Raw genomic sequence first — 111,776 nt, forward strand, 5'->3', positions numbered from 1 at the left:
GCCCGATCGCTTCGCGGCGAGCGGCACGATCACGCAGAACAACCGGCTCGTCGAAGCGTCCGGTGTGCTCGGCGTGTTCGATACCGAAGACGACGCGCGCAATGCGGGGCTCGAATGGGCGCGCGCCTGGATCGATAACCACCGCTGATCCGGCCGCGCCAGCGCGCACATACCGATCGCGAATCGCACATGCAAGAAGGGGCGTCATCGACGCCCCTTCTTGCATTCGAACCCGGATATTCAGGCGGTGGCCCGTGGCGGCCTCACCGTCTCCTGCGGCCGGCCGACGAGCCGCGTCAGCCCGACGATCGCCACCAGCGTCCCGACATACGCGGCGATCTGGATGCCCGCCGGACGCGCGGTATAGCCGATCAGCGTATGCAGTGCCTTGCCGACGATGCTCGATTCCTTGAGCAGCCACGACGTGTCCCAGATCGCATCGCCCCACGACGGCACGAGCCCCGCGGCCAGCAGGAAGCCGACGCACTGGCTCGCCATGCCTGCCGCGAGCAGCACGATCAGCGCGTTGGTGACGGAGAACAGGCGCTTCAACGGAATCTGCAGCAGGCCCGCATACATCGCGTAGCCGAGCCCGGCGCCGCCGAGCACGCCGAGCAGCCCGCCGGCGATCATCTGCGGCGTCTGTCCCGGATCGCCGGCCGCGATCCCGTAGAGGAACAGCACGGCCTCGGAACCTTCGCGCAGCACCGCGACACCGACCACGATGGCGAGGCCCGTCAGCGGCCGGCTGCCGGCCGCGACGGCCCGGCCGACTTCGCCCATGTGCAGCGCCATCTCGCGGCCGTGCCGGCTCATCCAGATGCAGTGCCACGCGAGCATCAGCGTCGCGACGAACATCACGCCCGCGTTGAAGACTTCCTGCCCCATGCCGGACGCCCACTGCGAGATCACGTCGGCGAACGCCGCGATCAGGCCGGCGCCGATCACGCCGCCGGCCAGCCCGCCGCTCACCCACCAGCCGCGTCGCGGCACGCCCTTCGTGGCGGCCATCACGATCGAGACCACCAGCGCGGCCTCGAGCACTTCACGAAAAACGATCAGGGCAGTCGACAGCATGTCGGTATCCGCTTACTTGACGGTCAGGTGCGTCTTCGACTGCGCTTCGTGATACTCGTCGTGGAACTCGTAGGTCCCGGCCTTCAGCGGCCCGATCAGGATCTCGACCGACTTGCCGGCGGGAATGACCTTCTCCGCTTTGAAGTCGTCGCTCTCGAATTCCGCGGGCGTCGCGTCGAGGTTCTTCACGACGAATTTCACCTTCTTGCCGGCGGGAATCGTCACGCCATCGGGCGAAAACTTGTGGTCCTTCAGGGTCAGGTTGACGACGTCGTCGGCAGCGAATGCGGACGTTGCCGATGCGCCCAGCAGGGCCAGCGCGAAGCCGAAAGCAAAACGATTCATGGTCGGAAACGGAGAACGGATCTTGAGGGGAATCGATAGTAAGATCGATTCGCATTTCCACATCGAATGCCCGTGTTGCCACCATGGAAATAGTGCTTCACATCGTTTCGCAGCACGTTGTCCCGAAAGGCTTTTCCCGATGCGCGACGCCGCACGGCAACGGTCAATCGGGCCAAACACCGACCGCCTGCGCGGCGGTGCACCGATTCGTCCGACCACGGCCTGACGCGTCATCGGCCGCACGGTATCCTGCACACAACGCTTGACCTTCCCACCATGGCAAACTTCATGCTGACGGTGTTCGTCAATCGTCAACTCAGGAGAACACGATGGAATTCGAAGTCCAGGACATGACCTGCGGCGGCTGCGCCAATGCAATCACGCGCGCGGTGACGGCTGCCGATCCCGCCGCGAAGCTCGACATCGACGTCGCGGCGAAGATCGTCAAGGTCGAATCGGCGCAAGGCGCCGAACGCGTGCAGTCGATCATCGAAGCCGCCGGCTTCCACCCCGCGCTGCGCACCGCCTGACGCGCGCCCGGGATGGCGGGCGCACCGCCGAACGGCGATGCGCCCGTGCATGGCCGCGCGTCAGCGCAGCCGGATCAGCGTCGACTTCAGCTCGGTGTATTTCTCGAGCGCATGCAGCGACTTGTCGCGGCCGTTGCCCGACTGCTTGTAGCCGCCGAACGGGAAGTTCATGTCGCCCCCCTCGTCGTAGCAGTTCACCCACACCGTCCCCGCACGCAACCGGCGCGACACGTCGTGCGCGGTCGTCAGGTTCGACGTCCACACGGCCGCAGCCAGCCCGTATTCGGTGTCGTTCGCGATCCGCACCGCTTCGTCGACATCGTCGAACACAATCACCGACAGCACGGGCCCGAAGATTTCCTCGCGTGCGATCTTCGCATCGGGTTTCACCTCGAACACTGTTGGCTCGACGTAGAAGCCGCCCGTCTCCTCCTTCACGCGCGCACCGCCCGTGACGAGCCTGCCTTCGCCGCGCCCCGCCTCGATATAACCGAGCACGCGCTCGAGCTGGACGCCGTCGACAATCGCGCCCATCGACACCGACGGATCGAGCGGATTGCCCGGCACGTACGCACGCGCGGCCGCCACGAGCTTCTCGATGAATGCGTCCTTGATGTCGCGATGCACGAGCAGCCGCGAACCGGCCGTGCACATCTCGCCCATGTTGTAGAAGATCGCGCCGGCCGCCGTTTGCGCGGCACGGTCGAGATCGGGGCAATCGGGCAGCACGATGTTCGGCGACTTGCCGCCGAGTTCGAGCCATGCGCGCTTCAGGTTCGACTGCGCCGCGTACTGCATGATCAGCTTGCCGACGGCCGTCGAGCCCGTGAACGCGATGCAGTCCACGTCGCGATGCAGCGCGAGCAGCTTGCCCGGTTCGCCCGCGCCCGGCACGACGTTGAACACGCCGGCCGGGATGCCGGCTTCGAACGCGAGCTGCGCGACGCGGATCGCGGTCAGTGGCGATTTCTCCGACGGCTTCAGCACGACGCTGTTGCCGGCCGCGAGCGCGGGGCCGAATTTCCACGCGGCCATCAGGATCGGGAAGTTCCAAGGCACGACGGCCGCGACCACGCCGACCGGCTCGCGCGTGACGAGCCCGACCAGATGATGATCGGCCGGCGCGACCTCGCCGCCGACCTTGTCAATCGCTTCCGCGAACCATTCGACGCAGTACGCGGCGCCCGGTACGTCGACCGTCGTCGTGTCGCCGATCGGCTTGCCCGCATCGAGCGTCTCGAGCAACGACAGTTCGTCGAGATGCTCGCGCATCAGCGCGGCCCAGCGCAGCAGCACGGCCTTGCGCGCGCGCGGGTTCAGGCCGGCCCATACGCCCGCATCGAACGCGCGGCGTGCAGCCGCGACGGCTGCGTTCACGTCGGCTTCGCCGCACTCGGCGACCTTCGCCAGTACGCGGCCGTCGATCGGGCTCACGCAGTCGAACGTCTTGCCGCCATGCGCATCGCGCGACGCGCCGTCGATGAATGCGCGCCCATCGATCTTGAGCGACGCCGCCTTGTCCTGCCAGTCAGCCAAAGTCAACTTGTTCATCAGGATGCCTCAATGTTGTGACATTCGCGATGCGGCACGCCGCGTGCCTGGCGCGCGGCCGGCCGTCAGCGAATGGGGTGACGCGCGGTCAGAAGGTCGCCGGCGAATTGGCCGAGACGACCTCGCAGATCAGTTCCGCGCTGGGATTGCGAAAACGGTGCGGCAAACGGCTTTCGAAGTAGTAGCCGTCTCCGGGGTCGAGCAGCCACGTCGCGCCGTCGACGGTCAGCTCGAGCCGGCCCGACACGACGACACCGCCCTCGTGCCCCGCGTGCACGAGCATCTCGGGCCCCGTGTCGGCGTGCGGCTGATAGACCTCGCGCAGGATGCACATGTTGCGGTCCTTCACGCTCGCGCCCACCAGATGAAACGCGAGCGTGTCGTTGCCGAGGTTCGGCATCTCGTCACGACGCGAGACGACCGAGCGCGACTCGACGAGCTCGAACGTGAAGAACTCCGCAAGACTCATCGGTATGCATTCGAGCAGCTTCTTCAGCGAGCCGACCGACGGGCTCACGCGACCCTGCTCGATCAGCGAGATCGTGCCGTTGGTCACGCCGGCCCGCTTCGCGAGTTCGCGCTGCGACAGGCCATGCTTGTTGCGCACGAAGCGCAGGCGCTCGGCGACTTCGGTGGACATCGATTCGGTTTCGGACACGATAAGTGCGGTGACAAAGTGAAACGACGCAGTGGACAGCCGTTGAATATTCTAATCACTTTATGCCGCAGATCAGCGGGGAAAACCCTGAAAGGCGTTCGAAATAATGAACACCTCGCCGACTATTCCGTTTGCGAATCTTTTGTTCGCACTGCTCGGGAAACCCCTGATGCAGGACCGTTAAAAAACATTTGACGCCGTTTTTGGCTCGTATATGCTGGCTCTCAGGTCAGCGTCATTTAGTTTTCACAGGCAGCAAAAAGCGTTATTGCAACGCAAAAATTGATGCCCATCAATGTAAATGACGCATAACCGGCGCCTTGATTATTTTAAACGCCCAGCGCGTCGAGAAGATCGGGTGTTCAATACTTTCAACAACCCAGTCGAGTGTAATCGTGAGAGTCCGTGGCCCTCTGGTGAGGTGGGATCGAAGCGTGGCGCGAAGTTCGCGCAGCGCGGCATCCCCTTCCGATGGCAGTTGCGGCTGGCATAGTCCTCGCCTGCAGCATCTGTCGATCTACACCATCCTGTCCCGTCGTTCCGTTCGGCGCCACAACGCCGTATCCGCACGCGCATTCGTCGCCGTCGATACCGACGAAGTGGCGTCGCTGCTGCCATAGCGCCTCTCCTTTCTTAACGTCGTTCGTTTCGTCTGCCGATTCGCCAACCGCATGGTCCGTGCGGTGACGGAACGCGTTCGCGCATTCGTTGCCGCGTCGCGTGTCGCAATGAAACGAACGACGGCCTGATCGTCGCGCGCAGCGCGGATCGCCACGCCATCCCGTTGCGCCCATTCACCAGCGGCCTTGCGCTTTGCGCCAGGCTGCGGGGCTGTTGCACGTCTGCGTTTCGCGCCGTCCGGCGAGATGCACGCAACAACCCTCCGGATAACTGATTGACGTCATGGAAAGGAAACCCCTCGTCGGCCTCACCGCCGACCTCACGCAAATCGGCGCACACGCGTCGCACACGATCGGCGACAAATACGTCGCCGCGATCGTCGACGGCGCGCACGCGTTCGCGATGGTGCTGCCCGCGCTCGGCGAGCGCCAGTCGGTCGACGACGTGCTCGCCACGGTCGACGGGCTGCTGTTTACCGGCAGCTACTCGAACGTCGAGCCGCACCTGTATGGCGGCGAACCGAGCGCGCCCGGCACGAAGCACGACCCGGCACGCGATGCGACGACGTTGCCGCTGCTGCGCGCCGCGATCGCCGCGGGCGTGCCCGTGCTGGCCGTCTGCCGCGGCTTCCAGGAGCTGAACGTCGTCTGCGGCGGCACGCTGCACCAGCGCGTGCATGAAGTGCCGGGCCTCGCCGATCACCGCGAGGACGACGATGCGCCGATGGACACGCAATACGGCCCCGCGCACGTCGTGCGCCTGACGCCCGGCGGCAAGCTGCACGCACTCGCCGGCGGCCGCGACGAAGTGCTCGTGAACTCGCTGCACAAACAGGGCATCGCGCAGCTCGGCTCCGGCCTCGCCGTCGAAGCCGTCGCACCGGACGGCCTGATCGAGGCCGTGAGTGTCGTCGACGCACCGGCTTTCGCACTCGCCGTGCAGTGGCACCCCGAATGGCGCCATGCGCAGGACCCGCTGTCGAGCGCGATCTTCCGCGCCTTCGGCGAAGCCTGCCGCGCCCGCCGCACTGCCCGCACGCGCGCCATGGCCGCCGCCGCGCTCGCCTGAGCGCGCCGACCCAAACCAACGAGAACAGACATGCAAGACATCGAAAGCTTTCTGAAGCAACACCGGATCACCGAAGTCGAGGCGATCATTCCCGACATGGCCGGCATCGCGCGCGGCAAGATCACGCCGCGCAACAAATTCACCTCCGGCGAATCGATGCGCCTGCCGCAAGCCGTGATGGTGCAGACCGTCACCGGCGAATATCCGGAAGACGGCTCGCTCACCGGCGTGACCGACCCCGACATGGTGTGCGTGCCCGACGAATCGACGATCCGCCTGATCCCGTGGGCCATCGACCCGACCGCCCAGGTGATCCACGACTGCGTGCACTTCGACGGCTCGCCGGTCGAGATTTCGCCGCGCTACGTGCTGCGCCGCGTGCTCGACCTGTACAAGGCGAAGGGCTGGAAGCCGGTCGTCGCACCGGAACTCGAGTTCTACCTCGTCGACATGAACAAGGACCCGGACCTGCCGCTGCGTCCGCCGGTCGGCCGCACGGGCCGCCCCGAAACGGGCCGCCAGTCGTATTCGATCGAGGCCGTCAACGAGTTCGACCCGCTGTTCGAGGACATCTACGAGTACTGCGAGGCACAGAACCTCGACATCGACACGCTGATCCACGAAGTCGGCGCCGCGCAGATGGAGATCAACTTCATGCACGGCGACGCGCTGTCGCTGGCCGACCAGGTGTTCCTGTTCAAGCGCACGGTGCGCGAGGCCGCGCTGCGTCACAACATGTACGCGACGTTCATGGCCAAGCCGATGGAAGACGAACCGGGTTCGGCGATGCACGTGCACCAGAGCATCGTCGACGAGGAGACGGGCCAGAACCTGTTCACGTCGCAGGAAACCGGCGGCGCAACGTCGATGTTCTACAACTACCTCGCGGGGCTGCAGAAGTACACGCCGGCGCTGATGCCGATCTTCGCGCCGTACATCAACTCGTACCGCCGGCTGTCGCGCTTCATGGCCGCGCCGATCAACGTGCAGTGGGGCTACGACAACCGCACGGTCGGCTTCCGCATCCCGCACTCGGGCCCGTCGGCACGCCGCATCGAGAACCGCATCCCGGGCGTCGACTGCAACCCGTACCTCGCGCTTGCCGCGACGCTCGCGGCCGGCTACCTCGGCATGACGCAGCGCCTGGAGCCGACCGAGCCGCTCGTCAGCGACGGCTACGACCTGCCGTACCAGTTGCCGCGCAACCTCGAGGAAGGGCTGACGCTGATGGCCGCGTGCGAACCGCTCGGCGAGATCCTCGGCCACAAGTTCCTGAAGGCGTATTTCGCGCTGAAGGAAACCGAATACGAAGCGTTCTTCCGCGTGATCAGCTCGTGGGAACGCCGCCATCTGCTGCTGCACGTTTAAACGCGCGCACAACCGAATACGGAATCACGGAGGAAACATGACTTACCGCAACGAATCTGCCTGGATCCAGCCGGCCGCGCCGGCCGCCGCGCCGCGCGCAGCACAGGCACGCACGACCGCCGAATACCGCGCGCTCGACGCCGCGCACCACATCCACCCGTTCTCGGACATGGGCGCGCTGAACCGCGCCGGCAGCCGCGTGATCGTGAAGGCCGACGGCGTCTACCTGTGGGATTCGGAAGGCAACAAGGTGATCGACGGGATGGCCGGCCTGTGGTGCGTGAACGTCGGCTACGGCCGCAAGGAACTCGCCGACGCCGCGTATCGCCAGCTGCAGGAACTGCCGTTCTACAACACGTTCTTCAAGACCACGCACCCGCCGGTGATCGAACTCTCCGCGATGCTCGCGGAAGTCACGCCGGCCGGCTTCAACCACTTCTTCTATTGCAACAGCGGCTCGGAAGGCAACGACACCGTGCTGCGCCTCGTGCACCAGTACTGGCGCGTGCAGGGCAAGCCGCAGAAGAAATACGTGATCTCGCGCAAGAACGGCTACCACGGCTCGACGATCGCAGGCGGCACGCTCGGCGGGATGGGCTACATGCACGAGCAGATGCCGTCGAAGGTCGAGCACATCGTGCACATCGACCAGCCGTATTTCTTCGGCGAAGCGCAGCCGGGCGAAACGCCGGAAGCGTTCGGCCTCGCCCGCGCGCAGCAGCTCGAAGCGAAGATTCTCGAACTCGGCGCGGAGAACGTCGCCGCGTTCATCGGCGAGCCGTTCCAGGGCGCGGGCGGCGTGATCTTCCCGCCGTCGACGTACTGGCCGGAAATCCAGCGGATCTGCCGCAAGTACGACATCCTGCTCGTGGCCGACGAGGTGATCGGCGGCTTCGGCCGGACCGGCGAATGGTTCGCGCACCAGCACTTCGGCTTCGAGCCGGATCTGATCACGATGGCCAAGGGCCTCACGTCGGGCTACGTGCCGATGGGCGCGGTCGGCATTCACGAGCGTGTGGCGCGGCCGATCATCGACAACGGCGAATTCAATCACGGGCTCACGTACTCAGGCCACCCGGTGGCGGCGGCCGTCGCGGTCGCGAACCTGAAGCTGCTGCGCGACGAAGGGATCGTCGAGCGCGTGAAGAACGACACCGGCCCGTACTTCCAGGCGCTGATGCGCGAGACCTTCGCGCGTCACCCCATCGTCGGCGAGGTGCACGGTCACGGCCTCGTCGCGAGCCTGCAGCTCGCCGAATCGCCGGCCGATCGCCGTCGCTTCGCGAACGGCGGCGACGTCGGCACGATCTGCCGCGACTTCTGCTTCAACGGCAACCTGATCATGCGTGCGACCGGCGACCGGATGCTGCTGTCGCCGCCGCTCGTGATCACGCGCCAGGAAATCGATGAACTCGTGTCGAAGGCAAAGAAGGCCGTCGATGCAACCGCCCAGCAACTGGGTATTTCGTAACGGCTTTGCCTACAGGCGTGCGGCGGGCGCCGCACGCCCCATAACCAGGGGAATTCCACCATGCGTGCCTGCTTTCTTCGCCAAGCCTGTTCTGTTGCCGCCCTCGCCGCCGCGGCAGCGTTCACGTCAGTCGCCAGTCCGTCGGCGCATGCCGAGGACCTGAACGTCTACAACTGGTCCGACTACATCGCACCGGACACGATCCCGAACTTCCAGAAGCAGACGGGCATCCACGTCAAGTACGACAACTACGACAGCGACGACACGCTTCAGGCGAAGCTGCTTGCCGGCAGTTCGGGCTACGACATCGTCGTGCCGACGTCGAACTACATGGCCAAGCAGATCCAGGCCGGCGTGTACCAGAAGCTCGACAAGTCGAAGCTGCCGAACCTCGCGAACCTCGATCCGCTGCTGATGAAGATGATCTCCGACGCCGATCCGGGCAACCAGTACGGCGTGCCCTGGGCCTACGGCACGGACGGCATCGGCTACAACGCGCAGGCGGTGAAGAAGGCACTCGGCGACAAGGCGCCGGTCGACAGCTGGGCACTGGTGTTCGACCCGGCCAACATGGAAAAGCTGAAGGGCTGCGGCGTGTCGTTCCTCGACCAGGCCGTCGACGTGTTCGCCGCCACGCTGCAGTACATGGGCAAGGATCCGAACAGCAAGAACCCCGGCGATTACCAGGCAGCCTTCGAAGTCCTGAAGAAAGTCCGCCCGTACATCACCCAGTTCAACTCGTCCGGCTACATCAACGACCTCGCGAACAACGACGTGTGCGTCGCGCTCGGCTGGTCGGGCGACGTCGGCATCGCGCATCGCCGCTCGGCCGAAGCGAAGCGTTCGTACGACATCAAGTTCTCGAACCCGAAGGAAGGCGGCCTGCTGTGGTTTGACGTGATGGTGATCCCGAAGGATGCACCGCACCCCGAGGCCGCACTGAAGTGGATCAACTACGTGTCCGATCCGAAGGTCAACGCGGCGATCACCAACACGGTGTTCTATCCGACCGCGAACAAGGCCGCGCACCAGTTCGTCACGCCGGGCGTCGCGCAGGATCCGACCGTCTACCCGCCGGAAGACGTGCTGAAGAAAATGGTGCTGATGAAGCCGATGCCGGCCGACATCCTGCGCCTCCAGAACCGCCTGTGGGCCCAATTGAAGACCGGCCACTGATCGCCAAGCATTCCGGCGGCGCAGGCATCGCTTCACGCCTGCCCGCCTGAGATCCGCGGACCTCCGTCCGCCCGCGCGCGCCGCGCGCACTGTTCCATCCGGCACGAGCCGTCGTCCGCGAGTCGCATTGTGCGCCTCGTGCGGGGACGCTCACGCCTGCAATCCGTGAAGAACGAATGGTGACTCCCATGCAATCGATACCCTCTTCCGCTGCTGCAAGACAGACCCAACCGGCCGCCGCGGCCCGCCCGCAAAACGACGCATTTGTGCGCATCGAAAACGTCGTGAAGAAATTCGGCGACAGCACGGCCGTCGACAACGTGAACCTGACGATCGCGAAAAACGAGCTGTTCGCGCTGCTCGGCAGCTCGGGCTGCGGCAAGTCCACGCTGCTGCGCATGCTCGCCGGGCTGGAAACGGCGACCTCCGGCAAGATCTTCGTCGACGGCGAGGACCTCGCGTCGCTGCCGCCGTACCGCCGCCCGGTGAACATGATGTTCCAGTCGTACGCGCTGTTCCCGCACATGACGGTCGAATCGAACGTCGCATTCGGCCTGAAGCAGGAAGGCACGCCGAAGAACGAGATCAAGGAGCGCGTGGCCGATGCGCTCGCGCTCGTGCAGATGAGCAAGTACGCGCAGCGCAAGCCGCATCAGCTCTCCGGTGGCCAGCAGCAGCGCGTCGCGCTGGCCCGCTCGCTGGTCAAGCGCCCGAAGCTCCTGCTGCTCGACGAGCCGATGTCGGCGCTCGACAAGAAGATCCGCCAGAAGACCCAGCTCGAACTCGTGAACATCATCGAGAAGGTCGACGTGACCTGCGTGATGGTCACGCACGACCAGGAAGAGGCGATGACGATGGCCAGCCGCCTCGCGGTGATGAGCGAAGGCAAGATCGTGCAGATCGGCGCGCCGGGTGAAGTCTACGAATTCCCGAACAGCCGCTTCTCGGCCGAATTCATCGGCTCGACCAACCTGTTCGAAGGCCGCGTCGTCGAGGACGAACCCGATCACATCTTTGTCGAGAGCGACGACCTCGAAGCGCGCATGTACGTGAGCCACGGCATCACCGGGCCGCTCGGGATGCCGGTCGGCATCTCGGTGCGCCCGGAGCGCATCCACGTGTCGCGCGAGAAACCGGGTTCGAAACACAACTGGGCGCGCGGCGTCGTGACCGACATCGCGTACATGGGCAGCTACTCGCTGTACCACGTGCGCCTGCCGAGCGGCAAGACGGTGGTGTCGAACCTGTCGAGCTCGCACCTGATGAGCGACAACGCGCCGGCCTGGAACGACGACGTGTTCGTGTCGTGGTCGCCGGCCAGCGGCGTCGTGCTGACGCAATGAGGACGACGCGATGAGAACCTCTGCTTCCACGCCTTCCACGCCGGTGTCTGCCGGCGCCGCGAGCACCGGCGCCGGCCGGTCGCGCCCGGGCCGCTTCGCCGCGCTGTCGCGCTTCCTGCCGTCGGGCCGAAGCGTCGCGATCGGCGTGCCGTTCCTGTGGCTCGCGGTGTTCTTCGCGCTGCCGTTCGTGCTGGTGCTGAAGATCAGCTTCGCCGACCAGGTGATGGGCATCCCGCCGTACACGTCGCTCGTCGAGTTCAAGGACGGCGTCGTGCACTTCGCGCTGCAGCTGTCGCACTACGCGTTCCTGCTGCAGGACGACCTGTACATCGCGACCTACCTCAGCTCGCTGAAGATGGCCGCCGTGTCGACCGTACTGTGCCTGCTGATCGGCTATCCGATGGCGTACTACATCGCGCGCTCGGAGCCGAACCGCCGCAACGTGCTGATGATGGCCGTGATGCTGCCGTTCTGGACCTCGTTCCTGATCCGCGTCTATGCATGGATCGGCATCCTGAAGGACGACGGCCTGCTGAACCACACGCTGATCGCGCTGGGCATCATCCACACGCCGCTGCGTCTCTACCACAGCGATGCGGGCGTCTACATCGGGATGGTCTATTCGTACCTGCCGTTCATGGTGATGCCGCTGTACGCGCACCTCGTGAAGATGGACCTGACGCTGCTCGAAGCCGCGTACGACCTGGGCGCGAAGCCGTGGGTCGCGTTCACGCGCATCACGCTGCCGCTGTCGAAGAACGGGATCATCGCCGGCAGCCTGCTGGTGTTCATCCCGGCAGTCGGCGAGTACGTGATTCCGGAGCTGCTGGGCGGCGCCGACACGCTGATGATCGGCCGCGTGATGTGGGATGAATTCTTCAACAACATGGACTGGCCGATGGCGTCCGCGGTGACGGTCGCAATGGTGCTGCTGTTGCTGGTGCCGATGGCGCTGTTCCAGTACTACCAGGTCAAGGAACTGGAGGAAGCGAAATGATCAAGCCGAGCAAACCGCTGTCGACGGGCGTCCTCGCCTTCGGCTTCCTGTTCCTGTACATCCCGATCATCAGCCTGATCGTGTACTCGTTCAACGAGTCGAAGCTGGTGACGGTGTGGTCGGGCTTCTCGCTGAAGTGGTACGCGGCGCTGCTGGAGGACGACGAGCTGCTGACGGCCGCGTGGCTGTCGCTGAAGATCGGCCTGCTGACGGCGACCGCGTCGGTCGTGATCGGCACGTGGGCAGGCTTCGTGCTCGCGCGCTTCGGCCGCTTCAAGGGCTTCACGCTGTACACGGGGATGATCAACGCGCCGCTGGTGATTCCGGAAGTGATCCAGGGCATCTCGCTCTTGCTGCTGTTCGTGGCGCTGGAGCAGATGTTCGGCTGGCCGAAGGGTCGCGGGATGGTGACGATCTGGATCGGTCACGTGATGTTGTGCGTGTCGTACGTGGCGATCATCGTGCAGTCGCGTGTGAAGGAGATGAACAAGTCGCTGGAGGAGGCGGCGCTGGATCTGGGCGCGACGCCGCTGAAGGTGTTCTTCGTGGTGACGCTGCCGTTGATCTCGCAGGCGCTGCTGTCGGGGTGGCTGCTGTCGTTCACGCTGTCGATCGACGACCTGGTGCTGTCGGCGTTCCTGTCGGGGCCGGGGTCGACGACGCTGCCGCTGGTGGTGTTCTCGCGCGTGCGGCTGGGGCTGAACCCTGAGATGAACGCCCTGGCGACGCTGTTCATCACGGCCGTGACGATCGGCGTGATCGTCGTGAACCGGATGATGATCGCGCGCGAGCGGCGCCGGATGGCCGACCTGAAGGCGGCGTTTGCGGCAGCCTGACGACGCACCTCCCGCTTCAAGGATAACAAGCACTGCAGACAAACAAGACGCGCTGCCCCAGGGGGGCGCGCGATTCGATCCCGATTTGACAGGCGCACGACAAGGAGAATCCGCAATGAAGAAGAAACTGATCTGCCTGCTGGTGGCCGGCGCGTTGCCGGGCATCGCGCTGGCCGACTCGACATCCGCCGAGATCAAGGCGCTGCAGGCGCAGGTCGCGGCACTGCAGAAACAGATGAAGTCGATGCAGGCGCTGCTCTCGGCGAAGGGCGGTGCCGCGACCGCGCAGGCCGGCGCGAAGGCCGGAGCAGCGCCGGTCGCAGTGGCCGTCGACCCGGGGCTCGCCGGACTATGGCAAGGCGCAGGCCACGCTGACCAACGACGAAGTCGGCGAAATGAAGCAGCAGATCGCCAACCAGCAGCTGAAGGTCGATTCGCTGACCGACGCGGCCAACACGGGCCCGCTCGCCGGCCTGTCGGTCACGGGCTACATCGACCCGACCTACATCTACAACCGCGCGGCCGGCACGTCGTCGTTCCTGTTTGCGAACCACGAGAACGCGTACAACTACTTCAACAGCACGTTCGGCGATCTCTACCTCGACATCAAGAAGACGTTCGGCGTCGGCCCGATGGCGCCGTCGGCCGAGATCACGTTGATGCCGAACCGCGGCAACGGCATCACGCTGCTGCAGAACTCGCGCGGCTCGATCACCGACAACCTGCTGAACACGGCCGTCATCAACGTGCCGATCACCGCCGAGACGACGCTGGTCGCCGGCTTGATCCCGAGCTTCGGCGGCTACGAGGTGCAGCAGTCGAACCAGATGCTCACGCTCACGCACAACCTGCTGTACGATTTCTCGGATCCGGGCAGCTACGTCGGCGTCGGCGCGAACTACACGAAGGGCAACTGGGCGTGGAAGTTCTTCCTCGGCAACGAGCAGTACCGCACGTACGGTTCGGTCACGCAGACGGGCGTGAATGCGCTCGGCGACCCGATCACCACCAGCAACAGGGTGCCGACATTCACCGCGCGCGCGGACTACACGTGGTCGAGCGCGCTTGACCTCGGCGGTTCGTTCAACATCGGCCGCCAGACGCTGTCCAGCGCGATCGATTCGAACGGCGTCGTGCACTACGGGTCGGGCGCCAACGCGCCGAGCGCCTACGGTTCGTTCTTCTTCGGCGAACTCGACGCGACCTACACGCTCGCCGATATTCAGTACAACGCGGAAGTCGACTACGGCCGGCAGCAGCATGCCGCGTTCAACGGCGGGCTCGCGCAGTGGTACGGCCTGTCGCTGCTCGCGCACCGCAAGTTCAACGCGCCGGTGGTCGGCCGCATGGGCGTGACGCTGCGCTACGACCTGCTCGCCAACTCGAAGAACGGCGGCGGCGGTGGCGGCATCGCGCTGAACGGCAACGGGATGGATCCGAGCAACGGCTTCGGCGTCGACGCGGACTGCCTCGCGCAGTCGAAGGCCGGCGGCGGCCTGGGCTTCGAGTGCAAGGGGGCGGTACGCCAGGACGTCGCGCTCGACCTGCTGTTCTATCCGACCCAGCAGATCACCGTGAAGGTCGAATACCGGCACGACTGGGCGAACAACAAGGTGTTCCTGCGCAACGACGGTTCGTACGGCAAGTCCAACGACCTGCTCGCCACGCAGTTCATCTATTCGTTCTGACGCAGCACACGCGGGACGCCGTGCCGCGCGCACGGCGTCCCGCGCCGTTTTCAGGGGTGGCTGCGAGCAGGTTGCAGCCTTTTCGAGGGAGCCGGTTTCATGACGCAGTCTTTCACCCGCCGCGCCGATGCGCTCGCGCGCGACTCGTACTACGAGGCAACGGTCACACGGCCCGTGGTTGACGACCCTGAGCTCGAGGCGGCGATCGACGTCGACGTCTGCGTGATCGGCGCCGGCTTCGCGGGCCTGTCGACGGCGCTCGACTGTCGCGCGCGCGGGCTGTCCGTCGCCCTGATCGATGCGCACCGGCCGGGCTGGGGCGCGTCGGGCCGCAACGGCGGCCAGGCCATCACCGGCTTCGCGAAGGACGAGGTGATCGAGCAGCAGCTCGGCGCCGACGGCGCACGTGCCGCGTGGTCGCTGTCGCTCGACGGCGTCGCGCTGATCGCCGAACGCATCGCGCGCTACGGGATCGACTGCGACTTTACGCGCGGCTACCTGACGGTCGCGACGAAGCCGCGCCGCATCGACGACCTGCGCGCATGGATGGAGGCCGCGACGTCGCGCTGGGGCCATCCGTCGCTCGCGTGGCTCGACACCGGCGAGATCCAAGCACGCGTTGCATCGACGCGCTATCTGGCCGGCGTGCACGATCCGCTGTCGGGCCACCTGCATCCGCTCAAGTACTGCCTCGGCCTCGCCGACGCCGCGCGCCGCGAAGGTGTCGCGCTGTATGCGCACACGCCGGCGCTCGACGTCGTGCGCGGCGCGCGGCCCGTCGTGCGCACGCCGTCGGGCGAGGTACGCTGCCGCTACGTCGTGTCGTGCTGCAACGCGGGGCCCGGCGGCATCCTGCCCGCCGCGACCGCCGCCCGCATCGCACCGATCGCGTCGTACATCATCGCAACCGAGCCGCTCGGCCAGGCGCGCGCCGACGCACTGATCGCCCGGCGCGAAGCCGTGTGCGACAACAATTTCTTCCTCGACTATTTCCGGCTGTCGGCCGACCACCGGATGCTGTTCGGCGGTCGCGCGAACTCGGCCGGCGCGTCGCCCGCCACGCTTGCCGAAACGATCCGGCAGCGCATGGTCGGCGTGTTCCCGCAGCTCGGTGACGTGCGCGTCGACCACGCGTGGGGCGGCTTCGTCGACGTCACGCGCAACCGCGCGCCGGATTTCGGCGCACTCGATCCGAACTTCTTCTACGTCCAGGGCTTCAGCGGGCACGGCGTCGCGCTCACCGGCATTGCCGGACGCGCGATCGCCGGTGCGATCGCGGGCGATACGCGCGCGTTCGACCTGTTTGCACGCGTGCGTCACCGGCGCTTTCCCGGCGGCGACGCATGGCGGCAACCCGCGCTCGAGCTCGGGATGCTGTACCACCGCGTGCGTGAACTGTTCTAAGCCCCCCTTTCTCCGTTCTCCTGACCATGCAGACATTCGCCAACCAGCCGCACGTCGCGTCCTACTACGCGGCGACCGCCAACGATACGACCCGCCACGCGCCGCTTGCCGGCACGATCGACGCCGATGTGTGCGTGATCGGCGCGGGCCTCACGGGCCTGTCCGCCGCGCTCAACCTCGCCGAGCGCGGCCATTCGGTGACCGTGCTCGAAGCATCGCGGGTCGGATGGGCGGCGAGCGGCCGCAACGGCGGCCAGCTGATCGGCGGCTTTGCGTGCGACATCGACACGTTCGGGCAGTTCATGCCGGAAGGCGACGTGAAGCGCATGTGGGACATGGGGCTCGAAACGCTATCGCTCGTGAAGTCGCGCATCGCACAGCACGACATCGACTGCGCGCTGGTGCCCGGCTACCTGACCGCGGCGAACACCGAGCGCGACGCCGATTCGCTGAAGCGCTGGCGCGACGAAGCCGCGAAACGCTTCGGCTACGACCGTTTTCACTTCGTCGAAGCCGAGGAGCTCGGCGACTACGTGCAGTCGGCCCGCTATTGCGGCGGGCTGTACGACCCCGACAGCGGCCACCTGCATCCGCTCAACTACACGCTCGGCCTCGCGCGTGCGGCGACCGACGCGGGCGTGCGCATCCACGAGGGCAGCTGCGTGACACGCGTGCGCGACGTGTCGGGCGGCCACGTCGTCGAGACGGGCGGCGGCAACGTGCGCGCGCGCTTCGTCGTGCTCGCGTGCAACACCTACATCGGCACGCTCGCGCCCGCGCTGTCGAAGAAGATCATGCCGGTCGGCACCTACGTGATCGCGACGGAGCCGCTCGGCGAAGCGCGCGCCGCCGCGCTGATGCCCGCACGCGCGGCGATCTGCGACAGCCGCTTCGTGCTCGACTATTTCCGGCCGGCGCCCGACACCCGGCTCGTGTGGGGCGGCAAGGTGAGCTATTCGACGCGGGAGCCGCGCGACCTCGCCGCGGCGATGCGTGCGGACATGCTGAAGACGTTCCCGCAACTCGCGGACGTGAAGGTCGACTATGCATGGGGCGGCTTCGTCGACATCACGATGAACCGCGCGCCGCACTTCGGCCGTATCGCGCCGACGATGTACTTCGCGCAGGGGTTCTCGGGGCACGGCGTGAACACGACCGCGCTCGCGGGCAAGCTGATCGCCGAAGCGATCAATGGACAGGCGAGCCGCTTCGACCTGTTCGACAAGATCCGGCATCGCGACTTCCCCGGCGGCGAGGCGCTGCGTACGCCGGCACTGGTGCTCGCGATGAGCTGGTACCGGATGCTCGACGCGTTCGGCGTGCATTGAGCGGCCTGCACGCCGCGCCAATGCGAAACGGCCGCGCGGATGCGCGGCCGTACTGTTGCGTCACGGTGATGCGGCAACGCGCATCGCTCAGTCCGTGCCGTACTTCGGCGAATGCGGGCCGTACAGCAAGCCGGCCGGCGGGCCGGCCGACAGCAGGCGCCCGCTCGTGAACGCGGCGACGTCGTGACTCTGATCCATCAACGTATTCGCGATCTGCTTGACCGCGGCCACCACGAGCATGCCGATCAGGCCGCCGCCACCGTTGTTGCCGCCCTCGTCGCTGCTCGCACTCGCCTGCCCCTGCCACAGCACATCCCCGGTGCGCAGATCGACGAGCTTCGCCGACGCCGACACGACCGTCGCGCTCGCGAGAATCCGGTAGACGGTGCCGTACTGCGACACCTTCGAATACAGCGCGGCATCCGCGCCGAAGATCTCGCGCAGTTTCGCAGGCGGCGTCTCCTGGATCTCGGCCGCATTGGTCAGGCCGTTCTGCTTGAAGGTCTCGTCCATCACGGCAACCGGCACGACGTAATAGCCGGACTCGGCGAGCGGTAGCGTCATCTGCGACAGCACCCCGTAGGTCGCGCCGACGTCGGAGGTTTCGTTGACGGGCGGCAGCACGAGAATCGAGCGCGGCTGGCTCTTCTTGAACGCCGTGTAGTCGGGCCGTTTAACCGGCTGCGCGCATGCGCTCAGCAGCGCAACGATCGACAGCACGAACGTCAGCTTGAATGAGAGTGTCTTGATCATGGCTGGCGCGTCGCTCACTGTTTGGCGGTGGTCGGGTCGGCGTTTTTCTGACCGGCGACCGTCTGGTCGACGGTCTTCTGGCCAGCCGCCTTCGGGTCGGCGGCCTTCGGCGCGCCGCCTTTCTTTTTCAGCAGGAAGTCCATGTAGGTCGCGGACTCCGGAAACAGCTGCTTCTCGGCCTGCAGCTCCTGTTCCGCCTGCTGCTCGCTGCCGATGCTCGCGTACAGCATGCCGAGGTGCGCATGGAAGCCCGGCGGCGGCGTATGCCCCTTGCCGCGAATGTCCTGCAGTGCTTTCTCGAGCGCGTCGATCTGCTCCTGCGGCGATTTCTGCCCCTTGAAGTATTCGTACACCTGCGGCTGATAGCCGGTCCACTGATAAAGCGGCGGCGTGGAGCTCGCGCAGCCGGCGAGCAGCAAGGCGGCGGCCGTCGCCGGCAGCCAGTTACCCCGTTTCATGGTCTTTTCTCTTGTAATGTCGTGGTGAATCGGTCCAGCGGCGCACCGGCTCCGGCGCCCCGCTGCGGCAAGTCGCGCGACGGTTACTGCGCGGCCTTCAGCGCCCCGGCGTCGACCTGGTCGACGAGATGATTCACGGCCTCCTGGATCGCGAGGTCCAGCACCTTGCCGTTGAGCGTCGAGTCGTAGCCGGCCGTGCCGCCGAAGCCGATCACCTCCCGGTTCGACAGGCTGAATTCGCCCGCACCCTGGCTCGATGCGACGACTTCCGACGTCGTCGTATCAACGATGTTCAGGTTGACCTTCGCGTAGGCGACCTGCGTCTTGCCGCGGCCGAGGATGCCGAATAGCTGGTGATCGCCGACGTCCTTGCGGCCGAACTCGGTCACGTCGCCCGTCACCACGTAGTTCGCGCCCTTCACGGCCTGCGCCTTCTTCATGAAACCGGCTTCCTGCTTGATCTCGTCGAGGTTCTCGCGATCGAGCACGTTGAAGCGCCGGCTTTGCTGCAGGCGCGTGACGAGGATCGTCTTCGCCTGCCCGCCGAGGCGGTCGATGCCGTCGGAGAAGATGCCGCGCATGTAGCTCGATCGGTTGTCGAACTTGCCGATCGCGATCGCGACGGGTTTGCCCGCATACGGCTTCTGCGCGCTACTGACGGCCGGCACGTCGAGCGTACGCGACGATTCGGTCGCGCAGCCGGACAGCGCTGCGACGACCGCGGCCGCCACGAGGACGGTGCGTCGTGTCTGAATGTTCACTGCTGGTCTCCTTGCATGGAAAGTTGGCCCTGGGCGGGCGCGCCGGCTCGCGGACGATCCGGCGGTCGAAACAGCTACGGCGCGAACGGATACGCACGCATCGGCGCGATGCGTGCGTGCGGATTCATCGCCGGGCAGGCGATGGCGACATATGGCGGACGGGGGCGCGCAACGAACGTGTTGCGGCAAAGGAAGGAGGCGCGACGCAATGCGCGACTGGTTCGCGCGCGCCGATTATCGCTTTATTGTGATTGCTGCGTAGCGGATTACGCATGGCCGACCCCGTATATGATTTTTTTCGATCATATCAAGGCCGCTTATTGAGACGGGGGTTCTTGATAATAGTTGACGATTTTCGTACTTATCTGAAAATCACGATTACTCGTGAAAATCCTTGTCGCAAAATACCTGGCTGACACGCGGACAAAATACCCCGTTTTTTTGTTATCGGAGCGGCACGCCGTTCGCCCGGCCGATCACGATTCGCCCAGGCAACATTAGCGACACCTCAAAAACAATCGCCGCGATCGCTCGATCGTCGATGCGTCGTTAATCGGCTCGCCGGCCAATGCGCAATCCGGCAATCCAGTCGCGCGCGTGCCGACATGCGCGCGACTGCGCCCGCTAATCAGCCAGCTTCTGCCGCATCGTCACGAATTCCTCCGCCGCGGTCGGATGAATACCGATCGTGTCGTCGAACTGCGCCTTCGTCGCGCCCGCGCGAATGGCGATCGCGATGCCCTGGATGATTTCGCCCGCGTCGCGGCCGACCATGTGCGCGCCGACCACGCGCTGGCTGTCGCGCGCGACGACGAGCTTCATCATCGTGCGCTCGTCGCGGCCCGACAGCGTATGGCGCAGTGCCTTGAACGACGTACGGTAGATGTCGACCTCGCCATGCGCGTGACGCGCGTCGGCCTCGGTCTGGCCGACCGTCGCGACCTCGGGCTGGCTGAACACGGCCGACGGCACGTAGCCATGATCGGCCGCGACACGCGCCCCGCCGAACAGCGTGCGCGCGAGCAGCGCGCCGTCGCGCGTCGCGACCGGCGTGAGCTGCGGCCGCGACGTCACGTCGCCGATCGCGTGGATCGACGGCACCGACGTCGCCGAATACGCATCGACGGCAATTGCGCCGCGCGCGTCGAGCAACACGCCCGCCTGTTCGAGCCCGAGCCCGTCGACGTTCGGCACGCGGCCGGTCGCATAGAGCACCTGATCGTACGGCCCGAACCGCGCATCGCCGACGCGCACGCTCAGCGTGCCGTCGTCCGCGCGTTCGATCGACTCGACCACCGCACGCGCGTGGATCGCGACGCCCTGCTTCGTCATCTCGTCGGTCAGGAACTGGCGCACGTCGTCGTCGAAGCCGCGCAGGATCTTCTCGCCGCGATAGAACAGGTCGACGTGACTGCCGAAACCATTGAAGATGCCCGCGAACTCGACCGCGATATAGCCGCCACCGACCACCGCGATGCGCTTGGGGCACGTCGCGAGCGACAGCGCCTCGCGCGACGTGATCGTGTGCTCGATGCCGGGCCGCGCCGGCGACGACGGGCGCGAGCCGGTCGCGATCGCGATATGCCGCGCGCGGATGCTGCGTTCGCCGATTGCGACGGTGTGCGCATCGACGAGCGTCGCGCGGCCCGCGTGCATGTCGACGCCCGATTGCCGCAGCAGGTTGATGTAGATGTCGCTGAGCCGGTTGATCTCGCGATCCTTCGCGGCGATCAGCGCGGACCAGTCGAGCGTGCCGGCGCCGAAGGTCCAGCCGAAGCCCTTCGCGTCCTCGACTTCATGCGGATAGTGCGATGCGTAGACGAGCAGCTTCTTCGGGATGCAGCCGCGCAGCACGCAGGTGCCGCCGATCTGCTCTTCTTCCGCTATGCCGACGCGTGCGCCATATGACGCGGACATCCGCGCGAGCCTCACGCCGCCGGAGCCGGCGCCGATGACGAACAGGTCGTAGTCGAAATCCATCGCATTCCCTCATCGCAGTTCGGATGAAGGCACGATAGCAAGATTCGGGGATTCGTGCGGAGCACGGCGCGACCAGGCGCGCGCCCAATAAAAAACGGCGAGAGACGTGGCCTCTCGCCGGTCAAACCAGCTGCCGGGTGTGTCATGCGTCACCGATCGACCGCATGCCCGACCTGCCGGCTGCGCGGCACCGGTCCGCCCGGGCGCGCGAAGGGCGCGCCCGCGGCCGGACCAGCCGCCATGCTCATGCCTGCGACGTGTCGCTGCCGTCCGTCGCCTGCGTGTCGTCTGCCTGCTGCTGGGGCTGCTCTTCCTTCTTCTTCTCGAGCAGACCTTCGACTGCCTCGGCGCCCTTGAAACCGGCGACGGCCGCAGCCGCCTTGGTCAGCAGGCCCGCATCCGGATCCAGCTTTTCCGCGCCTTCGACGGCTGCGACTGCGCCAGCGATTTCACCCACGGTGTCCAGGATACCCATCGTCATCCCCTTTCAAGAAAATCGTGAGCGCATCGTCCCACGAAAAAAACCGGCAGACCGCGATTGTCATCACCGGATACACAAGTTACGCACCTGGCCGGCCGCGCTCTTCGAGCGCCACCGGAACGACGCACGCGCGAGCCTGACGGCACGCAGCGGGCGATGCACGCAGCGTAGCGGAAAGCCTTCGCGCGTACTGTAAAAGTATGTTCTGGAATGCCGACGGAACGCTTACGGCGCGGGACTTCCGCAATGGAGCGATTGCCGAATAGTCGTGCGCGCGTATGAAGGTCGCGTGACGAAAAAAAAAAGGCTCCGTGCGGAGCCTCTTCGATGCGCGCCGGGCCAATGCCGGCGCATGCGTTCCGACGTTCGTCAGAAGATATTGCGCAAGCCGATCGCGATGCCGGTCTGGTTGCTGCGACCCGGCAGCTCGACGTTCGCCGCGCCGTTCGTCTTGTTGAAGTCGACGGTGCCGTAGACTTCGGTGCGCTTGCTCAGTGCGTACTCGGCGATGCCGACGATCGCATAGCGGTTGCCGCTCGCGAGCGTGCCGTTGGTGGTCATCGCATTGCGCATGTGGTCGTAGTAGAACGCACCCGTCAGCGTCAGCGGCGCACTGACCTGCCAGCTCACGCCCGCGAACGGACCGTCGTCGATCCGGCCCGTGCCCTTCGCGACCGGAATCGACTGCTGCGCGAGCAGGCTGTCGACGAAGCCGGTGTCGTCCTTCGAGCGCAGGTAGCCCGCGTAGATCTTCGCCTTGCTGAACGCGTACACGACGTTCGCGTGGTAGATCGTCTGCTTGCGTGCCGAGTTGTCGCTGTTCTGCTGCGCGCCGGCCGCGATGCTGAGCGGACCCATCACGTACGACAGCGACACGCCCCACGCATTGCCCTTGCCGAGCGAGCCCGGGATCTGGCCCGAGAAGCCGCCGGCGCCGGTCGATTCATAGTTGGTGCCGGTCGAGTACATCGCCTTCGCGGTCAGGCCTTCGAACTTGCCCGTGTACTTGATCTGGTTGTCCGCATACAGGCCGCCGCCGAGTGCGACCGGCAGCCACGCGTTTTCGAGGTAGTTGCCGACCGTCAGCGGATCGTAGGTATCCGACAGCAGGTCGAACAGCGGCGTCTTCTGGCGGCCGAGGGTCACCGTGCCGTACGGGCTCTGCAGGCCGACGTACGCTGCGCGGTTGAACAGGCGGCCGCTGTCGGCGAATGCGCCGTTCTGCAGGTTCACGCCGCTTTCGAGGTTGAACACGGCCTTCAGGCCGCCGCCGAGGTCTTCCGTGCCGTAGATGCCGAAGCGGCTGTTGGTGATCGCGCCGTTGGTCATCGACAGCAGGCCGTCGTTCTTGGCATTGGCGTTGGTCAGGTAACGGATGCTGGCGTCGGCGACGCCCCAGAGCGTGACCGAGCTTTGTGCGGCCGCGTACTGGCTGGCAAATGCGAGCGCGGCGCCCCCTGCGATGGCTGCGAGTCGGGTGGTCTGCTTCATGAGCTTTCCTTTTTGTAGGTGTCTCCGTTCATGGCCGGCCGCGTGCGCAGCCGGGTGGCGATCGCGCACGTTCTTGGCGCGCGCGATGTGGGCTGAATCATATGACGAGTGCGATCGCTGAAAGAAATTGAAATGCGCGGTAATGGCGGAACTGTCGCCCGCGCACAACGTTACGCGTGTGACGCTTGTCCGGCGGGCGGCAGGCGCTGCGCGGCAGCAACCGGCCGCGCGGCTTACGGTGCGTCGGGTCTGTAAGGATCGCGCGGCCGGCGCCGCGGAACGGACGGGCGCACGGGGGCACCCGTGGGGTGCGCGGTCACGCCGCCGCCGGCCCGCCGTCGGCCGTGTGCCGGCGCCACGCGCGCCGCACGATTTCCGCGAATGCGCCGACGAGCAGCAGCACGGCGCCCCACAGCGCGACGTCCGGCACGAGCCGCGTCACGAGGCCGCCGGCCACCGCGCCGGCCAGGAAGCAGAAGCTGATCGTCGCGAGCAGCGCCGAGTCGTGCAGCGCGCCCGCGTCATAACGAGGGATCAGCCCGACGAACAGCTTCTGCGCGGCGCGCCGCAGGTTGCCGGTCGTCATCACCGACGTGTACGACAGTTCCTCGAGATGGGTGAAGGACAGCGTCTGCAGCGTCGCGACGAACGAGATGCCCGGGATCAGCCACGCGCTCGACGCGCCGACGAGGCCGCTCGCGGCGACGCCGAGAAACGCGATCTCGACGATCAGGCTCGCGAACGCCGTGTGCCGCATCCAGCCGCGCTGCGCGGCGAGGCCGAGCAGGTGCGCGACGAACACCGCGATCACGAAGCCGACGAGCGGCGGCACGTGATGCAGCGCGGCGGCCCATTCGCCGGCCGACAGGTTGATGCCGAGCAGCGCGACGTTGCCGGTCATCGTGTTCGCGAACACGTGGCCGTGGCCGACGTACGTGTACGCGTCGAGGTAGCCGCCGGACAGCGTGAGCAACGCGGCGACGGTGAGATTGCGGCTGGCGCCGTCGAGATCCATCGATCCTCCCGTCAAGATTCGCGCCAGTATGGCGCACGGGAAGCTACCGTGCGCCGCTCATTGCCCGATGCCCGTGAGCCCGATCAGCGCGCCGCCGGCGAGCAGCCAAAGCGGATGGATACGCGTGCGCCACGCGAGCACCGCGCACGCGGCCGTGATGCCCCACTGAATGGCCGTACGGTTCGAGGCCTCGGAGATCAGCACCGCGCTTGCCGCGACGAGCCCGGCCGTGACGGGCATCATCCCCTGCTGCACGTAGCGGCGCCACGGCCGGTCGCGAAAGCGCTCCCACGCATGCAGCGCGAGCACGGTGACGATCGACGACGGCCCGAACTTCGCGAGCGACGCGACCAGCAGCCCGGCCCAGCCGGCCACGTGCCAGCCGACCAGCGACACGATCATCATGTTCGGCCCGGGCGCCGCCTGGGCCAGCGCGAACAGTGCGGTGAACTCGTGCGCGCTCATCCAGTGATGCACGTCGACGACCTGCCGCTGCATCTCCGGCAGGATCGTGTTGCCGCCGCCGAAGGCGAGCAGCGACAGCTGGCTGAAGATCGTCGCGATGGCGATCAGCGTGTCGGTCACGGGCGGTCTCCCGGCCGGGTGCCGCGCGCGGCGGCCTGCGCCGACTGCGGCGTGCCCGCGTCGCGGCGGCGCGACGCGAGCCACACGCTGACAGGCGTCAGCACGAGCATCGTGGTCAGCAGCGGAATGCGCAGCACCGCGATCGCGACGAACGCGAGCGCCGCGATGCCGGCCGCCGCCGGTGCGTGCCGCAGCGGCTTCGCGACCTTCACGGCCATCGCGACGAGCAGCCCGGCGGCCGCGGCCGCGAGCCCCGCGAACAGGTGCTGCACGTGCGGATCGTTCTGCGTCTTCGCGTACAGCACGCCGAGCGCGACGACGACGAGCGTCGGGCCCGCGATCAGCCCGAGAATGCCGGCGAACGCGCCGGCAACGCCGCGAAAACGCATGCCGACGGCGACCGACAGGTTGATCACGTTGCCGCCCGGCAGGAACTGGCACAGGCCGAGCAGATCGGTGAATTCATCGGCGGAGAGCCACTTGCGCTCGTCGACGATCGTGCGTCGCGCGAACGGCAACGCGCCGCCGAACGACATCAGGCCGAGCGACAGGAAGCCGGTGAACAGCTCGGCGAGGCCGACGCTGCGGGGCGCCGCGGCAGACGGCGGGGCGGCAGGTGGAACAGCGGATTGCATGGTGCTCCTCACTAAACGGTGAACCGAGGTTACCGCCGTTCCGGATCGTGGCAAAACGATTTTATCGGCGCACCCTTGTGATCTAGAATCACAAGGATGGCACGCGATCTCCCGCCCTTTTCCGCGCTTCGGGCCTTTGAAGCCGCGGCACGACATGAAAGCTTCAGCGCCGCCGGCGACGAGCTGCATGTGACTCATGGTGCCATCAGCAGGCAAATTGCCGGGTTCGAGGCGTGGCTCGGCAAGCCGGTGTTCCACCGCTACGGCAAGCGCGTGAAGCTCACCGACGAAGGCCGGCGCTACCTGGACACCGTGCGCGCGGCGTTCGACAGCATCGCGCACGCGACCGAGCAGCTGCGCAACACTGGCGCGGCTCGCGTGCTGCGCATCAACGCGTTGCCGACCTTCGCAATGAAATGGCTGCTGCCGCGCCTGTCGCGGTTCCAGCGCGACGTGCCGAACGTCGAGCTGAAGCTGTCGACGTCGAACGCGCCGCTCGACACGCTGAACGGCTTCGACGTCGCGATCCGCCGTGGCCCCGGCCACTGGCCGAACTGCACGAGCGGGCACTTCCTCGACGAAAGCGTGATCCCGGTCTGCAGCCCGGCGCTGCTCAAGCGCGCGCCGATCGCGCGCGCGGACGATCTCGCACGGCACGTGCTGCTGCATTCGGATACGCGGCCGGAAGGCTGGCGCGACTGGTTCGCGGCGGCCGGCGTGGCGATGAAGGGGCGCAAGCGGCAGTCATTCGACCACTTCTACCTGGCGCTGCAGGCAGCGGTCGACGGGTTGGGCGTCGCGCTCGGCCCGTTGCCGCTGATCGACGACGAGCTCGCGAGCGGCCGGCTCGTGATGCCGCTGCCCGGGCCGCGGATCGCGACGCGCAGCTACTGGTGGATCGCGCCGCGCGCACCGATCGACGATCCGCTCGTCGCGCAGTTCTGCGCGTGGCTGCAGGCGCAGTCGAATACCGGCGCGTGAGGGTGCACCGGCGGGCGGCATGGCGCCGCCCGCTTGCGCTCAGACCACCGGGCCCGGTTCCTTTTCCTTGCGCAGGATCGCGTACAGGATGATCGCGCCGAACGTCGCGGTGCCGATTCCGCCGAGCCCGAAGCCGCCGATCTTCAGCGAAAAGTCGCCGGCGCCGAGCACGAGCGTGACGGCCGCGACGATCAGGTTGCGGTTGTCGGAGAAGTCGACCTTGTTGACGACCCAGATCCGCGCGCCCGTCACCGCGATCAGCCCGAACACGACGATCGACACGCCGCCGAGCACGGGGCCCGGGATCGTCTGGATCACCGCGCCGAATTTCGGCGAGAAGCCGAGCACGATCGCGATCACCGCGGCGACCGCGAACACCAGCGTCGAGTAGATCCGCGTGACGGCCATCACGCCGATGTTCTCCGCGTAGGTCGTCACGCCGGTGCCGCCGACGCTGCCCGACACGATCGTCGCGAGCCCGTCGCCGATGAACGCGCGGCCCACGTAGCGATCGAGGCTCGTGCCCGTCATCGCGCTGACGGCCTTGATGTGGCCGAGGTTCTCGGCGACCAGGATCACCGCGATCGGCGCCAGCATCAGCATCGCGTGCGGATCGAACACCGGTGCGCGGAAGCTCGGCACCCCGAACCAGGCCGCCTGCCCGACGATCGAGAAATCGATCGGCTTGCCGAGCCCCATCCCGTTGGTCGCGACCGCATAGATCGCATAGGCGATCACGAGCCCGACGAGGATCAGCAAGCGCTGCACCATGCCGCGCGAGAACACCGCGACGCCGCCGACGCACAGCACCGTGACGAGCGCCATCACCGAGTCGAAGGTCGACGCCGAGACGCCCTTCACCGCGATCGGCGCGAGGTTCAGCCCGATCACCGCGACGACCGCGCCGGTCACGACCGGCGGCATCAGCGTCTCGATCCAGTTCGTGCCGATCGCCTGCACCAGCGCGCCGATCGCGACGTACACCACACCGCACGCAATGATCCCGCCGAGCGCGACCGGAATGTTCGGGTTCGGGCCGCTGCCGCCATAGCCCGTCACCGCGATCACGAGGCCGATGAACGCGAAGCTCGAGCCGAGGTAGCTCGGCACGCGGCCGCCGACCAGCACGAAGAACAGCAGCGTGCCGATGCCCGACATGAAGATGCACAGGTTCGGGTCGAAGCCCATCAGTAGCGGCGCGAGTACGGTCGAACCGAACATCGCGACGACGTGCTGCACGCCCATCGCGACCATCTGCGGCCACGCGAGGCGCTCGTCGGGGCCGACCACGCGCGATGCCGCGCCGGTCGACTGGACCCGCCAGCGCGGGAAATAGGAATCGGACATGGGGAAAGGGCTCCTGTCGGTCGCCGGCTGCCAAGGGTGCGCCGGTCTGGAATCTGGCGCGAGTTTACGGAGCGGAAATGGGGCTGGCAAGCGGGCTGACGCGCGGGGCTCGCAGGCGGGGCTGACATGTGCGAAACAAGCGCGAAGCGCCGCTTGCCGTATGCGTGAAACGGGGCGCGATCGCACGCCCCGGTAAAGCGCCTGTCCGCCCGTGGACATGCGCGGGCGGCGGGTCGACGCCGGCCGCGACGCAAGCGTGCGCTCACATCGCGGGCGGCGCGTCGTGCATCAGGGATTGATGTACTGGAACAGCGACAGGTTCTGCAACTGCGCGTATGCCTTCTGCGAGCCCGTCAGCGCGTTCTGCATCTGCAGAAACTGACTGATCGTCGACACCATGTTGGTGCTCGTCAGGTCGGACAGGTTACTGGTGACCTGCAGCGTGTTGGTCTGGTTCACGGTCTGCATCGCCTTCACTTGCTGCACGCGGCCGCCGACCGACGCCTGCACGGTGAGGACGTTCGTCATCATATTGTTCAGCTTCGTCGTGCCGGTGGTCATCGCGTTCGCGAGCGCAGTCGCGGCAGCGGTGTTGCTGCTGACCGGCACCTTCAGCGCGGCGATCATCGAGTCGAGCGCCGCGAACACGTCGGTGCCGGCCTTCGGCGCCGGCGTGACCGTGAACGTGTCGCCGGCGGCCGGATTGCCCGACACGGGCACCGACAGGCCGTTGCCGAGCGCGATCGCGGCGTCGGCCGAATACGGCTGCGCGGCGGTCGTGGTAGGCGGCGCGACGGTATTGTCGGTGACCGTATAGGTCGGCGCGGCGGCCGTGCCGCCGAACGCGATCGTGAACTGGTGCGTATTGGTCGCGGCCGACGGGCTGGTGATCGACACCGCGCCGATCGTGCCCGTCCCCGTGTTGCCGGCACCGGCGACCGGCACCGGCTGGCTGCCGAGCATCGGCACCGACAGGAACACGCTCTCGCCCGAGTCGCCCTGTGCGACCGTGGTCGAGTCGGTGATCTGCACCTGGCGCGCGCCCCCGTCACCGCTGTACGTCACGCCGCCGCCCGGCGCATTCGCGAACGGCGCGGTGGTCGACTGGAAGCCCGCGAACAGGTAGTTGCCCGCGCCGTCCGTCGAGTTCGCGAGCGTCAGCAACTGGTTGCGATAGCCTTGCAGCTGCGTCGACAATGCCGAGCGATCGCTGTCGGACAGCGAGCCGTCACCGGCCTGGATCACGACCGTATGAATGCTGCTCAGCAGATTGTTGACGCTGTTGAGCGTCTGGTCCTCCGCCTGCAGCGACGACAGTGCGGTGTTCTGGTTCGACGAATACTGCGACAGCGTCGCCGACGTCATCGACAGCTGCACCGCCTGCGCGGCGCCGAGCGGGTTGTCGGCAGGTGTCGAGAGGCTCACGCCGCTCGAGATCTGCTGGTACAGCTGCGAGAGCTGCGCCTGCTGATCGTTCATCTGCGCGACGTTCATCTGGTAGAACTGCGTGGTGGAAATCCGCATCGCTTTGATCCCCGAAATCAGTTGAACAGGCCGAGCACGGTCTGGAACAGCGTCGCCGCGGTCTGGATCACCTTCGCGTTCGCCTGGTAGAGCTGCTGGTACTGCATCAGGTTGGCCGCCTCTTCGTTCTGGTTCACGCCCGACACCGACTGCTGCGCTTCCGTGATCTGGCCGATCAACGAAGTCTGCGCGGCGCTCGACGACTTCAGCTGGCTCGTCGTGTTGCCGATGTTGTTCACGTAGTTCGCGTAAGCGCCCGTCAGCGTGGTCGAGCCGTTGCCGAACGATTTCGCGTTGACGAGCTTCGACAGTGCGAGCGCGTTGCTGCCGTCGTTCGTGCCACCCGTGTTCGGCGCGACCTTGAACGTGTCGCCGGCCGTGGGCGTGCCCGACACCGTGACCGTGACACCGGCCGTCAGCGTGATCGGCGAGCCGGACTGGAACGGCTGCGCGGCCGTGGTAGTCGGCGGTACGACCGTGTTGTCGGTGACCGTATAGGTCGGGCTGGCGGTCGTGCCGCCCATCGTGATCGTGTAGTTGTGCGGGTTGGCCGCGGCTGTCGCGCTGGTGACCGACAGCCCACCGATCGTCCCGGTACCCGTGTTCGTCGTGGTGGCCGACGGCACGAACGGCGCCGCCGCCGCAATCGCCGAGCCGTTCGACGTCGCGAGGCCGAAGCCGTTCAGCGCGCCGCGCGTCGGCAGCACGGTGAACTTGTCGCCGGCGCTCATCGAGCCGGACGAGAACGAGAAGTTCAGCCCGCCGATCGACGCCGGCATGCTGGTCGACTGGCCGACCACCGCGCCGCTCGCGCGATCGGTCAGCGTGTAGTTCGTGCCGTCGTACGACAGCGTGTAGTCGCTCGTGCTCGGCTGCGACGCGTTCGCGAACGACACGGACAGCGATGCGTTGCCGGTATTGCCCTGGTTCGCATACGTGACCGGCGTGCCGGTCGTGAACAGGTTGCCGCCTACGTTGCCCGACTGGTCGACGCCCAGCGCGTTCTGCGCGTTGACTTGCGCGGCGAAGCTGGCCGCGATCGCGCCGAGCTGCGCTTCGGCCGGGTCGAGCGTCTGGCTGCGGAACGCGAGCAGGCCGCCGAGCGTACCACCCGACAGCGACGAGTCGGACAGGGACTGGTTCGGCCCTTGCGGGTTCGCGCCGGCGATGCCCTGCGACACGACGGTCAGTTCGCTCGGATCGGACGGCGACGTGACGGCCGCGAGCTGGTAGCTCGTGTTCGAGACGACGAGCGGCGTACCGCCCGCGAGAAACACGCTGTAGCCGTCGCTGTTGCGCACGACCTGCACGCCCGCGAGGCCCGACAGGTTCGACACCGCGAGGTCGCGCTGGTCCATCAGCTGATTCGGCGGCTGGCCCTGGCTGCTCGCCGACGCGATCTGCTGGTTCAGCTGGGCGATCTGCGCGGTGTACGCGTTGATCTGCGTCACGGTGCTCGAGATCTGCGTGTTCACGCTCTGGCGCAGTGCGTCGTACTGCTGGCCGGCCGCCGTGATCTGGTTCGCGAGCGTCTGCGCATTGCTCATCGCAGTCTGCCGCACGGACGAGTCGGATGCGCTGTTCGCGACGTTCTGCAGCCCGGTGAAGTAGCTCGTGATCGCGGACGAGATGCCGGACGTCGGGCTGCCGACGTAATTGTTCAGCTGCGTGACGAGCGAATACCACGTCGACAGTGCGCCACTCTGCGTCTGCGCGCCGCTCAGCTGGTCACTCAGGTATTGGCTGTACTGCCGCTGCACGGTGACGGTGTTCACGCCCTGCGGCATGTAGCCGCTGCTCGTGTACTGGCCGCTTGCCTCGGCATAGACGGGGCGTTCGACCGAATAGCCGGGCGTCGCCGCGTTGCTGATGTTCTGGCCGGTCGTCGTGAGGCCCCAGAGCGCGGCATTCAGGCCGCTGACGCCGAGGTTCATGAGTGTGTTGGACATGCGCGATCCTGATGAGCCGGCCGCGCTGCGGCCGCCGGGTTGCGTGACTCCCGGTATAACGGCCGCTGATCGGAAAAATTGAGGAAAAAATGCACGCGCGACGCGCAAGCGCGCGTCGCCGGTCGAAGCGTCCGGCAGGTGGGGCCGGCGGAGGGTCGCGGCGCGCGCCGGGCAACGCCGGCGGCCGCGGGCGCGTCAGGCCCGCGCGAGCGAGCGGCGCTTCATTTCGAGCTGCGTGATGAGCCGCTGCAGCGTGTTTTCCGCACTGCCCGGCAGCGACATGTAGCGGAAGCCGAGCTGGTAGCGCCGCGACCCGTTCGGCATCTGCGTCGAGCGCTGCGACACGAGCTGCAGGTCGAGCGACAGCTTGCCGTGGCCGGTCAGCTCGAGTTCGACGTCCGGCAGCAGCGTGCCGACCTCGAGCGCCTCGACGCGTTCGTCGGCCGTGCGCAGCCCCACGCCGCCGAGCGACAGGTTATGCACCTCGAACAGGAAGCGCTCGCCGTCCGGCAGCGTGCCGCGGCACAGGAACGGATCGACGATCGGCGCGTCGACGCGGAAATATTCGCGGCGCTGGATGCAGACCAGCACATCGGGGAAATCGGCGACGAACGCGGGCAGCCCCTCGTAGCGCGTCTCGCGCGGCGTGCCCGTGGTGAATTCGACGCGTACGCCCTCCGGCGAGGCCGCGAACGTGCAATGCGACGCGCCGAGGATGCCGGCGTTCTGCTCGGACAGCGCACCCCAGTCGAACGTGAACGTCCGCGCACCGACATCGACCTCGAGCAGGCGCGTGACGAGCTGGCCGCCCGGGTACTGGACGGTCAGGAAATCGCCGCGATTCACGAGGTTGCGCAACTGCACGCCGATTTCCAGGGGATTGCGGCGGGCATAGTCGGGCCCGGAGTGGCCTGCATCCAGGCTGGGGTCCGTCGACGTTTCGATATTCATGGCTAGCCGGTCTTTCTTGTCATGAGCGCCCGGACAACCGGTGCGCAGTAAAACCGGGCCAGATCACAGGCCCGGTCACAGGTCTCTCACACTTAGCGGCAGTGCTGACCGAAAGTTTAGATCGAATTGGTGAATTTTTTCGCGCAAACGTTGAAACCGCGCGCGGCGGGCTGCCGGGCGCGGTCCGAAGGGGGAACCGGATGGCTGCGGGCGCCCGTTTTCAGCGAAAGCGGGCGCCGGCCGTCAGCCGATCTGCTGCATGATCGAGATCAGCTTTTTCGCGTAGTTCGGGTCGGTCGCGTAGCCGGCCTTCTGCATCCCGTGCGCGAAGCCTTCGACGCTGCGGCTCGCGCTGAGCACGCCCGAGTAGCGCGGGTTGTTCTTCAGCAGGTTCGCGTAGTCGGTCATCGCGTGCTCGTACGAGTCGTACGCGCGGAATTTCGCGACCACGCGGCGCGGCGTGCCGTTCACGTATTCGGTCGTCAGCGCCGACACCGTGCGACCCGTCCAGCCCTTGTTCGCCTTGATGCCGAACACGTTGTAGCTGGTCGACCCGTCGGAGGCGCGGATCTCGCGCTTGCCCCAGCCCGATTCGAGCGCGGCCTGGCCGACGATGAAGCGCGCCGGGATGCCGGTTGTCGCGCTGGCCGCCTGCGCGGGGCCCGCGAGCCGGTCGACGAACGCGTCGGCATCCTGCACGCCGCTCGCGCCCTTCAGCGGCGGCGTCAGCGCGCTGCCGGCCGAGTAACCGCGCGCGCCGGCGAGACCGCCATTGTTCGCCGCGTTCGCATAGGCCTTCGCCATCGCGTTCATCGCGGCGAGGCTGCCTTCGTTGCCGGCCGTGCCGAGGCCACCGGTGCCCATGCCGCCCGCGCCGATGTCGGCCGCCGTGTCGCTACCCGCGCCCGCGCCGGCGTTGCGCAGCAGCTGTTTCATCAGCGCGTCGGCGACACCCATCCCGCGTGTCGACATTTGCTGCGCAAGCTGCTGGTCGAGCATCGACGTGTACATCTTCGACGTATGCGAATCGAACAGCCCGCCGTCGGGCGATGCGTCGCGCATGCTCTTGAGCATCATCTGCGTGAACATCGCGTCGAACTGGCCGGCGACCGCCTTCGCGCCGGCCTGCGGCGACTGCTTCGCCTGCGCGCGCAGTGCATCGAAACCCTGCACGTCGAGCGCGAAGCGCTGCGTGAGGTCGTTCGCGTTCGGAAGGTTCGCCATAAGGGTCTGCCTACTCATGAAACGTACATGCGTTGCCCCGAGACGGGCCGCTCGCAAGGACTGTGACGCCGCGAATACTGGACGTATTCGCAAGGAGCGTGACGCAGCGAGCGGCCCGTCTCGGGGCAACCCCAAATTTAAATTGCATTCCACGGGAATGCCCGAAATCGGCCGCATGGCGGCGTCCTTCGTCTCTTGTTTGGCACGGCCAAACGGCGCCCCTCACTCCTTGCCCTGCGCCCGATTTCGGGCATTCGCATGCACGTTTCATGAGTAGGCAGACCCTTAGATCACCTCCAGGTCGGCGCGCAACGCGCCGGCCGCCTTCATCGCCTGCAGGATCGACATCAGGTCCGCGGGCGTCGCGCCGAGCGTGTTCAGCGCCTTCACGACGTCGGCGAGGTTCGCGCCGGCCGTCACCATCTTCAGCGCGCCGTTGTCCTGCTTCAGCTGGATCTGCGACTGCTGCGCCACTACCGTCTGCCCGTTCGAGAACGGCCCCGGCTGCGACACCACCGGCTGCGTATTGACGACGACCGACAGGTTGCCGTGCGCGACCGCGCAGCTCTGCAGCGTGACCATCTGGTTCATCACGATCGAGCCCGTGCGCGCGTTCAGGATCACCTTCGCCGCGGCCTTGTCCGGGCTCACGTCGAGGTTCTGCAGCCGCGCCATGAAGGCGACCTGCTGCGCCGAATCGGCCGGCGCCGCGAGCTGGATCGTGCGGCCGTCGAGCGCCGTCGCGGTGCCCGGGCCGAAGCTCGAGTTGACCGCGGACACGATCCGCTGCGCGGTGCCGTAATCCATGTCGTTCAGCTGCAGCTGCAGCACGCCGTTCATCTGCGCGATCGCGTTCGGCACCGCGCGCTCGACGATCGCGCCGCCGACGATCCGGCCGGCCGCGAGCTGGTTCACCTGCACGCGGCTGCCGTTCGCGCTGGCGCCCGCGCCGCCGACCGCCATGTTGCCCTGCGAGAGCGCGTACACCTGCCCGTCCGCGCCCTTCAGCGGCGTGAGCAGCAGCGTGCCGCCGCGCAGGCTCTTCGCGTTGCCGAGCGACGATACCGTCACGTCGAGCGCCTCGCCCGGCCGCGCGAACGGCGGCAGCGTGGCCGTCACCATCACGGCCGCGACGTTCTTCAGCTGCATGTTGCTCAGCGACGACGGGCCGCCGTTCGCCGAACCGTTGTTGATCGAGATGCCGAGGTTCGCGAGCATGTTCGCGAGCGTCTGCGTCGTGAACGGCGTCTGCATCGTCTGGTCGCCCGTGCCGTCGAGACCGACGACGAGGCCATAGCCGATCAGCGGGTTGTCGCGCACGCCCTGGATCTGCGCGAGGTCCTTCAGGCGCTCCGCTTGCGCGGGCGCAGCGCCGAGCGCGCACGCCGCAGCCACGGCCGCGAACGCCACGGCGAGCCGCGCGGCGGCATGCGCACGGGCCGACAGGCGGTGGATCAGGGTCGTCTGCATCGTCATCACCACGGCGCGATGTTGAGGAAGAAGCGCTGCAGCCAGCCCATCGTCTCGGCTTCGTTGATGTAGCCCTTCGACGAGTATTCGATCTTCGCGTCGGCGACCTGCGTCGAGTAGACGGAGTTCGCACCCGAGATCGTGTTCGGGTTGACGACCCCCGAGAAGCGCACGAATTCGTTGCCCTGGTTGATCAGCATCTGCTTCTCGCCGCTGACCACGAGGTTGCCGTTCGGCAGCACGCCGGTGACCGTCACCGTGATCGTGCCGTTGAACGTATTCGCCGCGCTCGCACCGCCGGTCGCCGCGAACTTGTTGTTGCCGCTGGCCGACAGGTTCGCCTTCGCGAACAGCCCGCCGAGGAAGCCGGCCGTCGGCACGTTGAAGTCGGTGTTGCCCTGCCGGTTGGTGTTGGCGCCCGACGACTTGGTCGCGTTGATGTTCTCCGCGATCATGATCGTCAGGATGTCGCCGATGTTGCGCGGCCGTTGATCCTCGAAGAGCGGCCGCCCCGCGTAGCCGGGGTTGTAGATCGAGCCGGGCGCCTGCATCGACATCGGCATCGGCGGCTGCGCCGTCATCGGCTGCTGGATGATCGGGTCGCGCGGAATCTGCGCGCAACCGGCGAGCGCCGCCACCGCGACCGCGCATGCGGCGCGGACGGGGGCTGACGGGAGGAGGCGAACCTGCTTCATGGCGACGACGGGACTTTCCGGTTAGCTCTTCATCTGCGTGACGGTCTGCAGCATCTGGTCGGACGTCGTCACGGCCTTGCTGTTGATCTCGTAGGCACGCTGCGTCTGGATCATGTTGACCAGTTCCTGCACGACGTTCACGTTCGACGCTTCGACGTAGTTCTGGTTGAGCACGCCCGCGCCGTTCAGGCCCGGCTGCGACACGTTCGGCGCGCCCGACGACGTCGTCTCGGAGAACAGGTTCTCGCCGCGCGCCTCGAGGCCGGCCGGGTTGATGAAGGTCGCGATCTGCAGCGCGCCGATCTGCACCGAATTGGTCGACCCCGCCTGCGTGACCGTCACCACGCCATCCTTGCCGATCGTCAGCGACGTCGCGTTCTGCGGGATCGTGATCGCCGGCAGGATCTGGTAGCCGCTCGACGTGACGAGCTGGCCCTGCGCGTTGGTCTGGAACGAGCCGTCGCGCGTGTACGCGTTCGTGCCGTCCGGCATCACCACCTGGAAGAAGCCCGCGCCGTTGATCGCGACGTCCTTCGAGTTGCCGGTCTGCGTGAGGCCGCCCTGCGTGTACAGGCGCTCGGTCGCAACCTGCTGCACGCCGGTGCCGAGCTGCAGGCCCGACGGCAGCTCGGTCTGCTGCGTCGAGTTCGCGCCGGGCTGGCGAATGGTCTGGTACAGCAGATCCTCGAACACCGCGCGCGACGCCTTGAAGCCGTTCGTGCTGGTGTTCGCGAGGTTGTTCGAAATCACGTCCATCTGCGCCTGCTGCGCATTCATGCCGGTGGCGGCGATGTAGAGCGAACGGTTCACTTGTCGATTCTCCTGCGTAAGCTGGCGTGGGCGCTCAGCTGAAGTTGAGCAGCTGGTTCGCCGACTGCTCGTTCTGGTCGGCCGTCTGGATCAGCTTCGACTGAAGCTGGAACGCGCGCGCGTTGTCGATCATCGCGACCATCGCGGTCACCGGGTTGACGTTGCTGCCTTCGAGCGAATTCGGCGTGACGACCACGTTCGGGTCGGCGTCGGCCGGATTGCCGTCGGCGGTGCGGAACAGCCCGTCGTTGCCGCGCGCGAGCGTGGCCGGATCGGGATTGACGAGCTTCATCTGGTCGACGATCGCAACGGCCGTCGGCGGGTCGCCCGGCATCAGCGCGGAAACGGTGCCGTCCTTGCCGATCGTCACTTCCGCGTTCGGCGGCACCGAGATCGGGCCGCCGTTGCCGATCACCGGCAGGTTGCTCGCGTTGACGAGCTGGCCGTTCTCGTCGACGTGCAGGTTGCCGGCGCGCGTGTACGCCTCGCTGCCGTCGGCCGCCTGCACCGACAGCCAGCCCGCACCCTGCACGGCAACGTCGAGCGGGTTGCCGGTGCGCGTGATCGGACCCGGTGCGTAATCCGCGCCGGGCGTCGACGCGAGCACGTAGGTACGCGTCGTCGTCGGGTCGATCGCGCTGCCGTCGCCGAAATTCATCGGCACCGCGCGATACGTCGCGAGCTGCGCGCGAAAGCCCGTCGTCGACGTGTTCGCGAGGTTGTTCGCGACGATCGCCTGCTGGTCGAGCGACTGCGACGCGCCCGTCATCGCCGTGTAGATCAGTCGGTCCATGGCTGCCGGTTATCCGCGCTTACAGGTTGATGAGCGTCTGGTCGACGGTCTGCTGCGTCTTGATCGTCTGCGCGTTCGCCTGGTAGTTGCGCTGCGCGGTGATCAGGTTGACGAGCTGCGACGTGAGGTCGACGTTCGAGTTTTCGAGCGCGCTGCCCTGCAGCGTGCCGTGGTTCGTGCTGCCCGGCGCGGAGACCTGCGGCACGCCCGATGCGGCGGTTTCCGCATACTGGTTGCCGCCGAGGTTCACCAGCCCGTTCGGGTTGTTGAAGTTCGCCAGCGCGATCTCGCCGAGCACGGCGGTCTGGCCGTTCGAGTAGTTGCCGGTCAGCTTGCCGTCGGCGCCGATCGAATAGGTCGTCAGCGTGCCGCTCGCGAAACCGTTCTGCGCGAGGTTGTTCACGCCGTCCTTGCCGCCGTACTGCGTGGTGCCGGTCAGGTCGAGCACGAGGTCCTGCGGCGTCGCCGAGCCGTCGGTGTTCGGCACGGTGAACTGGAACTGGCCGAGCGACGCGGTCGGCGCCGGCGGCGTGCCCGTCGTCGTGCTCTTGATCGCGCCCGACGTATCGAACGTGACCGTGCCGAGATCGGTCGCCTTGGCCGCGCCCTGCACGCCCGCGTACGCTTCCCACGTGCCGGATGCCGACTTCACGAAATACATGTTGACCGCCTGCGAACCGCCCAGCGAGTCGTACACCTGGATCGACGTCGAGTAGTTGTACGTCGTGTTGTCGTTCGGGTCGAACGGCGTCTTGGTCGGCACCGTGTCCTGCGAGTTCAGGTTGAACTGGCCGGTGATCTTGGTCGTCGCGGTCGGCGCGATGTTGGTCGTCGGCGCCTGCAGCGGCACGGTCTGCGCGGTGTTGATCACGCCGCCCGCGTTGGCTGCATAGCCCATCAGGTTGCGGCCTTGCGAGTCGACGATGTAGCCGTTCTTGTCGCGCTGGAACGTGCCGTCGCGCGAGTACGTCGTCACGCCGTTGTTCGACATCTGGAAGAAGCCGTTGCCGTTGATCGCGACGTCGAGCGACGAGTTCGTCGTATTGATCGTGCCCTGACCGAACTGCTGCTGCACCGACCCGAGCGACGTGCCGATGCCGATCTGCGTGTTGACCGAGGTCGCGACCGAGTTCGCGTACATGTCGGAGAACTGCGCGGTGCTCGACTTGAAGCCGACCGTGTTCGCGTTCGCAATGTTGTTGCCGATCACGTCGAGTGCGTTCGAGGCACCGGCGAGGCCGCTCAGACCCTGTTGATAACCCATTTCGGTCTCCGTTTCGAGAAAGCTCGATCAGTTGGTGGTGGTGTCGCCGGTCGTGGACGACGTCTTGACGTTCGGGAAGATCGACGCGACCTGGGTGAGCCCCACCGTCGTACCGTTCGACAGCACCAGGCCCGCCGTGCCGTCCGCCTGCTTGATCACGCTCTGCACCGTTGCGGCCGCCAGCACGGTCGGCGCGTATGCCTTGCCGTCGGTGCCCGTGTACTGCGCGCTGACCGTGTACGCGCCGTCCGGCAGCGCGTTGCCGGCCGCGTCGGTCGGCGTCCAGTTGAACGGGACGGTGCCGGCCGACTGCTTGCCCGCGTTGATCGTGTTGACGACGACGCCCGAGCTGTTCTTCACGGTGATCGTCAGGTTCGACACGTCGCTCGTGAGCGACACGCCGAACGGCGACGCCGCGCCGCTCTTCACCGCGACCGAGTTGCCCGGCGCGAGCACGTTCGTGCCGATCAGCAGCGCGGCCTGCGTCTGCTGGCCGGCCGTGAGCTGCGTCGACAGCGACGTCAGCGACGTGTTCAGCTGCGCGATGCCGCTCACCGTGTTGATCTGCGCGAGCTGCGACGTCATCTGCGAGCTGTCGACCGGGCTCGTCGGATCCTGGTTCTGCAGCTGCGTGACGAGCAGCTTCAGGAACGTCGCCTGCAGGTCGCTCGCCGACGTGCCGTTGGTCGACGACACGTTGTTGGTGTTCATCGTGTCGGTCGGCAGGGTCGACACGTTCGTGCCGTTGCTGCCGATCGTCGTGCTGGAGGAAGTCATCCTGGGTGGCCTTCTGTCGTGGTCTGTGAGGTCGGCGCGCGGCTTACGAGCCGATCGTCAACGTCTTGAGCATCAGCGTCTTCGCGGTGTTCAGCGTTTCGACGTTGGCCTGGTACGAGCGCGACGCCGAGATCATGTTCACCATCTCCTGCACCGGATCGACGTTCGGCATCTGCACGTAGCCGTTCGCGTCGGCCGACGGGTTCGCAGGGTCGTAGGTCGACTTCATCGGCGACGGGTCGTCCATCACCTTCGTCACGCGCACGCCGCCCACGCCCTGGCCGGACGCGGTGCGCGCGCCGCCGATCGGGTCGGTCGCGAACACGACCTGCTTGGCCTTGTACGGCTTGCCGTCGGGGCCGGTGGCGCTGTCGGCGTTCGCGAGGTTCGACGCGGTGACGTTCAGGCGCTGCGATTGCGCGGACAGCGCCGAACCGGCGACGCCGAAGATGTTCATCAACGAAGGCATGGTGGCTCCTGGTGCTTGTGCTCGGGTTCGGTTGCGCTTACGAGTTCGTCGAGATCGCGGCGATCATCGCCTTGATCTGCTGGGTCATCACGGTCATCCCGGATTCGTAGTGCAGCGCGTTGTTCGCGAACTGCACGCGCTCGACGTCGAGATCGACCGTGTTGCCGTCGAGCGACGGTTGCAGCGGCATCCGGTACTGCGCACGGCCGTAGTCGTCCGACGGGCCGCCGGTCGGGATCAGCTTCGCGGTGCCGGCCATGTGACCGGCCGCCGTCGACACCATCGACATGCCGCTCGTCACGCCGGCCGGCTGCGCCATCGGCAGCTGCGCGGCGTTGCTCGGCGCCAGGCCGCCGCCCGTCTGCTTCAGCGAGCGCGCGAGCGTCGACGCGAAATCGACGTCACGGGCCTGGTAGCCGGGCGTGTCGGCGTTCGCGATGTTCGACGACAGCAGTTCCTGCCGGTAGGCGCGCACGTCGAGCGCCTGTCGGCCGAACGCGAATTCCGCATCGAGTTTGTCCAGCATGTGTGCGTCTCTCCGTATGAAGCGCTGCACGCCCCTCGCGCCGGATGGCGACCCGAGAGGCTTTTTTCCATGACAGCGATGGTAGGCGTCGGACGCAACCGGCAATCGGGCGAATAACGCGGCAAAGGCCCCCTCTATTCATCGTTTGCGCGGCGGCCCGGCTCCCTAGAATGCGAATCGGATCAACGGATCGAGGACACGGCGATGACTGGCAGCGCACTTCGCGGAAGGAACGGGCGGCTCACGCACGTCCGGCGTGCGTTTGCGCCTGCAGTTGCACTCGCTGCGGCGCTGTGGATCGCCGCACCGGCCGCACACGCGGAAGACGGGATGATCGTGATTCCCGGACGCGGCGAGACGGCCGAAACCGCGCTCGCGCACGCCAATGCGGCGAACGGCGGGCAGTTCGGCGGGCAGTTCGGCGGGCAGTTCGGCGGGAATGCGGGGATCGCTTCGGGTGCGGGCATCGCGCCGGAGGCGGGCCGTGCTGCTTCGGCGGCAGGGGCCGCGACCGGCTACGCAGCGCAACCGGCCGGCGCGATGGTCGTGACGACCGTGCCGCCCCCGGCGCCCGCGCCGTCGCCCGTTCGTGCAGCCGCTCGCGTGAACGCCGGCTACGTCGCGCAGCCGCGCGCTGCCGACCCGAGCGCCATCGCGACGGTCGTCGCCGGCACGGCCGAGCCTGCATCGAATTCCGTTCGGCCGGCGCAACCGTCGGCCGCCGCCGCGCGCCTTGCTGCGGCCCGCGCCGCGTCGGCCGCACCGGCGCCGCGCGCAGCGGCAGTTTCCGCGAATCCGGCCGCGTCCCCGGCTGCCGTCGCGGCCCAGCCCGCGACGCCGCCCGGCCAGCAGGATCCCGAGACGATCCGCCGCGCAGCCCTCGCGTTCCTGCAGCAGCAGATCGCCGGCCTGCCCGGCAAGACCACCGCGACGGTCACGACCGCGTTTCCCCGCGGGCTCGCCGCGTGCACGACGCTCGAGCCGTTCCTGCCGACCGGCGCGCGCCTGTGGGGCCGCACGACGGTCGGCGTGCGCTGCGCGGGCGAGCGGCCGTGGACCGTCTACCTGCAGGCGAAGGTCGCCGTGCAGGCCACCTATTACGTCGCCGCGCGCCAGATCGCGCCCGGCGAGCCGCTCTCCGCGGCCGACCTGGTCGCCCGCGACGGCGACCTGACGGTCATGCCGCTGGCGGTGATCACCGATCCGGCGCAGGCGATCGGCTCGACCGCGCTCGCGCGCATCTCGGCCGGCCTGCCGCTGCGGCAGGACCTGCTGAAAAGCGCGGCGTCGGTGTCGGCCGGTCAGACGGTGCGGGTCGTCGCGGCCGGGCCCGGCTTCACGATTTCGGCCGAGGGCAGCGTGCTCGCGAATGCGGCACCGGGCCAGTCGGTGCGGGTGCGGATGGCGGCGGGCCAGATCGTCACGGCGATCGTCAAGGACGCCGGCACCGTGGAAATTCCGCTATAGGGACGGATTCAGCAGCAAGAGTGTAAAGAATTGTTTATTCGGAGCATTTCGGGTTCGCGGTGCTAAAGTTCGGGCCGACCCGGCCGTTATCTGGGTCAAACCGTACAGGAAACCCATCGTGAAAATCGATTCCACTCCGAACCCGAGCCCCTTGGCGCCGACCGGCAACGGCGCGTCCCGTGCGCAATCCGGCACGGCCCAATCGTCCGCGCAGGCGGCCGACGCCGGATCGACCGGCGGCGACACGACCGTGAACCTGTCGGGTCTGTCCGGCCAGCTGCGTTCGGTATCCGCGTCGGGCGACGCCGATATCGACACCGGCCTTGTCCAGTCGATCAAGGACGCGCTGAACAACGGCACGTTGACGATCGACGCGAACAAGATTGCCGACGGCGTATTGAATACCGCCCGCGAGCTGCTGCAACAGCAGCGCCCGCAGGGTAACTAAGCCGGCCCAGGGCCTGCTTACGCTAATAACGGGCTTGCGCTGGCCACCAGAAGGGCCGAGCGCAAGGATTGCGACGAAGCGAATACTCGACGTATTCGCAAGGAGTATGACGCAGCGATCGGCCCTTCTGGTGGCCAGCCCCACAAAGGATTTTTTCCAATCAGGGGAACGAGCCTTGCCGGCCGCATTGCGGCGTCGCGCGTCGCTTGTTTGGCTCGGCCAAACGGCGCTCCTTGCTTCTTGCACTGCGGCCGGCAAGGCTCGTTCGCAAGCCCGTTATTAGCGTAAGCAGGCCCTAGCCGGCTCCACCGGTTTGCCGGCGCGCGCCACCGCGTACCGGCGCGACGAGCATGACGCGATGAGAGAAGAGCTGCTGGCCACGGTCAACGACGAACACGCGACGGTCGAGGCGTTCGCGTCCCTGCTCGTCTACGAGGAAAAGGCGCTGACGACGGCCGAGCCGCTCGAGATGCTGCCTGGCATCGTCGAAAAGAAAACCGCGCTGATCGACCGGCTCGCGCAGCTCGAACGCACGCGCGACACGCAGCTTTCCGCGCTCGGCTTTCCGGCCGGCAAGAAGGGCATGGACCAGGCCGCCGAGCGCGATGCACGCCTCGCCGGCCGCTGGCAGTTGCTGCAGCAGGCCGCCGAACGCGCGCGCCAGGCCAATGCGAACAACGGGATGCTGATCCGCATCCGGATGGACTACAACGAGCGCGCGCTCGCCGTGCTGCGCTCGGCTCCCGCGCCGACCGGCGTGTACGGCCCGGACGGGCGCGTCTCGGCGCTGACGCGCTGACCGGCCGGCAGTACCGCCGATACCGTATCAACCGCCTCTCGCCGCCATTCGCGGCACTTCACGTTTCGACAGACCGGGCCCGAGCCCGGCGCCCACGGTCCCTTCCGATACACGGCCGCGCAACCGCGCCGCCGTCTCGTCACAACAATCAGAAGAGGGCCGCATGTCTTGTTTCCGCATTCCGATGTCGAGCCGCATCGTCGCCGCTTCCGCTGTCGCGGCGCTGGCCGCCACGCTGACGCTCCCCGCCGCACACGCCGCCGGCCCCGCGCCGCTGCCCACGCCGACGGGCGACATGTCGCTGTCGCCGGCCGGCCCCGACGTCGCGCCGCCGGCCGCATCGAGCGCGCCTGGCGCGACGTCGCGCGCAGCGCGCCGCGGGTCCGATACCTACACGTACCTGCGTTGCTGGTACCGGATCGACGCGGATCCGCTGAAGCCGGCCGCGACCTACGAATGGGCGCGCGACCCCGCCGGTGGCGACTGGTATCGCGTGTCAGGCTACTGGTGGGCCGACGGCATCACGCAGTGGAAGAACATGTTCTACAGCACGACGACGCAGGACACCCTTGCCGACGTGTGCCGCAAGACGCTGGCGGCGAAAGGCATCCGGTCCGACCTCACGCAGGCGGTCGCGGCCAACAACGCGCTGTCGTTCAACTACACGGTGTGGACCATCGACGCCGCGCAACAGGACGCGCGCGTCAACAAGCTGATCGTGTTCGGCGACAGCCTGTCCGACACCCAGAACATGTTCAACGCGAGCCAGTGGAAGCTGCCTAACGGCACGAGCTGGCATGCGGGGCGCTTCAGCAACGGCCCGGTGTGGGCCGAATATCTCGCGAACGCGCTGCGGCTGCCGTTCTACAACTGGGCGATCGGCGGTGCGGCGACCGACCAGCACCTCGTCGTGCCGGGCCTCGTGCAGCAGATCGACTCGTGGCGCGAATACATGGAGCGCGCCCCGGACTACCGGCCTGCCAACACGCTGTTCGCGGTGTTCGCGGGCGGCAACGATCTCGTGAACTACGGGCGCTCGCCCGAGCAGGCGGCGAATGCGGTGCGCGACAGCCTCGAGCGGCTCGCCGCGGCCGGCGCGACGCGGATCATGCTCGTCACGCTGCCGGACGTGTCACGCGCGCCGGTGTTCGCGACCCGCACCGACACGGCGAGCGTCGCCGCGCAGGTCAAGGACTACAACCGGCGCCTCGTCGACGCGGCCGCCGCGCTGCGCGATCGCTACGGCGCGACGCTGCGGCTCGAGGTGTTCGACGCCTACGCGCCGTTCGACGACCTGCTGAGCCACCCGGCCCGGTACGGCTTCGACGACGCGACGCGCGCCTGCCTCGACATCCCGAAGCCGTCGTCGCTCACCTACCTGAGCGCGCAGACGCCGCGGGCCGACTGCCGCGATCCGGCGCGCTTCGTGTTCTGGGACACGCTGCACCCGACGACGCGCACGCACGCGTGGCTCGCCGAGCGGATCGCACCGTTCGTGCGCGCGCGCCTGCTGAACTGATCGCTGCGGGCGGCGGCGCTTACAGCAGCGGACACGCAGTAACCTGCGTGCCGCGTTCCACGCACAGCCGCTCGTAGTCGCGCAGGTATGCACGCTCGTCGTCGTCGAGCAGGTCGAGATCGATCAGGTCCCAGTCGTAGCCAACCGCCACGATGTTCTCGAACCTCACCGTGTCCGGCTGCGTTTCGTCGGTCCGGATGATCACGATGTTCTCGATCCGCACGCCGCCCTTGCCCGCCAGATAGATGCCCGGCTCGACCGAAATCACCGCATTCGGCACCAGCCCGTATTTCGCGCCCGGCGCGAACCGCACGCCACCCTCGTGCACGTGAATCCCGACGCCGTGCCCGGTGCCGTGGCCGAAATCGTGGCCGTGGTCGCGGCACACCTGCCGCACGAGCGCGTCGACGTCGGCGCCTGTCGCCGTGCTCGGGAAGCGCGTGACGAGCCCCTTGATGCAGGCCTTCAGCGCGACCGTGTAGATCTCGCGCTGCCAGGGTTGCGCAACCGTGTCCGGATGCGTGCGGCGCAGCACGACGCGCGTGCAGTCCGTCGCGAAGCCGGCTTCGTAATAAGCGCCGCTGTCGAGCAGCACGAGCTCGCCTTCCGTCAGCTCGACGCCGGCGCTTGCCGCCGTGTAATGCGCGAACGCGCTGTTCGCGCCATTCGCCGCGATCGACGGAAACGTCAGCGCGACGGCCGAACGCGCGCCGTACGCGTCGTTGATCGTGCGTGCGAGGTCGTATTCGGTGTGGCGGGCGCCCGGCTCGCCGGTCTTCGCCCAGCGCATCGTCTCGGCGATCGCCGCCGAGCTGCGCGCGAACGCGTCGCGGAACCGGTCGAGCACCGCCGGCGTCTTGCTCGCCCGCATCGCCTCGACCGGGTTGAAATCGGCATGCCGCGCGTGCGGCCACACGCGGCTCACCGCATCGACGAGCGCGCAGTTCACCGATTCGAAGCCGTAGCACACGTGCTCGACCGCGAACTGCGCGAGAAAACGCTCGAGCGCCGCCACATCGCGGCGGATCACGTTCAGCGCCGGATACGAATCGAGCGCGACCTCGCAGCCGTCGCAGCCTTCCGGCAGGAACAGCGCGACCTGACCGCCGACCGCGAACAGGAAGCCGAGGTGCGACGACGCATTCGGGATGTGATAACCGCGGCTGTTCAGCAGATACGCGAGATCGTCCGACGCGCACGAGAAGAACGCGGTCTTGCCGTCGGCCGCGCCAGTGTGCGCGGCGAGCTGGCGATTCAGCGTGTCGAGGTTCTGCGCGACGCTCAGGCCGGTCATCGCTTCCGGCACCTCGAAGATCGGCCGCTCGACGTTCCAGCCCGGCAGCGCGATCGCACGGTCGATCTCGCGATCGGCGAGGCTCGTCCAGTCGAGCGACGCGGCCTGCGTCTGCGCGAGCAGCCGGTCGCGCTGCGCGACGCTGATCCGCAGCGCGTCGTAGCCGACCCGTGCGAGCCGGCTCGCATGCGCAACCAGCCAGTCGGCCATCGCCTGCCAGATCGTCACGTTCATCCCGAGCTTCTCGATATGCACGCGCGCCGGATCGCACTGCTGCTCGGCCTGCAGATGATAACGGCCATCGACGAACAGCACGAACGGCGGCACGCCGAGCGCCTGCGCGGTCGCCGCGCTCAGGAAGATCCCGCAGCCGGCCGACCCGTCGAAACCCGACAGCGCGTAGCGCGGGTTGTTGCTGCGCGGCAGGTACTCGGTCACGTATTCGTCCTGCGACGTGACGATCACCGCGTCGAGGCGTGCCGCGTCGAGCAGGCGCGACAGGCCGGCCTGCGTGTCGGCGACGGACGCGTCGTACTGGGGAAGGCCGGAGAAGCTGTATTTCAGTCGATCGATCATCGTGTGCCCGTTATTCATTGTTGTCGGCGGCCGGCGGCGTGACGCGGCATGGCGCATGCCGCAAACGACACGCCGCCGTGGCGCGGATCACGCACGGCCCGGCGCGCAGCCGGCCCGCGGTGCCGTTCCGGCGGCAGGTCTTCGGGGAATTTTTGTCTCACTTAACTTTGTTTGATGCGCGACAGAATCTAGAGCACGCCGAAATTGAGGTCAAGCTAAAATTTTCGTAGGACTAAAATCGGCGTGACGGCCGCGGATCCCGGCACAACGCGAATTCGCCCGGCTGCACTGCGCGGTACAATGCGCCGGCATCGCCGTCCCGACGGCCGTGCTTCGTGCGATGCGCGGAAAGCAAGTCCCGGCGACTGCACCGCCTCTCCGCTCGCCTCCCGACTCGTTGCCACGAAAGAGATTCATGGATTCAGACATCATGCGTATCGGCCTGCGCATTCGCCGCCTGCGCCGGGAAGCGAAGAAGACGCTGCTGGAAGTCGCGACCGAAGCGAAGTTGTCGGTCGGGTTCCTGTCGCAGGTCGAGCGGCATCTCACCGGCATCTCGCTGTCTTCGCTCGTCAACGTCGCCAAGGCGCTCGACGTCCCGCTCGGCGCGCTGATCGACCAGCCGCGCCAGGCGCAGCCCGATTCGCACGAAGGCAGCCGCAAGCCGTACGCGCTCGACGCCACGTCGCAGTGGTACGAGCGGCTCTCCACCACCTTCGACGGCAGCCAGGTCAACGCGCTCAAGGTGCGGATGATGGAAGGCTACCGTTCGGAATGGGTGTCACATGGCGGCGACGAGTTCGTGTATGTGCTGGCCGGCCGCATCTGCTACACGGTCGGCAAGAAGGTCTATCCGCTGGCGCCCGGTGATTCGCTGCACTTCGACGCACGCAAGCGGCATCGCGTCGCGAACGTCGGCGACGGGCCGGCCGAGCTGATCGCGGTCGGCACGCTGCCGCTGTTCGACGACAGATGCGCCGAACTGGTGTCGGCGACGATGGAAATCAGACCACCGACGCCCGGCGAGCCGCGCGTGAGCCGCCGCGCCGCGCCGGCCTCCAAACGCAGCGACCGCGACGCCGAGGCAGCCCGGCCGGCCAAGGCCGGCGCCGCGGAAAAGAAGGCGTCGGCGAAACCGCGCGCGTCCACCGGCAAACGCCCGGCGGCCGCCACCCCGGCGCGCAAGAAGAAGTCGTAACGGCCGCGAACGCGCGCCGCCCTGTTCTTCGCCCCTACTCGTCGATCTCGAGCGCTTGCGCGACGGCCCGGATCCGCGCGCGATGCACGGCATCCTTGATCTTCTCCGCGTCGTTGCCGATGCCGCGCGCGATCGCGCCGGCATCGACGCTACGCGCGGCCGCGAGCGCGACGCGCAGCCGCTCGGCCTGCGGATACGGTTGCGCATCGAGCCCGAGCCGACCGCGCGCATCCGATTCGCACGCCTGCAGCATCTCGGCGAAACGCGCCGGCTTGCGCAGCGCATCGCTGCGCTCGAACAAGCGCACCAGCGCGGCCGCGCCCATCTCCATCACGCGATGCAGGTTGCCGTGCTCGCGCGCGACCACGAGCGCAAGATCGCGGCATTCGTTCGGCACACGCAGCCGCTCGCACAACGGCTTGAGCAGGTCGACGCTGCGGCCTTCGTGGCCGACGTGGCGCGGCAGCACGTCCGCGGGCGTCGTCGCCTTGCCGAGATCGTGCGTGAGCGCCGCGAAGCGCACCGGCAGCGAATAGCGCTGCTTCGCCGCGTAGTCGACGACCATCATCACGTGCACGCCGGTATCGACTTCCGGGTGATAGTCGGCGCGCTGCGGCACGCCCCACAGCGCGTCGACCTCGGGCAGGATGCGCGCGAGCGCGCCGCACTCGCGCAGCACCGCGAACATCCGCGAAGGCTTCGCCTCCATCAGCCCGCGCGCGATTTCCTGCCACACGCGCTCGGGCACCAGCGCGTCCACCTCGCCCGCGTCGACCATCCGCCGCATCAGCGCGAGCGTTTCATCCGCCACCGTGAAATCGGCAAACCGCGCGGCGAAGCGCGCAATCCGCAGGATCCGCACGGGATCCTCGACGAACGCGTCGCTCACGTGCCGGAACACGCGCGCGCGCAGGTCGGCCTGGCCGTCGAACGGATCGATCACGGGCCCGACCAGCGCACCCTCCGGGCTCACCTCGCGCGCCATCGCGTTGACCGTCAGGTCGCGCCGCGCGAGATCCTCGTCGAGCGTCACGTCCGGCGCGTAATAGAACTGGAAGCCGTGATAGCCGGCCGCCGTCTTGCGCTCGGTGCGCGCCAGCGCGTACTCCTCCTGCGTCCGCGGATGCAGGAACACCGGGAAATCCTTGCCGACCGGCCGGAAGCCCTGCGCGGCCATCTGCTCGGGCGTCGCGCCGACCACCACGTAGTCGCGGTCCTGCACGGGCACGCCGAGCAATTCGTCGCGGATCGCTCCGCCTACCGCGTAAATGTTCATGGCGTGGGCTCGTATTCGGCGATCACGTTCGTTTCGCGGCGCGCGGCGTCGATCCAGCGCTGTACGGCCGGCAGCGCCGTCACGCGCGCCGCATAGCCGGCCGCGTCCGGCGACAGGCCCGGCTCATACGTGTTGAAGCGCATCACGACGGGCGCGTACATCGCATCGGCAATCCCGAATTCGCCGAACAGGAACGGCCCGCCCGACGCCTCGAGACATGCGCTCCACAGCGCATCGATGCGTGCGACGTCGGCGAGCGCGTCCGGCGTCGCGCCGCGCCCCGGCATCGACGCGCGCACGTTCATGCCCATCTGCGTGCGCAGCGCCGCGAAGCCCGAGTGCATCTCGGCCGACACGCAGCGTGCATGCGCCCGCTCCAGCGGATCGGCCGGCCACATCGGGAACTGCGGATAGCGCTCGGCGAGCGTCTCGGCGATCGCGAGCGAATCCCAGATCGCGACGCCGTGGTCGTCGATCAGGCACGGCACCTTGCCGGTCGGCGAGTATTCGCGGATGCGCGCGGCCGTGTCGTCGCGGCGCAGCTCGACCGCGATCTCGTCGAACGGGATGCCGAAATGCGCGAGCAGCAACCAGGGCCGCATCGACCACGACGAGTAATTCTTGTCACCAATGACGAGTTTCATGACGGGGTTCCGGACAACGCGAAAAGGGGAAGGAAAGGGGCCGGACGACGGCAACCCGCGCGGGCGCTAGCGGCGCGAGCGGAACCAGTCGAACCGCGAACGTTTCGTGGCTTCGCCGAGATACGCGGGCGCGATGCTTTCGAGACTCGCGGGCGAGATCCCGAGTTCCGGCGCGAGCGGCCCCGACAGCACGTTCGGCACCGACATCGTCGCGAGATTGTCGCGCGTAAGCACGGGCTCGCCGGGCAGGCATTCGAACACGCTCGCCTGCAGCCGCGCGAGCGCGTCGGGCAGCCGCACGATGCGTGCCTGCCGGCCGACCAGCGTGCCGCAATAGCGCACCAGCTGCTCGAGCGTATAGACGGTCGGGCCGCCGAGTTCGTAGGTCTTGCCGTGCGCAGCCGCGAGATCGAGCGTGTTGACGAACGCGCGTACGACATCGCCGACGAACACCGGCTGGAAACGCGCATCGGGCATCGCGAGCGGCAGCACGGGCACCGTGCGCTGCAGGTTCGCGAACGTGTTGAGGAATGCGTCGCCGGGACCGAACACAACCGACGGACGGAAGATCGTCAGCGCGAGTGAATCGGTCGCCGCGATCGCATGCAGCGCGGCCTCGCCGTCGCCCTTCGAGCGCTGGTACATGCTTGCGCCGCGCGAATCGGCGCCGAGCGCGCTCATGTGCAACAGGCGCTGCACACCCACCTCGGTGCAGGCGCTCGCGAGCGCGGCCGGCAGCGCGACGTGCGCGCGCTCGAAGCCGGGCCCGTACGGCGTGCCGCGGCCGCCGTGCAGCACGCCGACCAGGTTGATCGCCGCATGCGCGCCGGCGACGAAGCGCGCGAGCGTGCGCGTGTCGAGTGCTTCGAGCTCGACGATCTCGACCGGCAGCATCTGCAGGTGGCGCGCGTGGTCGCGCCGGCGCGTGCCGATCCGCACCTGCTTGCCGGCGTCGATCAGCGCATTGACGAGCCGGCTGCCGATGAAGCCGGTGCCGCCCAGCAGCGCGACGGTCTGGCGATCCATGTCGTGAGAGCCTCAAAAGAACACTGCCGCGTCTCGCGCGGCAGTGTGAAGATTGCGTATCAGGGCGAGATCATGCCTAGACGTTTCTTCAACGACTGCGGTTTGCCCTCGAAGAGCGCCGCGTAGTAGACGGTGTTCGACAGCACGTTCTTCACGTAGTCGCGCGTCTCGTTGAACGGAATCGTTTCTGCGAAGATCGCGCCTTCGACCGGTTGCGTCAACACCTGGCGCCACTGGCGCGGCCGGCCCGGGCCCGCGTTGTAGCCGGCGGTGGCGAGCACCGGCGAGCTGTCGAAGTTGTTGTAGATGTCCGCCAGATACCAGGTGCCGAGCTGGATGTTGGTATCGATGTCGTGCATCTGCGCACGCGTGATCGTGCCCATGCCGAGCTTCTTCGCGACCATCTGGGCGGTGGCCGGCATCAGCTGCATCAAGCCGCCCGCGCCCACCGACGAACGCGCGCTGATGATGAAGCGCGATTCCTGGCGGATCAGCCCGTACGCCCATTCGACGTCGAGGCCGGTCGATTGCGCATAGCGTTCGACGATGTTGCGGTACGGCGACGGGTAGCGCAGCGTGAAGTCGTGCTCGGCCTTCGTGCGGTCGGCCGTGTTGACCGTGCGGTCGAGCAGCTCGACGCGCTTGCCGTATTCGGCGGCCGCGAGCAGCTGGCGATCGGTCATCCCGCGCAGCGGCCAGTTCCATTCGCGGTTGCCTTCGAGGCGCAGGTTCAGCCCATAGAAGCGCTGCGCGAGCGCGAAGCCCGGAATCTTGCCCATCGCGTCGACCTCGGCGTCGCTCACCTTCGTGCGCGGCGGAATCGACGTGCGCTGGCCGAGCTCTTCACCGGCGAGCTGCCCGTAGAAGTTGAACTGGCCCGCGACCTGCTCGAATTCCTGGTTCGCCTGCAGCGTGTCGCCGCTCTGCTTGAGCGCGCGCGCATGCCAGTAGATCCACGCCGGATCGTCGCGCAGCGACGGCGGCATCTGCTCGATCGACCAGCGCACCATCGGCCAGTTGCCGGCGAGCAGCGCGGCGCGCGTGCGCCATTCGTAGCCCGGGTTCGACAGCGGCGCATTCGTGGATTTCGCGTACCAGACCGACGCGAGCGGCGAGCGCTTGATCGCGCCCTGGTAGCCGATCGCGCCCCACGCGATCGCCTGTTCCTGCTTGGTCAGCGAAGGCGCGACCGTCGTCAGCATGCCGGCGGCCGCGTCCGGATCGTTGCGCGCCATGCGGCCGAGCGCGATCAGCGCGAGCTGGTGCGACGTCGCGTCGGCGCCGACGCCGCGCGCGAGGTACAGCGGCGGCGCGCTCGTCGCCTGGTCGAACCCGACCGGGCGCGGGCCGAGCGCGTCGACGATCTTGCCGCCGAGCGTCGTGTAGTTCTGCTCGTACGCGAGGCGCGCCTGCTGCCACACGTCGTCGCTCGTGAACTGCTGGTTGACGGTCAACGCGGTGATCAGGTCGACGCATGCGTCGCCGTAGTTCTTCGGCTCGACGAGCAGCGCGCGCGCCGCATCGGCGACGTTCTCGCCGCGCGCCGCGCGCGATTCGAGCGCATAGCACTTGACCTGCGTGTCGTCGTCGAGCACGAAGCGCTTGTACTGGTCGTCGAAGTTGCGCCAGTCGTGGCGCGCGCCCAGCACGAGCAGGTAGTCGTTGCGCAGGCGGTCGGCGATCGCCTGGCCGTCGTAGCGCTGCAGGAACGACTGCACCGGTGCGTCCGGCGCATCGACGCGCGCACGGCCCGTCGAATCGAACAGCTGCGGCTTGATCTGGAAATACTCGACGTAGGACGGGACCGGATAGTTCGGGATCATCGACGCGAGCTGCGCGGCTTTCGCGGCGTCGTTGCGGCGTGCGGCTTCACGAAGCTGCACGAAGGTCTGGTCGTCCCCGGAGACCGCATCGTCGTTCGGTGCGGCGCACGCGGCGGTGCCCGCGACGAGCGCGGTGGCCGAAAGCGTCAGCGCGACCGCGCGATATACTCGGAAAAGGCTGTTCGACATCGTTTTGAATGGAGCGCGAAGTGAGCGAAAGCATAGCACGCAACCCTGTGCCAAACCCGAAGGTTGCGCTGCGCAAAACGCTGTCCGGTGCGCGTCGCGACGCCGCGTCGCAGCCCGCCGCGAACGCCGCGCTCGACGCGCGGCTGCGTACGCTGCTCGACCGTCTGGCGCCGCGCACGGTCGGGTTCTACTGGCCGCTGCCCGGTGAATTCGATGCGCGCGATGCGGTGCTCGCGTGGTGCGCGGCAGGTGCCGGCCGGCGCGCCGCGCTGCCCGTGATCGGCGAGCGGCACACGCCACTCGCGTTCCATGCGTGGGATGCGCACACGCCGATGCGCGAAGGTCATCACCGGATTCCGGAACCGGCGTCGGGAATCGTCGTCGTGCCCGACCTGTTGCTGATCCCCTGTGTCGGATTCGATCCGCAGCGCTACCGGCTCGGCTACGGTGGCGGCTACTACGACCGCACGCTTGCCGCATGGCCGGGCGACGCCCTGCCCGTGACGGTCGGCATCGCGTATGAAGCGTGCCGCGTCGATGCGCTGCCGGCCGAAGCGCACGATCTCGCGCTGCGCTGGATCGTGACCGACGGCGCGCTCTACCCGGCCGCCGGATGACGCGGCGCGCGGCGCCGCGGTCGTCTCGCGCCCGTCAGCGCAGGCCCGCGCGCCCCGGTCTCCGCAATCGTTTACAGCGACGCCGCCGCGCGTGCGGCCGTGTCGTAGAGGCCCGATGCGTGGCGCAGCAGCTGCGCCGCGTCGCCGATCTGCTCGTTGGTGAGCCCGCTGTCCTTCAGCGTCTCGATCAGGCAATGCTCGCGCACCTCGCGATATTTCAGGCACAGCTCGCGGCCGGCGTCGGTCGCGAAGAAGAACGCTTCCTTGCCGTTCTTCTCGCTCTTCACATAGCCGCGGGCGATCAGTTTTTTCAGCGCATAGGTCGCGACGTGCGTATCCTCGATATTGAGCACGAAGCAGATGTCGGCGAGCTTCTTCTTGCGTTCGCGATGGCTGACATGATGCAGCAGCGACACCTCGACCGCCGTCATGTCCTTCGCGCCGGCCGCCGACATGCAGCGCACCATCCACCGGTTGAACGCGTTGCCTGCCATGATGAGCCCGTACTCGAGCTCCGACAGCTCCGCGCTCGAATCGGAAACGAGGTGTTCGGATGACACGATCTTGGTCGCAGGACGCTTCATGGAAAGGCGGAGCAAGCCGGATGACAGGGAGTGCCGAGTGTACGCCAGAAGCCCGGACATACGGGCTAGGCGAAAACGCTTATTGGGAAGTTGTCGATATTTTATTGACAATGTGCGCTAACATTGCCGTCCGAACCGTGCCAGTCCGATGACGCAACCCCGCATTTATCCGCTCGGCGATGCCGCCCTCGTCTGTGAGGTGCCGCCGCCCGCCACGCTCGACTGCCAGCGCCGCGTCTGGGCCGTTGCCGAGGCCGCGCGCGCGTGGCCCGACGTGATCGACGTCGTGCCGGGCATGAACAACCTGACCATCGTGTTCGACGCGCTCGCCGCGACGGCCGAATCGCTCACGCCCGCGCTGCGCGACGCGTGGGAGACGGCCGACGTCGAGCACGCGGACGGCCGCGAAGTCGAGATTCCGGTCGAGTACGGCGGTGCCGCCGGCCCCGACCTGGCGGCCGTCGCCGCCCACACGGGCCTGCCGGCCGACGAAGTCGTCGCCCGCCACGCGGCTGGCGACTATGTCGTGTTCTTCGTCGGCTTCCAGCCGGGCTTCGCGTATCTCGGCGGCCTCGACGCGTCGCTGCACACGCCACGCCGCGCGGCGCCGCGCCTTGAGGTGCCGGCCGGCTCGGTCGGCATCGGCGGCGCACAGACGGGCATCTACCCGGCCACGTCGCCCGGCGGCTGGCAACTGATCGGCCGCACGTCGCAGGTGCTGTTCGATCCTGCGCGGCAGCAGCCGACGCTGCTGCTGCCCGGCGATCGCGTGCGCTTCACCATTGCGGGAGTCGACGCGTCATGACCCAGAGCAACGCACCGGGCACCATCGAGGTGTTGCGCGCCGGCCCGCTGTCGACCGTGCAGGATCTCGGGCGCCGCGGCGCACGCCACCTCGGCGTCGCGCAGGGCGGCGCGCTCGACGGCCTCGCGCTCGAGGTCGGCAACCGGCTCGTCGGCAACCGCCCCGACGCGGCGGCTGTCGAAGTCACGATCGGCCCCGCCACGTTCCGCTTCACGCGCGCGACGCGCATCGCGATCACCGGCACCGAGTTCGGCGCGACGCTCGACGGCCAGCGCGTGTATTCGTGGTGGAGCCTGCCGGTCGAGGCCGGGCAGACGCTCGTGCTGCCGGCCGCGAAACGCGGGATGCGCGGCTATCTGTGCATCGCGGGCGGCATCGACGTGCTGCCGATGCTAGGCTCGCGCAGTACCGATCTCGCGTCGCGCTTCGGCGGCCTCGGCGGCCGCACGCTGCGCGACGGCGACCGGCTCCCGGTCGGCGTGCCGCCGGCCGGCGCGGGCTGCCTCGCGGCCGATGCGCCCGAATTCGGCGTGAAGGCGCCCGCGTGGTGCGCGTTCGTTCGCGTCGACGAGCCGCCGCGCCGTCACCGCCCCGCGCATGCGCCGTGGGCGATGCCCGTGCGCGTGCTGCCGGGCCCCGACTACGCATCGTTCGCGGCCGATTCGCAGCAGGCGTTCTGGGACGAGGAATGGCTCGTCACCGCGAACAGCAACCGGATGGGCTACCGCCTCGCCGGCGCCGAGCTGGTGCGCGAGCGGCCCGTCGAGCTGCTGTCGCACGCGGTGCTGCCCGGTACGATCCAGGTGCCGCCGAACGGCCAGCCGATCGTGCTGATGCACGACGCGCAGACCACCGGCGGCTACCCGAAGATCGGCACGGTGATCCGCGCCGATCTGTGGAAACTCGCACAGGCGCGGCTCAACCTGCCGATCCGCTTCGTGCGCACGACACCTGACGCCGCGCGCGCCGCCCTCTCCGCAGAACGTGCCTATCTGCGGCAGATCGACGTTGCGATCGACATGCGAGAAGAAGCGCGCCGCCGCGCCCAATCGCGCGCAGCGTGACAATGGCGGAAGCAGTAACGAAAGACGCGCCACGCCATCAGTGGACGAGGAACAACATGGAAATCGATCTGAATGCCGATCTCGGCGAAGGATGCGGATCGGACGAGGCGCTGCTCGACCTCGTCACGTCGGCGAACATCGCATGCGGCTGGCATGCAGGCGGCGCGAACGCGATGCGCGACTGCGTGCGCTGGGCCGTGCAGAAAGGCGTGTCGATCGGCGCGCACCCGAGCTTTCACGATCCGGAGAATTTCGGCCGCAAGGAAATGCAGCTGCCGGCCGGCGACATCTACGCGGGCGTGCTCTATCAACTCGGCGCGCTGTCGGCGATCGCGCAGGCCGAAGGCGGGCGCATCGCGCACGTGAAGCCGCACGGCGCGCTGTACAACCAGGCCGCGCGCGACCCGATGATCGCCGATGCGGTGGTGTCCGCCATCCACGACTTCGATCCGTCGCTCGCGGTGTTCGGGCTCGCGAACAGCGTGTTCGTCGCGGCCGCGCGGCATGCGGGGCTCGCCGCCGTGGAAGAAGTGTTCGCCGATCGCGGCTACCGCGCGGACGGCTCGCTCGTGCCGCGCAGCCAGCCCGGCGCATTGATCGACGATGAAGACGCGGTGCTCGCGCGCACGCTCGACATGGTGCGCAACCGGCAGGTGCGCGCCCTGAGCGGCGAATGGGTGCCGCTCAACGCGCAGACCGTCTGCCTGCACGGCGACGGGCCGCATGCGCTGGCGTTCGCGAAGCGGATTCGCGCGGCGCTGGAGGCCGCCGGCGTCGACGTCGTCGCGCCCGGTGCGCTGCAGGCCGACGAGGGCGCGTGACGCGCATTTATCCCGTGCAACGCACGTTGCGCGTATCGGCCGCACAAAAGAAAAAAGCGCCCTCGTGGCGCTTTTCCGTTGGCGCAATCGCTGCGGCTTCGCCGTCTGTCGATTCACCCCCCGAAACCGTCTTTCGACGGTGACCGGAAAATTCTTCCGGATTAAAAAACGTCCGCCGCCGCCCGATCACTGCATTCCCCGGTCAGACGACGGAGCGTTGCTTATGTGCAAGTCGGCCTGCATGCATTCTTGTTGTCCGACGATGATTGGCCCCGCCGTACATGCAGACACTTTCCGCGGCCGGCACGTATGCACCACGTGCCGGCAACGCGCTAACCCCGCGCTTTATTTTCTGCTACCCCGTAGAACTTTTTCTATTCTTTTCATTTTTTCAACTTGTGGATCGAAGAATAGATATTGGCAGAACGGGATGTCAATCGTTTGAAACGCTATTTTCCGACGAATCGAGGGTTTTCCTTATCGAATCGCGCGCCCATACAGGCGTTTGACGTGCCCGGGCGACGTCAATCAAACAGGGGAGGATCGGTTCGGACGCGACGACGACGCTCAGTTCGCGTCGACGCTGTAACCTTGTTGACGCAACAATTCGAGCACGCCGCGCGGGCCGCCCAGATGCAGCGCGCCGATCGCGACGAACAGCGGCCGGTTCGGCGCGGCGATTGCCGTCATTCGTGCAACGAAGCGCCGGTTGCGCTCGTACACGATCTTGTTGTCGATCGACGCCGACAGCGCCTTCGAACGCGCGAGCCGCTCGCTCTTCGCGACGGCCCACGCGGAAATCGCATCGGCGTCGCCAATTCGCCACAGCCGGTGCAGCGCCTTGATGTCGTCGGCGTTCTGCGCGGGCGTCTGCACCATGTCCTGCGCGAGCATCTCGCGCTGCTCGGCCAGCGTCAGCCCGGTGAACGCGCGCATCTGTTCGGCGAGCGTCTCGAGCCCGATCACGCGGCCGCCCTTCTTCTTCAGGAACACGTTCTGCAGCTGTGCCTCGGTGCCGTATTCGGTCTGCAGGCCGGCCGACAGCGAATCGTAGGTCTCGACGACGAGCGCCGCGAGCCATGGCCGCATCTTGCGGATCTCGGCGAGCGCGGCCGGATTGCCGCGCAGGCGCGCCGCGAGCCGCTGCCACAGCGGTTCGGGCAGCAGGCGCTGCAGGCACGGGTAGCGGCACACGCCGTACTTCGACACGTCGTCCTGCGATTCGAGCAGATCGTCGGGCGACAGCTCCAGCGCGAGCGTCGGCGACGCGGCGAGCGCCGCGAGGATGCGCGGCCGGAACGGCTGCGCGCTCGGGTAATCCGACGGATCGCCCGTATGCAGCGTGCCGAGCACGTAGAGCGTGACGTTGCCTTTGGTCGCGACGTAGAACGGCATGCGCGCGGGCTGCACGCGCACGGTGCCGCGCGACACCGTGCCGTCCGATACGGACGGTGCGTGGAAGCCCGGCAGGCTCATGCCGGGCGGCGGAACTTGCGACGGATGGATCGGTGAAGTGGCCGGCGCGCGCCCTTCGGCGCGCGCGGATTCGACGGGAACCACGAGGCTGGCCGCCACGCACGCGCCGGCCAGCGCCGCGCCCGTGACGGTACGCACGCTCCAGCGCCGCGCGTAGCGGTACGCGCGCATCACGCGCGCGCCGCTTGTTCCCGCACGGCGCACGCCGGACACGCGCGCCGCCAACACATCAGGCATTCGCCTCCCCTACCTCCTCGGCACGATGGCACGCCACCTGCCGGCCATCGACCTCGCGCAGCTTCGGCTCCTCCGCGCGGCACCGCTCGACCGCATACGGGCAGCGCTGGTGGAACGCGCAGCCCGACGGCGGATTGAGCGGCGACGGCAGTTCGCCCTGCAGCTTGATCTGCACGCGGCGGTCTTCCTCGAAGATCGCCGGCGTCGCCGACATCAGCGCCCGCGTGTACGGGTGGCGTGGCCGCGCGTAGATCGTTGCCTTGTCGCCGAGCTCGGCGACGCTGCCGAAGTACATCACCATCACGTCGTCCGCGACGTGCTCGACCACCGACAGGTTGTGCGAGATGAACACGTAGCTCGTCTTGAACTGCTCCTGCAGATCCATGAACAGGTTCAGGATCTGCGCCTGGATCGACACGTCGAGCGCGGACACCGGCTCGTCGGCGACGACGATGCGCGGGTCGAGGATCATCGCGCGCGCGATCGCGACACGCTGGCGCTGACCGCCCGAGAACATGTGCGGATAGCGCTTCGCATGCTCGGGCCGCAGGCCGACCGTGCGCATGATCTGCGCGATGCGCTGCGCGCGCTCGGCGGCCGTCAGGTTCGCGTTGATCTCGAGCGGCTCGGAAAGCGTCTGCTCGACGGTCTTGCGCGGGTTCAGCGACGCGAACGGGTTCTGGAACACCATCTGCACGCGACGGCGCAGGTCGGCGACCGTGTCGCGGCTCGCGCCGGCCACGTTCTTGCCGTCGATCGTCAGGCTGCCCGACGTGGGCGTCTCGATCATCGTGAGCTGGCGCGCGAGCGTCGACTTCCCGCAGCCCGACTCGCCGACGACGGCGAGCGTCTTGCCGCGCTTCAGCGAGAACGACACGCCGTTCAGCGCCTTCACGGTGCCCTGCCCGAACATCCCGCGCTTCACCGAATAGTGCTTCGCGAGGCCGTCGGCCACCAGTACGGCTTCCTCGTCGTGCGGCATGGCACGCGCTTGATTGACTGCATTCATCGTGCACCTCCCGTCAGGTCGAGGTTGGAAACGTTAAGCGGCTTGATGCAGCGCGCACGCATCGCATCGTTGCCGGACACCAGCGTGTCGAGCGCCGGCCGCGCCTTGCGGCAATCGTCGACGACATACTTGCAGCGCGGCGCGAACAGGCACCCGGACGGGCGATCATCGCGGCCGGGCACCATGCCGGGCAATGCGGCAAGGCGACGCGCACCCTTATTGTGCTCGGGAATCGCCGCGAGCAACGCTTCCGTGTACGGATGATGCGGCGCACGGAAGATGTCGGGCACGCTGTTGGTCTCGATGATCTCGCCCGCGTACATCACCGCGACGCGCTGCGCGACCTCCGACACCACGGCCAGGTCGTGCGAGATCAGCACGAGCGCCATCCCGCGTTCCTTCTGCAGCTTCACGAGCAGATCCATGATCTGCGCCTGGATCGTCACGTCGAGCGCGGTGGTCGGCTCGTCGGCGATCAGGAGCTTCGGGTTGCACGCGACGGCCATCGCGATCATCACGCGCTGGTTCATCCCGCCCGACATCTGGTGCGGGAACGACGCGATGCGGTTCTTCGCGTCGGGAATGCCGACCTGGTCGAGCAGTTCGAGCGCGCGCCGGTTCAGCGCGTCGCCGCGCAGGCCTTCGTGCAGCTTCAGCACCTCCTTGATCTGGTAGCCGACCGTGTAGCTCGGGTTCAGGCTCGTCAGCGCGTCCTGGAACACCATCGCGATGTCCTTGCCGACGATCTTGCGGCGCGCCTTCGGCGACGCCTTCAGCAGGTCGACGCCGTTGAACGTGACCTCGTCGGCCGTCACCTTGCCCGGTGCGTCGATCAGGCCCATCAGCGCCATCATCGTCACGCTCTTGCCCGAGCCCGATTCGCCGACGACGCCCACCACCTCGCCCGGCGCGATCGACATGTTGATCCGGTCGACAGCGGGCAGGCCATTGAAGTTCACCGCGAGATTGCGGATGGTCAGAAGATCTTGGCTCATGTTCACGCCATCCGTTTCAGTTTGGGATCGAGCGCGTCGCGCAGCCCGTCGCCGAGCAGGTTGATCGCGAGCACCGAAATCAGGATCGACAGGCCCGGCATCGTCACGATCCACCACGCGTTGTCGATGTAGTCGCGCGCCGAGGCCAGCATCGCGCCCCACTCGGCGGTCGGCGGTTGCACGCCGAGGCCGAGGAAGCCGAGCGCGGCCGCGTCGAGGATCGCCGACGAGAAGCCGAGCGTCGCCTGCACGATCAGCGGCGCCGTGCAGTTGGGCAGCACCTGCGAGAACATCAGGCGCAGCGTGCCGGCACCGGCCACGCGCGACGCCGTCACGTACTCCTTTTGCAGCTCGCCGAGCGCCGATGCGCGCGTGAGGCGCACATAGGCCGGCAGCGCGACGATCGCGATCGCGAACATCGTGTTGGTGAGGCCCGGGCCGATGATCGCGACGACCGCGACCGCGAGCAGCAGCGACGGCAGCGCGAGCAGCACGTCCATGATGCGCATCACGGGCGTGTCGGCCCATTTCTGGAAGAACGCGGCGACGAGCCCGAGCACGATGCCGGGGATCAGCGCGAGCACGACCGACACGAAGCCGATCCAGAACGACATCCGCGCGCCGAACATCAGCCGCGAAAGAATGTCGCGACCCGCTTCGTCGGTGCCGAGGATGAATTTCCAGTTGCCGCCGTCGAGCCACGCGGGCGGGATCTTCACGTAGTCGCGGTATTGCTCGACCGGGCTGTGCGGCGCGATCAGCGGCGCGAGCAGCGCGACCAGGATCAGCACGAGCACGACGATGCCGGCGCCGACGGCGCCGCGGTTGCGCGAGAAGTTGGCCCAGAACTCGCGCAGCGCGAGCGCACGGCCGCCGGCCGGCGCGGATTCGGTCGGCAGGGTGTTTTGCAGATTGCTCATGGGATTACCTCGTGTGGCGGATGCGCGGATTCAGCACGCCGTACAGCAGGTCGACGACCAGGTTCACGACGATCACGAGCGTCGCGATCAACAGGATGCCGCCCTGGACGACCGGATAGTCGCGGCGGCCGATCGCATCGATCAGCCACTTGCCGACACCGGGCCACGAAAAGAGCGTCTCGGTCAGCACGGCGCCCGCGAGCAGCGTGCCGATCTGCAGGCCGATCACGGTGACGACCGGGATCAGCGCGTTGCGCAGCGCATGCACGACGACCACGCGCGCGGGCGACAGCCCCTTCGCGCGGGCGGTGCGGATGTAGTCCTCGCGCAGCACTTCGAGCATCGACGAGCGCGTCATCCGCGCGATCACCGCGAGCGGGATCGTGCCGAGCACGATCGCGGGCAGGATCAGGTGGCTGACCGCCGACCTGAACGAGCCTTCATCCGGCGCGAGCAGCGCGTCGATCAGCATGAAGCCCGTCGGGTGCGGGAAGTCGTATTCGACGGCGATGCGCCCCGACACGGGCGTCCAGCCGAGGTATGACGAAAACACCATGATGAGGATCAGCCCCCACCAGAAGATCGGCATCGAGTAGCCGGTGAGCGCGGTGCCCATCACGCCGTGGTCGACGACCGAGCCGCGCCGCAGCGCGGCGATCACGCCGGCCGGCAGCCCGACCGCGAGCGCGAACACGAGCGCGCACAGCGACAGCTCGACGGTCGCCGGGAAGCGCGCGAAGAATTCGCCCGCGACGCTCGTGTTGGTGATGATCGACGTGCCGAGGTCGCCATGCAGCGCCCGGCCGATGTAGTGGAGGTACTGCATGGGCAGCGGCTGGTCGAGCCCGAGGCGTTTCATCGCCTCTGCGTGCATCGCGGGATCGACGCCGCGCTCGCCCATCATCACTTCGATGGGGTCGCCCGGTATCAGGTGAATCAGCGCAAACGCCAGGATGGTGATGCCGATGAAAGTCGGGATCACCATGCCCACGCGGCGCAACACGAATGTGAACATGATGCGTCTCGTATTTTCTTGTGGGAAATGTGCGACCGGCGACGGGAAGCTTTTGGCCTCCCGCCGCCGGATGAGTTAGCCGGTCTTCGCGACAGCTTACGACAGGCGTGTTACTTCACGCTAACACCGTCGAAGCGGGCATAGCCGAGCGGTTCGATACGCATGTCGACCACGTTCTTGCGCACCGGCTGGTAGACCGTCGAGTTCGCGATCGGCGAGAACGGCAGCTGTTGCGCGAAGATCTGCTGGGCCTGCGTGTAGAGCTTCGTCCGTGCGTCCTGGCCCGTCGTCGTGCGGCCCTTCTGGACCAGCTCGTCGAACGGCTTGTAGCACCAGTGCGAGAAGTTGTTGCCCTTGATCGCTTCGCAGCCGAGCAGCGTGCCGAGCCAGTTGTCCGGATCGCCGTTGTCGCCCGTCCAGCCGATCAGCATCGTGTCCTGCTCACCCGAGTGCGCGCGCTTGATGTACTCGCCCCACTCGTACGTGACGATCTTCGCCTTCACGCCGATCTTCGCCCAGTCGGCCTGGATCATCTCGGCCATCAGACGGGCGTTCGGGTTGTATGCGCGCTGCACGGGCATCGCCCACAGCGTGATCTCGAAACCGTTCGCATAGCCGGCCTTCGCGAGCAGCGCCTTCGCCTTCGCGGTGTCGTTCGGCGCCATCTTCAGGTTCTTGTCGTACGACCATTGGGTCGGCGGCATCGGCGCGTTGGCGGCCTGGCCGGCACCCTGGTAGACGGACTCGAGGATCGCCTTCTTGTTGATCGCCATGTCGAGCGCCTGACGCACCTCGAGCTTGTCGACCGGCTTGTGCTCGACGTTGTACGCGAGGTAGCCGAGGTTGAAGCCGGCCTGCGACGGCATGTCGATGCCCGAGTCGGCCTTCAGCGTCGCGATGTCGGCCGGACGCGGATAGCTCATCACCTGGCATTCGTTGCGCTTGATCTTCTGCACGCGCACGCCCGGATCCGGCGTGATCGAGAAGATCAGCTTCGACAGCTTCACTTCGCCCTTCTTCCAGTAATCAGGATTGCCGTCGAAACGGATCGTCGCGTCCTTCGTGTAGCTGCGGAAGATGAACGGGCCCGTGCCGACCGGCTTCTGGTTGATGTCGGCGGCCTTGCCTGCCTTCATCAGCTGGTCGCCGTATTCGGCCGACAGGATCGACGCGAATTCCATCGCCATGTTCTGGATGAACGGCGCATTCGGCTCGGCCAGCGTGAACTTCACGGTGTACGGATCGACCTTCTCGACCTTCGTGATCAGCTTGTCGAGGCCCATGTCGGTGAAGTACGGGAACGACACCGGGTACGCCTTGCGGAACGCCTGGTTCGGGTCGAGCATGCGCTGGAACGAGAACAGCACGTCGTCCGCGTTGAATTCACGCGTCGGCTTGAAGAAGTCGGTCGTGTGGAACTTCACGCCATGGCGCAGGTGGAACGTGTACACCTTGCCGTCGGACGATACGTCCCACTTCTCGGCGAGGCCCGGCTCGACCTTCGTGCCGCCGCGTTCGAATTCGACGAGGCGGTTGTAGACGGTGAACGTGGCGGCGGTGAAATCGACGCCGGTCGTAAATTGCGCGGAATCGAAACCCGCCGGGCTGCCTTCTGAGCAGTAGACGAGCGTTTTGTTCGGGATCTGTGCGAATGCAGAGCCCGCGACGCCGAGCGATGCCGCTGCCACGCCTGCAATGGCGGTAACACGCAGGGTGTGCAACAGACGGTTGTATTCCATGTTTCCTCCAGGTCTCCAGATCGGAACCGGCCCGCCAGAGGCCGGTGTACGCGGATATTACTTGAGCTAACGATGTGGCAACAAGCTGGAGAAAAAACTCTTCTATCTGCCCCGCACGGGTTTGTGCCGATGTTTAGTGTGGGTAAAAAATGCGAAAACGCGCGCGAGCGACAATTCCGTTCATCTCGCGCAAGTTTCGTTCGACGACTAAACAATTCGGGCGCGAACACGACGGCTCGATGCACCGTTCCCCGTGCCCTGCAGCACATCATTGCGTTTTACGAAACGATCCGATGACCGTCTTCAAATCGTCATGCGATCACGCCGGCGCATCGAGGTCGGCACTGCGCGCGGGCACGAACGCGACCGCGACGATCGACAGCGCGATCCCGGCCATCACGTAGTAGGTCGGCGCGAGCGGCGTGCCCGTGACCTTGATCAGCCACGTGACGATGAACTGGCCGAAGCCACCGAACAGCATCACCGCGACGTTGTACGCGATCGACAGCCCGGTCGAGCGCACGTTGGCCGGGAACAGCTCGGCGATCATTGCGCCGAACGGCCCGTAGTAGCCCGCGAGCGTCACCGACAGCACGGCCTGCACCGCGATCAGCCGCCCGATGCTCGGCGCCGCGTCGAGCCACGCGAACAGCGGATACATCAGCGCGAGCGTCAGGACGAGCGACCACAGCGACAGCCCCTTGCGGCCGATGCGATCGGACCATGCGCCCGCGACCGGCGACAGCACCATCAGCAGCAGGTTGCCGACGATCACCGCGTAGAACGATTCCGCGTACGGCAGCTTCAGCTGCTTCACCGCGAAGGTCGGCAGATAGCTGATCAGCACGTAGATCGTCACCGTCAGCGCGATCACCGAGCCGAGCCCGCACAGCACCTCGCGCGGGTGGCGCGTGAACACTTCGCCGAGCGTCGCGCGGCGCGCGCTCTGCTGCGCATGCAGGAACGCTTCGGAATCGGCGAGATGGCGGCGGATGTAGAAGCCGATCGGGCCGATCACGAGCCCGAGTATGAACGGCACGCGCCAGCCCCAGCTGCGCAGCGCGTCGTGCGACAGCCCGCGCGTGACGGCCGCGCCGACGAGCGCGCCGATCAGCAGCGCGGCGGCCTGGCTCGCCATCTGCCAGCTGCCGTAGAAGCCGCGTTTCGAGAACGGTGCGGCTTCGATCAGCAGCGCCGTCGCACTGCCGAATTCGCCGCCCGCGGAGAAGCCCTGCAGCAGCCGGCCGAGCACGATCAGGATCGGGCCGCCGATGCCGATCGCCGCATAGGGCGGTGCGATCGCGAGCAGGAAGATGCCGGCCGTCATCAGGAGGATCACCAGCGACAGCGCGGCCTTGCGGCCCGCGCGATCCGCGTACAGCCCGAACACGATGCCGCCGATCGGGCGCATGAAGAACGCGACGCCGAACGTCGCGGTGGTGAGGAGCAGCGACGAATATTCGCTGGAGGTCGGGAAGAACAGCTCGGCGATCACGACCGTCATGAAGCCGAACACCGTGAAGTCGTACCACTCGAGCGCGTTGCCGATCACGGCGGCGGCCACCGCGCGGCGATTCAGCGCACGCTCGGGCCGGATCGTTTTCGTTGAATTCGCAATCGTCGCCATGCGTGCCTCGTCCTCGTGAATTCGCCGTGTCGGGCGGCGCGGCGCGCGGGTGGGTCGCGGCGCACAGGTTTGCAGCGAGTGTAGAAAGCGACGGAACCGTTTTCAAGCATAAAAAACGCCCGCCATCTTTCGACGGCGGGCGTTTTGCGGTTTTCGCCACAATGCGGCATCGCACGATGCCGCACGGGACTCAACCCATCTTCGAGAAGGCGCTGCACCAGCCCTTCGCCGACACCTGCTTGCCGGGGAAGGCGCCGCACGGACCCGATGCCGAGCCCTTCTTGCCCTGGTACAGCATGCAGGCCGCACAATCCTGGCCCGCTGCGTATTTCGGGTACTTCGTCTTGTCGACCTTCGTGGCATCGGCCTTGTAGCCAAGCGCCACGGCGGTCGGATCCGTTTCCGACAGCATCGGCGCATCGGCCAGCGCTTCGCGCGACAGCGCCAGCGCGGACACGGCACCAATGCTCGTAATCAGGAAACTCCGACGGGATGTTTTCATGGGGGACTCGCTCCAACGTTATCGGTTTGAAAGCTGTTCTGGCGACAGCCGTTCGACAGAATAACGCCCAAGCGAATAAATGTGCGCGCCGAAATTCCAGAGATAAGGGATTTCACACGGCTGCCCGTGCGTCGCGTCAGCGGTAGGCGGTCATCTCGCCCACGCGCTGCGCGAGCGCGAGCGACGCGGTGAGCCCCGGCGATTCGATGCCGAACAGGTTCACGAGCCCGCGCACGCCATGCTGCGCGGCGCCCTGCACGATGAAGTCGGCCGGCGGCTCGCCGGGCCCCGCGAGCTTCGGCCGGATGCCCGCATATGCCGGCTGCAGCGCATCGTCGGGCAGGGCCGGCCAGAACGCGCGGATCGACGCGTAGAACGCGGTCGCACGCGCCGGATCGACTTCGTAGCGCAGCGAATCGCACCATTCGACGTCCGGGCCGAAGCGCGCCTGCCCGCCGAGATCGAGCGTCAGGTGCACGCCGAGCCCGGCGCGATCGGGCATCGGGTAGATCAGGTGCGAGAACGGCGCGCGCCCCGACAGGCTGAAGTAATTGCCGCGCGCGAGATAGAGCGGCGGCACCCAGCGCGGGTCGAGGCCGCGGGTGCGGCGCGCGAGCGCCTGCGCACCGAGGCCCGCGCTGTTGATCACGCAGGCAGCCTCGATCTCGGTGGGCGCGTCGCCGCCCGTGCGCACGACGAAGCGCCCGCCGCGCAGCACGTCGATCGATTCGACCGGGGATTTCAGCGCGCACATCGCGCCGTTGCGCTCCGCGTCGCCGAGCAGCGCGAGCATCAGCTGGTGGCTGTCGACGATGCCGGTCGACGGCGAGAACAGCGCCTCCACGCATTCGAGCGCGGGCTCGAGCGTCTGCGCCTCCGCACGCGCGAGCGGCAGCAGGTCGAGCACGCCGTTTTCGACCGCGCGCGCGGCGATCGCCTTCAACTGCTTCACCTGCGCGGCGCTCGTCGCGACCAGCAGCTTGCCCGTGCGCCGGTGCGGCACGTGATGCGTTTCGCAGAATTCGTACAGCATGTCGCGGCCACGCACGCACGACATCGCCTTCAGCGACCCGCGCGGGTAGTAGAGCCCCGCGTGAATCACCTCGCTGTTGCGCGAACTCGTGCCCGTGCCGATCGCGTCGGCCGCCTCGAGCACGATCGTTTCACGCCCGCGCGCGGCCAGTTCCCGCGCAATCGCCAGACCGACGACACCCGCGCCGATCACGACACAATCCATCTGCTCCATGACAGTTCGCGCCGCTAACGCGTCGAAGGGAGAGAAGAGAATTGTACGTCCCGGTTCGCCCGCGTGCCGAACGCATCCGCAGCGCGTCGCGACGACGCAGCCGACGACGCGGCGCGCACACGCCGCAGCGGTGCGCGCCGCCGTGTCAGAAGCCGATCGGCCGGCGCTTCGCGGCGCCCTCGTCCGCGCGGATGTCGTGCGGCCCGATCGCATCGCGGCCGTCGAGCCGCGCGGCGCCGAATGCATGCAGCAGCGCGCGACGCATCGTGCGCGGCGGCGTCGCGGCCAGCACGTCGAGCGCGTCGTCGCCCAGCGTGTCGGGGAAGCGCCGCCCCCACGCATGCGACGTGCGGATCTCGTCGTAGATCGTCTGCGCGATCCGGCGCGCGCCGGCCGCATCGGGCGGCGCGATCTCGTACACGTTCATTCGGTTGAGCAGCGGCTCCGGAATCGCCTGCGCGTCGTTCGCGGTCGCGATCCAGATCACGTTGCCCGCATCGATCGGCACTTCCGCGAATTCGTCGACGAATGCGCGCGCGGTGTCGTGCTCGAGCAACGCGTACAGCGCGCCGAGCGGATCGTATTGCGCATCGGTGCCGGCCTTGTCGATCTCGTCGACGGCGATCACCGGGTTTGCGTAGCTGCCGTTCACGAGCGCCTCGAACACCTTGCCGGGCTTCGCGTTCTTCCATTGCGACGACGCGCCCGACAAAATCCAGCCGGCCGTCAGCGAACTCATCGGCACGTAGTGGTACGCGGTGCCGAGCAGTTGCGCGAGCGCCTTCGCGAAATGCGTCTTGCCGATCCCGGGCGGCCCGAGCAGCAGGATCGGCATCAGTTCGAGCCGGTCGTCCGTTTCGAGGCACAGCGCGACCTGCTTGCGCACGTCGTCGAGCGGCTCGCCGAAATTCGGCAAGGCGTCGCCGAGTTCATCGAACGACGGCATCCGGTTCGGCTTCACGCAGAAGCGCAGATTCCCCGTCTTGAGCATTCGCTCGTAAGTGGCGCGCAGTGCGTCGCTCGCGCTCTCGTTCAGGTCGCTCAGCGCCGTCTCGACCTGCTCGAGGTCGTACACCGTGCTGAAGGACGCCACCGCCAGTTCCTGTTTCACCATCGCCGTCGTCATACCAACCTCGCTGCACTTGCCGTCACACGACCATCAGACCCTTACGATTTCAGTGTAGCGATCCCGTATCCCCGCGCAAGCAAGCAGCCACGCGAGTCTGCTGCTAACACTTCGCGTGCGCTGCAGGGCCGCGCGCCGCAGCGTATGATCGATGGTTCCCCCACCCGCCGCGCCGGCCTTGCCGACGGCGCCCGCACGGCGCGTCGCGCGATGCCCCAAAGGTATGCCGATGTCCGTCCCCGCTGCTTCCCCGCGCGTCGATGCCGATGCGCTCGACGCCGTCGACGCGGCGCTCACGTCGCGCCGCGCGATCCGCGCCTTCCTGCCGACACCCGTGCCGCGCGACACGCTCGAGGCGATCCTCGAAGCCGCGAGCCGCGCGCCGTCGGGCACCAACATCCAGCCGTGGCACGTGTACGTCGCGACGGGCGCCACGCGCGATGCGCTCGCCGCCGCGCTGACCGCGGCGCACGACGATCCCGCGCGCGACGAGAAATACGTCGCCGAATACGACTACTACCCGCGCGAATGGGTGTCGCCGTATATCGACCGGCGCCGCAAGGTCGGCTGGGACCTGTACGGGCTGTTGAACATCGGCCGCGACGAAAAGGCGCGCATGCACGCGCAGCACGCGCGCAACTTCCGTTTCTTCGATGCGCCGGTCGCACTGTTCTTCACGCTCGACCGCGTAATGACGTTAGGCGCCTGGCTCGATTGCGGAATGTTCCTGCAGGGCGTGATGACGGCCGCACGCGCACGCGGGCTCGATACCTGCCCGCAGGCCGCGTTCGTGCCGTTTCACCGGATCATCGCCGACCACCTCGGCATTCCCGCCAACGAGCAGTTCGTCTGCGGGATGTCGCTCGGCCATGCGGACCCCGACGCGATCGAGAACCGCCTCGTCACCGAGCGCGCTCCCGTCGCCGAGTTCGCGCGCTTTTTCGCTTGAAAATGCACGGCTCGGCCTTACCTGTCGGGCAGGACCGCATCGTGCCGCGAACCTGTCGCAGTGCGTCCTGTCACATCACGATCGAAATCGATCGGGCGTAAGATGTGCGTCCGTTCCCCGCTATTGCGCGTTTCCGGAGACGTTTCATGCTGAAACACGGCCTGGCCGTCCTGCTCGCGAGCCTCACGCTCGCCGCCCATGCGCAAAGCCCCGCGCCGGCCTCCATCGCGTGGGAGATCCAGGTGGTGCGCGACGGTCAGACGATCGACACGTTCCAGCAACGCACCACCGTGGGTCAGACCCGCACCGATACCCATCGCTATCCGTCCGCCGTGCCGGTCGGATGCGGCAACGACGCGCACGTCGTGCCGACCGAGCGTTCGCGTTCGGTCACCGTCGCGCCGCTCACCGTCGACACCAGTGCGAACACGGTGTCGCTCGCGCTCGACGTGCAGGAAACGCTCGACGACGAAAACGCGACGCGCAGCGATCCGTGCGTGCCCGCGTCGCCGCGGCAGATTGTCGCGAGCCACCCCGGCCTGTCGGTCGGCGCCGATGCATGGACCGACTGGACGCTCGTCGAACAGCATCCGCACCTCGTGTACCGCGTGCGTGCGCACGTCGCGAAGGACTGAGCGTCATGTCCGCCGACGCCCTGTCCTTGCCGTTCGCCGAACCGCACGCGGCCCCCGACGAAATCACCGCCGTCAGCTGGAACCTGCACAAGGGCCGCTCGCCGCTCGGCTTCACTGCGTGGAACGCGATGCGCAACTGGATGCAGTCGACGCACGCCGACGTGTATTTCCTGCAGGAAGCGATGGCTCGCCGCATGCCGCGCCCCGTGCTCGCGCCCGGCTTCGGCGCGCAGATGGACGACGCGGTCGACGACGTGTGGCATTGCCAGGCCACCGAGATCGCGCATGCGCTCGACTGGCAGATCGCGCTCGGGCCGAACGTGTTCAAGCCGTCGTGGCGGCACGGCAATGCAATCCTGTCGCCGCATCCGCTCGACCTCGGCGGCCGCTGGGACATCTCCGCGCACCGCTTCGAGCGGCGTGGGCTGCTCGTCGCGCGTGCGACGCTCGCGGGCGCGCGCCCGGTCACGCTGCTGTGCGCGCACCTCGCGCTCACGCGCGCCGCGCGGCTGCGCCAGATGCACTGGATCGCGCACTGGATCGTGCGCAACGCGGGCGATGGCCCGCTGATGCTCGCCGGCGACTTCAACGACTGGCGCAACGATTCGGTCGCGCTGTTCGGCGAGATCGGGATGTCCGAGGTCGCGACGCTGCTCGGCGAATCGGGCCGCACGTTCCCCGCGTTCTCGCCGGCGCTCGCGCTCGACAAGATGTTCGTGCGCGGCCTGACGCCGCTCGAATGGCGCGCGCCGTCCGGCGAAGCCGCGTGGCTGTCGGACCACCTGCCGTACATCGCTCGCCTGCGCCTCGATCCGCAATAACCTTCGTCGGCCACCCCCGATCGCACGCCGCCGGAGCGCGGCCGCGCCGCCCGCGCTACAGTAGCGGCTTGCCCATTCCGCCATCGCCCCGCCGCCGGGCCGCGCCGCCATGACCTACCTGCCGATCCTGCTGCAAATCGCCGTCGTCTACCTCGTCGCGGCGATCACGCCCGGCCCGAATTTCTTCATGATTTCGCAACTGTCGCTCGCGGGTCGCCGTAGCCTCGGCGCCGCGTCGGCACTCGGCGTCGGCACCGCGTCGGTCGCGTGGGCGACGCTCGCGATGCTCGGCCTCGCGGCCGTGCTGCATCAGGTCGAATGGCTGTACGAGGCGATCCGGATCGGCGGCGCCGTGTATCTCGTGTATTTCGGCTTCAAGCTGCTGCGCTCGGGCGTGCGCCGCGACGCGGCGCCGGCCGACGCGCCGGACGCCGCCGCGCCGCTGGCCGCACCGCAGGCGCGCGACTACCTGCGCGCGTATCGCAGCGGCCTGTTCACGTGCCTGACGAACCCGAAATCGTGCGCGTTCTGGACCAGCGTGTTCGCGGCGATGCTGCCCGCGCACGTGCCGCTGTGGTTCAACGGCGCGGTGCTGGTGACGATCGGCGTGCTGTCGGCCGGCTGGTATTCGTGCGTCGCGTACCTGTTCGCGAGCCCCCGCGCGCAGCGCGGCTACCGGCGCGTGCGGCGCCCGCTCGACGCGCTGTGCGGCGTCGCGCTCGTCGGTCTCGGCGCGAAACTCGCGGCCGATCGCTGAAAGCTCGTTGCAAGGATTTGTTGCGCCAAATCCGCGCAGCCACGGGGGTCAAGCCCGCGATCCGCGCCAACAGGGTAAAATAACGAGTTCCTCAAACGTCTGTCATCGAGAAGGCGCGTGTCCGACGCGCCGGCCGGCCGATCCGCGATCGGGCCGTCGCACTCGGTTTTTTTGCCCATTTTTGGGCCCGTTACACGCGTCCGCTACGCGCGTCCGTTTTCAAAGCCATGAGCAAATACGACACCGCCACCGTCCAATCCGTCCATCACTGGACCGACACGCTTTTCAGCTTCACCTGCAGCCGTGAGGCGAGCCTGCGCTTCAACAACGGCGAATTCACGATGGTCGGCCTCGAGGTCGACGGCAAGCCGCTCGCGCGCGCCTACTCGATCGTCAGCCCGAACTACGAAGAGCATCTCGAATTCTTCAGCATCAAGGTGCAGAACGGCCCGCTGACGTCGCGCCTGCAGCACCTGAAGGTGGGCGACACGGTGCTGATCGGCAAGAAGCCGACGGGCACGCTGGTTGCCGACAACCTGCTGCCGGGCAAGACGCTGTGGATGCTGTCGACGGGCACGGGCCTCGCGCCGTTCATGTCGATCATCCGCGATCCGGAGATCTACGAGCGCTTCGACAAGGTGATCCTGACGCACACCTGCCGCCTGAAGGGCGAGCTGGCGTACATGGACTACATCAAGCACGACCTGCCGGGCCACGAGTACCTCGGCGACATCATCAAGGAAAAGCTCGTCTACTACCCGACGGTCACGCGCGAAGCGTTCGACAACGAAGGCCGGATCACCGACCTGATCGCGACGGGCAAGCTGTTCACGGATCTCGACGTCCCGCCGTTCTCGCCGGAAAACGACCGCGTGATGCTGTGCGGCAGCACCGCGATGCTGAAGGACACGACCGACCTGCTGAAGCAGGCCGGCCTCGTCGAAGGCAAGAACAGCGCACCGGGCCACTACGTGATCGAGCGCGCATTCGTGGACTGATCGATCCCTAAATTTGCGCGTCATCAAGAACCGGAGCAAAAGCTCCGGTTTTTTTTCGTCCCCACTTGGCGAATTCGTAACAAACTGGGACCATCTCATCTCAAATAGTTACATTTGGATACGTCACCGCCGGGTGTTCGGGTGTCAGTGTTTTTCCTACAACACGTTCATTCCGATTATTCACATTTACCCTTAAATGTCCGCCCGACATGACCTTTTCAGAAATTTTGAGATATTATTCGCCGCGCGTGGTTGCCGTTTGAATGAGAGTGGAAGGGTCGGATGCAAGTGTTACAAGGTGTAACTTTTGTTACCTCGGCATGGAGCGATTCTCTGGCGGCGACCGTCGTCGTAACGGCAGCCGATCCACGCAGCCAGCCGGTGTCTGAACCGCTTTCTGACAGCAGGGAGAGTCATGGATACGTCGCTTAACGCGCCCTCGGGCGCCCACGCCCCGTTCCCGTCGCGGCAGCGCATGCACAGCTGCGCCGCTACTCCGCCCGTTGCCGACACCGCGTCGAAACGCGACGCCTCCGCCGCACGGATCGCGGCCCTGTCCGCCCAGTTGCTCGCCGCCGACGAAGCAGCCCGCCGCCATCTGGCCGGCGAGCTGCACGACGGGCTCGGCGCCGAATTGACCGCTGCGCGTTTCGCGCTCGCAAACGTTCAAACGTGGCTGCCGGCCGATGCGCCGGACGGCTGCCTGCGTGCGCTGGAGCTGGCGCAGCAGGCGCTCGACGCCGCCACCGACGCGAATCGCCGGCTGATCGACGAACGCGACACGCCGGCGCTCGACGCGGGCGTGATCGGCGCGCTGTCGTCGTGGATCGACACTCACGCGGCCCGCACGGGCCTGCGCACGAGCTTCGTGTGTGCGGCCGACGCGCGCCTCACGCAGATCGCCGGCGCCAGCGCACTCGCGGTATTCCGCGTCGCGCAGGAAGCGCTGTCGAACGTCGCGAAGCACGCCCGCGCGACGTCGGTCGACGTGCGGATCGTCACCGACGGCACGCATCTGTCACTGATTGTCGCCGACGATGGGACCGGTTTCGCCCGCAGCCGCCGCAGCGGCTACGGCCTCGCCGGCATGCGCGCCCGCTGCGAAGCGTTCGGCGGCAGCTTCGAGACGGCCACGCCGGAAACCGGCCACGGCACGCGCGTCACCGCGCGCTTCGCGTGGGATTCGCTGCTCGCGGTGCCCGTCGCGGCCCGCCGCGCGTCGCTTTCGTGAGGTCGTCATGAGCCTGAACATCCTGCTCGTGGACGATCACGCGATCGTCCGGCAAGGGATTCGCCAGCTGCTGATCGACCGCGGCATCGCGCGCGACGTCACCGAAGCCGAAACCGGCGGCGACGCGATGGCAGCCGTCGACAAACAGGAATTCGACGTGATCCTGCTCGACATCTCGCTGCCGGACACGAACGGCATCGAGGTGCTCAAGCGCCTCAAGCGCAAGCTGTCGCGCACGCCGGTGCTGATGTTCTCGATGTACCGCGAGGACCAGTACGCGGTCCGCGCGCTGAAGGCCGGCGCGGCCGGCTACCTGTCGAAGACGGTCAACGCCGCGCAGATGATCGGCGCGATCCAGCAGGTCGCTGCCGGCCGCAAGTACGTGAGCCCCGCGATGGCCGAGGCGCTCGCCGAATACGTGTCGTTCGAGAACGAACCGCTGCCGCACGAGAAGCTGTCCGACCGCGAATACCAGACGCTCTGCATGCTCGCGTCGGGCAAGCGGCTCACCGACATCGCGAACACGCTGTCGCTGTCCGTGAAGACGGTGAGCGTGTACCGGTCGCGGCTGCTCGAGAAGATGCGGCTGTCGAACAACGCGGAACTCACGTTCTACGTGATGAGCAACCGGCTCGTCGACATGGCGCCCGCGGCCGGCGCCTGACCGGCCCGATTCGCCTTCGCCCGCTACCTCGGCTTCGTCCGATTCCATGACGCGGCGCACGCCGCGTCTCCCTCAACTGCCGCCCGCATCAAGCGCAAGCGCTTGTTTTATCGGACGATTCCGCGACGCGCCGCTGCGCCGCAGCGGGTCTTGTTCGTCAAATCGGCTAAAATTACGGGTTTTCACTCAGTCAGCGCCCCCGCGCCTGCGCGCGCTGGCGATTCATCCGCAATGTCTCTCTTCCGCAAGAAAAACGTCGATCGCATGATCGCCGGCGCGCACGCCGCCGGGCTCAAGAAAGCGCTCGGCGCGATCGACCTCACCTTCCTCGGCATCGGCGCGATCATCGGCACCGGCATCTTCGTGCTGACCGGCACCGGCGCCGTGCAGGCCGGCCCCGCGCTGATGCTGTCGTTCGTGATCGCCGCGATCGCATGCGGCCTCGCGGCGCTGTCGTACGCGGAATTCGCGTCGACGATCCCCGTCGCCGGCTCGATCTACACGTACTCGTACGCAACGCTCGGCGAGCTCGTCGCGTGGATCATCGGCTGGGACCTGATGCTCGAGTACGGCCTCGCGTCGTCGGCCGTGTCGGTCGGCTGGTCGGGCTACCTGCAGTCGCTGCTGCAGGGCTTCGGGCTGTCGCTGCCGACCGTGCTGACGGCTGCGCCCGGCGCGGTGCCGGGTGTCGTCACGTGGTTCAACCTGCCCGCGTTCCTCGTGATGATCGTGATCACGACGCTGCTGTCGATCGGCATCCGCGAATCGACCCGCATCAACAACATCATGGTGTTCATCAAGGTGTCGGTCGTGCTGCTCGTGATCGCGGTCGGCCTGTTCCACGTGACGCCCGCGAACTGGAAACCGTTCATGCCGCACGGCTGGAACGGCGTGTTCGGCGCGGCAGCCGTGATGTTCTTCGCGTTCATCGGCTTCGACGCGGTGTCGTCGGCCGCCGAGGAAGTGAAGAACCCGAAACGCGACCTGCCGATCGGCATCATCGCGTCGCTCGCGGTGTGCGCGGTGCTGTACGTGACGGTCGCCGCGGTCGCGACCGGCATCGTGCCGGCGGCCCAGTACGCGAACATCTCGCACCCGATCTCGTACGCGCTGCAGGTCGCCGGCGAGAAGTGGGTCGCGGGCTTCATCGATCTCGGCGCCGTGCTCGGCATGCTGACCGTGATCCTCGTGATGAGCTACGGCCAGACGCGCGTGATCTTCGCGATGTCGCGCGACGGGCTGCTGCCGGCGATGCTCTCGCGCGTGCACCCGCGCTACGCGACGCCGTTCCTGACGACCTGGCTCGTCGGCCTGTTCTTCGGCCTGATCGCCGCGCTCGTGCCGCTCAACGTGCTCGCCGAGCTGATCAACATCGGCACGCTCGCGGCGTTCTCGATGGTGTCGATCGCGGTGCTCGTGCTGCGCCGCACGCATCCCGACCTGCCGCGCGCGTTCCGCTGCCCGGGCGTGCCCGTGGTGCCGATCCTCGCGGTCGCCGCGTGCCTGTTCCTGATGCTGAACCTGCAGCCCGTCACGTGGGCCGCATTTGGCATCTGGCTCGTGATCGGCCTCGTGATCTACTTCCTGTACTCGCGCCACCACTCGAAGCTCGCGCACGGCCACGACGACGCACACTGAACGCCGTCATCGCGCGCTCACCGCACGCGATGACGCGACACCCCGCGGGGCCGCCACCGGCCCCGCGCGGCAACCGCCTCCCCCGAACCGGCCGCTGCGCCGCTCCCGCGATCGAGCGCTGTCCGATCGTCGCGAAGTCTTGCCCGATCCTGCGGATTTGCGCGCACGTTTTGCGCGCTGCCTGCACGCGCGCGCCACGCGGTTCATAATCCCGCCATCGAACGACGGTCCCCGGCAACGGGCCGTCCGGCAACAGGAAAAGATGATGGAAAGCGTCGATCTCGATGTACTGAAATCCAGCGCGCGCTGGCTCGAAGAAGGACGCCGCGTCCTGCTCGTGACGGTCGTGAAGACGTGGGGCTCGTCGCCGCGCCCCGAGGGCGCGATGCTCGCGGTGCGCGAGGACGGCCTGGTGGTCGGCTCCGTGTCCGGCGGCTGCATCGAGGACGACCTGATCGCTCGCGTGCACGCGAGCGGGATCGCGGCCGACGCGCGCCCGGAGGCGCTCAAGTACGGCGTGACGGCCGAGGAAGCGCACCGCTTCGGGTTGCCGTGCGGCGGCACGATCCAGCTCGTGCTCGAGCCGCTCACGCGCGACAGTGGGATTGCCTCGCTATGCGCGGAAGTCGAGGCCGGCCGCCTCGTCACGCGAACGATGACGCTCGCGACCGGCCGCGCGTCGCTGTCGCCCGCGCAGGCGACGGACGGACTCGCGTTCGACGGCGAGCGGCTCGTGTCGATCCACGGGCCGCGCTACCGGATGCTCGTGATCGGCGCCGGCCAGTTGTCGCGCTATCTGTGCCAGATCGCGGTCGGGCTCGACTACCAGGTGACGGTGTGCGATCCGCGCGAGGAATACACGGATGCGTGGGACGTGCCGGGCACGCGGGTCGTGCGCACGATGCCCGACGATACGGTGCTCGACATGAAACTTGACGCGCGTTCGGCCGTGATCGCGCTGACGCACGATCCGAAGCTCGACGATCTTGCCCTGATGGAGGCGCTGAAGACGCCCGCGTTCTACGTGGGTGCGCTCGGCTCGCGGCGCAACAACGCGGCGCGGCGCGAACGACTGCGCGAATTCGACCTGAACGAAGCGGAACTGGGCCGGCTGCACGGGCCGGCCGGCATCTACATCGGCAGCAGAACGCCGCCGGAAATCGCGATCTCGATCCTCGCCGAGATCACCGCCGCGAAGAATCACGTGTCGCTACCGACGATCCTGCAGGTCGAAGGCGCGAAGGCCGCCCGCGAGATCGCGGCGAACAGCGGCGCGGCCTGCGGGCTCTGATCCGCCGCGGCGCGCCGCCCCGTCCGGTTCGCGCCGGCGGCAGCCTGGCGCGCGCGCGCCGATCCGATCAGGTCAGGCCGGCAGCCAGCGCGGCGGCGACCGAACCGACCACCAGCACGACACCGACCGTGCGACGCTTGTTCAACTCGGTCCACAACAGCACGCCGGTCAGCGACAGCAGGATCAGCGACCCCGCGATCGTATCCATCAGCAGCACCCAGCCGAGGTTCATTCCGACGCCGCGATGCAGGTTGTTCAGCGTCGTGAGGAACGTATTGCCCGTGCGCTTCACCGACACGTAGCCGTTGCCGACCCAGTATTCGGCCTGCAGGTTCTGGTGCGGGCCGAACACGCCGAACTGCCAGTGCTCGGGCTGCATCACGCGTTTGTCGCCCCACGCGACGGCCTGCGCGGGCTCCTTGCGCATGCGGCCCGGCTTGCCGTCGAAATGCAGCTCCTGCTGCAGCCACTTCGTCATTGCGGCGGGCGTCTTCGGCACCGGATTCGGCAGCGCGATCTGCATCTCCTCGACCTGCGGCTCGCCGGTCGGGATCTTCAGCGGCGGCGCGCGGTGATTGAGCAGCACGCCCGTCACGCCGAACAGCAGCCCGAGCACCGCGCCCCACAGCCCGACCCAGCCGTGCACCTTGCGCAGCCACTTGATGAAGGTGGCGCGGCGCGAGCGCTGGCGGCGCGCGGCCAGTTCGTCGTCGCTCAGATGGCGGCCCGCCGGGTGCAGCACGGTGACGCCGGCGCGCGTCATGCCCGTCTTGGGCGGGTCGATCGTTTCGGGCGCGTTCACGCGAAAGTATCCATTCGTTCAAAACAACGGCCGGCGCGCAGTGTGTGCGCGCCGGCCGAGCAACATGAAAATGAGAATGGATATCATTACATAAATCTATTGCGGGCTCAATCCGTCACGCTCCCGGGCGGCAGGTCGGATTAGCGGAGGAATGCAGTCGATGCACGCAGGTTGCGCGGAAATGCAGACAGATAGGCGACACATATCGCCAGAACGACCTTGCAAGGCCGAGACAGCATTTCGTAAGAAGTCGCGCGACGCGGGCCCTTTTCAGCGCAGCGGCGGCAGCGGAAAGCGCGGCGCGGCGTCGTCCGGCGCGGGCTCGGTGCGATCGAGCGCGTACAGCCACGCGAGCAGATCGGCGACGGCCTGGTAGAGCTGCGGCGGAATCCGGTCGTCGAGATCGACCTGCATCAGCAGCGACACCATCTCCGGCGCCGTATGCACGTACAGCCCCGCATCGCGTGCGCGCGCGACGATCATCTCGGCGAGCAGGCCGTACCCCTTCGCGACCACGCGTGGCGCCGTGTCGCCACCCTTCGGATCGTAGACGAGCGCGGCCGCGCGCTTGCGGGACGTCATGCTCATCGCGGCGCCTCGTCGTCGGCTACATGCGTCGGCGCGGCGCTGGCCGCCCCGCGCGCATACGCGGCGGCAGCCGCCTGGGCCGCGAACAGGTCGAAGCCGTCCGGCCCGTCGTCGACCGCGCGGATCGACAGTCCGCCGACCTTGAGCCCCGATCCCTCGAGCCGCTGCCGCAGCGCCGCCTCGTTTCGCGTGAGGCGATCGGCGCCCGTCTGGTTCGCGCGCAGCCGCGCGACGAGCTGTGTGCCGTTCAGCACGAGTTCCGCGTCGACCGTGCCTAGCGACGGCAGCGTCAGCGTCAGGCGCGTGCGCCAGGCGATGCCGTCGCCCGCGTCGTCGCCACCGTCGCGCTGCCCTCGGTTGCCCGGCTCGTCGGGCTCGATCGTCCAGTCGAGCCGCGCGCCCGGCCAGGCCTCGCCGGTCCAGCGAAACTGGTCGGTCGCGAGCGCATCGAGCTGCTGCCTGACGATCGGTACGGCGGCCGGATGGACGGTCGCGAGCGTCTGCGCCTGCGGATCGGACGACGCGGCAGCCAGGTCGGCTCGCGCGGGCGTCCAGCGCGTGTCGGCATGCGCGCCCAGCAGATCAGCGGTATCGGCCGGCAACGATGCGCCCTGCCGGGCAGCCGCCGGCATCGCCTGCGCGGGATCGCGGGCCGGCGCGCCGCCCTGGGCCGGTATGCCCGGCTGCGCGGCCGCCCGCGCGGTCGCCGGTAGCGGCGAACGCTGCGCCAGCAGTTCGTCGAGCAGGTCGGTCGCGCCGGGCGGCACGGCATCGCGGTCGGCCGGCGCGAGCGCGGCCGTCAGGCGCGCCTGCGGCTCGCGCATCAGCGCCGCGAACGGACGCTGGCCGGCCAGCCACTGCGCCAGATGGGATTCGTAGAAGAGGCCGCTCTCGCTCACGGCCTGCGCAAGCGCCGCACGCAGCGCGGCGACCGGCAACGGCGCGGCCGCTTCGCGTGCGGCCGCGGCGGACGATGCCGCTGCGGAGGCAGGCGGAGACGACGTAGCCGGGGCAGAGGCCGCCGACGACGGTGTAGCGGGAACGGGCGCCGGCACGGCCGGATCGGTCAGCAGCACGGTGGGATCGGCCAGCAGCGGCGTGCGCCCGGCAATCGCGGGCGTCGCATCGCCGCCCGCGCGCGAAATCGCGTCAAGCACGCGTCCGACATCGGACAGCGCCGTCTGCGTGGAGGCCGGCGGCGCGGCCGGCGGGCTGCCGGCCTGGGGCGAGGACGACGCGCCGGCGCCCGACGTGCCGACCTGCGCGGTCGCGCCGCCGCCGGCGGGCGCCGATACGGTGTCGGTCAGCAGGCTGTCGAGGCGGCTCGCCAGCAGCGCGGCCGCAACGGTGTCGATACCGGTCATGATCGGAGCCTGCTCACCTCAGCCACATCGTTGCGAATCCGGGCACGGCACGCCAGTGCCGCCCACGGGTACAGCGCGTCCGTCTCCCCGGAAACGGGCCCTACCCGCGCGCGCGGTAGAGATCGGTCAACACCTTGGTCGAGCGCCGCGCCTCGAACAGCGCGGACAGCCGCGCGACGTCCGGGCTCGCGAGATCGCGGATCGCCGCGTCGTCGGCCAGGATGCGGCGGATCAGGTCGAGCTTGCGGCCGAGATCCGATTCGTCGAGCGCGACGCCCGGATCGGCTTCCTTCAGCCCGTCGACAAGCTGCATGAATTCGGCCTGCAACCCCGGCAACGCGCTCCAGTCGGCGCCGCGGGCGGCGCACAGCATGCGCCCCGACACGGCGGCGAGCGCCTCGTAACGTGCGAAGTATTCGGCCTTGTGATTCATCGTGATGCTTCCGCTGCCTGTTGCGCGGCCATCCGCGCGACTTCCGGGGCGATGCCCGTCCATGCTTCCTCGAGCGTCGCGAGCAGCCCGTCGACCTCGACCAGCATCGCGTCGCTCGCCTGCGCGTTCGCGTCGAGCAGGCGCCGGCCGATATACGCGTACAGCGCGTACAGCCGCTCCGCGATCTCGCCGCCCGCGTCGCGGTTCAGCGAGGCCTGCAGGCCGCTCTCGACGATCCCGATCGCCTTGCCGATCGCTTCGCCGCGCGCGGGCACGTTACCTTGCTGCAAATGCATGCGCGCCAGCGCGATCGCTTGCCGCGCGCCCTGGTACAGCATCGCGATCAGCCGGTGCGGGGAGGCGCCCATCACCCCCGTCTCGACGCCGACACGCGCGTATGCACTGGCTCCAGCGTGTCCTGGGGAAAACATGCGCTTCTCCTTGTTCTGCCTTGGCTATACGGTCGCCGCCACCGTGCGTCGCACGGCGCGGCCTTCTCCGGAGTTATCGGAAGGGATTTGAAAAGCTTTAGGCGCACGCGGCGGCCGCCGGGCGCGGAAAGCCGGCTCGCCGGCCCCGCCCGGCCCGCCTGTCACACCGACATCTGCATGATGTCGTTGTAGGCGCTCACGAGCTTGTTGCGGACCTGGAGTCCGAACTGGAAGCCGATGTTGGCTTTCTGCATGTCGACCATCACGTCGTTCAGCGATACGTTCGGCGCGCCGACCTCGAACGCCTTCGCCTCGCCGAGCGCGTGCTGCTGGTCGCCGCTGATCTTGTCGAGCGACGCCTTCATCGCGCTCGCGAACGTGCTTGCCGTCGCCGCGCCCGAGCCGGCAAGCGCCGCCGTCGGGCTCGCGACGCCGCCGGACGCCTGCGCGGCCATCGACTGCATCTGTTGCAACACCGAACCGATTCCGCTGACGTTCGCAGTCATGCTGTCCCCAGACTTAGAGAAGACCCGGACGCACCGGGCGGATCCGCCGGCGCCGCACCACGCGCACCATGCCGGATCGCGAAAAAGGATAGCAGCGCGCCGCGCGTCAAAGCCGAGAAAGTACGGGGGAAACCCCGCTCTTTTCGGTCGATCGGAGTGCGGCGCAGATCACGATAATCGCATCGTGTCATTGTCCGCCCGCTCGTCCGAGCGAGCTCAGTGGTCCCGCTCCGGAGAAACTCGACGCATGGATTCGCAGGCCAACTCGCTGATCAACCCCGACGCCCGCGCGGGCCTCGCCAGCCCGGCGCCAGGCGCCGCCGCGGCCGCCGCGTTGCCGGGCGCGGGCGTCGCCGGCGCTGACTTCGGGCTGGGCGGCTTCGCGGAACGCATTCCCGGCATCTCGCGGATGAAGGGCAACCCGAAGCTGCCGTTCCTGATCGTCGTCGCGTTCGCGATCGCCGCGATCACCGCGCTCGTGCTGTGGAGCCGCGCGCCCGACTACCGCGTGCTGTACAGCAACCTGTCGGACCGCGACGGCGGCGCGATCATTACCGCGCTCCAGCAGGCAAACGTTCCCTACAAGTTCGCCGATGCCGGCGGCGCGATACTCGTGCCGTCGAACCAGGTGCACGAAACGCGCCTGAAGCTCGCCGCGATGGGGCTGCCGAAGGGTGGCTCGGTCGGCTTCGAGCTGATGGACAACCAGAAATTCGGCATCAGCCAGTTCGCCGAGCAGATCAATTACCAGCGCGCGCTCGAAGGCGAGCTGCAGCGCACCATCGAATCGATCAATGCCGTGCGCGGCGCGCGCGTGCACCTCGCGATCCCGAAGCCGTCGGTGTTCGTGCGCGACAAGGAAGCGCCGAGCGCGTCGGTGTTCGTCGACCTCTACCCGGGCCGCGTGCTCGACGAGGGCCAGGTCCAGGCAATCACGCGGATGGTGTCGTCCGGCGTGCCCGACATGCCCGCGAAGAACGTGACGATCGTCGACCAGGACGGCAACCTGCTGACCCAGACCGCGTCCGCCTCCGGCCTCGACGCAAGCCAGCTCAAGTACGTGCAGCAGGTCGAGCACAACACGCAGAAGCGCATCGACGCGATCCTCGCGCCGATCTTCGGCGCCGGCAACGCGCGTTCGCAGGTCAGCGCGGACCTCGATTTCTCGAAGATCGAGCAGACGTCGGAAAGCTACGGCCCGAACGGCAATCCGCAGCAATCCGCGATCCGCAGCCAGCAAACCAGCAGCGCGACCGAACTCGCGCAGGGCGGCGCGTCGGGCGTGCCGGGCGCGCTGTCGAACACGCCGCCGCAGCCGGCTTCCGCGCCGATCGTCACCGGCAACGGCCAGAACGGGCCGCAGACGACGCCCGTCAGCGACCGCAAGGACCAGACGACCAACTACGAAGTCGACAAGACGATCCGTCACCTTGAACAGCCGATGGGCAACGTGAAGCGGCTGTCGGTCGCGGTCGTCGTCAACTACCAGCCGGTCGCCGACGCGAAGGGCCACGTGACGATGCAGCCGCTGCCGCCCGCGAAGCTCGCGCAGGTCGAGCAGCTCGTGAAGGACGCGATGGGCTACGACGAGAAGCGCGGCGACTCGGTGAACGTCGTGAACAGCGCGTTCTCGACCGTCGCCGACCCGTACGCCGACCTGCCGTGGTGGCGCCAGCCCGACATGATCGCGATGGCGAAGGAAGCCGCGAAGTGGCTCGGCATCGCGGCGGCCGCGGCGGCGCTCTACTTCATGTTCGTGCGCCCGGCGATGCGCCGCGCGTTCCCGGCGCCCGAGTCGGCCGCGCCGGCGCTCGCCGCACCGGACGATCCGGTCGCGCTCGACGGCCTGCCCGCGCTGGCCAGGACGGAGGAGCCCGACCCGATGCTGCTCGGCTTCGAAACCGAGAAGAACCGCTACGAACGCAACCTCGACTACGCGCGCACGATCGCCCGCCAGGATCCGAAGATCGTCGCCACCGTCGTGAAGAACTGGGTGTCCGATGAACGCTGAAGGCTTGACCAAGAGCGCGCTGCTGCTGATGTCGATCGGCGAGGAAGAGGCCGCGCAGGTATTCAAGTTCCTCGCGCCGCGCGAGGTCCAGAAGATCGGCGCCGCGATGGCCGCGCTGAAGAACGTCACGCGCGAGCAGGTCGAGGACGTGCTGCAGGAGTTCGCGAAGGAAGCCGAGCAGCACACCGCGCTGTCGCTCGATTCGAGCGAGTACATCCGCTCGGTGCTGACGAAGGCGCTCGGCGAGGACAAGGCCGGCGTGCTGATCGACCGCATCCTGCAGGGCAGCGACACGAGCGGCATCGAGGGCCTGAAGTGGATGGACTCGGGCGCCGTGGCCGAACTGATCAAGAACGAGCATCCGCAGATCATCGCGACCATCCTCGTGCACCTCGACCGCGACCAGGCGTCGGAAATCGCATCGTGCTTCACCGAGCGGCTGCGTAACGACGTGATGCTGCGGATCGCGACGCTCGACGGCATCCAGCCGGCCGCGCTGCGCGAACTCGACGACGTGCTGACGGGCCTACTGTCCGGCAGCGACAACCTGAAACGCAGCCCGATGGGCGGCATCCGCACCGCGGCCGAGATCCTGAACTTCATGACGAGCGTGCATGAAGAAGGCGTGCTCGAAAGCGTGCGCCAGTACGACGCCGATCTCGCGCAGAAGATCGTCGACCAGATGTTCGTGTTCGAGAACCTGCTCGAGCTCGAGGATCGCGCGATCCAGATGGTGCTCAAGGAAGTGGAGTCGGAAACGCTGATCATCGCGCTGAAGGGTGCGCCGCCCGCGCTGCGTCAGAAGTTCCTCGCGAACATGTCGCAGCGCGCGGCCGAACTGCTCGCCGAGGATCTCGACGCGCGCGGCCCGGTGCGCGTGTCCGAAGTCGAAACGCAGCAGCGCCGCATCCTGCAGATCGTGCGCAATCTCGCCGAGAGCGGCCAGATCGTGATCGGCGGCAAGGCGGAAGACGCATATGTCTGATTCGGCGAGCGATCGCGTGGGCACCCTCACCGCGTACCAGCGGTGGGAGATGGCGTCGTTCGACCCGCCGCCGCCCCCGCCGCCGCCCGACGACGCGGCGGCCGCTGCCGCCGCGCTCGCCGAGGAACTGCAGCGCGTGCGCGACGCCGCGCACGCCGAGGGCCATGCGGCCGGCCACGTCGAAGGCCAGGCGCTCGGCTACCAGGCCGGTTTCGAGCAGGGCCGCGAACAGGGTTTCGAGGCCGGCCAGGCCGACGTGCGCGAGCAGGCTGCACAGCTCGCGGCGCTCGCCGCGTCGTTCCGCGAAGCCGTATCGGCCGTCGAACACGACCTCGCCTCCGACATCGCGCAACTCGCGCTCGACATCGCGCAGCAGGTCGTACGCCAGCACGTGAAGCATGACCCGGCCGCGCTGGTCGCGGCCGTGCGCGACGTGCTCGCGGCCGAGCCCGCGCTGTCCGGCGCGCCGCATCTGGCGGTGAATCCGGCCGACCTGCCCGTCGTCGAAGCCTATCTGCAGGACGATCTCGATACGCTCGGCTGGAACGTGCGCACCGACGCGTCGATCGAGCGCGGCGGCTGCCGCGCGCACGCCGCGACCGGCGAGGTCGACGCGACGCTGTCCACGCGCTGGCAGCGCGTCGCCGCCGCGATCGGCAAGGTGAGCACGTGGTAACGCGGCCGCCCGAGGCGCTCGCTCACGACGGCATGACGCCGCTCGAACGCGAGCTCGCGCTCGCGTCGTTCGGCCCGGCTGCCGCGCACGACCCCGCACACGACGCGACGCCGCACACGGCCGCCGACACCGCCGGCGCCGCGCCGCGCGCGCCGCACAATCCCCATCTCGCGCACTGGCGCACGCACCTGAACGGGCTCGCCGCGCGCAGCCACCGCGCGCTGCCGCTACGGCCGTGCGGGCGCCTCACGCGCGCGGCCGGCCTCGTGCTCGAAGCGATCGGGCTGCGCCTGTCGGTCGGCGCCGAATGCACGATCGAACTGCCGCCCGGCAGCACGCTGCCGCACGCGGAAGCCGAAGTCGTCGGCTTCGCCGGCGACCGCCTGTTCCTGATGCCGACCACCGATGTCGCGGGCGTCCTGCCCGGCGCGCGCGTGTGGCCGCTCGAAAGCGCGCCCGTCGCCGATCCGCTCGCGGGCGCGAAGCGGCTGCCGGTCGGCTGGGAAATGCTCGGGCGCGTCGTCGACGCGTCGGGCCGCCCGCTCGATGGCCTCGGCCCGCTCGCGGCAAAAATCGATGCGCCGCTCTCGGCGCCGTCGATCAACCCGCTCGAGCGCGAACCGATCCACCACGTGCTCGATGTCGGCGTGCGTGCGATCAACGCGCTGCTCACCGTCGGCCGCGGCCAGCGCATGGGCCTGTTCGCCGGCTCCGGCGTCGGCAAGTCGGTGCTGCTCGGCACGATGGCCCGCTACACGAGCGCGGAAGTGATCGTGATCGGGCTGATCGGCGAACGCGGCCGCGAAGTGAAGGAATTCATCGAACAGATCCTTGGCGAGGACGGGCTCGCGCGTTCGGTCGTCGTCGCCGCGCCGGCCGACGTGTCGCCGTTGCTGCGGATGCAGGGCGCCGCCTACGCGACGTCGCTCGCCGAGTATTTCCGCGACCAGGGCAAGCATGTGCTGCTGCTGATGGATTCGCTGACGCGCTACGCGATGGCGCAGCGCGAGATCGCACTGGCGATCGGCGAGCCGCCCGCGACCAAGGGCTATCCGCCGTCGGTGTTCGCGAAGCTGCCCGCGCTCGTCGAGCGCACCGGCAACGGGCCGGAAGGCGGCGGCTCGATCACCGCGTTCTACACGGTGCTGACCGAAGGCGACGACCAGCAGGACCCGATCGCCGATTCGGCGCGCGCGATCCTCGACGGCCATATCGTGCTGTCGCGCGCACTCGCCGAGGCCGGCCACTACCCCGCGATCGACATCGAGGCATCGATCAGCCGCGCGATGACGGCGCTGATCGACGAAGGCCATCTCGACCACGTGCGGCAGTTCAAGCAGATGCTGTCGCGCTACCAGCGCAATCGCGACCTGATCGCGGTCGGCGCGTACGCACCCGGCCGCGACGCGCAGCTCGACCGCGCGATCGCGCTCTACCCGCGCATCGAGGCATTCCTGCAGCAGGGCTTTCGCGAATGCGCGCCGTTCGCATCGAGCCTCGCCGGGCTCGATGCGCTGTTCGACGCTTACGGAGGCTGATCCCGATGGCTCACAGCTTTCCCCTTCAACTGCTGCTCGACCGCGCGCAGGACGACCTCGACTCGGCCGCCAGGCAGCTCGGCACCGCGCAGCGCGACCGCACCTCGGCCGCCGAGCAGCTCGACGCGTTGCTGCGCTACCGCGACGAATATCACGCGCGCTTCGCGCAGTCCGCGCAACACGGGATGCCTGCCGGCAACTGGCGCAATTTCCAGGCGTTCATCGACACGCTCGACGCAGCGATCGCGCAGCAGCGCAACGTGCTGGCCGCCGCCGAAGTCCGCATCGACGAAGCGCGCCCGAACTGGCAGCAAAAGAAACGCACCGTCGGCTCGTATGAAATCCTGCAGGCACGCGGCGTCGCGCAGGAAGCGACGCGCGAGGCCCGGCGCGAACAGCGCGACGCCGACGAACACGCCGCGAAGATCCTGCGCATGCGGGCCGACGCGGCCCGCTCGTCGTAACCGACCACCGCATTCGAACGAGAGAACCGTCATGCCTCCCCTGCCCCTGCTCGGCGCGCTGCTCGACACCGCCGGCGCCGCACTCAAGGCCGCCCGCGGCTCGGGTTCGTCCGCCGCCGGCAACGACGCGTCGGCGAGCGCGACCGCCGTGCCGTTCGCGCAGACGCTGAAGCAAAGCGTCGTCACGCGTCGCGACACATCGAATACCGCCACGCCCGATGCATCGACGAAGCAGGCTGCGTCGAAGCCGTCCGCCGGCACGAAGCCGTCCGGCACGGACGACGACACGTCGACCGACGACGCGAACGCGACGACCAATCCTGACGCCGCCGCGCTCGCGGCCGCCGCGGCCCTGCAGGCACAGCTGCAGGCGCGCACGGACAATGCGGCGCCGGCCGATGCGGCCACCGCCGCTGCCGCCGCTGCCGCCGCCGCCAACGCGGCGCAAAAGACGGCCGTGTCCGGCCAGCCCGACGCCACGGCGACGCTGGCCGATCATGCCGCCAAGGCGCTCGAACCGACGTCGAGCCGCGACGCGCTGCAAGCCGCGCTCGCCAAGCTGACGGGTGGCGCGGGCGCGATCGCGATGCCGGCGACCGGCGCGTCCGCCGCCGCGACGGCTTCCGCACCGGCAGCGAGCACTTCGACCACCGCCGCACCGCTGACGCCGAAGGTGCCGACATTCGACCGGTCGCTCGCCGACGCGAAAGGCGCGCTCGCCACCCAGCAGACGCCGACCCAGGCCACGCCGCAGGCGCTGCAGGCCGATGCGAACGCGCAGTCCGGCGCTCAGCACGCACTCGCGGCCGCCAGCGACGCGACCGATCCGGCCGCCAGCGCGACGCTCGCGGCCGGCGCAACGGCCGCGGCCGCCGCGCAGGCCAACCTGCAGCTGTCTCCGGCCGCCAGTGCGATCGCCGCGGCCAACGCGCACGCGCTCGCACCGCACGTCGGCACCGCCGACTGGACGGACGCACTGAGCCAGAAGGTCGTGTTCCTGTCGAATGCGCACCAGCAGAGCGCCGAGCTGACGCTCAACCCGCCCGATCTCGGGCCGCTGCAGGTCGTGCTGCGCGTCGCGGACAACCATGCGCACGCGCTGTTCGTGTCGCAGCACGCGCAGGTGCGCGAGGCCGTCGAAGCCGCGTTGCCGAAGCTGCGCGAGGCGATGGAAGCCGGCGGGCTCGGGCTCGGCAGCACGACCGTCAGCGACGGCGGCTTCGCCTCCCAGCAGCAGAACCCGCAACAGACCTTCGCTGGCGGCCAGTCGTCGCGGCGCGGGAACGGCGGATCGTCAGCCGTCGATGCACCGGCCGACGTTGCGCAATCCGCACCGGCCGCCGCAAGCGTGAGCCGCGCCGGCCTCGTCGATACGTTTGCCTGAGCATGGCCGCTGCCGTGCGCGCGCCGCGTTCAGCGGCCGTGCACCGCGGCAGCCGCCTCGCCACGCGGCACGCCACCCTTGCGCGCCGCGACGATGAAGTCCGCGGCGCGTTCGCCGATCATCACCGACGGCGCATTCGTGTTCCCGCCGACCAGCGTCGGCATCACCGACGCATCGACCACACGCAGCCCTTCGACGCCGCGCACGCGCAGTTGCGGATCGACGACCGCGCGCGCATCCGAACCCATCCGGCAGGTACCGACCGGGTGATAGATCGTGTCGGCATGCTCGACGATCGTCTTGCGCAGCTCGGCTTCGCTCTGGTCTGCCCGCGTGTACAGCTCGCGCCCGCCCTGCGACGCAAGCGGCGCCTGCGACAGGATCCGGCGCATCGCCTGCGTGCCGCGCACGAGCAGGTCGAGATCGCGTGAATCGCTGAAAAAGCGCGGATCGATCAGCGGCGCGTCGCGCGCATCGCCGGTCGCGAGCGCGACCGTGCCGCGGCTGAACGGCCGCAGCGCGCACACGTGCAGCGAATAGCCGAACCCCCAGTGCATCTTGCGGTTGTGGTCGTCGACGAGCGCCGTGCAGAAATGCAGTTGCAGGTCGGGACGTTCGAGCGACGGATCGCTCTTGATGAAGCCGCCGGCCTCCGCGACGTTGCTCGTCATCATCCCCGTGCGGCTCGAGAAATAGCGCGCGAGCGCGGGCGTCATCTTCGCGATTCCGCGCAGACACACGCCGACCAGCTCCGACGAATTCACGCGCGTGTTGATGATGAAGTCGATATGGTCGATCAGGTTCGCGCCGACGTCCGGCGCATCCTGCACGACCGCGATCCCGTGCCGGCGCAGTTGCTCGGCCGGGCCGATCCCCGAGCACATCAGCAGTTGCGGCGAATTGAACGCGCCGGCCGACAGGATCACTTCCGCGCGCGCGCCGAGCGTCTCGACGCGGCCGTTGCGCGATACCGCGACGCCGACCGCGCGCTTGCCGTCGAAGCCGACGCGCAGCACCGTCGCATCGGTAATCACGTGCAGGTTCGGCCGGTTGCGTCCGTAGATATACGCACGCGCCACACTGCAGCGCGAGCCGTCGCGGTGCGTGACCTGATAGAAGCCGACGCCTTCCTGCGTCGCGCCGTTGAAGTCGTCGTTCAGCGGATAGCCGGCCGCGTGCGCGGCCTGGATGAATCGTTCGGAGAACGGATTGCGAAAGCGCAGATCCGACACCGACAGCGGGCCGTCCGCGCCGTGCCACGCATCCGCGCCGCGTTCGTTGCCTTCCGCGCGGCGGAAATACGGCAGCACGTCCTGCCAGCCCCAGCCCGTCGCGCCGAGCTGCGCCCACTCGTCGTAGTCGCCCGGATGGCCGCGCGTGTAGATCATCGCGTTGATCGCGCTCGACCCGCCCATCCCGCGCCCGCGCGGCTGGTAGCCGCGCCGCCCGCCAAGGCCCGGCTGCGGCACCGTCTCGTAGCCGTAATTCGTGCCGAGCTTGAACGGCACCAGCGCCGCGATGCCGACCGGCATGTTGACGAGCAGGTTGCGCTCCGTATGCGAGCCGGCCTCGATCAGCGCGATCGTCGCATCGGGGCAGGCATCGGCGAGACGGCCTGCCAGGCTCGACCCGCCCGAACCGCCGCCGACGATGATGTAGTCGTATTGCATGTCACGTCTCCGTCGTGTCATGGAAGGCGCCCGGCACCGCCGCGCGACCGCGTCCCCTCTATAGGGTCTGTTTGCATATGGAACGCACATGCGAATGCCCGAAATCGCTCGTAGGGCAAGAAGTGAGGAGCGCCGTTTGGCCGAGCCAAACAAGCGACGAGCGACGCCGCCATACGGGCGATTTCGGGCATTCCCGTGACATGAACTCTTCAATTTGGGGTTGCCCCGAGAAGGGCCGCTCGCCACGTTGCGCTCCTTGCGAATACGTCAGTATTCGCGGCGTCGCGCGCCTCGCGAGCGGCCCTTCTCGGGGCAACGCATGTGCGTTCCATATGCAAACAGACCCTAGCGTCCGGGCATTGTAGGAACGGCCGTCATGCGTGCGGCGCGCGGATTCAAGAGCGATTCCTCTAAACGCCCGCGTGAACTAAATTTAAGATGTATTGATTCGCTTCGCGCAATACGTCGGCCACGAGAAGTCGATTCGTCGCGAAACGGGGGGACGACAATGCAGCGCCAGGTTCTGCAGGCCGTGTGCCGACCGGGTTCTCCGGATGCAACGCGCGCAGCCCGCATTTCATTTCAAACGGCTGTGCTCGCGGCGATGCTCGGCATCATGCGCGCAGTCGATCGAAATCGAACGGCGCGCTTCGTCGCCGACCGTTTGGATGGTTTGTCGCCGCGGCGGCGCGATGCGCTGCGGCACGATTTGATGGACCCGTCGCGCTGCCCTGCTTCGGTGCAACAGCGGGCAGTCGCGCCGCAGCGTCGCGCGCCCGGCAACAGTCGCATCGCGTTGCATGTCCATGCGCCGCGACACGGTTTCCAGATACGCACACCGTCGCGTGGATGCGACGCCTGCCGCACGCTGCAACCGGTTTTCGAGCACACGTCGCATCCGGCCCCGCGCCGCGCGACCCGCATCACCCGATCCGCGTCGCCGCGCTCGCCGAGCGTGCGCGTGCGGCGTGACGGCCGGCCGACCAGCCAGGCCCAACTGGAGGAGACGACATGAAGAACGACCTGCCCGAACTGGCCCCGCAAGCACTGCCGTCGGTCGACGCGCTGACGGCGCTGCTGCGCGACCAGCGCGCGGCGTACCTGCGCGCGCCGTATCCCGCATGGGAAACGCGCGTGCAGCACCTGCGCGCGCTGCGCACGATGCTGATCGACCACGCGGATGAACTGGCCGAAGCGATCAGCGCCGATTTCGGCCATCGCGCGAAGCAGGAAGTGCTGCTGTCGGAAATCTGGATGGCGAAGGAAGAGATCGACGACGCGCTGAAGCACGGCAAGCGCTGGATGAAGCCGATCCGCAAGCCGATGAACAAGTGGCTGCGCCCGGCGCGCGCGAAGGTGATTCCGCAGCCGCTCGGCGTGGTCGGCATCGTCGTGCCGTGGAACTATCCGGTGCTGCTCGCGGCCGGCCCGCTGATCTGCGCGCTCGCGGCCGGCAACCGCGCGATCATCAAGATGTCCGAACTGACGCCGCGCACGTCGGCCCTGTTCGAGCAGCTCATCGGCAAGACCTTCACGCGCGATCACGTCGCGGTCGTGAACGGCGATGCGGAGGTCGGCGCCGCGTTCAGCGGGCTGCCGTTCGATCACCTGCTGTTCACCGGTTCGACGCATGTCGGCCGCCACGTGATGCGCGCGGCCGCCGACAACCTCACGCCCGTCACGCTCGAACTCGGTGGCAAGTCGCCGGCGATCGTCGGCCCGAACGCACGCTTCGATGCGGCCGTCGATGCGATCGTCGCCGGCAAGACGCTGAACGCGGGCCAAACCTGCATCGCGCCCGACTACGTGCTGTTGCCGCGCGGAATGGAAGCCGCGTTCATCGAGCGCGCGCGGGCACGCTTCGCGAAGATGTATCCGGACCTGTCGACGAACGGCGACTACACGACGATCGTGTCGCCGCGTCACTACGCGCGCCTGCAGCAACTCGCGAGCGACGCGCAGGCGGGCGGCGCGCAACTGCATCCGCTATCCGACGCCCAATCCGATCCCGCGTCGCGCCGCTTCGTGCCGTGCGCGGTCACGCAGGTGCCGGCCGCGTCGCAACTGATGCAGGAAGAAATCTTCGGGCCGCTGCTGCCGCTCGTGCCTTACGAGCGGCTCGACGAGGCGATCGCGTACGTGAATGCACGCCCGCGTCCGCTCGCGCTCTACCTGTTCGACGAGGATGGCGGCACGATCGATCGCGTGATGCGCGAAACGATCTCGGGCGGCGTGACGATCAACGAGGCGCTGATGCACATCGCATGCGGCAGCCTGCCGTTCGGCGGCGTCGGTGCGAGCGGCATGGGCGCGTATCACGGCTACGACGGCTTCGTGACGTTCTCGAAGATGAAGCCCGTGCTCACGCAGGCGCGGCTGAACACGCGCGGCCTGATCGCGCCGCCGTACGGCAAGCGCTTCGCCGCGGTGATCAAGCTGATGATGAAGTTCTAAGGCAGTCGCACCGGATAGGCCGCGCGCATCGCGCCGCGGCCCGCGCCAGTCTGCCGCGCGGCGTGGATGCCGCGCGTGCCGTCACACGGGCCAGAGCGGCCCTTCCTGCATCGCGCCGATCTGCTCGCGCAACTCGAGCACGCGCGCTTCCCAGTAACGATGCGTGTTGAACCACGGGAAGGCGGCCGGAAACGCGGGATCGTCCCAGCGCCGCGCGAGCCATGCCGCATAGTGAATCAGCCGCAGCGTGCGCAGCGCTTCGACCAGATGCAGCTCGCGCGGCTCGAATTCGCAGAAATCCTCGTAACCGGCGAGCAGGTCGGCCAGCGCGCGCGACGCGCCTTCGCGATCGCCCGGCAGCAGCAGCCACAGATCCTGGACCGCCGGCGCCATCCGGCTGTCGTCGAAGTCGACGAAATGCGGGCCCGCATCGGTCCACAGCACGTTGCTCGGATGGCAGTCGCCGTGCGTGCGCAGCAGGCGGATGTCGCCCGCGCGCTCGAACGCGGCCTCGACGCCTTCGAGTGCGAGCCTGACGGCCGTCTCATAGGCCGGTCGTACGTCATCCGGAATAAAATCGTGCGCGAGCAGGTAGTCGCGCGGCTCATAGCCGAACGTATTGATGTCGAGCACGGGGCGCGCGGCATACGGCTCGGTCGCGCCTACCGCGTGAATCCGGCCGATGAAGCGGCCGAGCCATTCGAGCGTGTCGCTGCGGTCGAGATCGGGTGCGCGACCGCCGCGCCGCTCGAAGACCGAGAAGCGGAAACCGTCGAACGCGTGCAGCGTGCGGCCGTCGAATGCGCGCGCGGGCACCGCCGGAATCTCGCGCGCAGCGAGTTCGGCGACGAACGCATGCTCTTCGAGAATCGCGTCGTCCGACCAGCGCGCCGGGCGATAGAACTTCGCGACGACCGGCGGGCCGTCTTCGATGCCGACCTGGTAGACGCGGTTTTCGTAGCTGTTGAGCGCGAGCAGGCGCCCGTCGGTGCGCAGGCCGGCCGGCATCAGCACGCTGTCGAGCGCGTCGAGCACGCACTCGGGCGTGAGGCCGGCGAACGGCGGGCCGGCGGGAGAAGCGGGAGCGGAAGTAGCGTCAGTCATGCCCCGCATTGTGCCGCCAGCCGGGCCGAAAGACGAGCGCCCGATACGGCGTATGCGCTCAGTGGAGCGCCGCGCCGGCCGGCAGCACGGATTCGCCGGTGTCGATCAGGTCCTCGAGAAAGAACGGCTCGGTGTTGAGTTCCTTCGACTCGCCCGGTACGCCCGCGTACCAGGTCACCATGGCCATGTCGCCCAGAACGCGCTGGACGATGCCGCGCGCGCCCTTCGGCACCGCGATATGGGTAGTGCAGACAATCGACCCGACATGCATGATGGTTCCCCACTCTTGAATCTTGAAACCCGGCTCGGTGGCGAGCCGGCAAATGCACGATTCGCGCGCTCTCGTCGGAGCGTTGCGCGTAATCCCATTGTTCACGGTTTATCGAAGCGCGAAAAGAAGAAGAAGCAGGCGAAGTGCCGCGAATTCGTCGAATGTCTCCAATCAACCACTGCGCCGGACAGACGCTTGCCCGCCCGGTTACCCCCATCATACCCTGTCGAATGTGACTGTCCGCCGAATCCCCGGCATCACCGCGGCGCGCACGCGACGAACGCCCCGCGCGCATCGTGGGCCCGGTGCCGCGTCGCCACGCAAATTCGCGCGACTGCGATTGCCGAACCACGGCACACCGTCATCGCCTTCCCCCAGCCTCGAACGCGGCCGACGCGGCAACGCTTGCGCATGCACCGCCCCCTTCGACACGCGACGTCGCCGACAGACGTTGCGTCCGATACCGGCCTTGCGGTACCTTTGATGCTCATTCGCGTTCAAGCGCATTCCGACACGATGCATCCGCTCACGTCCGCCCTCGCAAAATCCCGGCCGCAGTTCGACTCGCGGCCGCAGGCGTGCGCACATCCGTCGGTCCTGCCTCCTCCTGTCGCACCGCCGCTCGTCGGCGCCGCGCCGCCCCCTCCGGCGGTGCGCGCCGGCTGACCAGCCGGCTTCCGTTTCGTCTTCCATTCGCCCCCGTTGGCTTCAGTGCGTGCGTCGTGACGCACCGCATGTTGCTGCGCACGCGAATGGAACGTTCCGATCCGTTCGACAGGTGGATTCACATGGTTTCGTTCAAACGCGCGCTTGCCGCGCATGGCGCGACGTCGCTCTTCGTGCTGCTGTGGAGCAGCGGCGCGATCTTCTCTGAACTCGGTCTGCGTCACGCGTCCGCGTTCGTCTTTCTCACCGGACGCTTCGCACTCGCCTCGCTCGTGCTGCTCGCGCTGGCCTTCATGCGCAAACGCTGGCTGCCGCCGCGCGGCGAGCGGCGCATGGCCGCGCTGACCGGCTTGCTGATGATGGGCGGCTATTCGATCTTCTACCTGCTCGCACTCGAGCGCGGGATCGCGCCCGGTGTGCTCGCAACGATCCTCGGCGTCCAGCCGATCCTCACGCTCGCGATCGTCGAGCGACGCTGGCAGCCCGTGCGCGTCGCGGGTCTCGCGCTGTCGCTCGCCGGGCTCGCGCTCGTCGTGTGCCGTGGCGCGGGCGGTGGCGCGGGCGGCCTGTCGGCTGCAGGCATCGCGTGCGCGCTCACCGCACTCGTCGCGCTGACCGCCGGCTCGTTGCTGCAAAAGCGCGTACGCGCGGCGCCCGCCGACGTGCTGCCGCTGCAGAATGCGATCGGCCTCGCGCTGTGTGTCGCGATCCTGCCGTTCCGGCCGGTGTCGTTCGAGATGAACTGGGCATTCGTCGTACCGCTGCTGTGGCTCGGCATCGTGATTTCGGTGATCGCGCAACTGCTGTTCTACCGGTTGATGCAGCGCGGCGATCTCGTCAACGTGACGAGCCTGTTCTATCTCGTGCCCGTCGTCACCACGCTGATGGATGCCGTGTGGCTCGGCAACCGGCCCGAGCCGCTCGCGCTCGCCGGCATGGGCGCGATCATCGCGGGGCTCGCGCTCGTGTTCCGCGCGTCGGCCACCCGCGCGCAACCCGAGCGCGCGTAAGCGGACGGGCCGCCGCGCCTGCGGGTGCGGCGGCCCGCCTCGACACATGCGACCATTTCGCACAAATCGAAAGGAACGGGAAAGATGCGTGCAAGGCGTTCGTCTACCTTGCGGGAAAAACGCGTGTTTCGCGCGGCTTTCCGCTGATTTTTAATGGTTCGGATAGCGAAAAGCGCCGCCGGTTGCCTATACTCGAATTGACCGCCCCGCTCGCAAACGGGTCGGACCAACACTAGAAACACCCGGCATGGGGCCGAATCGAGCGCTGACACGCTGGCTTCGGTCAAGACCTGGAGACACGCATGACGACCTACTTCACGATCGGCGACTTCATCCTGTTGATTCCGATGGCGCTGGCCGGAGCGCTATTTCTCGGCGCGGTACCGTGCGCAACCGAATTCCGTCACAACCTGCTACGCGTGCTCGGCGTCATCCTCGGCGTCGGCGTCGCGGTATTGCTCGTTGAAGGGCTGCCCGCGCTGATCTAGCGCGACTGTCGGCGTATCACGCGCATCGCTGCGGTGCAGCGATGCGATGTGCTGCCCGCAAGCCCGCGATACGGCACGCGATATTGTTTCGCATGCCGTATCGACTCCCGGTCAGATCGCCTGATCGGTGGAGGGTTTTTCCCACAGATTGATGCCGCCTTCGGTCGCGTAACGATCGATCTCCGCGAGTTCCTCCGCCGAGAATTCGAGGTTCTTCAACGCGCCGACGTTTTCGCGTACCTGCTCCGCACGGCTCGCGCCGATCAGCGCGGACGTCACGCGGCCATTGCGCAGCACCCACGCCAACGCCATCTGCGCGAGGCTCTGCCCGCGCCGTTCGGCGATCGCGTTGAGCTTGCGCACGTGCTCGAGGTTGTCCGCGCTCAGGTGATCCTGCTTCAGCGAGCCGCCGCCCGGCTTGTTCACGCGCGCATCGGCCGGCACGCCGTTCAGGTACTTCGACGTCAGCAGCCCCTGCGCGAGCGGCGTGAACGCGATGCTGCCCGCGCCGACGTCGTCGAGCGTGCCGAGCAGATCGCTCTCGATCCAGCGGTTCAGCATGTTGTACGACGGCTGGTGGATCAGCAGCGGCACGCGATACTGCGCGAGCAGCTCGGCCATCTCGCGCGTCTTCGCGGCCGAATACGACGAAATGCCGATATAGAGCGCCTTGCCCTGCTGCACGGCTGCTGCCAGCGCGCCCGCCGTTTCCTCCAGCGGCGTGTGCGCATCGAAGCGGTGCGAATAGAAGATGTCGACGTAGTCGAGCCCCATCCGCTGCAGGCTCTGGTCGAGGCTCGCGAGCACGTACTTGCGCGACCCGCCGCCGCTGCCGTACGGCCCCGGCCACATGTCCCAGCCGGCCTTCGTCGAGATCAGCAGCTCGTCGCGATACGGCCGGAAATCCTCCTTCAGCAGCCGGCCGAAGTTGGTCTCGGCGCTGCCGTACGGCGGCCCGTAGTTGTTCGCGAGATCGAAGTGGTTGATGCCGAGGTCGAACGCGGTGCGCAGGATCTCGCGCTGCGTCGAAATCGGCGTCGAGTCGCCGAAGTTGTGCCACAGGCCAAGCGACAGGGCGGGCAGTTTGAGCCCGGATTTGCCGCAGGTGCGGTATTGCATGCCGGCATAACGTTCGGAAGCTGCTTCGTAGGCCATGAGTCTGTTCCGTCTGGACATCGGGGAAGGGACGCGCTTGCCGCGCGCACGGCGCGGCGACGGCGAAGGAGTCATACGACGACTATGGTAACGAAAGCGGCCCGCGCGCGCACGGCGGGCAAGGCGATGGACGCGACCGCGGTCGTCGCCTACACTGCGGCGTCTCGAATCACCGTTTCAGCGAGGTTGGTATGTCCCGAGTCATCTCGGTTGCACTGCTCGTCGGCGGCGTCGCGCTGCTGTACTTCGGCGGCCAGTCGTTCCATTCGATCAACGACAACGTGTCGCGCTTCTTTACCGGTTCACCCGCGACGAAGACGATCCTGCTGATCGTCGGCGGCGCCGTCGCATCGTTCGTCGGCCTGATCGGCCTCGCGATGCCGGGCGGCAAACGCTGATCGCCTAGCCGCACGATGTACGCACGGCCCGCGTCAACCAACCGGGCCGCGCCAAACGAAACGGGCGGCCAGGCCGCCCGTTGCTTCGTTCGCCGGCGATGCGCCGCATCGCCTTGGCATCGCGGCCTCACCGCGCTGCCCGATTCACGCCTAGAACTGCACTTCCTGCTTCGACGCCGAGCGCGTGCCGGGCACCGGCCGGTTGCTCGCGCCGTGATACGTGTACACGAGTGAGAACTTCACCTGGTCGGAGCGGTTCTGCCCGGCCGAATGCAGCGTGTTGCTGTGGAAGAACACGACGTCGCCCGTCTGCAGCGACGGGCACGTGGCCGCGTCGATCATCTTGCGGTTCTCCGGCAGGTCGCCGCGGAAGAATTTCGCATCGTCGAACGCTTCCGGCCCGAATTCGGCCGTATGCGAACCCGGCACGAGCCACAGTGCGCCGTTCTCGTTCGTTTCCGGCCCCAGCGCGAGCCACACCGACACCATGTCCGGGCGCGCGAACGACCAGTAGCGGAAATCGCGGTGCCAGCCCGTCAGGCTGCCGTACGCGGGATGCTTCGTCATCATGCAGTTGTGATGCGCGCGCGACAGCACGGGTTCTTCGCCGAAATACTCGCGCATCCAAGCGCCGATTTCGGGCGCGATCGCGCGCTCGGCGAACGCCGGATCGCGCGAGTACGCATCGAGCAGCCGCCGCACCGTGTGCCCGCCCGGCGCATGCTTCGACTCGGGCGCGCCCGGGTAGCGCAGGTCGGCCTCGAATTCGATCGGCTCGGCGGCCTCACGCAACTGGCGCTCCGCGATCTGCCTGAGCGTCGCGCACTGCTGCTCGCCGACGAGGCCACGCGCGACGACGAAGCCGCGCTCGCGCAATTCCGCGACTTGCGCGCGGATCGATTCCGACTGCAATGGAGACGACATGGGATGCCAGACGTTTATTGTGTGAATGTGACGATTGTAAATCGGCGCCGGATGCCGCGAACAGCACCATTGTCGTACGCAGGGGCATGCCAATCGCTGATTTGATCCGGCGCAAGGGAACTGTTCGTCGCGGCACCTGCCTCACCGACAGGCGGTATGCGGCACACGCCTTGTGGCACAAGGGTTTATCGCGACTTTTGCCCGTCATGAATCCCCTGTAGCCTGTCGCGGCCTGTCAATTCTGGCGGGCGCGGCGCGCAGCAAGTTTCGGTAAGATCCGTTGCGCCATCCGAGGCCGTTCATACCAGTGCGCTCCCAAGGGCGCCATCCATACAAGCGAAGCATCGTTCACATGCCATTCCGTCTGACTTCCCGTCTCAGCCGCGCTGCGAAGCGCGTCGTGCCGTCCGCTCCTGCCCGCTCGCTGCGCCATCACCGCGCCCGCACGCAGGCGCTGGCCGAGCGCGCGCCCGCACACAGCCGGCTGGACGGTATCCGTGCGTGGTTCCACGCATTTTTCTCGATGATGAGCGCGCAGGCGTTCGCACGCCGTGCCGGCCTGCGCTCGCTGCTGCAGAAGCCGTCGTCGCTGCGCGCGCTCGCGCTGCGCCGTGCGCTTGGGCCCCAGCGCCGCGTCAACCGCCCGCGCCGCCTCGCGGCCAGCAACGGCTGGTTCGGGTTCGGCACACGCTGAACGCGCGCCGGCGGGCACGACCCGCGACGATCGCCGCCGTTACGCCGGCGATCGGAACCCATAAAAAAACCCCGGCAAGCCGGGGTTTTTCTTTGCGGGCGAACGACGCTTACGCGACGCGTGCCGTCGGCTCGACGCCAGCCGCTTCGGCCAGTGCGAGCGCCTTGTCGGTCGCTTCCCACGAGAATTCCGGCTCTTCGCGGCCGAAGTGGCCGTAGGCAGCGGTCTTTTCGTAGATCGGACGCAGCAGGTCGAGCATCTTGATGATGCCCTTCGGACGCAGGTCGAAATGCTCGCGGACGAGCTTCGTGATCACCGCATCCGACACGCGGCCCGTGCCGAACGTGTTGACCATCACCGAGGTCGGCTCGGCGACGCCGATTGCGTACGACACCTGGATCAGCGCGCGCGACGCGAGGCCCGCGGCGACGATGTTCTTCGCGACGTAGCGGCCTGCATACGCAGCCGAACGGTCGACCTTTGACGGATCCTTGCCCGAGAACGCGCCGCCGCCGTGCGGTGCGGCACCGCCGTACGTGTCGACGATGATCTTGCGGCCGGTCAGGCCGCAATCGCCCTGCGGGCCGCCGATCACGAACCGGCCGGTCGGGTTCACGAGGAACTTGATGTCGCCCTTGATCAGGTCGGCCGGCAGCGTCGGCTTGATGATTTCCTCGATCACGGCTTCGCGCAGTGCCGGCAGTTCGATGTCCGGTGCGTGCTGCGTGGACAGCACGACGGTGTCGATCGAATCGGGCTTGCCGTCGACGTAGCGAACCGTCACCTGCGACTTCGCGTCCGGGCGCAGCCATTGCAGGCGGCCGTCGCGGCGCAGGCTGGCCTGGCGCTCGACGAGGCGGTGCGACAGGTAGATCGGCAGCGGCATCAGTTCCGGCGTTTCGTCGCACGCATAGCCGAACATCAGGCCCTGGTCGCCCGCGCCTTGGTCGAGGTTGTCGTCGTGTGCACGATCGACGCCCTGCGCGATGTCCGGCGACTGCTTGTCGTACGCGACGAGCACCGCGCAACCCTTGTAGTCGATGCCGTATTCGGTGTTGTCGTAGCCGATGCGCTTGATGGTGTCGCGCGCGATCTGGATGTAATCGATGTTGGCCGTCGTGGTGATTTCACCGGCCAGAACGACGAGACCCGTGTTGCACAGCGTTTCAGCCGCAACGCGGGAATATTTGTCCTGCTCGAGGATGGCGTCGAGAATCGCGTCCGAGATTTGGTCCGCGACTTTGTCCGGATGGCCTTCGGAGACGGATTCGGACGTGAAGAGATAATCGTTTGCCACTTTTTCAGGCTCCTGTGTGGTTACGGGTGGTTTCACGTAGCCAGCTTCGTTGGGCCTGAAGCGGCGACGCTTTAGCGGATTACCAGGACCGGGCAGCGCGTGTCGCACCAGCCGGCTTCGCCCCGCAAGTTGTCAGTTAACTCGGCGAAGCCCGTATTATAGCGGCTTTCCTGAATTGTCACAGAGCGCCGCCCGTGCTGCATCTTCCGCTGTCTTACCACCCTGTTCTCGACCTGCCGGCCAGCCGGTCCCATGGAGGTTTCGCATGCTAGGTCGTCTAGGCACGAACCTCGCCATCGGCTTGCTGAAACTGCTCGCCCTGTTGCCGTACGGCCTGACCGCACGGTTCGGCGATGGTCTCGGCTGGCTGCTGTACCAGATCCCCAGCCGGCGAAAACGCATCGTACACACCAATCTGAAACTCTGCTTCCCTGACTGGAGCGACGAGCGACGCGAGGAAGTGGCGGGGCAGCATTTCCGCCATGCGATCCGCAGCTACGTCGAGCGCAGCTACCAGTGGTTCGCGTCGGAGCAGGCCTACCGCAAGCTGTTTACGGTCGAAAGCGAAGTTGACCTCACCGATCCGGACATGCCGCCGACCCTGTTGCTCGGGTTCCATTTCGTCGGCATCGAGGCCGGCTCGATGGCGATCAATCTCGCACTCGATCGCACGTGCGGCTCGCTCTATACGCCGATGAAGAGCCCGGAAATCGAAGCCGCGGCCAAAGCCGGCCGCAGCCGCTTCGGCGCGGAACTCGCAAGCCGGGCCGACAGCGCGCGTACCGTGCTGCGCTGGCTGCGCGACCGCAAGCCGGTGATGCTCGGCGCCGACATGGACTACGGGCTGCGCAACTCGACGTTCGTGCCCTTCTTCGGCATACCCGCCTGCACGCTGACGGCTGTCGGCCGGTTCGCCAAGACCGGCCACGCGCAGGTTCTGCCCTTTATCGGCGAAGTGCTGCCGAACTACAAGGGCTACCGGTTGAAGGTCTTCAAGCCGTGGGCCAACTACCCGACCGGCGATGACGATCTCGACGCGCGGCGGATGAACGAATTCCTCGAGGAACAGATCCCGCTGATGCCCGAGCAGTACTACTGGGTCCACAAGCGCTTCAAGACGCGCCCGCCCGGCGAGCCGAGCCTGTACTGACCCTGCCGGAAGACGTTCGCAGGCGCGCCGTCATGCGCGCGCCTGCGCTCGTGCCACCTTCGGCGCGCCCTTCGCGCGCGCCCGCCACAGATCGTGGGCCGACTGTTGCGCGAGCCACAGATCGGCCCGCCCCCCATTTTCCTCGCCGAGCCACGCTTCGAGGCGCAGCGCCATTTCCGGCGAGATGCCTGCATGGCCATGCAGGATCCGCGACAGGGCGGCACGCGTCACCCCCAGCTGCGACGCAGCCTCGGCGACGGTCAGGCCAAGCGCCGGCAGCACGTCGTCGCGCAGCGTTTCGCCCGGATGGGGCGGATTGAAGATGCGGGTCATCGCTTGAATCACCTCGCTGGCGGGTTACAGGGCGTATCGCGAAACAATACGCATCTGCGGGTAGCATCATCAATTGAGCGAGTACGAAAAGGCCCGGAACGCCCGCGCAGGACGCCCCTGTCGGCTGCATGTATCATTTGCGGTTGAGATCTGCACGACGAACGAAGCCGCCCGGCGTGGCCGCCGACCGTTCGCACCGTGCCGACCGCCTTGTTCGCCATGGAATTCCGGACCCAGTGAAACTCTCGTTCACCAAGATGCACGGCGCGGGCAACGACTTCGTCGTGCTCGACGGCTACTCGCGCGCGTTGCCGCCGCTTACCGAAGCGCAGGTACGCGCACTCGCCAACCGCCACTTCGGCATCGGCGCCGACCAGTTGCTGCTCGTCGAGAAACCGACTGTCGACGGTGCGGATTTCAAGTACCGGATCTTCAATTGCGACGGCGGCGAAGTCGAACACTGCGGCAACGGCGCGCGCTGCTTCGTGAAGTTCGTCAGCGACCGCGGCCTGACCGACAAGCGCAGCGTGCGCGTGCAGGTCATGAAGGGTCTGATCACGCTGACGCTGCAGGACAACGGCGAAGTCGTCGTCGACATGGGTGCGCCCGTGTTCGCGCCGGCGCAGGTGCCGTTCGACGCAGCGGGCCTCGACGGCCGCCACGAAGGCCGCGATACGCTGTGGCCGCTCGACGTCGGTGGCGCAACGCGCTGGATCTCGACGGTGTCGATGGGCAATCCGCACGCGGTGCAGGTCGTCGACGATGTCGAGGCGTATCCGGTACTCGAAGAAGGCCCGCTGATCGAACGCCATGCGCGCTTCCCGCAGCGCGTGAACGCCGGCTTCATGCAGATCGTGTCGCGCAACGAAGTGAAGCTGCGCGTGTACGAACGCGGCGCGGGCGAGACGCTCGCGTGCGGCACCGGCGCGTGCGCGGCGGTCGCGGCCGGCATCCGGCGCGGCCTGCTCGATTCGCCCGTGACCGTGCACACGCACGGCGGCACGCTGACGATCGGCTGGGACGGCACGCGCGATGAAGCCGCCGCGCTGATGATGGCCGGCCCTGCCGCGACCGTGTTCGAAGGCGAGATCGACCTGAACGCCTGACCCTGCAACGTCCTTGATAACTGAACGCTCCAGCCACATGAACGATCGCGAAGTCGCCGACTACCTGCTCGCCAATCCCGAATTCTTCGCGCAGCACGCCGAACTGCTCGCGACGATCCGTCTCGCGAACCCGCACGGCAAGGCCGCGATCTCGCTGCAGGAGCGGCAGATGGAGATGCTGCGCGACAAGAACAAGCATCTCGAGCGCCGGCTCGCCGAACTCGTGCGCTACGGCCACGAGAACGACAGCCTGTCCGCGAAGTTCAGCCGCTGGACCGCGCGCGTGATCGCGGAGCGCGATCCGTACGCGCTGCCGCGCACGATCGCCGACGGCATCGCCGACGTGTTCGACGTGCCGCAAACGGCGCTGCGCGTGTGGGACGTCGCCGACACCTACGCGCAAGCCGACTTCGCCCGCCAGGTCGGCGAGGAAGTGCGCCTCTTCACGAACGGGCTGTCGACGCCGTACTGCGGCGCGAACACGGGCTTCGAAGCCGCGCAATGGCTCGCGCCCGCGGTCGCCGCACCGGCCGCGAATGCGGCGGAAGGCGCCGAAGCCGCACCGGCCGGCGACGGCTCGGCCACGTCGGTCGCGCTGCTCGCGCTGCGCACGCCGCTCGCCGGCACCGATGTGCCCGCGTTCGGCCTGCTCGTGCTCGGCTCGCCCGATCCGCGCCGCTTCCACGACGGGATGGCCACCGACTTCCTCGCGCAGATCGCGACGCTCGCGAGCGCCGCGCTCACGCGCCTGCTGCCGCACTGATCCGCCGCCCGCGATGACCGACGACCCGATCGCCGCCTACCTGTCGAACCTGAAACACGTCAGGCAGCTGTCGGAACATACGCTGCGCGCGTACACGCACGAACTCGACGAGCTGAAGAAGCTCGCGGCCGACCGGCCGCTCGACTCGCTGACGGCCGCCGACATGCGCGGCGCGGTCGCGCGCGCGCATGCGGGCGGGCTGTCCGCGCGGTCGATCTCGCACCGGCTGTCCGCGTGGCGCGCGTTCTACCGCTGGCTCGCGCAGCGCATCGAGATGCCCGCGAACCCGGTGGCAGCAGTGCGCGCGCCGAAACGCCCGAAAACCCTGCCGAAGGCACTGTCGGTCGACGACGCGTCCGCGCTGATGGACGCACCGCTCGCCGGTACGACCGAAGGCATTCGCGATCACGCGATCCTCGAGCTGTTCTATTCGTCGGGGCTGCGCCTCGCCGAGCTGATCGGGCTCGACGTCATGTACACGCAGGCCGACGGCTACCGTTCGGCCGGCTGGCTCGATCTCGCCGAAGCCGAAGTCACCGTGCGCGGCAAGGGCAACAAGGAACGCAAGGTGCCGGTCGGCCGCAAGGCGATCGACGCGCTGAACGCATGGCTCGCGGTGCGCGGCGAATTCGTGAAGCACGATCCGCATCCGCTGTTCGTGTCCGTGCGCGGCAACCGGATGTCGCCGGGCGTCGTGCGCGAGCGCGTGAAGCGCGCGGCGCTCACCGCGGGCATCCCCGCCAACGTCCATCCGCACGTGCTGCGCCACTCGTTCGCGACGCACGTGCTGCAGTCCAGCGGCGACCTGCGCGCGGTGCAGGAACTGCTCGGCCACGCGAGCGTGTCCGCAACGCAGGTCTATACGTCGCTCGACTTCCAGCACCTCGCGAAGATTTACGACAGCGCGCATCCGCGCGCGAAGAAGCGCGACTGACGCGCTTCCCGTGTTACCCGCCGCGCCCGGCGACCGATCGCGGTCGGCTTCCGGCGCAGCCCATTTCGATCTCATCATGCAAACCGTCACCCTCAAGCCGTCCAAGGAAAAATCGCTGCTGCGCCGCCATCCGTGGGTCTACGCGAATGCGATCGACCGCGTCGACGGCAAGCCCGCGCCCGGCGCGACCGTGCTCGTGCGTGCGCACGATGGCCGCTTCCTCGCGCGCGGTGCGTACAGCCCGGAATCGCAGATCCGCGTGCGCGTGTGGAGCTTCGACGAGAACGAGCCGATCGACCACGCGTTCTTCAAGCGCCGCGTGCAGCGCGCGGTCGCGCACCGCACGACGATGGTGTCGGGCACGGGCGCGGTACGGCTCGTGTTCGGCGAAGCCGACGGGCTGCCGGGCCTGATCGTCGACTACTACCTCGCGGACACCGCCGAAGCCGGCGCCGCGCCGCGCGGCCAGCTCGTCTGCCAGTTCATGGCCGCGGGCGTCGAAGCGTGGAAGGACGCGATCGTCGCGGCGCTCACCGGCGCGACCGGCTGCCCGAACGTGTACGAGCGCTCGGACGTGTCGATCCGCGACAAGGAAGGGCTCGAACAGACGACCGGCGTGCTGGCCGGCGATGCACCGCCCGCGACGCTGATCTCGAACGAAAACGGCGTGCGCTATCACGTCGACGTGCCGAACGGCCACAAGACGGGCTTCTACGTCGACCAGCGCGACAACCGCGCGCTGGTTGCGCAGTACGCGGCCGACCGCGACGTGCTGAACTGCTTCTGCTACACCGGCGGCTTCTCGCTCGCGGCGCTCAAGGGCGGCGCGAAACGCGTCGTGTCGATCGACTCGTCGGGCGATGCGCTCGCGCTCGCGCAGCAGAACGTCGTGGCCAACGGCTTCGACGCCGAACGCGCGACCTGGCTCGACGCCGACGCGTTCAAGACGCTGCGCCGCCTCGTGGACGAAGGCGAGCGTTTCGACCTGATCGTGCTCGATCCGCCGAAGTTCGCGCCGACCCGCGACAGCGTCGATCGCGCGGCGCGGGCGTACAAGGACATCAACCTGAGCGGTTTCAAGCTGCTGCGTCCGGGCGGCCTGCTGTTCACGTACTCGTGCTCGGGGGCGATCGACATGGACCTGTTCCAGAAGATCGTCGCGGGCGCGGCCGCCGACGCGAAGGTCGACGCGCGCATCCTGAAGCGGCTCGGCGCGGGCGTCGACCACCCGCTGCTCGCCGCGTTCCCGGAAGGCGAATATCTGAAGGGCCTGCTGTTGCAAATCGTCTGATCGCCCCGATCTACGCGCGTAACCGTCCGCCAGCCGCGGCCTTGCGCCCGGCGGATTCCCGCTTTCGCCTGTCGTTCGGACGACGGGCGGGGGCTTGACAGGTATGTTTCAATAAATGGTTGTGCGCCCCGGCTCGCAGCGCGAGGGCGCGACGCACATCCTGGTTTTGACCCCGATTCACGAACCACAGGCGACCGACATGGCCACTCCCGTCACCATCCTTACCGGCTTCCTCGGCAGCGGCAAGACGACGCTGCTCAAGCGCATCCTGAACGAACAGCACGGCATGAAGATCGCCGTGATCGAGAACGAGTTCGGCGAAGAGAACATCGACAACGAAATCCTCGTGCAGGATTCGAACGAGCAGATCATCCAGATGAGCAACGGCTGCATCTGCTGCACGATCCGCGGCGATCTGGCCCGTGCGCTCGGCGATCTCGCCGCGAAGAAGCGCGAAGGCAAGCTCGACTTCGACCGCATCGTGATCGAGACGACCGGCCTCGCGAACCCCGGCCCCGTTGCGCAAACTTTCTTCATCGACAGCGAAATCGCCGACGACTTCCTGCTCGACGCGGTCATCACGCTGGTCGATGCGAAGCACGCGAACGCGCAGCTCGACGAACACGAAGTCGTGCAGCGCCAGGTCGGTTTCGCCGACCGCCTGTTCATCACGAAGTCGGATCTCGTCGACGACCAGACCGTCGCCGGCCTCAAGCACCGCCTGATGCACATGAACCCGAAGGCCGCGATCAAGGTCGTGAACTTCGGTGAAGCCGACATCAAGGAAATCTTCGACCTGCGCGGCTTCAACCTGAACGCGAAGCTCGAGATCGACCCCGACTTCCTCGCCGAAGACGATCACGCGCATCACCACCACGATCACGCCAATTGCGACCACGATCACGGTCAATGCGCGCACGATCACGACCACGGCCACCACCATCACCACCACGCGCACCACGACGACAAGATCAAGTCGTTCGTGTACCGCAACGACCGCCCGTTCGACCCGAACAAGCTGGAAGACTTCCTCGGCGGCATCCTGCAGATCTACGGCGAGCGGATGCTGCGCTACAAGGGCGTGCTGTACATGAAGGGCGTCGACCGCAAGGTCGTGTTCCAGGGCGTGCACCAGATGATGGGCAGCGACCTCGCCGCGAAGTGGCTGCCGGTCGAGAAGAAGACCAACAAGATGGTGTTCATCGGCGTCGATCTGCCGCAAGACCTGATCACCGACGGCCTCGACGCCTGCCTCGCCTGACGCGCGTGGGGCCCGCCGCGCACGGCGTCGCCCGGCCGCCTTTCCCGGCGGCCGAGGCGTCCGCGCGGCGCCCTTTTCGGGCAGGGTTTCGCCGTCATCGCTTTTTCGCGATTTGCGCGTTATATTTTCTAGATATTGGCGCAGCCGACGGGGATCGACCCGATACGGCGCCCGCTTGCGATTCAGTTACAATACGTGCCCGCTGGAGTACGGCAACAAACAGGCCCGGTTCTTGCTGAACCAGTTTTCCGGGCATCGCAACCGCGCCGGATCGCCAATCCGCCTCCCGGCCGCGGCCGATGCGATGTGCCGCGCAGCACACCGGTTCGCAGCGCGCGCAACTCCGCGCCAGGCCTATCCTGGTATTTGAGAACCGGTTTTCCAGAGGCTTTCGGCCCCGCGGCGGCAAATCGCAAATGATTGCAAGCGCGGTTGCGGGTAATCCCAAAGTGCAGGCAATATCTCTCGATTTGCCGCACATTGAAGAAGCAAGCAGATGACGAAGAAACTCTTGACCGAAGCCGAAATCCTGAAGATGAGCGACAAGGATTACATGAATGAGGATCAGCTCGCCTTCTTCAAAAATCGGCTCGAACAGTTGCAGGCGGACATCCTCAAGAATGCAGGCCAGACGACCGAGAACCTGCGCGAGACGGTGATCGTGCCCGATCCCGCCGATCGCGCGACGATCGAGGAAGAGCACGCGCTCGAGCTGCGTACGCGCGATCGCGAACGCAAGCTCCTCAAGAAGGTTCAGCAGTCGCTCGCCCGCATCGATTCCGGCGATTACGGCTGGTGCGAGGAAACCGGCGAGCCGATCGGCATTCCGCGGCTGCTCGCCCGTCCGACCGCCACGCTGTCGCTCGAGGCGCAGGAGCGCCGCGAGTTGCGCCAGAAGCTGTTCGGCGACTGATCGAGCGGCGTTCCGCTCCGACACGCTGCTTCCCGAAAGCGCGCGGCCTGCCGCGCGCTTTTTGTTTTTCCGGCACCGGTTCCCGGCTTGCCGATTTGCCTCCCCGCCTCTTGATATCCCGGCGCCCGCCCTAAAATGAAACGGACGCGCGCCGGGCCGCTCCCCGGCGCACTGCGGATTCACGCGGCGGCGCCTCGCGCCGCCCGACTCTTCCCCGTTTTTCTCAAGGAACGCAGATGGAGCAATTTCACGGCACGACCATCGTTTCGGTCCGGCGCGGCGACAAGGTCGCGCTCGGCGGCGACGGCCAGGTAACCCTCGGCAACATCGTCATGAAGGGTGGCGCGCGGAAAGTGCGACGGATCTACAACAACCAGGTTCTGGTCGGATTCGCGGGCGGCACCGCCGATGCGTTCTCGCTGCTCGACCGCTTCGAGGCGAAGCTCGAGAAGCACCAGGGCAACCTGACCCGTGCGGCCGTCGAGCTCGCGAAGGACTGGCGCACCGACCGGATGCTGCGCCGCCTCGAGGCGATGCTGATCACGGCCGATGCCACCACCACGCTCGTGATCACCGGCAACGGCGACGTGCTCGACCCCGAAGGCGGCATCTGCGCGATCGGCTCGGGCGGCGCCTACGCGCAGGCCGCGGCCCGCGCGCTCGTCGAGAACACCGACCTGTCGCCGCGCGAGATCGTCGAGAAGTCGCTCGGGATCGCCGGCGACATGTGCATCTACACGAACCACAATCGCATCATCGAAACGATCGAGTAAGGACCGCACCATGAGCACCATGACCCCTGCCGAGATCGTCTCGGAACTCGACAAGCACATCATTGGCCAGAACAAGGCGAAGAAGGCCGTCGCGGTCGCGCTGCGCAACCGCTGGCGCCGCCAGCAGGTCGCCGACCCGCTGCGCACGGAAATCACGCCGAAGAACATCCTGATGATCGGGCCGACGGGCGTCGGCAAGACCGAAATCGCACGCCGCCTCGCGAAGCTCGCCGATGCGCCGTTCATCAAGATCGAAGCGACCAAGTTCACCGAAGTCGGCTACGTCGGCCGCGACGTCGACAGCATCGTGCGCGACCTGATCGAGATCTCGGTCAAGCAGACGCGCGAAACCGAGATGCGCAAGGTGCGCAGCAAGGCGACCGACCAGGCGGAAGACCGCATCCTCGACATCCTGCTGCCGCAGCCGCGCGCGGTGGGCTTCGGCGGCAACGCCGAGCACGCGAACGACGACAACAACGCGACGCGCCAGACGTTCCGCAAGCGCCTGCGCGAAGGCCAGCTCGACGACAAGGAAGTCGAGCTCGACCTCGAGCAGCCGTCGGCCGGCATGGACATCATGGCGCCGCCGGGCATGGAAGAGATGACCGAGCAGATCCGCTCGATGTTCTCGAACCTCGGCAGCGGCAAGAAGCAGCGCCGCAAGGTGAAGATCAAGGAAGCGCTGAAGCTGCTGACCGACGAGGAAGCGGCGAAGATGCTGAACGACGAGGAAGTGAAGACGAAGGCCGTGCAGAACGTCGAGCAGAACGGCATCGTGTTCCTCGACGAGATCGACAAGATCACGTCGCGCAACAACGAAGGCAGCGGTGGCGAAGTGTCGCGCCAGGGCGTGCAGCGCGACCTGCTGCCGCTCGTCGAAGGCACGACGATCAACACGAAGTACGGGATGGTGAAGACGGATCACATCCTGTTCATCGCGAGCGGCGCGTTCCACCTCGCGAAGCCGAGCGACCTGATCCCCGAACTGCAGGGCCGCTTCCCGATCCGCGTCGAGCTCGACTCGCTGTCGGTGGAAGACTTCGAAGCGATCCTCGACGCGACCGACGCGAGCCTCGTCAAGCAATACCAGGCGCTGCTCGCGACCGAAGACGTGCAGCTCGAATTCGCCGAAGACGGCATCCGCCGCCTCGCGGAGATCGCATTCTCGGTCAATGAGAAGACCGAGAACATCGGCGCGCGCCGGCTGTACACGGTGATCGAGAAGCTGCTCGAGGAAGTGTCGTTCTCGGCCGGCAACCACGCCGGCGAGCGCGTAACGATCGACGCGAAGTATGTCGACCGTGCACTCGGCGAAGTGTCGCAGGACGAAGACCTGTCGCGCTACGTGCTGTAACGCGCGCGGCGCCGGATGCGAAACGGGCGGCCCCTTCATCGGGGGCCGCCCGTTTTCGCTGGTGCGCCGCTTACTGCCGCACCGGCTTCTTCGCGAGCTTGCGCTGCAGCGTGCGGCGGTGCATGTTCAGCGCACGCGCGGTTGCCGAGATGTTGTTGTTGTTCTCGGCCAGCACGCGCTGGATGTGCTCCCATTCGAGCCGGTCGACCGACAGCACGACCGGGTTCTCGAGCGCCTCGTCGGCCTGCACTTCGGTCGCGTTGGTCTGCAACGCGGCCAGGATCGACTCGACGTTCGCCGGCTTCGCGAGGTAGTTGTCGGCGCCTTCCTTCACGGCCTGCACGGCCGTCGCGATGCTCGCGTAGCCGGTCAGCACCAGGATCCGCGCGTCGGGCTGCAGGTCGCACAGCGGCGCGATCAGGCTCAGGCCCGAATCCTCGCCGAGATGCAGGTCGACGGTGATGAACTGGAACTTGCCGCCCGCGGCCAGCCGGAGCGCGGCCTCCTTGTCATGCGCCTGCTGGACCGCGTAGCCGCGGCGCTCGAGGCCGCGCGCGAGCGTGCCCGCGAACACCTCGTTGTCGTCGATCACCAGGAAATTGTTCTCGCTCATGTGGTTTCTCCGTCTACGTGTTGGTTGAGGCGGCCGGCGCCGCGACGCGCACGACCGGCAGGCGCAGCACGGCCCGCGTGCCGCGCGCGGCAGTGGCCGGGCGGCCGTCCGGCGTGCCGGCCGTTCGTTCGGCCGCACGTTCGCTCGTGCGTGGTCCCGCTACGGCAGCGGCGTGGCCATTTGCCGCACCGCCGGCCCGCCCGTTGCCGCCCGCCGCGCGCGGCGTGACATCGGACAGTTCGATCTCGCCGCCGAGCCGCGCGGCCGCACTGAACGCGAGATACAGGCCAACCCCGTGCCCGCCCTGCGTGCTGTCGACCGGCATTGCGCCGAGCGATTCGCGCAGCGAGGCCGGAATGCCGGGCCCGTCGTCGCATACCTCGAATTCGATCTCGTCGGCCGCGCCGCCATGCGCGACCTTCGCGGCCAGCGTCACGCGCTGCGGGCTCGCACGCGCGGCGTTGTCGAGCAGGATCGTCAGGATCTGGCCGGCCGCGACCGTATCGTCGAGCGCGACGCCCGCCGGACGCGCGCCGAGCAGCTCGA

At 67.6% G+C, this 111,776-nt stretch carries 109 protein-coding genes and 1 pseudogene (2 of these 110 cut by a window edge); 53 read left to right on the forward strand and 57 right to left on the reverse strand.

From position 1 onward, the window contains the following. Positions 1–148, forward strand: partial view of a hypothetical protein gene (locus tag KEC55_RS15595; RefSeq protein ID WP_176049487.1) — the 3' portion only. It extends 71 nt beyond the left edge of the window; 148 of the gene's 219 nt are visible here — the last part of the coding sequence; its start codon lies off the left edge, out of view; it ends in the stop codon at positions 146–148. Positions 149–240: 92 nt separating this feature from the next. On the opposite strand, the gene KEC55_RS15600 is transcribed toward KEC55_RS15595, so the two are convergent. Beyond that, positions 241–1,077: an FTR1 family iron permease gene (locus tag KEC55_RS15600; RefSeq protein ID WP_282506122.1), complete on the reverse strand. Its 837-nt coding sequence runs from the start codon at positions 1,075–1,077 to the stop codon at positions 241–243. A 12-nt stretch (positions 1,078–1,089) separates the two neighbouring features. Then, the gene (locus KEC55_RS15605) at positions 1,090–1,422 is read right to left on the reverse strand and encodes a cupredoxin domain-containing protein (protein ID WP_282506123.1); all 333 of its coding nucleotides are present in this window, start codon (positions 1,420–1,422) and stop codon (positions 1,090–1,092) included. Positions 1,423–1,751: 329 nt separating this feature from the next. On the opposite strand from KEC55_RS15605, the gene KEC55_RS15610 reads away from it, so the two are divergent. Next, positions 1,752–1,952 (forward strand): heavy-metal-associated domain-containing protein, encoded by a 201-nt coding sequence (locus KEC55_RS15610; RefSeq protein ID WP_021162112.1) that lies wholly within the window; start codon positions 1,752–1,754, stop codon positions 1,950–1,952. 60 nt (positions 1,953–2,012) lie between these two features. Here KEC55_RS15610 and KEC55_RS15615 read toward each other — a convergent pair whose 3' ends face one another. Further along, positions 2,013–3,503, reverse strand: a complete 1,491-nt coding sequence (locus KEC55_RS15615; RefSeq protein WP_282506124.1) for an aldehyde dehydrogenase — start codon at positions 3,501–3,503, stop codon at positions 2,013–2,015. A gap of 88 nt (positions 3,504–3,591) precedes the next feature. Then, positions 3,592–4,143, reverse strand: a complete 552-nt coding sequence (locus KEC55_RS15620) for a cupin domain-containing protein (protein WP_176049483.1) — start codon at positions 4,141–4,143, stop codon at positions 3,592–3,594. A 413-nt stretch (positions 4,144–4,556) separates the two neighbouring features. On the opposite strand from KEC55_RS15620, the gene KEC55_RS15625 reads away from it, so the two are divergent. The 11 genes and pseudogenes from KEC55_RS15625 to KEC55_RS15675 all read left to right on the forward strand — a co-directional run bounded on the left by KEC55_RS15625 (position 4,557) and on the right by KEC55_RS15675 (position 17,461). Further along, positions 4,557–4,781: a hypothetical protein gene (locus tag KEC55_RS15625; protein WP_072437498.1), complete on the forward strand. Its 225-nt coding sequence runs from the start codon at positions 4,557–4,559 to the stop codon at positions 4,779–4,781. Positions 4,782–5,064: 283 nt separating this feature from the next. Beyond that, positions 5,065–5,850, forward strand: a complete 786-nt coding sequence (locus tag KEC55_RS15630) for a gamma-glutamyl-gamma-aminobutyrate hydrolase family protein (protein ID WP_282506125.1) — start codon at positions 5,065–5,067, stop codon at positions 5,848–5,850. 30 nt (positions 5,851–5,880) lie between these two features. Next, the gene (locus KEC55_RS15635) at positions 5,881–7,218 is read left to right on the forward strand and encodes a glutamine synthetase family protein (RefSeq protein ID WP_166962644.1); all 1,338 of its coding nucleotides are present in this window, start codon (positions 5,881–5,883) and stop codon (positions 7,216–7,218) included. A gap of 37 nt (positions 7,219–7,255) precedes the next feature. Next, positions 7,256–8,689: an aspartate aminotransferase family protein gene (locus KEC55_RS15640; protein ID WP_282506126.1), complete on the forward strand. Its 1,434-nt coding sequence runs from the start codon at positions 7,256–7,258 to the stop codon at positions 8,687–8,689. A 60-nt stretch (positions 8,690–8,749) separates the two neighbouring features. Beyond that, positions 8,750–9,865 carry a polyamine ABC transporter substrate-binding protein gene (locus KEC55_RS15645; RefSeq protein ID WP_166962640.1) on the forward strand — a complete coding sequence of 372 codons (1,116 nt, stop codon included), beginning with the start codon at positions 8,750–8,752 and terminating at the stop codon, positions 9,863–9,865. A 188-nt stretch (positions 9,866–10,053) separates the two neighbouring features. Next, positions 10,054–11,208, forward strand: coding sequence for an ABC transporter ATP-binding protein (locus KEC55_RS15650; protein WP_282506127.1), 1,155 nt, complete (start codon positions 10,054–10,056; stop codon positions 11,206–11,208). A gap of 10 nt (positions 11,209–11,218) precedes the next feature. Continuing rightward, positions 11,219–12,205: an ABC transporter permease subunit gene (locus tag KEC55_RS15655; protein ID WP_282506128.1), complete on the forward strand. Its 987-nt coding sequence runs from the start codon at positions 11,219–11,221 to the stop codon at positions 12,203–12,205. Beyond that, positions 12,202–13,041 (forward strand): ABC transporter permease subunit, encoded by an 840-nt coding sequence (locus tag KEC55_RS15660; protein ID WP_059232999.1) that lies wholly within the window; start codon positions 12,202–12,204, stop codon positions 13,039–13,041. Before KEC55_RS15655 ends, KEC55_RS15660 begins: the two co-directional genes overlap by 4 nt. Before the next feature lie 115 nt (positions 13,042–13,156). Further along, a pseudogene (locus KEC55_RS15665) lies at positions 13,157–14,729 on the forward strand (DUF3138 family protein). A 99-nt stretch (positions 14,730–14,828) separates the two neighbouring features. Next, positions 14,829–16,133: an NAD(P)/FAD-dependent oxidoreductase gene (locus tag KEC55_RS15670; protein WP_282506129.1), complete on the forward strand. Its 1,305-nt coding sequence runs from the start codon at positions 14,829–14,831 to the stop codon at positions 16,131–16,133. Positions 16,134–16,159: 26 nt separating this feature from the next. Next, complete coding sequence (locus tag KEC55_RS15675) at positions 16,160–17,461, forward strand: NAD(P)/FAD-dependent oxidoreductase (RefSeq protein WP_282506130.1); 1,302 nt, start codon at positions 16,160–16,162, stop codon at positions 17,459–17,461. Between the two features lie 87 nt (positions 17,462–17,548). Here KEC55_RS15675 and KEC55_RS15680 read toward each other — a convergent pair whose 3' ends face one another. The 9 genes from KEC55_RS15680 to KEC55_RS15720 all read right to left on the reverse strand — a co-directional run bounded on the left by KEC55_RS15680 (position 17,549) and on the right by KEC55_RS15720 (position 25,620). Further along, a complete protein-coding gene (locus KEC55_RS15680) occupies positions 17,549–18,214 on the reverse strand; it encodes a DUF799 domain-containing protein (RefSeq protein ID WP_282506131.1) in 666 nt (221 codons plus the stop codon). Between the two features lie 14 nt (positions 18,215–18,228). Further along, a complete protein-coding gene (locus KEC55_RS15685) occupies positions 18,229–18,672 on the reverse strand; it encodes a DUF4810 domain-containing protein (RefSeq protein WP_282506132.1) in 444 nt (147 codons plus the stop codon). Positions 18,673–18,755: 83 nt separating this feature from the next. Next, positions 18,756–19,427 (reverse strand): CsgG/HfaB family protein, encoded by a 672-nt coding sequence (locus tag KEC55_RS15690; RefSeq protein WP_282507541.1) that lies wholly within the window; start codon positions 19,425–19,427, stop codon positions 18,756–18,758. A 630-nt stretch (positions 19,428–20,057) separates the two neighbouring features. Beyond that, on the reverse strand, positions 20,058–21,413 hold the full coding sequence (gene gor / locus KEC55_RS15695; protein ID WP_282506133.1) for a glutathione-disulfide reductase: 1,356 nt from the start codon (positions 21,411–21,413) through the stop codon (positions 20,058–20,060). 244 nt (positions 21,414–21,657) lie between these two features. Continuing rightward, positions 21,658–21,888: a hypothetical protein gene (locus KEC55_RS15700; RefSeq protein WP_176050721.1), complete on the reverse strand. Its 231-nt coding sequence runs from the start codon at positions 21,886–21,888 to the stop codon at positions 21,658–21,660. Positions 21,889–22,263: 375 nt separating this feature from the next. Continuing rightward, positions 22,264–23,385, reverse strand: coding sequence for a porin (locus KEC55_RS15705; protein WP_011353454.1), 1,122 nt, complete (start codon positions 23,383–23,385; stop codon positions 22,264–22,266). 316 nt (positions 23,386–23,701) lie between these two features. Then, positions 23,702–24,400: a YoaK family protein gene (locus tag KEC55_RS15710; protein WP_282506134.1), complete on the reverse strand. Its 699-nt coding sequence runs from the start codon at positions 24,398–24,400 to the stop codon at positions 23,702–23,704. Positions 24,401–24,457: 57 nt separating this feature from the next. Next, positions 24,458–24,985 (reverse strand): chromate transporter, encoded by a 528-nt coding sequence (locus KEC55_RS15715; protein ID WP_176050724.1) that lies wholly within the window; start codon positions 24,983–24,985, stop codon positions 24,458–24,460. After that, on the reverse strand, positions 24,982–25,620 hold the full coding sequence (locus KEC55_RS15720) for a chromate transporter (RefSeq protein WP_282506135.1): 639 nt from the start codon (positions 25,618–25,620) through the stop codon (positions 24,982–24,984). Before KEC55_RS15720 ends, KEC55_RS15715 begins: the two co-directional genes overlap by 4 nt. Positions 25,621–25,716: 96 nt before the next feature. Between KEC55_RS15720 and KEC55_RS15725 the strand changes: the two genes are divergently transcribed. Further along, positions 25,717–26,601, forward strand: coding sequence for a transcriptional regulator GcvA (locus KEC55_RS15725; RefSeq protein ID WP_282506136.1), 885 nt, complete (start codon positions 25,717–25,719; stop codon positions 26,599–26,601). A gap of 39 nt (positions 26,602–26,640) precedes the next feature. Here KEC55_RS15725 and KEC55_RS15730 read toward each other — a convergent pair whose 3' ends face one another. The 13 genes from KEC55_RS15730 to flgB all read right to left on the reverse strand — a co-directional run bounded on the left by KEC55_RS15730 (position 26,641) and on the right by flgB (position 40,400). Next, complete coding sequence (locus KEC55_RS15730) at positions 26,641–27,948, reverse strand: solute carrier family 23 protein (RefSeq protein ID WP_282506137.1); 1,308 nt, start codon at positions 27,946–27,948, stop codon at positions 26,641–26,643. 288 nt (positions 27,949–28,236) lie between these two features. Further along, the gene (gene flgL / locus KEC55_RS15735; RefSeq protein ID WP_282506138.1) at positions 28,237–29,472 is read right to left on the reverse strand and encodes a flagellar hook-associated protein FlgL; all 1,236 of its coding nucleotides are present in this window, start codon (positions 29,470–29,472) and stop codon (positions 28,237–28,239) included. Positions 29,473–29,489: 17 nt separating this feature from the next. After that, positions 29,490–31,421 carry a flagellar hook-associated protein FlgK gene (gene flgK / locus KEC55_RS15740; RefSeq protein WP_282506139.1) on the reverse strand — a complete coding sequence of 644 codons (1,932 nt, stop codon included), beginning with the start codon at positions 31,419–31,421 and terminating at the stop codon, positions 29,490–29,492. 195 nt (positions 31,422–31,616) lie between these two features. Beyond that, on the reverse strand, positions 31,617–32,372 hold the full coding sequence (locus KEC55_RS15745; RefSeq protein ID WP_282506140.1) for a flagellar brake protein: 756 nt from the start codon (positions 32,370–32,372) through the stop codon (positions 31,617–31,619). A gap of 243 nt (positions 32,373–32,615) precedes the next feature. After that, a complete protein-coding gene (gene flgJ / locus KEC55_RS15750; protein ID WP_282506141.1) occupies positions 32,616–33,596 on the reverse strand; it encodes a flagellar assembly peptidoglycan hydrolase FlgJ in 981 nt (326 codons plus the stop codon). Positions 33,597–33,881: 285 nt separating this feature from the next. Beyond that, complete coding sequence (locus KEC55_RS15755; RefSeq protein WP_282506142.1) at positions 33,882–35,066, reverse strand: flagellar basal body P-ring protein FlgI; 1,185 nt, start codon at positions 35,064–35,066, stop codon at positions 33,882–33,884. A 5-nt stretch (positions 35,067–35,071) separates the two neighbouring features. Continuing rightward, on the reverse strand, positions 35,072–35,761 hold the full coding sequence (gene flgH, locus KEC55_RS15760) for a flagellar basal body L-ring protein FlgH (protein WP_282506143.1): 690 nt from the start codon (positions 35,759–35,761) through the stop codon (positions 35,072–35,074). A 21-nt stretch (positions 35,762–35,782) separates the two neighbouring features. After that, positions 35,783–36,571, reverse strand: a complete 789-nt coding sequence (gene flgG, locus KEC55_RS15765) for a flagellar basal-body rod protein FlgG (RefSeq protein ID WP_166962600.1) — start codon at positions 36,569–36,571, stop codon at positions 35,783–35,785. 34 nt (positions 36,572–36,605) lie between these two features. Beyond that, a complete protein-coding gene (gene flgF, locus KEC55_RS15770; protein WP_282506144.1) occupies positions 36,606–37,364 on the reverse strand; it encodes a flagellar basal-body rod protein FlgF in 759 nt (252 codons plus the stop codon). 19 nt (positions 37,365–37,383) lie between these two features. Next, positions 37,384–38,628 (reverse strand): flagellar hook protein FlgE, encoded by a 1,245-nt coding sequence (gene flgE / locus KEC55_RS15775; protein ID WP_282506145.1) that lies wholly within the window; start codon positions 38,626–38,628, stop codon positions 37,384–37,386. Between the two features lie 27 nt (positions 38,629–38,655). Continuing rightward, positions 38,656–39,405, reverse strand: coding sequence for a flagellar hook assembly protein FlgD (flgD, locus tag KEC55_RS15780; protein ID WP_176050735.1), 750 nt, complete (start codon positions 39,403–39,405; stop codon positions 38,656–38,658). Positions 39,406–39,448: 43 nt separating this feature from the next. Further along, positions 39,449–39,874 carry a flagellar basal body rod protein FlgC gene (gene flgC, locus KEC55_RS15785; RefSeq protein ID WP_176050736.1) on the reverse strand — a complete coding sequence of 142 codons (426 nt, stop codon included), beginning with the start codon at positions 39,872–39,874 and terminating at the stop codon, positions 39,449–39,451. A 37-nt stretch (positions 39,875–39,911) separates the two neighbouring features. Further along, the gene (gene flgB / locus KEC55_RS15790; protein ID WP_282506146.1) at positions 39,912–40,400 is read right to left on the reverse strand and encodes a flagellar basal body rod protein FlgB; all 489 of its coding nucleotides are present in this window, start codon (positions 40,398–40,400) and stop codon (positions 39,912–39,914) included. A gap of 204 nt (positions 40,401–40,604) precedes the next feature. Between flgB and flgA the strand changes: the two genes are divergently transcribed. From flgA to KEC55_RS15810, 4 genes are all read left to right on the forward strand, one after another. Next, on the forward strand, positions 40,605–41,867 hold the full coding sequence (gene flgA, locus KEC55_RS15795) for a flagellar basal body P-ring formation chaperone FlgA (RefSeq protein ID WP_282506147.1): 1,263 nt from the start codon (positions 40,605–40,607) through the stop codon (positions 41,865–41,867). 118 nt (positions 41,868–41,985) lie between these two features. Next, positions 41,986–42,315: a flagellar biosynthesis anti-sigma factor FlgM gene (gene flgM, locus KEC55_RS15800; protein WP_282506148.1), complete on the forward strand. Its 330-nt coding sequence runs from the start codon at positions 41,986–41,988 to the stop codon at positions 42,313–42,315. 358 nt (positions 42,316–42,673) lie between these two features. Continuing rightward, a complete protein-coding gene (locus KEC55_RS15805) occupies positions 42,674–43,114 on the forward strand; it encodes a flagella synthesis protein FlgN (protein WP_176050740.1) in 441 nt (146 codons plus the stop codon). 163 nt (positions 43,115–43,277) lie between these two features. After that, positions 43,278–44,633, forward strand: coding sequence for an SGNH/GDSL hydrolase family protein (locus KEC55_RS15810; RefSeq protein WP_282506149.1), 1,356 nt, complete (start codon positions 43,278–43,280; stop codon positions 44,631–44,633). 19 nt (positions 44,634–44,652) lie between these two features. Here the strand turns inward: KEC55_RS15810 and KEC55_RS15815 are convergent, their stop codons facing one another. Further along, positions 44,653–46,503 carry a M24 family metallopeptidase gene (locus KEC55_RS15815; RefSeq protein WP_282506150.1) on the reverse strand — a complete coding sequence of 617 codons (1,851 nt, stop codon included), beginning with the start codon at positions 46,501–46,503 and terminating at the stop codon, positions 44,653–44,655. 415 nt (positions 46,504–46,918) lie between these two features. Between KEC55_RS15815 and KEC55_RS15820 the strand changes: the two genes are divergently transcribed. After that, complete coding sequence (locus KEC55_RS15820; RefSeq protein WP_282506151.1) at positions 46,919–47,701, forward strand: helix-turn-helix domain-containing protein; 783 nt, start codon at positions 46,919–46,921, stop codon at positions 47,699–47,701. A gap of 34 nt (positions 47,702–47,735) precedes the next feature. On the opposite strand, the gene KEC55_RS15825 is transcribed toward KEC55_RS15820, so the two are convergent. The 4 genes from KEC55_RS15825 to KEC55_RS15840 all read right to left on the reverse strand — a co-directional run bounded on the left by KEC55_RS15825 (position 47,736) and on the right by KEC55_RS15840 (position 52,659). Then, on the reverse strand, positions 47,736–48,977 hold the full coding sequence (locus KEC55_RS15825) for a multifunctional CCA addition/repair protein (protein ID WP_282506152.1): 1,242 nt from the start codon (positions 48,975–48,977) through the stop codon (positions 47,736–47,738). Further along, on the reverse strand, positions 48,974–49,621 hold the full coding sequence (locus tag KEC55_RS15830; protein ID WP_176050745.1) for a glutathione S-transferase family protein: 648 nt from the start codon (positions 49,619–49,621) through the stop codon (positions 48,974–48,976). The genes KEC55_RS15825 and KEC55_RS15830 overlap by 4 nt, the downstream gene beginning before the upstream one ends. Before the next feature lie 66 nt (positions 49,622–49,687). Continuing rightward, complete coding sequence (locus tag KEC55_RS15835) at positions 49,688–50,647, reverse strand: complex I NDUFA9 subunit family protein (protein WP_282506153.1); 960 nt, start codon at positions 50,645–50,647, stop codon at positions 49,688–49,690. 59 nt (positions 50,648–50,706) lie between these two features. Continuing rightward, entirely contained in the window at positions 50,707–52,659 is a 1,953-nt protein-coding gene (locus KEC55_RS15840) for a lytic transglycosylase domain-containing protein (protein ID WP_176050747.1), read from the reverse strand. Positions 52,660–52,667: 8 nt separating this feature from the next. Here KEC55_RS15840 and KEC55_RS15845 point away from each other — a divergent pair, with 8 nt between their 5' ends. After that, the gene (locus tag KEC55_RS15845; protein ID WP_282506154.1) at positions 52,668–53,276 is read left to right on the forward strand and encodes a 5-formyltetrahydrofolate cyclo-ligase; all 609 of its coding nucleotides are present in this window, start codon (positions 52,668–52,670) and stop codon (positions 53,274–53,276) included. Between the two features lie 71 nt (positions 53,277–53,347). On the opposite strand, the gene KEC55_RS15850 is transcribed toward KEC55_RS15845, so the two are convergent. Beyond that, positions 53,348–53,860: a winged helix DNA-binding protein gene (locus KEC55_RS15850; protein WP_282506155.1), complete on the reverse strand. Its 513-nt coding sequence runs from the start codon at positions 53,858–53,860 to the stop codon at positions 53,348–53,350. A gap of 148 nt (positions 53,861–54,008) precedes the next feature. Between KEC55_RS15850 and pxpB the strand changes: the two genes are divergently transcribed. The 3 genes from pxpB to pxpA are packed head-to-tail and all read left to right on the forward strand — an operon-like array spanning position 54,009 to position 56,550. After that, entirely contained in the window at positions 54,009–54,665 is a 657-nt protein-coding gene (gene pxpB, locus KEC55_RS15855; RefSeq protein ID WP_282506156.1) for a 5-oxoprolinase subunit PxpB, read from the forward strand. Further along, positions 54,662–55,729 (forward strand): biotin-dependent carboxyltransferase family protein, encoded by a 1,068-nt coding sequence (locus KEC55_RS15860; RefSeq protein WP_176050751.1) that lies wholly within the window; start codon positions 54,662–54,664, stop codon positions 55,727–55,729. Before pxpB ends, KEC55_RS15860 begins: the two co-directional genes overlap by 4 nt. A 56-nt stretch (positions 55,730–55,785) precedes the next feature. Then, on the forward strand, positions 55,786–56,550 hold the full coding sequence (pxpA, locus tag KEC55_RS15865) for a 5-oxoprolinase subunit PxpA (protein WP_034190296.1): 765 nt from the start codon (positions 55,786–55,788) through the stop codon (positions 56,548–56,550). A gap of 567 nt (positions 56,551–57,117) precedes the next feature. Here pxpA and KEC55_RS15870 read toward each other — a convergent pair. From KEC55_RS15870 to KEC55_RS15915, 10 genes are all read right to left on the reverse strand, one after another. Then, positions 57,118–58,263: a TraB/GumN family protein gene (locus KEC55_RS15870; protein ID WP_282506157.1), complete on the reverse strand. Its 1,146-nt coding sequence runs from the start codon at positions 58,261–58,263 to the stop codon at positions 57,118–57,120. Further along, positions 58,256–59,272, reverse strand: a complete 1,017-nt coding sequence (locus KEC55_RS15875) for a peptide ABC transporter ATP-binding protein (protein ID WP_282506158.1) — start codon at positions 59,270–59,272, stop codon at positions 58,256–58,258. The genes KEC55_RS15870 and KEC55_RS15875 overlap by 8 nt, the downstream gene beginning before the upstream one ends. After that, entirely contained in the window at positions 59,269–60,267 is a 999-nt protein-coding gene (locus tag KEC55_RS15880) for an ABC transporter ATP-binding protein (protein ID WP_282506159.1), read from the reverse strand. Before KEC55_RS15880 ends, KEC55_RS15875 begins: the two co-directional genes overlap by 4 nt. 2 nt (positions 60,268–60,269) lie before the next feature. Next, positions 60,270–61,187, reverse strand: coding sequence for an ABC transporter permease subunit (locus KEC55_RS15885; protein WP_096508485.1), 918 nt, complete (start codon positions 61,185–61,187; stop codon positions 60,270–60,272). A 4-nt stretch (positions 61,188–61,191) separates the two neighbouring features. Next, positions 61,192–62,202, reverse strand: a complete 1,011-nt coding sequence (locus KEC55_RS15890) for an ABC transporter permease subunit (protein WP_151049580.1) — start codon at positions 62,200–62,202, stop codon at positions 61,192–61,194. Between the two features lie 110 nt (positions 62,203–62,312). Beyond that, on the reverse strand, positions 62,313–63,941 hold the full coding sequence (locus KEC55_RS15895) for an ABC transporter substrate-binding protein (protein ID WP_282506161.1): 1,629 nt from the start codon (positions 63,939–63,941) through the stop codon (positions 62,313–62,315). Positions 63,942–64,260: 319 nt separating this feature from the next. Further along, complete coding sequence (locus KEC55_RS15900) at positions 64,261–65,568, reverse strand: MFS transporter (protein WP_176050758.1); 1,308 nt, start codon at positions 65,566–65,568, stop codon at positions 64,261–64,263. A 190-nt stretch (positions 65,569–65,758) separates the two neighbouring features. Further along, a complete protein-coding gene (locus tag KEC55_RS15905) occupies positions 65,759–66,070 on the reverse strand; it encodes a high-potential iron-sulfur protein (protein WP_021163765.1) in 312 nt (103 codons plus the stop codon). Between the two features lie 136 nt (positions 66,071–66,206). Continuing rightward, complete coding sequence (locus tag KEC55_RS15910) at positions 66,207–67,316, reverse strand: NAD(P)/FAD-dependent oxidoreductase (RefSeq protein WP_282506162.1); 1,110 nt, start codon at positions 67,314–67,316, stop codon at positions 66,207–66,209. Positions 67,317–67,461: 145 nt separating this feature from the next. Further along, positions 67,462–68,442, reverse strand: coding sequence for an AAA family ATPase (locus KEC55_RS15915; RefSeq protein WP_282506163.1), 981 nt, complete (start codon positions 68,440–68,442; stop codon positions 67,462–67,464). Between the two features lie 229 nt (positions 68,443–68,671). Here KEC55_RS15915 and KEC55_RS15920 point away from each other — a divergent pair, with 229 nt between their 5' ends. The 9 genes from KEC55_RS15920 to KEC55_RS15960 all read left to right on the forward strand — a co-directional run bounded on the left by KEC55_RS15920 (position 68,672) and on the right by KEC55_RS15960 (position 77,426). Beyond that, positions 68,672–69,391, forward strand: a complete 720-nt coding sequence (locus KEC55_RS15920; RefSeq protein ID WP_282506164.1) for a nitroreductase — start codon at positions 68,672–68,674, stop codon at positions 69,389–69,391. Positions 69,392–69,537: 146 nt separating this feature from the next. Continuing rightward, a complete protein-coding gene (locus KEC55_RS15925) occupies positions 69,538–70,026 on the forward strand; it encodes a hypothetical protein (RefSeq protein WP_282506166.1) in 489 nt (162 codons plus the stop codon). Between the two features lie 5 nt (positions 70,027–70,031). Beyond that, positions 70,032–70,847, forward strand: a complete 816-nt coding sequence (locus tag KEC55_RS15930) for an endonuclease/exonuclease/phosphatase family protein (protein ID WP_034190285.1) — start codon at positions 70,032–70,034, stop codon at positions 70,845–70,847. Between the two features lie 109 nt (positions 70,848–70,956). After that, positions 70,957–71,604, forward strand: coding sequence for a LysE family translocator (locus tag KEC55_RS15935; protein ID WP_282506167.1), 648 nt, complete (start codon positions 70,957–70,959; stop codon positions 71,602–71,604). 227 nt (positions 71,605–71,831) lie between these two features. Continuing rightward, on the forward strand, positions 71,832–72,602 hold the full coding sequence (locus KEC55_RS15940) for a ferredoxin--NADP reductase (protein WP_282506168.1): 771 nt from the start codon (positions 71,832–71,834) through the stop codon (positions 72,600–72,602). A gap of 415 nt (positions 72,603–73,017) precedes the next feature. Continuing rightward, positions 73,018–73,833: a quorum system sensor histidine kinase RqpS gene (gene rqpS, locus KEC55_RS15945; RefSeq protein WP_282506169.1), complete on the forward strand. Its 816-nt coding sequence runs from the start codon at positions 73,018–73,020 to the stop codon at positions 73,831–73,833. Positions 73,834–73,840: 7 nt separating this feature from the next. After that, a complete protein-coding gene (gene rqpR / locus KEC55_RS15950; RefSeq protein ID WP_047899273.1) occupies positions 73,841–74,497 on the forward strand; it encodes a response regulator transcription factor RqpR in 657 nt (218 codons plus the stop codon). A 231-nt stretch (positions 74,498–74,728) separates the two neighbouring features. Continuing rightward, on the forward strand, positions 74,729–76,135 hold the full coding sequence (locus KEC55_RS15955; protein ID WP_282506170.1) for an amino acid permease: 1,407 nt from the start codon (positions 74,729–74,731) through the stop codon (positions 76,133–76,135). Positions 76,136–76,400: 265 nt separating this feature from the next. After that, positions 76,401–77,426: an XdhC family protein gene (locus tag KEC55_RS15960; RefSeq protein WP_282506171.1), complete on the forward strand. Its 1,026-nt coding sequence runs from the start codon at positions 76,401–76,403 to the stop codon at positions 77,424–77,426. Positions 77,427–77,493: 67 nt separating this feature from the next. Here the strand turns inward: KEC55_RS15960 and KEC55_RS15965 are convergent, their stop codons facing one another. The 6 genes from KEC55_RS15965 to fliE form a co-directional block, all read right to left on the reverse strand. Beyond that, on the reverse strand, positions 77,494–78,228 hold the full coding sequence (locus KEC55_RS15965; protein WP_282506172.1) for a PepSY-associated TM helix domain-containing protein: 735 nt from the start codon (positions 78,226–78,228) through the stop codon (positions 77,494–77,496). 270 nt (positions 78,229–78,498) lie between these two features. Beyond that, a complete protein-coding gene (locus tag KEC55_RS15970; protein ID WP_175905225.1) occupies positions 78,499–78,816 on the reverse strand; it encodes an EscU/YscU/HrcU family type III secretion system export apparatus switch protein in 318 nt (105 codons plus the stop codon). After that, a complete protein-coding gene (locus KEC55_RS15975; protein ID WP_282506173.1) occupies positions 78,813–80,180 on the reverse strand; it encodes a flagellar hook-length control protein FliK in 1,368 nt (455 codons plus the stop codon). The genes KEC55_RS15970 and KEC55_RS15975 overlap by 4 nt, the downstream gene beginning before the upstream one ends. Positions 80,181–80,280: 100 nt before the next feature. Then, the gene (locus KEC55_RS15980; protein ID WP_176050772.1) at positions 80,281–80,613 is read right to left on the reverse strand and encodes a flagellar protein FliT; all 333 of its coding nucleotides are present in this window, start codon (positions 80,611–80,613) and stop codon (positions 80,281–80,283) included. Continuing rightward, a complete protein-coding gene (gene fliS / locus KEC55_RS15985; RefSeq protein WP_176050773.1) occupies positions 80,610–81,044 on the reverse strand; it encodes a flagellar export chaperone FliS in 435 nt (144 codons plus the stop codon). The genes KEC55_RS15980 and fliS overlap by 4 nt, the downstream gene beginning before the upstream one ends. 161 nt (positions 81,045–81,205) lie before the next feature. Next, positions 81,206–81,550: a flagellar hook-basal body complex protein FliE gene (fliE, locus tag KEC55_RS15990; protein ID WP_034190274.1), complete on the reverse strand. Its 345-nt coding sequence runs from the start codon at positions 81,548–81,550 to the stop codon at positions 81,206–81,208. Between the two features lie 247 nt (positions 81,551–81,797). Here fliE and fliF point away from each other — a divergent pair, with 247 nt between their 5' ends. From fliF to KEC55_RS16020, 6 genes are read left to right on the forward strand one after another with little or no spacing between them, the layout of a single operon-like run. Next, positions 81,798–83,561, forward strand: coding sequence for a flagellar basal-body MS-ring/collar protein FliF (gene fliF, locus KEC55_RS15995; protein ID WP_282506174.1), 1,764 nt, complete (start codon positions 81,798–81,800; stop codon positions 83,559–83,561). Then, the gene (gene fliG / locus KEC55_RS16000) at positions 83,551–84,546 is read left to right on the forward strand and encodes a flagellar motor switch protein FliG (RefSeq protein ID WP_176050775.1); all 996 of its coding nucleotides are present in this window, start codon (positions 83,551–83,553) and stop codon (positions 84,544–84,546) included. The genes fliF and fliG overlap by 11 nt, the downstream gene beginning before the upstream one ends. After that, on the forward strand, positions 84,539–85,222 hold the full coding sequence (fliH, locus tag KEC55_RS16005; RefSeq protein WP_282506175.1) for a flagellar assembly protein FliH: 684 nt from the start codon (positions 84,539–84,541) through the stop codon (positions 85,220–85,222). The genes fliG and fliH overlap by 8 nt, the downstream gene beginning before the upstream one ends. Positions 85,223–85,254: 32 nt before the next feature. After that, on the forward strand, positions 85,255–86,760 hold the full coding sequence (gene fliI, locus KEC55_RS16010; protein WP_432626296.1) for a flagellar protein export ATPase FliI: 1,506 nt from the start codon (positions 85,255–85,257) through the stop codon (positions 86,758–86,760). Between the two features lie 5 nt (positions 86,761–86,765). After that, positions 86,766–87,224, forward strand: a complete 459-nt coding sequence (gene fliJ, locus KEC55_RS16015; protein ID WP_282506177.1) for a flagellar export protein FliJ — start codon at positions 86,766–86,768, stop codon at positions 87,222–87,224. Between the two features lie 31 nt (positions 87,225–87,255). After that, complete coding sequence (locus tag KEC55_RS16020) at positions 87,256–88,608, forward strand: flagellar hook-length control protein FliK (protein ID WP_282506178.1); 1,353 nt, start codon at positions 87,256–87,258, stop codon at positions 88,606–88,608. 29 nt (positions 88,609–88,637) lie between these two features. Here the strand turns inward: KEC55_RS16020 and KEC55_RS16025 are convergent, their stop codons facing one another. Next, a complete protein-coding gene (locus tag KEC55_RS16025) occupies positions 88,638–90,278 on the reverse strand; it encodes a GMC family oxidoreductase (RefSeq protein ID WP_282506179.1) in 1,641 nt (546 codons plus the stop codon). A gap of 508 nt (positions 90,279–90,786) precedes the next feature. On the opposite strand from KEC55_RS16025, the gene KEC55_RS16030 reads away from it, so the two are divergent. Both KEC55_RS16030 and KEC55_RS16035 read left to right on the forward strand, forming a co-directional pair. Beyond that, entirely contained in the window at positions 90,787–91,293 is a 507-nt protein-coding gene (locus KEC55_RS16030; protein WP_282506180.1) for a hypothetical protein, read from the forward strand. After that, positions 91,290–92,732 carry a coniferyl aldehyde dehydrogenase gene (locus KEC55_RS16035; protein ID WP_282506182.1) on the forward strand — a complete coding sequence of 481 codons (1,443 nt, stop codon included), beginning with the start codon at positions 91,290–91,292 and terminating at the stop codon, positions 92,730–92,732. The genes KEC55_RS16030 and KEC55_RS16035 overlap by 4 nt, the downstream gene beginning before the upstream one ends. A gap of 81 nt (positions 92,733–92,813) precedes the next feature. Here the strand turns inward: KEC55_RS16035 and KEC55_RS16040 are convergent, their stop codons facing one another. Together KEC55_RS16040 and KEC55_RS16045 are read right to left on the reverse strand one after the other, a co-directional pair. After that, the gene (locus KEC55_RS16040) at positions 92,814–93,836 is read right to left on the reverse strand and encodes a serine/threonine protein kinase (RefSeq protein ID WP_282506183.1); all 1,023 of its coding nucleotides are present in this window, start codon (positions 93,834–93,836) and stop codon (positions 92,814–92,816) included. A 58-nt stretch (positions 93,837–93,894) separates the two neighbouring features. Further along, on the reverse strand, positions 93,895–94,107 hold the full coding sequence (locus KEC55_RS16045) for a hypothetical protein (protein WP_011353523.1): 213 nt from the start codon (positions 94,105–94,107) through the stop codon (positions 93,895–93,897). 788 nt (positions 94,108–94,895) lie between these two features. Between KEC55_RS16045 and KEC55_RS16050 the strand changes: the two genes are divergently transcribed. Beyond that, positions 94,896–95,783: a DMT family transporter gene (locus tag KEC55_RS16050; RefSeq protein WP_282506184.1), complete on the forward strand. Its 888-nt coding sequence runs from the start codon at positions 94,896–94,898 to the stop codon at positions 95,781–95,783. 302 nt (positions 95,784–96,085) lie between these two features. Beyond that, positions 96,086–96,271, forward strand: coding sequence for a hypothetical protein (locus KEC55_RS16055; protein WP_011353526.1), 186 nt, complete (start codon positions 96,086–96,088; stop codon positions 96,269–96,271). A 111-nt stretch (positions 96,272–96,382) separates the two neighbouring features. Here KEC55_RS16055 and mgrA read toward each other — a convergent pair whose 3' ends face one another. After that, positions 96,383–97,426, reverse strand: coding sequence for an L-glyceraldehyde 3-phosphate reductase (gene mgrA, locus KEC55_RS16060; protein WP_176050784.1), 1,044 nt, complete (start codon positions 97,424–97,426; stop codon positions 96,383–96,385). Between the two features lie 191 nt (positions 97,427–97,617). Between mgrA and KEC55_RS16065 the strand changes: the two genes are divergently transcribed. Continuing rightward, positions 97,618–97,824 carry a DUF3185 family protein gene (locus KEC55_RS16065; RefSeq protein WP_176050785.1) on the forward strand — a complete coding sequence of 69 codons (207 nt, stop codon included), beginning with the start codon at positions 97,618–97,620 and terminating at the stop codon, positions 97,822–97,824. 150 nt (positions 97,825–97,974) lie between these two features. On the opposite strand, the gene KEC55_RS16070 is transcribed toward KEC55_RS16065, so the two are convergent. Continuing rightward, positions 97,975–98,748, reverse strand: a complete 774-nt coding sequence (locus KEC55_RS16070; protein ID WP_282506185.1) for a phytanoyl-CoA dioxygenase family protein — start codon at positions 98,746–98,748, stop codon at positions 97,975–97,977. Positions 98,749–99,100: 352 nt separating this feature from the next. On the opposite strand from KEC55_RS16070, the gene KEC55_RS16075 reads away from it, so the two are divergent. Further along, positions 99,101–99,442, forward strand: a complete 342-nt coding sequence (locus KEC55_RS16075) for a hypothetical protein (RefSeq protein ID WP_282506186.1) — start codon at positions 99,101–99,103, stop codon at positions 99,440–99,442. Positions 99,443–99,551: 109 nt separating this feature from the next. Here KEC55_RS16075 and metK read toward each other — a convergent pair whose 3' ends face one another. Beyond that, positions 99,552–100,739, reverse strand: coding sequence for a methionine adenosyltransferase (gene metK / locus KEC55_RS16080; protein ID WP_069746751.1), 1,188 nt, complete (start codon positions 100,737–100,739; stop codon positions 99,552–99,554). A 265-nt stretch (positions 100,740–101,004) separates the two neighbouring features. On the opposite strand from metK, the gene KEC55_RS16085 reads away from it, so the two are divergent. Continuing rightward, positions 101,005–101,889: a lipid A biosynthesis lauroyl acyltransferase gene (locus tag KEC55_RS16085; RefSeq protein ID WP_282506188.1), complete on the forward strand. Its 885-nt coding sequence runs from the start codon at positions 101,005–101,007 to the stop codon at positions 101,887–101,889. 30 nt (positions 101,890–101,919) lie between these two features. Here the strand turns inward: KEC55_RS16085 and KEC55_RS16090 are convergent, their stop codons facing one another. After that, entirely contained in the window at positions 101,920–102,222 is a 303-nt protein-coding gene (locus KEC55_RS16090) for a HigA family addiction module antitoxin (RefSeq protein WP_282506189.1), read from the reverse strand. Between the two features lie 236 nt (positions 102,223–102,458). Here KEC55_RS16090 and dapF point away from each other — a divergent pair, with 236 nt between their 5' ends. The 8 genes from dapF to hslU all read left to right on the forward strand — a co-directional run bounded on the left by dapF (position 102,459) and on the right by hslU (position 110,617). Continuing rightward, on the forward strand, positions 102,459–103,328 hold the full coding sequence (dapF, locus tag KEC55_RS16095; RefSeq protein WP_282506190.1) for a diaminopimelate epimerase: 870 nt from the start codon (positions 102,459–102,461) through the stop codon (positions 103,326–103,328). A 37-nt stretch (positions 103,329–103,365) separates the two neighbouring features. Next, on the forward strand, positions 103,366–104,091 hold the full coding sequence (locus tag KEC55_RS16100) for a DUF484 family protein (RefSeq protein WP_282506191.1): 726 nt from the start codon (positions 103,366–103,368) through the stop codon (positions 104,089–104,091). 13 nt (positions 104,092–104,104) lie between these two features. Continuing rightward, the gene (gene xerC, locus KEC55_RS16105) at positions 104,105–105,025 is read left to right on the forward strand and encodes a tyrosine recombinase XerC (protein ID WP_282506192.1); all 921 of its coding nucleotides are present in this window, start codon (positions 104,105–104,107) and stop codon (positions 105,023–105,025) included. A gap of 76 nt (positions 105,026–105,101) precedes the next feature. After that, positions 105,102–106,316, forward strand: a complete 1,215-nt coding sequence (locus KEC55_RS16110) for a class I SAM-dependent rRNA methyltransferase (protein WP_282506193.1) — start codon at positions 105,102–105,104, stop codon at positions 106,314–106,316. A gap of 199 nt (positions 106,317–106,515) precedes the next feature. Then, positions 106,516–107,577, forward strand: a complete 1,062-nt coding sequence (locus tag KEC55_RS16115; protein WP_282506194.1) for a CobW family GTP-binding protein — start codon at positions 106,516–106,518, stop codon at positions 107,575–107,577. A gap of 496 nt (positions 107,578–108,073) precedes the next feature. After that, a complete protein-coding gene (gene dksA / locus KEC55_RS16120; protein ID WP_006477498.1) occupies positions 108,074–108,490 on the forward strand; it encodes an RNA polymerase-binding protein DksA in 417 nt (138 codons plus the stop codon). Positions 108,491–108,726: 236 nt separating this feature from the next. Beyond that, on the forward strand, positions 108,727–109,263 hold the full coding sequence (gene hslV / locus KEC55_RS16125; RefSeq protein WP_006483683.1) for an ATP-dependent protease subunit HslV: 537 nt from the start codon (positions 108,727–108,729) through the stop codon (positions 109,261–109,263). 10 nt (positions 109,264–109,273) lie between these two features. Further along, complete coding sequence (gene hslU, locus KEC55_RS16130) at positions 109,274–110,617, forward strand: ATP-dependent protease ATPase subunit HslU (protein WP_282506195.1); 1,344 nt, start codon at positions 109,274–109,276, stop codon at positions 110,615–110,617. A gap of 70 nt (positions 110,618–110,687) precedes the next feature. Here the strand turns inward: hslU and KEC55_RS16135 are convergent, their stop codons facing one another. Beyond that, the gene (locus KEC55_RS16135; protein ID WP_021156278.1) at positions 110,688–111,230 is read right to left on the reverse strand and encodes a response regulator transcription factor; all 543 of its coding nucleotides are present in this window, start codon (positions 111,228–111,230) and stop codon (positions 110,688–110,690) included. Positions 111,231–111,243: 13 nt separating this feature from the next. After that, positions 111,244–111,776: the 3' end of an ATP-binding protein gene (locus KEC55_RS16140; protein ID WP_282506196.1), read on the reverse strand. 880 nt of this gene lie beyond the right edge of the window; the window shows 533 of its 1,413 coding nt (coding positions 881–1,413); its start codon lies off the right edge, out of view; its stop codon occupies positions 111,244–111,246.

Origin of the sequence: Burkholderia cepacia, assembly GCF_029962485.1 — a bacterium.
GTDB lineage: Bacteria > Pseudomonadota > Gammaproteobacteria > Burkholderiales > Burkholderiaceae > Burkholderia.

What these genes read in the sequence shown, in the direction of transcription:
- KEC55_RS15600 (WP_282506122.1), bottom strand. Translation starts at nt 1,077, where the DNA reads ATGCTGTCGACTGCCCTGATCGTTTTTCGTGAAGTGCTCGAGGCCGCG.
- KEC55_RS15605 (WP_282506123.1), bottom strand. Translation starts at nt 1,422, where the DNA reads ATGAATCGTTTTGCTTTCGGCTTCGCGCTGGCCCTGCTGGGCGCATCG.
- KEC55_RS15610 (WP_021162112.1), top strand. Translation starts at nt 1,752, where the DNA reads ATGGAATTCGAAGTCCAGGACATGACCTGCGGCGGCTGCGCCAATGCA.
- KEC55_RS15615 (WP_282506124.1), bottom strand. Translation starts at nt 3,503, where the DNA reads ATGAACAAGTTGACTTTGGCTGACTGGCAGGACAAGGCGGCGTCGCTC.
- KEC55_RS15620 (WP_176049483.1), bottom strand. Translation starts at nt 4,143, where the DNA reads ATGTCCACCGAAGTCGCCGAGCGCCTGCGCTTCGTGCGCAACAAGCAT.
- KEC55_RS15630 (WP_282506125.1), top strand. Translation starts at nt 5,065, where the DNA reads ATGGAAAGGAAACCCCTCGTCGGCCTCACCGCCGACCTCACGCAAATC.
- KEC55_RS15635 (WP_166962644.1), top strand. Translation starts at nt 5,881, where the DNA reads ATGCAAGACATCGAAAGCTTTCTGAAGCAACACCGGATCACCGAAGTC.
- KEC55_RS15640 (WP_282506126.1), top strand. Translation starts at nt 7,256, where the DNA reads ATGACTTACCGCAACGAATCTGCCTGGATCCAGCCGGCCGCGCCGGCC.
- KEC55_RS15645 (WP_166962640.1), top strand. Translation starts at nt 8,750, where the DNA reads ATGCGTGCCTGCTTTCTTCGCCAAGCCTGTTCTGTTGCCGCCCTCGCC.
- KEC55_RS15650 (WP_282506127.1), top strand. Translation starts at nt 10,054, where the DNA reads ATGCAATCGATACCCTCTTCCGCTGCTGCAAGACAGACCCAACCGGCC.
- KEC55_RS15655 (WP_282506128.1), top strand. Translation starts at nt 11,219, where the DNA reads ATGAGAACCTCTGCTTCCACGCCTTCCACGCCGGTGTCTGCCGGCGCC.
- KEC55_RS15660 (WP_059232999.1), top strand. Translation starts at nt 12,202, where the DNA reads ATGATCAAGCCGAGCAAACCGCTGTCGACGGGCGTCCTCGCCTTCGGC.
- KEC55_RS15670 (WP_282506129.1), top strand. Translation starts at nt 14,829, where the DNA reads ATGACGCAGTCTTTCACCCGCCGCGCCGATGCGCTCGCGCGCGACTCG.
- KEC55_RS15675 (WP_282506130.1), top strand. Translation starts at nt 16,160, where the DNA reads ATGCAGACATTCGCCAACCAGCCGCACGTCGCGTCCTACTACGCGGCG.
- KEC55_RS15680 (WP_282506131.1), bottom strand. Translation starts at nt 18,214, where the DNA reads ATGATCAAGACACTCTCATTCAAGCTGACGTTCGTGCTGTCGATCGTT.
- KEC55_RS15685 (WP_282506132.1), bottom strand. Translation starts at nt 18,672, where the DNA reads ATGAAACGGGGTAACTGGCTGCCGGCGACGGCCGCCGCCTTGCTGCTC.
- gor (WP_282506133.1), bottom strand. Translation starts at nt 21,413, where the DNA reads ATGGATTTCGACTACGACCTGTTCGTCATCGGCGCCGGCTCCGGCGGC.
- KEC55_RS15700 (WP_176050721.1), bottom strand. Translation starts at nt 21,888, where the DNA reads ATGGGTATCCTGGACACCGTGGGTGAAATCGCTGGCGCAGTCGCAGCC.
- KEC55_RS15705 (WP_011353454.1), bottom strand. Translation starts at nt 23,385, where the DNA reads ATGAAGCAGACCACCCGACTCGCAGCCATCGCAGGGGGCGCCGCGCTC.
- KEC55_RS15710 (WP_282506134.1), bottom strand. Translation starts at nt 24,400, where the DNA reads ATGGATCTCGACGGCGCCAGCCGCAATCTCACCGTCGCCGCGTTGCTC.
- KEC55_RS15720 (WP_282506135.1), bottom strand. Translation starts at nt 25,620, where the DNA reads ATGCAATCCGCTGTTCCACCTGCCGCCCCGCCGTCTGCCGCGGCGCCC.
- KEC55_RS15725 (WP_282506136.1), top strand. Translation starts at nt 25,717, where the DNA reads ATGGCACGCGATCTCCCGCCCTTTTCCGCGCTTCGGGCCTTTGAAGCC.
- KEC55_RS15730 (WP_282506137.1), bottom strand. Translation starts at nt 27,948, where the DNA reads ATGTCCGATTCCTATTTCCCGCGCTGGCGGGTCCAGTCGACCGGCGCG.
- flgL (WP_282506138.1), bottom strand. Translation starts at nt 29,472, where the DNA reads ATGCGGATTTCCACCACGCAGTTCTACCAGATGAACGTCGCGCAGATG.
- flgK (WP_282506139.1), bottom strand. Translation starts at nt 31,421, where the DNA reads ATGTCCAACACACTCATGAACCTCGGCGTCAGCGGCCTGAATGCCGCG.
- KEC55_RS15745 (WP_282506140.1), bottom strand. Translation starts at nt 32,372, where the DNA reads ATGAATATCGAAACGTCGACGGACCCCAGCCTGGATGCAGGCCACTCC.
- flgJ (WP_282506141.1), bottom strand. Translation starts at nt 33,596, where the DNA reads ATGGCGAACCTTCCGAACGCGAACGACCTCACGCAGCGCTTCGCGCTC.
- KEC55_RS15755 (WP_282506142.1), bottom strand. Translation starts at nt 35,066, where the DNA reads ATGCAGACGACCCTGATCCACCGCCTGTCGGCCCGTGCGCATGCCGCC.
- flgH (WP_282506143.1), bottom strand. Translation starts at nt 35,761, where the DNA reads ATGAAGCAGGTTCGCCTCCTCCCGTCAGCCCCCGTCCGCGCCGCATGC.
- flgF (WP_282506144.1), bottom strand. Translation starts at nt 37,364, where the DNA reads ATGGACCGACTGATCTACACGGCGATGACGGGCGCGTCGCAGTCGCTC.
- flgE (WP_282506145.1), bottom strand. Translation starts at nt 38,628, where the DNA reads ATGGGTTATCAACAGGGTCTGAGCGGCCTCGCCGGTGCCTCGAACGCA.
- flgD (WP_176050735.1), bottom strand. Translation starts at nt 39,405, where the DNA reads ATGACTTCCTCCAGCACGACGATCGGCAGCAACGGCACGAACGTGTCG.
- flgC (WP_176050736.1), bottom strand. Translation starts at nt 39,874, where the DNA reads ATGCCTTCGTTGATGAACATCTTCGGCGTCGCCGGTTCGGCGCTGTCC.
- flgB (WP_282506146.1), bottom strand. Translation starts at nt 40,400, where the DNA reads ATGCTGGACAAACTCGATGCGGAATTCGCGTTCGGCCGACAGGCGCTC.
- flgA (WP_282506147.1), top strand. Translation starts at nt 40,605, where the DNA reads ATGACTGGCAGCGCACTTCGCGGAAGGAACGGGCGGCTCACGCACGTC.
- KEC55_RS15805 (WP_176050740.1), top strand. Translation starts at nt 42,674, where the DNA reads ATGAGAGAAGAGCTGCTGGCCACGGTCAACGACGAACACGCGACGGTC.
- KEC55_RS15810 (WP_282506149.1), top strand. Translation starts at nt 43,278, where the DNA reads ATGTCTTGTTTCCGCATTCCGATGTCGAGCCGCATCGTCGCCGCTTCC.
- KEC55_RS15815 (WP_282506150.1), bottom strand. Translation starts at nt 46,503, where the DNA reads ATGATCGATCGACTGAAATACAGCTTCTCCGGCCTTCCCCAGTACGAC.
- KEC55_RS15820 (WP_282506151.1), top strand. Translation starts at nt 46,919, where the DNA reads ATGGATTCAGACATCATGCGTATCGGCCTGCGCATTCGCCGCCTGCGC.
- KEC55_RS15825 (WP_282506152.1), bottom strand. Translation starts at nt 48,977, where the DNA reads ATGAACATTTACGCGGTAGGCGGAGCGATCCGCGACGAATTGCTCGGC.
- KEC55_RS15830 (WP_176050745.1), bottom strand. Translation starts at nt 49,621, where the DNA reads ATGAAACTCGTCATTGGTGACAAGAATTACTCGTCGTGGTCGATGCGG.
- KEC55_RS15835 (WP_282506153.1), bottom strand. Translation starts at nt 50,647, where the DNA reads ATGGATCGCCAGACCGTCGCGCTGCTGGGCGGCACCGGCTTCATCGGC.
- KEC55_RS15840 (WP_176050747.1), bottom strand. Translation starts at nt 52,659, where the DNA reads ATGTCGAACAGCCTTTTCCGAGTATATCGCGCGGTCGCGCTGACGCTT.
- KEC55_RS15845 (WP_282506154.1), top strand. Translation starts at nt 52,668, where the DNA reads ATGGAGCGCGAAGTGAGCGAAAGCATAGCACGCAACCCTGTGCCAAAC.
- KEC55_RS15850 (WP_282506155.1), bottom strand. Translation starts at nt 53,860, where the DNA reads ATGAAGCGTCCTGCGACCAAGATCGTGTCATCCGAACACCTCGTTTCC.
- pxpB (WP_282506156.1), top strand. Translation starts at nt 54,009, where the DNA reads ATGACGCAACCCCGCATTTATCCGCTCGGCGATGCCGCCCTCGTCTGT.
- KEC55_RS15860 (WP_176050751.1), top strand. Translation starts at nt 54,662, where the DNA reads ATGACCCAGAGCAACGCACCGGGCACCATCGAGGTGTTGCGCGCCGGC.
- pxpA (WP_034190296.1), top strand. Translation starts at nt 55,786, where the DNA reads ATGGAAATCGATCTGAATGCCGATCTCGGCGAAGGATGCGGATCGGAC.
- KEC55_RS15870 (WP_282506157.1), bottom strand. Translation starts at nt 58,263, where the DNA reads ATGCCTGATGTGTTGGCGGCGCGCGTGTCCGGCGTGCGCCGTGCGGGA.
- KEC55_RS15875 (WP_282506158.1), bottom strand. Translation starts at nt 59,272, where the DNA reads ATGAATGCAGTCAATCAAGCGCGTGCCATGCCGCACGACGAGGAAGCC.
- KEC55_RS15880 (WP_282506159.1), bottom strand. Translation starts at nt 60,267, where the DNA reads ATGAGCCAAGATCTTCTGACCATCCGCAATCTCGCGGTGAACTTCAAT.
- KEC55_RS15885 (WP_096508485.1), bottom strand. Translation starts at nt 61,187, where the DNA reads ATGAGCAATCTGCAAAACACCCTGCCGACCGAATCCGCGCCGGCCGGC.
- KEC55_RS15890 (WP_151049580.1), bottom strand. Translation starts at nt 62,202, where the DNA reads ATGTTCACATTCGTGTTGCGCCGCGTGGGCATGGTGATCCCGACTTTC.
- KEC55_RS15895 (WP_282506161.1), bottom strand. Translation starts at nt 63,941, where the DNA reads ATGGAATACAACCGTCTGTTGCACACCCTGCGTGTTACCGCCATTGCA.
- KEC55_RS15900 (WP_176050758.1), bottom strand. Translation starts at nt 65,568, where the DNA reads ATGGCGACGATTGCGAATTCAACGAAAACGATCCGGCCCGAGCGTGCG.
- KEC55_RS15905 (WP_021163765.1), bottom strand. Translation starts at nt 66,070, where the DNA reads ATGAAAACATCCCGTCGGAGTTTCCTGATTACGAGCATTGGTGCCGTG.
- KEC55_RS15910 (WP_282506162.1), bottom strand. Translation starts at nt 67,316, where the DNA reads ATGGAGCAGATGGATTGTGTCGTGATCGGCGCGGGTGTCGTCGGTCTG.
- KEC55_RS15915 (WP_282506163.1), bottom strand. Translation starts at nt 68,442, where the DNA reads ATGACGACGGCGATGGTGAAACAGGAACTGGCGGTGGCGTCCTTCAGC.
- KEC55_RS15920 (WP_282506164.1), top strand. Translation starts at nt 68,672, where the DNA reads ATGTCCGTCCCCGCTGCTTCCCCGCGCGTCGATGCCGATGCGCTCGAC.
- KEC55_RS15925 (WP_282506166.1), top strand. Translation starts at nt 69,538, where the DNA reads ATGCTGAAACACGGCCTGGCCGTCCTGCTCGCGAGCCTCACGCTCGCC.
- KEC55_RS15930 (WP_034190285.1), top strand. Translation starts at nt 70,032, where the DNA reads ATGTCCGCCGACGCCCTGTCCTTGCCGTTCGCCGAACCGCACGCGGCC.
- KEC55_RS15935 (WP_282506167.1), top strand. Translation starts at nt 70,957, where the DNA reads ATGACCTACCTGCCGATCCTGCTGCAAATCGCCGTCGTCTACCTCGTC.
- KEC55_RS15940 (WP_282506168.1), top strand. Translation starts at nt 71,832, where the DNA reads ATGAGCAAATACGACACCGCCACCGTCCAATCCGTCCATCACTGGACC.
- rqpS (WP_282506169.1), top strand. Translation starts at nt 73,018, where the DNA reads ATGGATACGTCGCTTAACGCGCCCTCGGGCGCCCACGCCCCGTTCCCG.
- rqpR (WP_047899273.1), top strand. Translation starts at nt 73,841, where the DNA reads ATGAGCCTGAACATCCTGCTCGTGGACGATCACGCGATCGTCCGGCAA.
- KEC55_RS15955 (WP_282506170.1), top strand. Translation starts at nt 74,729, where the DNA reads ATGTCTCTCTTCCGCAAGAAAAACGTCGATCGCATGATCGCCGGCGCG.
- KEC55_RS15960 (WP_282506171.1), top strand. Translation starts at nt 76,401, where the DNA reads ATGGAAAGCGTCGATCTCGATGTACTGAAATCCAGCGCGCGCTGGCTC.
- KEC55_RS15970 (WP_175905225.1), bottom strand. Translation starts at nt 78,816, where the DNA reads ATGAGCATGACGTCCCGCAAGCGCGCGGCCGCGCTCGTCTACGATCCG.
- KEC55_RS15975 (WP_282506173.1), bottom strand. Translation starts at nt 80,180, where the DNA reads ATGACCGGTATCGACACCGTTGCGGCCGCGCTGCTGGCGAGCCGCCTC.
- KEC55_RS15980 (WP_176050772.1), bottom strand. Translation starts at nt 80,613, where the DNA reads ATGAATCACAAGGCCGAATACTTCGCACGTTACGAGGCGCTCGCCGCC.
- fliS (WP_176050773.1), bottom strand. Translation starts at nt 81,044, where the DNA reads ATGTTTTCCCCAGGACACGCTGGAGCCAGTGCATACGCGCGTGTCGGC.
- fliE (WP_034190274.1), bottom strand. Translation starts at nt 81,550, where the DNA reads ATGACTGCGAACGTCAGCGGAATCGGTTCGGTGTTGCAACAGATGCAG.
- fliF (WP_282506174.1), top strand. Translation starts at nt 81,798, where the DNA reads ATGGATTCGCAGGCCAACTCGCTGATCAACCCCGACGCCCGCGCGGGC.
- fliG (WP_176050775.1), top strand. Translation starts at nt 83,551, where the DNA reads ATGAACGCTGAAGGCTTGACCAAGAGCGCGCTGCTGCTGATGTCGATC.
- fliH (WP_282506175.1), top strand. Translation starts at nt 84,539, where the DNA reads ATGTCTGATTCGGCGAGCGATCGCGTGGGCACCCTCACCGCGTACCAG.
- fliI (WP_432626296.1), top strand. Translation starts at nt 85,255, where the DNA reads ATGACGCCGCTCGAACGCGAGCTCGCGCTCGCGTCGTTCGGCCCGGCT.
- fliJ (WP_282506177.1), top strand. Translation starts at nt 86,766, where the DNA reads ATGGCTCACAGCTTTCCCCTTCAACTGCTGCTCGACCGCGCGCAGGAC.
- KEC55_RS16020 (WP_282506178.1), top strand. Translation starts at nt 87,256, where the DNA reads ATGCCTCCCCTGCCCCTGCTCGGCGCGCTGCTCGACACCGCCGGCGCC.
- KEC55_RS16025 (WP_282506179.1), bottom strand. Translation starts at nt 90,278, where the DNA reads ATGCAATACGACTACATCATCGTCGGCGGCGGTTCGGGCGGGTCGAGC.
- KEC55_RS16030 (WP_282506180.1), top strand. Translation starts at nt 90,787, where the DNA reads ATGCAGCGCCAGGTTCTGCAGGCCGTGTGCCGACCGGGTTCTCCGGAT.
- KEC55_RS16035 (WP_282506182.1), top strand. Translation starts at nt 91,290, where the DNA reads ATGAAGAACGACCTGCCCGAACTGGCCCCGCAAGCACTGCCGTCGGTC.
- KEC55_RS16040 (WP_282506183.1), bottom strand. Translation starts at nt 93,836, where the DNA reads ATGACTGACGCTACTTCCGCTCCCGCTTCTCCCGCCGGCCCGCCGTTC.
- KEC55_RS16045 (WP_011353523.1), bottom strand. Translation starts at nt 94,107, where the DNA reads ATGCATGTCGGGTCGATTGTCTGCACTACCCATATCGCGGTGCCGAAG.
- KEC55_RS16050 (WP_282506184.1), top strand. Translation starts at nt 94,896, where the DNA reads ATGGTTTCGTTCAAACGCGCGCTTGCCGCGCATGGCGCGACGTCGCTC.
- KEC55_RS16055 (WP_011353526.1), top strand. Translation starts at nt 96,086, where the DNA reads ATGACGACCTACTTCACGATCGGCGACTTCATCCTGTTGATTCCGATG.
- mgrA (WP_176050784.1), bottom strand. Translation starts at nt 97,426, where the DNA reads ATGGCCTACGAAGCAGCTTCCGAACGTTATGCCGGCATGCAATACCGC.
- KEC55_RS16065 (WP_176050785.1), top strand. Translation starts at nt 97,618, where the DNA reads ATGTCCCGAGTCATCTCGGTTGCACTGCTCGTCGGCGGCGTCGCGCTG.
- KEC55_RS16070 (WP_282506185.1), bottom strand. Translation starts at nt 98,748, where the DNA reads ATGTCGTCTCCATTGCAGTCGGAATCGATCCGCGCGCAAGTCGCGGAA.
- KEC55_RS16075 (WP_282506186.1), top strand. Translation starts at nt 99,101, where the DNA reads ATGCCATTCCGTCTGACTTCCCGTCTCAGCCGCGCTGCGAAGCGCGTC.
- KEC55_RS16085 (WP_282506188.1), top strand. Translation starts at nt 101,005, where the DNA reads ATGCTAGGTCGTCTAGGCACGAACCTCGCCATCGGCTTGCTGAAACTG.
- KEC55_RS16090 (WP_282506189.1), bottom strand. Translation starts at nt 102,222, where the DNA reads ATGACCCGCATCTTCAATCCGCCCCATCCGGGCGAAACGCTGCGCGAC.
- KEC55_RS16100 (WP_282506191.1), top strand. Translation starts at nt 103,366, where the DNA reads ATGAACGATCGCGAAGTCGCCGACTACCTGCTCGCCAATCCCGAATTC.
- xerC (WP_282506192.1), top strand. Translation starts at nt 104,105, where the DNA reads ATGACCGACGACCCGATCGCCGCCTACCTGTCGAACCTGAAACACGTC.
- KEC55_RS16110 (WP_282506193.1), top strand. Translation starts at nt 105,102, where the DNA reads ATGCAAACCGTCACCCTCAAGCCGTCCAAGGAAAAATCGCTGCTGCGC.
- KEC55_RS16115 (WP_282506194.1), top strand. Translation starts at nt 106,516, where the DNA reads ATGGCCACTCCCGTCACCATCCTTACCGGCTTCCTCGGCAGCGGCAAG.
- dksA (WP_006477498.1), top strand. Translation starts at nt 108,074, where the DNA reads ATGACGAAGAAACTCTTGACCGAAGCCGAAATCCTGAAGATGAGCGAC.
- hslV (WP_006483683.1), top strand. Translation starts at nt 108,727, where the DNA reads ATGGAGCAATTTCACGGCACGACCATCGTTTCGGTCCGGCGCGGCGAC.
- hslU (WP_282506195.1), top strand. Translation starts at nt 109,274, where the DNA reads ATGAGCACCATGACCCCTGCCGAGATCGTCTCGGAACTCGACAAGCAC.
- KEC55_RS16135 (WP_021156278.1), bottom strand. Translation starts at nt 111,230, where the DNA reads ATGAGCGAGAACAATTTCCTGGTGATCGACGACAACGAGGTGTTCGCG.